Annotated in this window: 115 protein-coding genes, 2 tRNA genes and 1 pseudogene (2 of these 118 only partly in view); 73 read left to right on the forward strand and 45 right to left on the reverse strand. The window is 73.9% G+C overall.

The genetic code is table 11. The annotated features are described in order from the left end of the window. Positions 1-320 carry the beginning of a sporulation protein gene (locus CP974_RS15675; protein WP_031130082.1) on the reverse strand. The gene continues 730 nt to the left of window position 1, outside the view, so the window shows 320 of its 1,050 coding nt (coding positions 1-320); the start codon lies at positions 318-320; its stop codon lies off the left edge, out of view. 91 nt (positions 321-411) lie between these two features. Then, positions 412-633 carry a hypothetical protein gene (locus tag CP974_RS15680; protein WP_031130081.1) on the reverse strand — a complete coding sequence of 74 codons (222 nt, stop codon included), beginning with the start codon at positions 631-633 and terminating at the stop codon, positions 412-414. Positions 634-1,115: 482 nt separating this feature from the next. Here CP974_RS15680 and CP974_RS15685 point away from each other — a divergent pair, with 482 nt between their 5' ends. Together CP974_RS15685 and CP974_RS15690 are read left to right on the forward strand one after the other, a co-directional pair. Next, positions 1,116-2,429: a hemolysin family protein gene (locus tag CP974_RS15685; RefSeq protein WP_031130079.1), complete on the forward strand. Its 1,314-nt coding sequence runs from the start codon at positions 1,116-1,118 to the stop codon at positions 2,427-2,429. Continuing rightward, positions 2,426-3,505, forward strand: a complete 1,080-nt coding sequence (locus tag CP974_RS15690; protein WP_031130078.1) for a hemolysin family protein — start codon at positions 2,426-2,428, stop codon at positions 3,503-3,505. The genes CP974_RS15685 and CP974_RS15690 overlap by 4 nt, the downstream gene beginning before the upstream one ends. A 193-nt stretch (positions 3,506-3,698) precedes the next feature. Here CP974_RS15690 and CP974_RS15695 read toward each other — a convergent pair whose 3' ends face one another. From CP974_RS15695 to CP974_RS15710, 4 genes are all read right to left on the reverse strand, one after another. Continuing rightward, positions 3,699-3,938 (reverse strand): antitoxin, encoded by a 240-nt coding sequence (locus CP974_RS15695; protein WP_078915470.1) that lies wholly within the window; start codon positions 3,936-3,938, stop codon positions 3,699-3,701. 40 nt (positions 3,939-3,978) lie between these two features. Next, a complete protein-coding gene (locus CP974_RS15700) occupies positions 3,979-4,551 on the reverse strand; it encodes a TerD family protein (protein WP_140160816.1) in 573 nt (190 codons plus the stop codon). 77 nt (positions 4,552-4,628) lie between these two features. Then, the gene (locus CP974_RS29660) at positions 4,629-5,441 is read right to left on the reverse strand and encodes a hypothetical protein (RefSeq protein WP_051839216.1); all 813 of its coding nucleotides are present in this window, start codon (positions 5,439-5,441) and stop codon (positions 4,629-4,631) included. An 8-nt stretch (positions 5,442-5,449) separates the two neighbouring features. Further along, positions 5,450-6,025 (reverse strand): TerD family protein, encoded by a 576-nt coding sequence (locus tag CP974_RS15710; RefSeq protein ID WP_031130074.1) that lies wholly within the window; start codon positions 6,023-6,025, stop codon positions 5,450-5,452. Between the two features lie 252 nt (positions 6,026-6,277). Between CP974_RS15710 and CP974_RS15715 the strand changes: the two genes are divergently transcribed. After that, positions 6,278-6,742: a hypothetical protein gene (locus CP974_RS15715; protein ID WP_196786090.1), complete on the forward strand. Its 465-nt coding sequence runs from the start codon at positions 6,278-6,280 to the stop codon at positions 6,740-6,742. Positions 6,743-6,829: 87 nt separating this feature from the next. Here the strand turns inward: CP974_RS15715 and CP974_RS15720 are convergent, their stop codons facing one another. After that, the gene (locus tag CP974_RS15720) at positions 6,830-7,096 is read right to left on the reverse strand and encodes a hypothetical protein (RefSeq protein ID WP_051839215.1); all 267 of its coding nucleotides are present in this window, start codon (positions 7,094-7,096) and stop codon (positions 6,830-6,832) included. A 323-nt stretch (positions 7,097-7,419) separates the two neighbouring features. Here CP974_RS15720 and CP974_RS15725 point away from each other — a divergent pair, with 323 nt between their 5' ends. Both CP974_RS15725 and CP974_RS15735 read left to right on the forward strand, forming a co-directional pair. Continuing rightward, a complete protein-coding gene (locus CP974_RS15725) occupies positions 7,420-7,791 on the forward strand; it encodes a hypothetical protein (protein ID WP_031130070.1) in 372 nt (123 codons plus the stop codon). 238 nt (positions 7,792-8,029) lie between these two features. Then, positions 8,030-8,734 carry a restriction endonuclease gene (locus CP974_RS15735; protein ID WP_078915846.1) on the forward strand — a complete coding sequence of 235 codons (705 nt, stop codon included), beginning with the start codon at positions 8,030-8,032 and terminating at the stop codon, positions 8,732-8,734. Positions 8,735-8,841: 107 nt separating this feature from the next. Here the strand turns inward: CP974_RS15735 and CP974_RS15740 are convergent, their stop codons facing one another. Together CP974_RS15740 and CP974_RS15745 are read right to left on the reverse strand one after the other, a co-directional pair. Continuing rightward, the gene (locus CP974_RS15740; RefSeq protein ID WP_031135553.1) at positions 8,842-9,777 is read right to left on the reverse strand and encodes a PaaX family transcriptional regulator C-terminal domain-containing protein; all 936 of its coding nucleotides are present in this window, start codon (positions 9,775-9,777) and stop codon (positions 8,842-8,844) included. After that, complete coding sequence (locus CP974_RS15745) at positions 9,774-10,445, reverse strand: GNAT family N-acetyltransferase (protein ID WP_051839937.1); 672 nt, start codon at positions 10,443-10,445, stop codon at positions 9,774-9,776. Before CP974_RS15745 ends, CP974_RS15740 begins: the two co-directional genes overlap by 4 nt. 107 nt (positions 10,446-10,552) lie before the next feature. Between CP974_RS15745 and CP974_RS15750 the strand changes: the two genes are divergently transcribed. The 3 genes from CP974_RS15750 (at position 10,553) to CP974_RS15760 (ending at position 13,376) form a co-directional block, all read left to right on the forward strand. Continuing rightward, positions 10,553-11,623 carry an alpha/beta hydrolase family protein gene (locus CP974_RS15750; RefSeq protein ID WP_031135557.1) on the forward strand — a complete coding sequence of 357 codons (1,071 nt, stop codon included), beginning with the start codon at positions 10,553-10,555 and terminating at the stop codon, positions 11,621-11,623. 221 nt (positions 11,624-11,844) lie between these two features. Next, positions 11,845-12,609 carry a DUF998 domain-containing protein gene (locus CP974_RS15755; RefSeq protein WP_078915847.1) on the forward strand — a complete coding sequence of 255 codons (765 nt, stop codon included), beginning with the start codon at positions 11,845-11,847 and terminating at the stop codon, positions 12,607-12,609. A 452-nt stretch (positions 12,610-13,061) separates the two neighbouring features. Beyond that, the gene (locus CP974_RS15760; RefSeq protein WP_031135561.1) at positions 13,062-13,376 is read left to right on the forward strand and encodes a hypothetical protein; all 315 of its coding nucleotides are present in this window, start codon (positions 13,062-13,064) and stop codon (positions 13,374-13,376) included. Positions 13,377-13,716: 340 nt separating this feature from the next. Here the strand turns inward: CP974_RS15760 and CP974_RS15765 are convergent, their stop codons facing one another. After that, entirely contained in the window at positions 13,717-13,974 is a 258-nt protein-coding gene (locus tag CP974_RS15765) for a hypothetical protein (protein WP_031135562.1), read from the reverse strand. 916 nt (positions 13,975-14,890) lie between these two features. Between CP974_RS15765 and CP974_RS15770 the strand changes: the two genes are divergently transcribed. Continuing rightward, positions 14,891-15,460, forward strand: a complete 570-nt coding sequence (locus tag CP974_RS15770; RefSeq protein WP_223844391.1) for a nuclease-related domain-containing protein — start codon at positions 14,891-14,893, stop codon at positions 15,458-15,460. On the opposite strand, the gene CP974_RS15775 is transcribed toward CP974_RS15770, so the two are convergent. Continuing rightward, positions 15,461-16,219 carry a GntR family transcriptional regulator gene (locus CP974_RS15775; RefSeq protein ID WP_086731671.1) on the reverse strand — a complete coding sequence of 253 codons (759 nt, stop codon included), beginning with the start codon at positions 16,217-16,219 and terminating at the stop codon, positions 15,461-15,463. 191 nt (positions 16,220-16,410) lie between these two features. Between CP974_RS15775 and CP974_RS15780 the strand changes: the two genes are divergently transcribed. The 12 genes from CP974_RS15780 (at position 16,411) to CP974_RS15835 (ending at position 23,648) form a co-directional block, all read left to right on the forward strand. After that, positions 16,411-16,743, forward strand: coding sequence for an SCO3933 family regulatory protein (locus tag CP974_RS15780; RefSeq protein WP_031133860.1), 333 nt, complete (start codon positions 16,411-16,413; stop codon positions 16,741-16,743). A gap of 2 nt (positions 16,744-16,745) precedes the next feature. Further along, the gene (locus tag CP974_RS15785; protein WP_031133858.1) at positions 16,746-18,092 is read left to right on the forward strand and encodes an FtsK/SpoIIIE domain-containing protein; all 1,347 of its coding nucleotides are present in this window, start codon (positions 16,746-16,748) and stop codon (positions 18,090-18,092) included. Positions 18,093-18,386: 294 nt separating this feature from the next. Then, positions 18,387-19,112, forward strand: coding sequence for a DUF2637 domain-containing protein (locus CP974_RS15795; RefSeq protein WP_031133856.1), 726 nt, complete (start codon positions 18,387-18,389; stop codon positions 19,110-19,112). Positions 19,113-19,131: 19 nt separating this feature from the next. Next, complete coding sequence (locus CP974_RS15800) at positions 19,132-19,320, forward strand: mobile element transfer protein (protein WP_023587769.1); 189 nt, start codon at positions 19,132-19,134, stop codon at positions 19,318-19,320. 15 nt (positions 19,321-19,335) lie between these two features. Next, on the forward strand, positions 19,336-19,653 hold the full coding sequence (locus tag CP974_RS15805; protein WP_031133854.1) for a hypothetical protein: 318 nt from the start codon (positions 19,336-19,338) through the stop codon (positions 19,651-19,653). Between the two features lie 5 nt (positions 19,654-19,658). Next, on the forward strand, positions 19,659-20,201 hold the full coding sequence (locus CP974_RS15810; RefSeq protein WP_031133852.1) for a GGDEF domain-containing protein: 543 nt from the start codon (positions 19,659-19,661) through the stop codon (positions 20,199-20,201). Positions 20,202-20,213: 12 nt separating this feature from the next. Continuing rightward, positions 20,214-20,456, forward strand: a complete 243-nt coding sequence (locus CP974_RS15815) for a hypothetical protein (RefSeq protein ID WP_031133850.1) — start codon at positions 20,214-20,216, stop codon at positions 20,454-20,456. Positions 20,457-20,551: 95 nt separating this feature from the next. After that, positions 20,552-20,734 (forward strand): hypothetical protein, encoded by a 183-nt coding sequence (locus CP974_RS15820; RefSeq protein WP_031133848.1) that lies wholly within the window; start codon positions 20,552-20,554, stop codon positions 20,732-20,734. A gap of 5 nt (positions 20,735-20,739) precedes the next feature. Then, a complete protein-coding gene (locus tag CP974_RS29665; protein ID WP_162887734.1) occupies positions 20,740-20,910 on the forward strand; it encodes a hypothetical protein in 171 nt (56 codons plus the stop codon). Then, entirely contained in the window at positions 20,907-22,307 is a 1,401-nt protein-coding gene (repSA, locus tag CP974_RS15825; protein WP_085921549.1) for a replication initiator protein RepSA, read from the forward strand. The genes CP974_RS29665 and repSA overlap by 4 nt, the downstream gene beginning before the upstream one ends. Then, on the forward strand, positions 22,300-22,512 hold the full coding sequence (locus tag CP974_RS15830) for an excisionase family DNA-binding protein (protein ID WP_031133844.1): 213 nt from the start codon (positions 22,300-22,302) through the stop codon (positions 22,510-22,512). The genes repSA and CP974_RS15830 overlap by 8 nt, the downstream gene beginning before the upstream one ends. Beyond that, positions 22,512-23,648, forward strand: a complete 1,137-nt coding sequence (locus tag CP974_RS15835; protein ID WP_031133843.1) for a tyrosine-type recombinase/integrase — start codon at positions 22,512-22,514, stop codon at positions 23,646-23,648. Before CP974_RS15830 ends, CP974_RS15835 begins: the two co-directional genes overlap by 1 nt. A gap of 51 nt (positions 23,649-23,699) precedes the next feature. On the opposite strand, the gene CP974_RS15840 is transcribed toward CP974_RS15835, so the two are convergent. Beyond that, a tRNA-Gly gene (locus CP974_RS15840) sits at positions 23,700-23,773 on the reverse strand. Positions 23,774-23,994: 221 nt separating this feature from the next. Here CP974_RS15840 and CP974_RS30285 point away from each other — a divergent pair. The 4 genes from CP974_RS30285 (at position 23,995) to CP974_RS15860 (ending at position 25,897) form a co-directional block, all read left to right on the forward strand. After that, complete coding sequence (locus CP974_RS30285; protein ID WP_031133841.1) at positions 23,995-24,183, forward strand: hypothetical protein; 189 nt, start codon at positions 23,995-23,997, stop codon at positions 24,181-24,183. 174 nt (positions 24,184-24,357) lie between these two features. After that, entirely contained in the window at positions 24,358-24,933 is a 576-nt protein-coding gene (dcd, locus tag CP974_RS15850; protein ID WP_031133839.1) for a dCTP deaminase, read from the forward strand. A 2-nt stretch (positions 24,934-24,935) separates the two neighbouring features. Beyond that, on the forward strand, positions 24,936-25,445 hold the full coding sequence (locus tag CP974_RS15855) for a phosphoribosyltransferase (protein ID WP_031133838.1): 510 nt from the start codon (positions 24,936-24,938) through the stop codon (positions 25,443-25,445). Between the two features lie 35 nt (positions 25,446-25,480). Continuing rightward, entirely contained in the window at positions 25,481-25,897 is a 417-nt protein-coding gene (locus CP974_RS15860) for a hypothetical protein (RefSeq protein WP_031133836.1), read from the forward strand. A gap of 187 nt (positions 25,898-26,084) precedes the next feature. Here CP974_RS15860 and CP974_RS15865 read toward each other — a convergent pair whose 3' ends face one another. The 3 genes from CP974_RS15865 to CP974_RS30290 all read right to left on the reverse strand — a co-directional run bounded on the left by CP974_RS15865 (position 26,085) and on the right by CP974_RS30290 (position 30,372). Next, entirely contained in the window at positions 26,085-27,002 is a 918-nt protein-coding gene (locus CP974_RS15865) for a YIP1 family protein (protein ID WP_031133835.1), read from the reverse strand. A gap of 334 nt (positions 27,003-27,336) precedes the next feature. Further along, positions 27,337-29,616, reverse strand: a complete 2,280-nt coding sequence (locus CP974_RS15870) for a (Fe-S)-binding protein (RefSeq protein WP_031136592.1) — start codon at positions 29,614-29,616, stop codon at positions 27,337-27,339. Positions 29,617-29,697: 81 nt separating this feature from the next. Next, complete coding sequence (locus CP974_RS30290) at positions 29,698-30,372, reverse strand: sugar transferase (RefSeq protein WP_078915913.1); 675 nt, start codon at positions 30,370-30,372, stop codon at positions 29,698-29,700. Between the two features lie 348 nt (positions 30,373-30,720). Between CP974_RS30290 and dnaK the strand changes: the two genes are divergently transcribed. The 5 genes from dnaK (at position 30,721) to CP974_RS15900 (ending at position 35,712) form a co-directional block, all read left to right on the forward strand. Then, positions 30,721-32,571, forward strand: a complete 1,851-nt coding sequence (dnaK, locus tag CP974_RS15880) for a molecular chaperone DnaK (protein ID WP_085921550.1) — start codon at positions 30,721-30,723, stop codon at positions 32,569-32,571. After that, positions 32,568-33,227 carry a nucleotide exchange factor GrpE gene (gene grpE / locus CP974_RS15885; RefSeq protein WP_031133931.1) on the forward strand — a complete coding sequence of 220 codons (660 nt, stop codon included), beginning with the start codon at positions 32,568-32,570 and terminating at the stop codon, positions 33,225-33,227. The genes dnaK and grpE overlap by 4 nt, the downstream gene beginning before the upstream one ends. A 75-nt stretch (positions 33,228-33,302) precedes the next feature. Further along, a complete protein-coding gene (gene dnaJ, locus CP974_RS15890) occupies positions 33,303-34,499 on the forward strand; it encodes a molecular chaperone DnaJ (RefSeq protein WP_031133929.1) in 1,197 nt (398 codons plus the stop codon). 4 nt (positions 34,500-34,503) lie between these two features. Continuing rightward, on the forward strand, positions 34,504-34,956 hold the full coding sequence (locus CP974_RS15895) for a heat shock protein transcriptional repressor HspR (protein WP_031133927.1): 453 nt from the start codon (positions 34,504-34,506) through the stop codon (positions 34,954-34,956). Positions 34,957-35,127: 171 nt separating this feature from the next. Next, positions 35,128-35,712 carry a DUF4232 domain-containing protein gene (locus CP974_RS15900; RefSeq protein ID WP_037938531.1) on the forward strand — a complete coding sequence of 195 codons (585 nt, stop codon included), beginning with the start codon at positions 35,128-35,130 and terminating at the stop codon, positions 35,710-35,712. 28 nt (positions 35,713-35,740) lie between these two features. On the opposite strand, the gene CP974_RS15905 is transcribed toward CP974_RS15900, so the two are convergent. Next, positions 35,741-36,766: a helix-turn-helix transcriptional regulator gene (locus CP974_RS15905; protein WP_174887739.1), complete on the reverse strand. Its 1,026-nt coding sequence runs from the start codon at positions 36,764-36,766 to the stop codon at positions 35,741-35,743. Between the two features lie 128 nt (positions 36,767-36,894). Here CP974_RS15905 and CP974_RS15910 point away from each other — a divergent pair, with 128 nt between their 5' ends. Together CP974_RS15910 and CP974_RS15915 are read left to right on the forward strand one after the other, a co-directional pair. Then, positions 36,895-37,212, forward strand: a complete 318-nt coding sequence (locus tag CP974_RS15910) for a hypothetical protein (RefSeq protein ID WP_031133922.1) — start codon at positions 36,895-36,897, stop codon at positions 37,210-37,212. After that, positions 37,209-37,526, forward strand: a complete 318-nt coding sequence (locus CP974_RS15915; RefSeq protein WP_031133921.1) for a Rieske (2Fe-2S) protein — start codon at positions 37,209-37,211, stop codon at positions 37,524-37,526. The genes CP974_RS15910 and CP974_RS15915 overlap by 4 nt, the downstream gene beginning before the upstream one ends. Positions 37,527-37,711: 185 nt before the next feature. Here CP974_RS15915 and CP974_RS15920 read toward each other — a convergent pair whose 3' ends face one another. Continuing rightward, positions 37,712-38,125, reverse strand: coding sequence for a pyridoxamine 5'-phosphate oxidase family protein (locus CP974_RS15920; RefSeq protein WP_031133919.1), 414 nt, complete (start codon positions 38,123-38,125; stop codon positions 37,712-37,714). Between the two features lie 128 nt (positions 38,126-38,253). Between CP974_RS15920 and clpB the strand changes: the two genes are divergently transcribed. Further along, on the forward strand, positions 38,254-40,863 hold the full coding sequence (gene clpB, locus CP974_RS15925; protein WP_031133917.1) for an ATP-dependent chaperone ClpB: 2,610 nt from the start codon (positions 38,254-38,256) through the stop codon (positions 40,861-40,863). 283 nt (positions 40,864-41,146) lie between these two features. Then, positions 41,147-41,692, forward strand: a complete 546-nt coding sequence (locus CP974_RS15930; protein ID WP_031133915.1) for a type III secretion system chaperone family protein — start codon at positions 41,147-41,149, stop codon at positions 41,690-41,692. Positions 41,693-41,872: 180 nt separating this feature from the next. On the opposite strand, the gene CP974_RS15935 is transcribed toward CP974_RS15930, so the two are convergent. Continuing rightward, a complete protein-coding gene (locus CP974_RS15935; RefSeq protein ID WP_031133913.1) occupies positions 41,873-43,054 on the reverse strand; it encodes a pyridoxal phosphate-dependent aminotransferase in 1,182 nt (393 codons plus the stop codon). A 509-nt stretch (positions 43,055-43,563) separates the two neighbouring features. On the opposite strand from CP974_RS15935, the gene CP974_RS30700 reads away from it, so the two are divergent. From CP974_RS30700 to CP974_RS15980, 8 genes are all read left to right on the forward strand, one after another. Continuing rightward, a complete protein-coding gene (locus CP974_RS30700) occupies positions 43,564-43,848 on the forward strand; it encodes a hypothetical protein (RefSeq protein WP_150485817.1) in 285 nt (94 codons plus the stop codon). 558 nt (positions 43,849-44,406) lie between these two features. Beyond that, positions 44,407-44,946, forward strand: a complete 540-nt coding sequence (locus CP974_RS15950) for a DUF2617 family protein (protein WP_031130808.1) — start codon at positions 44,407-44,409, stop codon at positions 44,944-44,946. A gap of 31 nt (positions 44,947-44,977) precedes the next feature. Further along, on the forward strand, positions 44,978-46,663 hold the full coding sequence (locus tag CP974_RS15955; protein ID WP_037937650.1) for a polyamine aminopropyltransferase: 1,686 nt from the start codon (positions 44,978-44,980) through the stop codon (positions 46,661-46,663). 54 nt (positions 46,664-46,717) lie between these two features. After that, on the forward strand, positions 46,718-47,875 hold the full coding sequence (locus CP974_RS15960; protein ID WP_031130804.1) for an SRPBCC domain-containing protein: 1,158 nt from the start codon (positions 46,718-46,720) through the stop codon (positions 47,873-47,875). A gap of 17 nt (positions 47,876-47,892) precedes the next feature. Continuing rightward, positions 47,893-48,714, forward strand: a complete 822-nt coding sequence (locus tag CP974_RS15965; RefSeq protein ID WP_031130803.1) for an aldose epimerase family protein — start codon at positions 47,893-47,895, stop codon at positions 48,712-48,714. Positions 48,715-48,723: 9 nt separating this feature from the next. Further along, a complete protein-coding gene (gene pyrE, locus CP974_RS15970; protein WP_031130801.1) occupies positions 48,724-49,272 on the forward strand; it encodes an orotate phosphoribosyltransferase in 549 nt (182 codons plus the stop codon). 182 nt (positions 49,273-49,454) lie between these two features. Continuing rightward, the gene (gene fbaA, locus CP974_RS15975; RefSeq protein ID WP_256366395.1) at positions 49,455-50,495 is read left to right on the forward strand and encodes a class II fructose-bisphosphate aldolase; all 1,041 of its coding nucleotides are present in this window, start codon (positions 49,455-49,457) and stop codon (positions 50,493-50,495) included. Between the two features lie 236 nt (positions 50,496-50,731). Beyond that, positions 50,732-51,901, forward strand: coding sequence for a MalY/PatB family protein (locus CP974_RS15980; RefSeq protein WP_031130797.1), 1,170 nt, complete (start codon positions 50,732-50,734; stop codon positions 51,899-51,901). A gap of 73 nt (positions 51,902-51,974) precedes the next feature. Here CP974_RS15980 and CP974_RS15985 read toward each other — a convergent pair whose 3' ends face one another. Beyond that, complete coding sequence (locus CP974_RS15985; RefSeq protein ID WP_031130796.1) at positions 51,975-52,394, reverse strand: DUF3151 domain-containing protein; 420 nt, start codon at positions 52,392-52,394, stop codon at positions 51,975-51,977. 38 nt (positions 52,395-52,432) lie between these two features. Beyond that, positions 52,433-52,717: a DUF1540 domain-containing protein gene (locus tag CP974_RS15990; protein WP_031130794.1), complete on the reverse strand. Its 285-nt coding sequence runs from the start codon at positions 52,715-52,717 to the stop codon at positions 52,433-52,435. Positions 52,718-53,120: 403 nt separating this feature from the next. Here CP974_RS15990 and CP974_RS15995 point away from each other — a divergent pair, with 403 nt between their 5' ends. From CP974_RS15995 to CP974_RS16030, 8 genes are all read left to right on the forward strand, one after another. Beyond that, positions 53,121-54,032, forward strand: coding sequence for a DUF3152 domain-containing protein (locus CP974_RS15995; RefSeq protein WP_031130792.1), 912 nt, complete (start codon positions 53,121-53,123; stop codon positions 54,030-54,032). Positions 54,033-54,141: 109 nt separating this feature from the next. After that, on the forward strand, positions 54,142-54,999 hold the full coding sequence (locus CP974_RS16000; RefSeq protein ID WP_078915541.1) for a tryptophan 2,3-dioxygenase family protein: 858 nt from the start codon (positions 54,142-54,144) through the stop codon (positions 54,997-54,999). Then, a complete protein-coding gene (gene kynU / locus CP974_RS16005) occupies positions 54,992-56,416 on the forward strand; it encodes a kynureninase (RefSeq protein WP_078915540.1) in 1,425 nt (474 codons plus the stop codon). The genes CP974_RS16000 and kynU overlap by 8 nt, the downstream gene beginning before the upstream one ends. Before the next feature lie 94 nt (positions 56,417-56,510). Next, the gene (locus CP974_RS16010; RefSeq protein WP_031130787.1) at positions 56,511-57,431 is read left to right on the forward strand and encodes an alpha/beta hydrolase; all 921 of its coding nucleotides are present in this window, start codon (positions 56,511-56,513) and stop codon (positions 57,429-57,431) included. A gap of 154 nt (positions 57,432-57,585) precedes the next feature. After that, the gene (locus CP974_RS16015) at positions 57,586-58,884 is read left to right on the forward strand and encodes a sensor histidine kinase (RefSeq protein ID WP_031130785.1); all 1,299 of its coding nucleotides are present in this window, start codon (positions 57,586-57,588) and stop codon (positions 58,882-58,884) included. Continuing rightward, on the forward strand, positions 58,881-59,540 hold the full coding sequence (locus tag CP974_RS16020; RefSeq protein WP_031130783.1) for a response regulator: 660 nt from the start codon (positions 58,881-58,883) through the stop codon (positions 59,538-59,540). Before CP974_RS16015 ends, CP974_RS16020 begins: the two co-directional genes overlap by 4 nt. A 198-nt stretch (positions 59,541-59,738) precedes the next feature. After that, positions 59,739-60,323 (forward strand): hypothetical protein, encoded by a 585-nt coding sequence (locus CP974_RS16025; protein WP_140160787.1) that lies wholly within the window; start codon positions 59,739-59,741, stop codon positions 60,321-60,323. Between the two features lie 10 nt (positions 60,324-60,333). Next, entirely contained in the window at positions 60,334-61,557 is a 1,224-nt protein-coding gene (locus CP974_RS16030; RefSeq protein WP_031130779.1) for a cytochrome P450, read from the forward strand. Between the two features lie 179 nt (positions 61,558-61,736). On the opposite strand, the gene CP974_RS16035 is transcribed toward CP974_RS16030, so the two are convergent. Then, entirely contained in the window at positions 61,737-63,374 is a 1,638-nt protein-coding gene (locus tag CP974_RS16035; protein ID WP_031130777.1) for an ABC transporter permease, read from the reverse strand. Then, positions 63,371-64,267, reverse strand: a complete 897-nt coding sequence (locus tag CP974_RS16040; RefSeq protein ID WP_031130774.1) for an ABC transporter ATP-binding protein — start codon at positions 64,265-64,267, stop codon at positions 63,371-63,373. The genes CP974_RS16035 and CP974_RS16040 overlap by 4 nt, the downstream gene beginning before the upstream one ends. 270 nt (positions 64,268-64,537) lie before the next feature. On the opposite strand from CP974_RS16040, the gene CP974_RS16045 reads away from it, so the two are divergent. Further along, on the forward strand, positions 64,538-65,023 hold the full coding sequence (locus CP974_RS16045) for a GbsR/MarR family transcriptional regulator (RefSeq protein ID WP_031130773.1): 486 nt from the start codon (positions 64,538-64,540) through the stop codon (positions 65,021-65,023). Between the two features lie 350 nt (positions 65,024-65,373). Here the strand turns inward: CP974_RS16045 and CP974_RS16050 are convergent, their stop codons facing one another. Then, on the reverse strand, positions 65,374-66,375 hold the full coding sequence (locus CP974_RS16050) for a diacylglycerol kinase (RefSeq protein ID WP_085921223.1): 1,002 nt from the start codon (positions 66,373-66,375) through the stop codon (positions 65,374-65,376). A 172-nt stretch (positions 66,376-66,547) separates the two neighbouring features. Between CP974_RS16050 and CP974_RS16055 the strand changes: the two genes are divergently transcribed. Further along, entirely contained in the window at positions 66,548-67,831 is a 1,284-nt protein-coding gene (locus CP974_RS16055) for an adenylosuccinate synthase (RefSeq protein ID WP_031130771.1), read from the forward strand. Positions 67,832-68,382: 551 nt separating this feature from the next. Then, positions 68,383-70,107 (forward strand): SpoIIE family protein phosphatase, encoded by a 1,725-nt coding sequence (locus CP974_RS16060; RefSeq protein WP_031130769.1) that lies wholly within the window; start codon positions 68,383-68,385, stop codon positions 70,105-70,107. 276 nt (positions 70,108-70,383) lie between these two features. Here the strand turns inward: CP974_RS16060 and CP974_RS16065 are convergent, their stop codons facing one another. Next, positions 70,384-71,064 (reverse strand): TetR/AcrR family transcriptional regulator, encoded by a 681-nt coding sequence (locus CP974_RS16065; protein WP_031130768.1) that lies wholly within the window; start codon positions 71,062-71,064, stop codon positions 70,384-70,386. Positions 71,065-71,172: 108 nt separating this feature from the next. On the opposite strand from CP974_RS16065, the gene CP974_RS16070 reads away from it, so the two are divergent. After that, the gene (locus CP974_RS16070) at positions 71,173-72,138 is read left to right on the forward strand and encodes an NAD(P)-dependent alcohol dehydrogenase (protein WP_031130766.1); all 966 of its coding nucleotides are present in this window, start codon (positions 71,173-71,175) and stop codon (positions 72,136-72,138) included. A 21-nt stretch (positions 72,139-72,159) separates the two neighbouring features. Here the strand turns inward: CP974_RS16070 and CP974_RS16075 are convergent, their stop codons facing one another. Continuing rightward, on the reverse strand, positions 72,160-72,300 hold the full coding sequence (locus CP974_RS16075) for a transposase (RefSeq protein ID WP_223844390.1): 141 nt from the start codon (positions 72,298-72,300) through the stop codon (positions 72,160-72,162). A gap of 189 nt (positions 72,301-72,489) precedes the next feature. On the opposite strand from CP974_RS16075, the gene CP974_RS16080 reads away from it, so the two are divergent. After that, the gene (locus CP974_RS16080) at positions 72,490-73,389 is read left to right on the forward strand and encodes a glycoside hydrolase family 19 protein (RefSeq protein ID WP_031130764.1); all 900 of its coding nucleotides are present in this window, start codon (positions 72,490-72,492) and stop codon (positions 73,387-73,389) included. Between the two features lie 169 nt (positions 73,390-73,558). Here CP974_RS16080 and CP974_RS16085 read toward each other — a convergent pair whose 3' ends face one another. From CP974_RS16085 to CP974_RS16095, 3 genes are all read right to left on the reverse strand, one after another. Next, positions 73,559-74,434 carry an alpha/beta fold hydrolase gene (locus CP974_RS16085; protein WP_031130762.1) on the reverse strand — a complete coding sequence of 292 codons (876 nt, stop codon included), beginning with the start codon at positions 74,432-74,434 and terminating at the stop codon, positions 73,559-73,561. Positions 74,435-74,568: 134 nt separating this feature from the next. Further along, on the reverse strand, positions 74,569-75,030 hold the full coding sequence (locus tag CP974_RS16090; protein WP_031130760.1) for a GNAT family N-acetyltransferase: 462 nt from the start codon (positions 75,028-75,030) through the stop codon (positions 74,569-74,571). Between the two features lie 70 nt (positions 75,031-75,100). Next, a complete protein-coding gene (locus tag CP974_RS16095) occupies positions 75,101-76,159 on the reverse strand; it encodes a helix-turn-helix transcriptional regulator (RefSeq protein WP_051839309.1) in 1,059 nt (352 codons plus the stop codon). A 96-nt stretch (positions 76,160-76,255) separates the two neighbouring features. Here CP974_RS16095 and CP974_RS16100 point away from each other — a divergent pair, with 96 nt between their 5' ends. Further along, complete coding sequence (locus CP974_RS16100; protein WP_031130757.1) at positions 76,256-77,527, forward strand: FAD-dependent oxidoreductase; 1,272 nt, start codon at positions 76,256-76,258, stop codon at positions 77,525-77,527. 92 nt (positions 77,528-77,619) lie between these two features. Here CP974_RS16100 and CP974_RS16105 read toward each other — a convergent pair whose 3' ends face one another. Further along, positions 77,620-78,201 carry a TetR/AcrR family transcriptional regulator gene (locus CP974_RS16105; protein ID WP_031130755.1) on the reverse strand — a complete coding sequence of 194 codons (582 nt, stop codon included), beginning with the start codon at positions 78,199-78,201 and terminating at the stop codon, positions 77,620-77,622. 132 nt (positions 78,202-78,333) lie between these two features. Here CP974_RS16105 and CP974_RS16110 point away from each other — a divergent pair, with 132 nt between their 5' ends. Then, positions 78,334-79,248 (forward strand): NAD(P)-dependent oxidoreductase, encoded by a 915-nt coding sequence (locus tag CP974_RS16110; RefSeq protein WP_051839307.1) that lies wholly within the window; start codon positions 78,334-78,336, stop codon positions 79,246-79,248. Between the two features lie 44 nt (positions 79,249-79,292). Here CP974_RS16110 and CP974_RS16115 read toward each other — a convergent pair whose 3' ends face one another. The 4 genes from CP974_RS16115 to CP974_RS16125 are packed head-to-tail and all read right to left on the reverse strand — an operon-like array spanning position 79,293 to position 80,843. Beyond that, a complete protein-coding gene (locus tag CP974_RS16115; protein ID WP_031130751.1) occupies positions 79,293-79,541 on the reverse strand; it encodes a hypothetical protein in 249 nt (82 codons plus the stop codon). Next, a complete protein-coding gene (locus CP974_RS29670; RefSeq protein ID WP_051839305.1) occupies positions 79,538-79,768 on the reverse strand; it encodes a hypothetical protein in 231 nt (76 codons plus the stop codon). Before CP974_RS29670 ends, CP974_RS16115 begins: the two co-directional genes overlap by 4 nt. Beyond that, a complete protein-coding gene (locus CP974_RS16120) occupies positions 79,765-80,010 on the reverse strand; it encodes a DUF397 domain-containing protein (protein ID WP_031130747.1) in 246 nt (81 codons plus the stop codon). The genes CP974_RS29670 and CP974_RS16120 overlap by 4 nt, the downstream gene beginning before the upstream one ends. After that, positions 80,007-80,843 carry a helix-turn-helix domain-containing protein gene (locus CP974_RS16125; RefSeq protein WP_150485818.1) on the reverse strand — a complete coding sequence of 279 codons (837 nt, stop codon included), beginning with the start codon at positions 80,841-80,843 and terminating at the stop codon, positions 80,007-80,009. The genes CP974_RS16120 and CP974_RS16125 overlap by 4 nt, the downstream gene beginning before the upstream one ends. A 159-nt stretch (positions 80,844-81,002) precedes the next feature. On the opposite strand from CP974_RS16125, the gene CP974_RS16130 reads away from it, so the two are divergent. Continuing rightward, complete coding sequence (locus CP974_RS16130; protein WP_031130743.1) at positions 81,003-81,434, forward strand: hypothetical protein; 432 nt, start codon at positions 81,003-81,005, stop codon at positions 81,432-81,434. Between the two features lie 32 nt (positions 81,435-81,466). Here the strand turns inward: CP974_RS16130 and CP974_RS16135 are convergent, their stop codons facing one another. The 6 genes and pseudogenes from CP974_RS16135 to CP974_RS16160 form a co-directional block, all read right to left on the reverse strand. Beyond that, positions 81,467-82,078, reverse strand: coding sequence for a hypothetical protein (locus CP974_RS16135; protein ID WP_031130742.1), 612 nt, complete (start codon positions 82,076-82,078; stop codon positions 81,467-81,469). A gap of 7 nt (positions 82,079-82,085) precedes the next feature. Continuing rightward, complete coding sequence (locus CP974_RS16140; protein ID WP_031130740.1) at positions 82,086-83,432, reverse strand: DUF7224 domain-containing protein; 1,347 nt, start codon at positions 83,430-83,432, stop codon at positions 82,086-82,088. Further along, complete coding sequence (locus tag CP974_RS16145; RefSeq protein WP_223844383.1) at positions 83,429-84,292, reverse strand: ATP-binding cassette domain-containing protein; 864 nt, start codon at positions 84,290-84,292, stop codon at positions 83,429-83,431. Before CP974_RS16145 ends, CP974_RS16140 begins: the two co-directional genes overlap by 4 nt. Positions 84,293-84,303: 11 nt before the next feature. Further along, positions 84,304-84,711 carry a hypothetical protein gene (locus CP974_RS16150; protein ID WP_031130736.1) on the reverse strand — a complete coding sequence of 136 codons (408 nt, stop codon included), beginning with the start codon at positions 84,709-84,711 and terminating at the stop codon, positions 84,304-84,306. A 261-nt stretch (positions 84,712-84,972) separates the two neighbouring features. Continuing rightward, the gene (locus CP974_RS16155) at positions 84,973-85,731 is read right to left on the reverse strand and encodes a putative protein N(5)-glutamine methyltransferase (RefSeq protein WP_037940157.1); all 759 of its coding nucleotides are present in this window, start codon (positions 85,729-85,731) and stop codon (positions 84,973-84,975) included. Positions 85,732-86,319: 588 nt separating this feature from the next. Next, a pseudogene (locus tag CP974_RS16160) lies at positions 86,320-86,928 on the reverse strand (DJ-1/PfpI family protein); the annotation flags it as partial. 206 nt (positions 86,929-87,134) lie between these two features. Here CP974_RS16160 and CP974_RS16165 point away from each other — a divergent pair. The 3 genes from CP974_RS16165 to CP974_RS16175 all read left to right on the forward strand — a co-directional run bounded on the left by CP974_RS16165 (position 87,135) and on the right by CP974_RS16175 (position 90,417). Next, positions 87,135-88,607, forward strand: coding sequence for an aspartate aminotransferase family protein (locus tag CP974_RS16165; protein WP_150485819.1), 1,473 nt, complete (start codon positions 87,135-87,137; stop codon positions 88,605-88,607). A gap of 156 nt (positions 88,608-88,763) precedes the next feature. Continuing rightward, complete coding sequence (locus tag CP974_RS16170; protein WP_037938131.1) at positions 88,764-89,483, forward strand: GntR family transcriptional regulator; 720 nt, start codon at positions 88,764-88,766, stop codon at positions 89,481-89,483. Positions 89,484-89,766: 283 nt separating this feature from the next. Further along, complete coding sequence (locus tag CP974_RS16175; protein WP_031132647.1) at positions 89,767-90,417, forward strand: putative DNA-mimic protein; 651 nt, start codon at positions 89,767-89,769, stop codon at positions 90,415-90,417. 204 nt (positions 90,418-90,621) lie between these two features. Here CP974_RS16175 and CP974_RS16180 read toward each other — a convergent pair whose 3' ends face one another. Further along, positions 90,622-91,338, reverse strand: a complete 717-nt coding sequence (locus tag CP974_RS16180; protein ID WP_031132645.1) for an SLATT domain-containing protein — start codon at positions 91,336-91,338, stop codon at positions 90,622-90,624. A 292-nt stretch (positions 91,339-91,630) separates the two neighbouring features. Here CP974_RS16180 and CP974_RS16185 point away from each other — a divergent pair, with 292 nt between their 5' ends. From CP974_RS16185 to CP974_RS16215, 6 genes are all read left to right on the forward strand, one after another. Further along, positions 91,631-91,972 carry a YbaB/EbfC family nucleoid-associated protein gene (locus CP974_RS16185; RefSeq protein ID WP_069979813.1) on the forward strand — a complete coding sequence of 114 codons (342 nt, stop codon included), beginning with the start codon at positions 91,631-91,633 and terminating at the stop codon, positions 91,970-91,972. Positions 91,973-92,331: 359 nt separating this feature from the next. Then, positions 92,332-92,931: a recombination mediator RecR gene (gene recR, locus CP974_RS16190; protein ID WP_031132641.1), complete on the forward strand. Its 600-nt coding sequence runs from the start codon at positions 92,332-92,334 to the stop codon at positions 92,929-92,931. Beyond that, positions 92,924-93,583 (forward strand): DUF5063 domain-containing protein, encoded by a 660-nt coding sequence (locus CP974_RS16195; RefSeq protein WP_031132639.1) that lies wholly within the window; start codon positions 92,924-92,926, stop codon positions 93,581-93,583. The genes recR and CP974_RS16195 overlap by 8 nt, the downstream gene beginning before the upstream one ends. 196 nt (positions 93,584-93,779) lie before the next feature. Next, a complete protein-coding gene (locus tag CP974_RS16200; RefSeq protein WP_031132637.1) occupies positions 93,780-95,051 on the forward strand; it encodes an aspartate kinase in 1,272 nt (423 codons plus the stop codon). Positions 95,052-95,631: 580 nt separating this feature from the next. After that, positions 95,632-96,411 carry a SigE family RNA polymerase sigma factor gene (locus tag CP974_RS16210; RefSeq protein WP_223844382.1) on the forward strand — a complete coding sequence of 260 codons (780 nt, stop codon included), beginning with the start codon at positions 95,632-95,634 and terminating at the stop codon, positions 96,409-96,411. Beyond that, positions 96,408-97,817 carry a hypothetical protein gene (locus CP974_RS16215; RefSeq protein ID WP_037938130.1) on the forward strand — a complete coding sequence of 470 codons (1,410 nt, stop codon included), beginning with the start codon at positions 96,408-96,410 and terminating at the stop codon, positions 97,815-97,817. Before CP974_RS16210 ends, CP974_RS16215 begins: the two co-directional genes overlap by 4 nt. Positions 97,818-98,263: 446 nt before the next feature. Here CP974_RS16215 and CP974_RS16220 read toward each other — a convergent pair whose 3' ends face one another. Continuing rightward, positions 98,264-99,013, reverse strand: coding sequence for an SURF1 family protein (locus CP974_RS16220; protein ID WP_031132631.1), 750 nt, complete (start codon positions 99,011-99,013; stop codon positions 98,264-98,266). A gap of 22 nt (positions 99,014-99,035) precedes the next feature. After that, positions 99,036-100,940, reverse strand: coding sequence for a S9 family peptidase (locus CP974_RS16225; RefSeq protein WP_051839545.1), 1,905 nt, complete (start codon positions 100,938-100,940; stop codon positions 99,036-99,038). A gap of 1,037 nt (positions 100,941-101,977) precedes the next feature. Here CP974_RS16225 and CP974_RS16230 point away from each other — a divergent pair. The 4 genes from CP974_RS16230 (at position 101,978) to CP974_RS16245 (ending at position 105,469) form a co-directional block, all read left to right on the forward strand. Beyond that, positions 101,978-102,511 (forward strand): toxin-antitoxin system HicB family antitoxin, encoded by a 534-nt coding sequence (locus CP974_RS16230; RefSeq protein ID WP_031132627.1) that lies wholly within the window; start codon positions 101,978-101,980, stop codon positions 102,509-102,511. Between the two features lie 229 nt (positions 102,512-102,740). Further along, positions 102,741-103,583: a DUF4097 family beta strand repeat-containing protein gene (locus CP974_RS16235; protein ID WP_031128183.1), complete on the forward strand. Its 843-nt coding sequence runs from the start codon at positions 102,741-102,743 to the stop codon at positions 103,581-103,583. A gap of 99 nt (positions 103,584-103,682) precedes the next feature. Then, the gene (locus CP974_RS16240; protein WP_031128182.1) at positions 103,683-104,684 is read left to right on the forward strand and encodes a daunorubicin resistance protein DrrA family ABC transporter ATP-binding protein; all 1,002 of its coding nucleotides are present in this window, start codon (positions 103,683-103,685) and stop codon (positions 104,682-104,684) included. Next, positions 104,681-105,469, forward strand: coding sequence for an ABC transporter permease (locus CP974_RS16245; protein ID WP_031128181.1), 789 nt, complete (start codon positions 104,681-104,683; stop codon positions 105,467-105,469). The genes CP974_RS16240 and CP974_RS16245 overlap by 4 nt, the downstream gene beginning before the upstream one ends. Before the next feature lie 141 nt (positions 105,470-105,610). Here CP974_RS16245 and CP974_RS16250 read toward each other — a convergent pair. Together CP974_RS16250 and CP974_RS16255 are read right to left on the reverse strand one after the other, a co-directional pair. Further along, positions 105,611-105,684 (reverse strand) — tRNA-Pro (locus CP974_RS16250). A gap of 92 nt (positions 105,685-105,776) precedes the next feature. Next, positions 105,777-106,703: a metallophosphoesterase gene (locus tag CP974_RS16255; protein WP_031128180.1), complete on the reverse strand. Its 927-nt coding sequence runs from the start codon at positions 106,701-106,703 to the stop codon at positions 105,777-105,779. Between the two features lie 89 nt (positions 106,704-106,792). On the opposite strand from CP974_RS16255, the gene CP974_RS16260 reads away from it, so the two are divergent. Further along, positions 106,793-107,257, forward strand: coding sequence for a GatB/YqeY domain-containing protein (locus tag CP974_RS16260; RefSeq protein ID WP_031128179.1), 465 nt, complete (start codon positions 106,793-106,795; stop codon positions 107,255-107,257). A gap of 268 nt (positions 107,258-107,525) precedes the next feature. On the opposite strand, the gene CP974_RS16265 is transcribed toward CP974_RS16260, so the two are convergent. Further along, the gene (locus CP974_RS16265) at positions 107,526-109,793 is read right to left on the reverse strand and encodes a transglycosylase domain-containing protein (RefSeq protein WP_031128178.1); all 2,268 of its coding nucleotides are present in this window, start codon (positions 109,791-109,793) and stop codon (positions 107,526-107,528) included. 579 nt (positions 109,794-110,372) lie between these two features. Between CP974_RS16265 and CP974_RS16275 the strand changes: the two genes are divergently transcribed. Continuing rightward, positions 110,373-110,521 carry the 5' end (the start) of a WhiB family transcriptional regulator gene (locus CP974_RS16275; RefSeq protein WP_031128177.1) on the forward strand. Its footprint extends 196 nt past the window's final position, so only the first 149 of its 345 coding nucleotides appear in the window; its start codon is at positions 110,373-110,375; its stop codon lies off the right edge, out of view.

Below are 110,521 nucleotides of genomic sequence, written 5' to 3' on the forward strand. Positions count from 1 at the left end.
AGCTCCGTGACCGGGGTCTCCCAGGGCAGGTGCACGCTGAACGGGACGGCGCGCCGCTCGCCCTCGGCGAGGCGGAAGCCGCCGGCGACGGTGAAGCGCTCGAAGGCGACGAGACCCTCGGCCTCCCCGCCGTCGTGCTCGGCCTCGGCGCGGGCGACGAGCTCCAGGGTGATGTGCTCGATGTCGAAGTCGGCCTTGCCGCCCTCCAGGCGGACCTCGCCGGTGAGGACGCCGCCCGGCCGGACCGCTCCGGGTGCGAGGACCGTGTCCACCGAGGGGCCGCCGATGCCGATCGACCCGAGCAGTCGCTTGAACACCATCGTGGCGTTCACTCCTTCATGACGCGTGTGTTGCCGTACGGGAACGAGGGCCGCCGCACCCCCGGTACGGCGGTGCGGCGGCCCGTCGGGACTACTTCGCCGCCGTGTCCAGGGCGGCCAGCGCCTGGGCCCAGCGGACGTACTTCAGGTCGGCGAGGTCGGCCACCGTCTTGACGCCGAACGCCTGGTCCAGCAGCTCGCCGTCCTTCTCGGAGACGCCCTTCAGCGCGTCCACCGGGGCGGCGAGGATCTCCGGCAGGCTCTTCTCCGCCCACGCCTTGTCCAGCACCTTGTCCAGGTCTATCGAAGCCACAGAGGCCCTCCAGGTAAGTGATGAGTGGAGCGCGTGCGACGGTGCGCACGGGCGGGTGCGGCCGCAGGGCGGCGTCCCCCGGCCCGGGGCGTGCGGGGGTACGGCTCCGCGGCGTGGAGCGACCCCGCGTATCGTCTACACACGTGTAGAAGCATAGGGCGCGGAACGCGTTCCGTGGTAGCTGCCCGGAAACGGAGCGTGGCCGGTTTCGCACGGTGAGCCGACCTCGCGGTGAACGGGGCGGACGACGTGGAGGATGTACGGAGAGGGCTTTCCGCGTACGGCCTCGCCGCGTCTCCGCGACCGGCCGGCCGCCGCGCCCGCCCTGTCCCCCTGCGTAAGGAGTACGTCTTGCCCGCCAGACCGAAGGTCCCCCCGGGGACCGGCCCCCGACCCCGCCGCGCGGCCGCGCGCGGAGCCGCGTCGGATGACTCCGAGGACGGCTCCGCGCGCGGTGCCGTCGGCCGGACGGGCGGTGTCCGGTGACCGCCGCCGTGCTCGGCCTGCTGGCCGTGCTCGTCCTGACGGCGGGCACCGGCTACTTCGTCGCGCAGGAGTTCGCGTACGTCGCCGCCGACCGGCTGGCGCTCGCCCGCGAGGCGGAGGCGGGCGACAGGCGCGCGGCCCGCGCGCTGCGGGTGCTGGAGCGGCTGTCGTTCATGCTGTCCGGCGCGCAGCTCGGCATCACCGTCACGGGCCTGGTGGTCGGCTTCCTGGCCGAGCCGTCGGTGTCGGTGCTGCTGGAGCCGGTGCTGGACGGCGTCGGACTGGCCGGCGGCGCGGCCACGGCGGTCTCGGTCGTCCTGGCCTTCACGATCGCCACGGTCCTGCAGATGGTCGTCGGGGAGCTGGCGCCGAAGAACCTGGCGCTCGCGGTGCCGGAGCGGCTGGCGAAGTCCCTGGGCGCCTCCACACTCCTCTACCTGAAGATCGTCGGGCCGATCGTGCACGTCTTCGACAGCGCCGCCAACAGGCTGCTGCGCCGGATCGGCATCGAGCCGGTGGAGGAGCTGCACCACGGCGCCACGCTGGAGGAGCTGAGCCACCTGATCGGGGAGTCGCACGAGCAGGGGCAGCTGCCCGCGGACACCGCCGTACTCCTCGACCACGCCCTGGAGTTCTCCGAGCGGACGCTGGACGAGGTGATGGTGCCGCGGGTGGACGCGGTGTTCGTCCGCCGGGACGCCTCACTGGCGGAGGCCGCCGAGGTGATCGCCGCACACGGCCACTCCAGCTATCCGGTGCTCGGCGACCACCCGGACGACGTCCTGGGCGTCGTCGGCGTGTGGGAGCTGATGCGGCTCCCCGAAGCCGACCTGGCGACCGTGACGGCGGGCGAGGCGGCCCGGCGGCCCCTGCTGCTGCCGGACACCCTTCCGCTGCCGGACGCGGTGGAGCGGATGCGGGAGCGGGACGACGAGTTCGCCGTCGTCCTGGACGAGCACGGGGGCGTCGCGGGCATCGTCACGTACGAGGACATCGCCGAGGAGCTGGTCGGCGACATCGCCGACGAGACCGACACCGTGGTGCGGCTCGCCGTCGCCGACGGGGCCGGCTGGATCGTCGACGCGGGGCGCCGCCTGGACGAGGTCGAGCAGGCCACGGGCATCGCCCTGCCCGAGGAGGAGGACTACGACACCGTGGCCGGCCTGGTCATCGACCGGCTGGGGCGGTTCCCCGCCGTCGGTGACCGGCTCGACGTGGAGGGCGTCGCCATCGAGGTCCTGAGCCTGGACCGGCACGTGCCGGAACGGGTCCGTATCGAGCGCTCCGCGGCCGAGGAGGCCCAGGCATGAGCTTCCCCATGGCACTCTTCGTCACCGTCGTGCTCCTGGCCGCCAGCGGGTTCTTCGTGGCCGCCGAGTTCGCCCTCGTCGCCGCCAGGCGCCACCGCGTGGAGAAGGCCGCGGCGGAGGGGCGGCGCGGCGCGAAGGCCGCCCTCGCCGGGATGCGCGAGCTGTCCCTGATGCTCGCCGGCGCGCAGCTGGGCATCACCGTCTGCACGCTGGGCCTCGGGTCCCTCTCGAAGCCCGCCATCTCCCACCAGGTCGACCCCCTGCTGGTGAAGCTCGGCCTGCCCGCCGGGCTCAGCTATGGCATCGCCTTCGCCTTCGCCATGGCCGTCGTGGTCTTCCTGCACATGGTCGTCGGCGAGATGGCCCCCAAGTCGTGGGCGATCGCCCACCCCGAGCGCTCCGCGATGCTCCTCAGCCCGCCCTTCCGGGCCACGGTCACCGTCGTACGGCCGCTGCTCCTGGTCCTCAACCGGGTCAGCAACGCGCTGGTCAGGCTCTGCCGCGTCCAGCCGCGCGACGAGCTGACGGCGGTCCACAACCGCGAGCAGCTGGCCCACCTGGTCGCCGAGTCGGAGCGGCTCGGGCTGATCAACGCGACCGACTCGGAGCTGATCACCCGCTCCCTGACCGAGCCGCAGACCCCGGTGGCCGACCTGATGGTCCCCGCCGCCCGGATCGTGACCGTCCCCGCCGGCGCGGGCATCGACACGATCCTGTCGACCGCGACCGCCGCGGGCCGGGCACGCCTCCTCGTCACGGAGGGACGGGCCGCGGACGCCCCGGCCCCGGACGCCCCGGCCCCGGACGGGCGGGCCGGGAACGGGCCGGCCGTCCTCGGCTCGGTGCACGCCCGCGACGCCCTCGTGGCGCGCGCCCGCGGAAGGACCGCCACGGCGCGGCAGCTGGCCCGGCCCGTACCGGAGCTGAAGGGCGCCGACAGCCTCGCCCACGCCGTCGAGCAGCTGCGCAGGCACCGCGCGTCCCTCGCCGTCGTCCGCGACGCCGACGGCCGGCTGACCGGACTGGTCAGCCTGGACGACCTGCTGGCCCGCCTCCTGGGCTCACGGGCCGCGTAGGCGACGCGAGCGCGCGAAGGGCCCGCGCCCCCCGGTCGGCACCGGGGGGCGCGGGCCCTTCTGTGCGGGGCGGGCGCCCGCCGGGTACGCGGCCCCCGCCCGTCCTTCGCCCCTCGTCGGCCCTACGCCCCCCGGGCACCGGCCCCCGGCCCTCCGCCGGGTACGTACGCGGCGGGCGCCGGTCGGCGCGGCGTCAGTCCGCCGACTTCCGCTCGCCGAGGCGCTCTACCAGGCTCCGGGCCCTGTCCACCCCGGCCTCGATCCGGTCGGTGTACCTGCCGTCGGTCCTCGCGTCGACGAGGTCGCCGGCCTTCTGCAGGCCCTGGGCGATCGCCTCCCCGTGGGTCGCGGCGAGGTCCTCCGCCTTGTCCCCGAGGTCCTTGAGTCTCTGCGGGTCCGTCAGGCCCGCCAGGTTCCTGAGGCTGTCGAACACGGCTGGTCGCCCCCTTCGTGCGGTGTGCGGTCGCGGTCGGTCACAGATGGGCGGCGACGGCCGGCAGCAGGTCCTGGAACGTACGGCCCTGGGCCGGCTCCCCGATGGCGGACATGTGCCAGTTCCCACCGGCCCGGTGCACCTTCGCCATGATCTGGGCGGTGTAGGCGCCGCCGCCCGAGAGGGTGTAGCGGGCCAGTTCCTGTCCGTCGGTCTCGTCGATGAGGCGGCAGAAGGCGTTCCGCACGTCGGCGAAGGTCTGGCCGGTGAACGAGTTGACCGTGAACACGATCTGGTCCACGTGTGCGGGCAGGCGCGCGAGGTCCACCAGGATCGCCTCGTCGTCACCGCCCTGGCCGGCGCCGCCCACCAGGTTGTCGCCGGTGTGACGGACGGCCCCGTCCTCGCTGACCAGGTGCTGGAAGAAGACGACGTCCACCGGCTCCCGTCCGGCGAACAGCACGGCGGAGGCGTCGAGGTCGACCTCGGCCGGCCCGGTCAGCCGCGCCAGGAGGCCCTTCCTGGGGGCGGCCTGCCAGCCGAGCCCCATCCGGACGACGCTGAGCGCGCCGCCGCCCGTCTTCTCCAGGCTGATCTGCTGGCCCTTGGTCAGGGTGATGGCCACTGGCGCACTCCTTGGGGTCGAGGCGAAGCGGGACGGGACCGGCCACTTCGGGCGATACGTCGAATCTACAGGACTGTAGAAGTGGGTGGGTGGGCGGTCGCGGGCCCGGCGGTGACGCCGAGTTCGCGGTGCAGCCAGGGGAGCAGGCCGCGCCGCAGCAGGGCCTCCTCCCAGGCCGCGTGCGCCTGCGCGGCCGACCGCCCCGGGGCAGCGGCTCCGCCGGGACCGTGCCCGTCGGAACCGTGTCCGTCGGAACCGTGTCCGTCGGGACCGTGCCCGTCGGGACCTCTGGCGGCAAGGTCGGCTCCGTCGGGGCCGGTGGCGTCATGTCCGGTGGCGCCCTGTCCGGTGGCGCGGTGGCGGGCGGCGGTGAACGCCAGGCCGCCGCCCGCCGCGAGCCCGGCGAGGGCTGCCACGGCGGCGGCGGTCCAGCCCGTGCCGACGAGGGTGTCGGCCGGCGTCCGGGCGACGTCCGCCAGGCGCAGCCCGTACCCCAGGAGCAGGAAGATCACCGCCGCGGCGGCGGAGAGCAGCGGCGTGAGCACGACCAGGGCGGCCGCCAGGGCCCTGACGCCCTCGCCGCCGGGAGGCGGCGGGTCCGCCGCCGCGCCGGACCGCGCCTCCAGCAGGGCCGCGTACTCGGGCGCCGCCTCGGCGGCCAGGGAACCGGCCGCCGCGAGGGCGCGGCCGCGCAACTCGCCGGCGGTGCACGGGGCGCCGGGGCGGCCGAGCGCCGCGCGGACCTCGGGCGCCCGGAGCGCCTCGCGCAGCGCGCGCTCGAACGCGGCCCGGTCCTCGGGCGCCAGGGGTGCGGGCCCACCCGCGGGGGCCGGCGGTCCGGGCTCGTCCACGAGCGCCGGCCGTACGGGCTCGTCCACGCGCGGGGTCAGACGTTGACGCCGAAGTCGGCCGCGATGCCGGCCAGTCCGGAGGCGTACCCCTGGCCGACGGCCCGGAACTTCCACTCGGCGCCGTGCCGGTACAGCTCGCCGAAGACCATGGCGGTCTCGGTGGCGGCGTCCTCGCTGAGGTCGTAGCGGGCCAGTTCGGCCCCGCCCGCCTGGTTGACGACGCGGATGAAGGCGTTGCGGACCTGGCCGAAGCTCTGGCCGCGGTTGTCGGCGTCGTGGATGGAGACGGGGAAGACGATCCGGGTGACCTCGGCGGGCACGGCGGCGAGGTCCACCTTGACGGTCTCGTCGTCGCCCTCGCCCTCTCCGGTGAGGTTGTCGCCGGTGTGCTCGACGGAGCCGTCGGGGCTGGTGAGGTTGTTGTAGAAGACGAAGTGCCGGTCGGAGGGGACCTTGCCGGAGTCGTCCAGCAGCAGGGCGCTGGCGTCGAGGTCGAAGTCGGTGCCGGAGGTGGTGCGGACGTCCCAGCCGAGCCCGACCACCACGGCCGTCAGGCCGGGGGCCTCCTTGCTCAGCGAGACGTTGCCGCCCTTGGCGAGGCTCACACCCATGTCGTCGTTCCTCTCGTGTCCGCGGGCCCGACGGGGTGGCCGCCGGCCCGAGCGGTGTCCGGAGCCCTGAATCTACAGCACTGTAGAAACAAGGTGGGCCGGAAAGCCTGTGCCCACCCCTGCCGGGGACCCCCGCCCCGCGCCCTCCCTCGGGTCCCTCCACCTCCCCGCGTCCCCGAGCGTGAGCCCGGTGACGTCTCGCGGAGTCGAGCGGAAGCGGGGGTACGCGTGGCCGAACGGGGCGCGACCTGGGTGACGTTGAAGGAATGGGCCGCACAGGTGGGCTACAGCCACGGCTACGTGGTGCACGTGATGCCGCGGTACTACCCGGACTTCCCGGCCCCCGAGCGCCCGCGCAGGGGAATGGGCGACAAGGGCGGGGGCGGGGGCAGCGCGCTGTACGACCCGGCCAAGCTCGAGCCCTACCGCCCGCGGCGGCCCGCACCGGTGGAGCCGGCCGGGGAGGACCTGGACCGCGAGGTGACGCTGGGGGGCTTCGCCCGGCTGATCGGGGTGGACGGCCGCAGTGTGACGCAGATCAAGGACGATCGCCCCGACACCCTCCCGGACACGGTGGACGGGCGGCGCTGGTACCCGAGGGCGCGCTACCACGTGCGCGACCTGCTGCTGATGTGGAACAGCCGCCCGGGGCAGGGGTCGGGCTCGGACCGGAGGCGCCCACCGCTGCCCTGGACCGCGCCGCGAGCCGAGGAGTGACACGGCGACGCGAACGGGGCGGCACCGCGGCGGGCCCGGCCGCCGCGCCGCCTGCCGGCCGCCACCTGCGGGACGCGGCGCGGGACGTCAGGGGAGACCCGGCCCCGCGCGCCGCACCCGTACCGCCCACCACCTCCGGACCAGGTACCCCGCCTCGCCGACGGCGACCAGGAGGGCGGCGGAGGCGGCGCTCGGCGCGAGGCCGGCCGGTCGGCCCACCGCGTGGCCCAGCAGCCACAGCGTGAGGGCGAGCACGGCCCACCAGGCGACCAGGGAGGCGACCTGCCGCCCCCGGCGGCGGCCCGCGCGGCGCGCTGCCGTCGGCGCGGGCCCAGGACTCCACCGCCGTGTCATGGGGCCTGCCTTCCGAGGGGTGTGCGCCCGGCATCCGCCTGGTACCGGGAGGGTCCTGCGACGCCTCGCGCCCGTTCCCCGGCGCGGATACGACCTTACCGAGGGCGCGGACTCCCGGCAGGGGGCCGCCCGGCGAGGAGGGAGCCCCCACACTGCCGGGACCCGGCAGTACCCCCACCGGCCGCGCACTGGCATGCTCCCCCCAAGCCCCAAGCCCCAAGCCCCAAGCCCCAAGCCCCATCGCCCCATGCCCCCTCATCGCCCCGGCGAGCGTGGGAGCGGCGCGGCCGTAGGCGACGCGTTCCCGGGAGGGAAGCACCAGCATGGACACGCTCTGGAGCAGGACCCCGGATCTCGCCCTTCTCCTCTTCGGCCCGCTGCTGGCCTGGACCGCCGGGGGGTGGTGGCGCCACCCGGAGCGGGCTCCCGCGTGGGCGGCACGCCGTCGGCCGCGGACGGTGCGTTGTTGGGCGGCGGCCTTCGTACTCCTGGGCATCGGCATGGGAAGCAGCGGTGTGTACGGCCTGACCGGGCTGCCGGAGCCCTGGCTGGCCGGCTTCTGCCGTACGGCGGGTCCGCTGCTCTACCTCCTCGCCGTCTGGGGCCCGGCGGTCCGCGAGGCGCTGGGGCGAGACGAGGGCCGGCCGGCCGCCCCCGCCCCGGCCCGAGGAACGCCCCGCGGACCGAAGGACTAGGAGGCGCAGAGGCACCACCACCAGCGGCACCCCGCCCCCGCCCCCACCCCACACTCAGCGCCCCCACCCCCACCCCCACCCATCTCCCGCTCCCGCCCCACACCCACCGCCCCCGCCCACGATCCGCCCCCACCCGCGAAGCCCCACGGCCTACCGGGATCGGCCACTGGCCGAACCGCGCCCTTCCCGGGTGCCGCGCCCTTCCCCAGACTGCTGCACCGGACGAGGAAGGGGCGTCATGGCGGCGGCACGGAAGAGGCGGGGAGCGGCGGCCCGGAAACGGCGGGAACGACGGCTTCGGGGCGGCCTCGTCGCCGGGGGTGTGTGCGTCGTCCTCCTGGTGGCCTTCTGGGACGTGGTCTGGCCCTACCTCGTCGGCGGCCTCGTCCTGGGCGGGGCCGCCGCCGGCGGGTGGTGGCTGTGGCGCACCGACCGGCTTCTCAGGGGCGGCGACCGGCGGTGGCGCCGGGAGGAGGCCGTGAGGGCGGGACACCGGACGCTGGCCGAGGTCGACACGATGACGGGGACGGAGTTCGAGGACTTCGTCGTGGACCTGTGCCGGCGGGACGGCTGCACCGAGGCCCGCAGGGTCGGCGGCTCGCACGACAACGGTGCCGATGTGCGCGGTGTCCTCCCCGACGGCCGCAGCATGGTGATCCAGTGCAAGCGGTACACGCCGAGGAGCAGGATCCCCAGCCGTGAGGTGCGCGATCTGCTGGGCGCGAAGGCGCACTTCAAGGCCGACGTGGCGATCTTCGTGGCCACGACGTACTTCAGCGGCCCGGCCGAGCGGTTCGCCACGGAGAACGACATCCTCGCCGTCCACCGCGACCACCTCGGCCTGTGGAACAACGGGGCGTCGCTGCTGTCGCTCGCGGCGGTGAACGGCCTGGGCCAGGGCGACCGCAGGCACCGCGCGCGCTGGAAGCGGACGTACGACTAGCGCCCGCACCGCCACGTAGGACGGCGGGGCCGCGGGCCCCCGCGGCCCCGCCGGGCGGACCGGAAGGCCGCGGGCCCCCGCGGCGCCCCCGGCCGGTCGGGCGGACGTCAGGAAGGCGGGGGCGCGGGGGCGGCGGGAGCCGCCGGAGCGGGGACGGCGCCGTCGTGGAGGCGGAAGAGGCGGAAGAGGCGCGGGCGGTCGGGGCCCTGGCCGCCCGCGTCGTCGAGGGCCTCCCAGCACCGCGCGGCGAGTGCGCGGGCGCGGGCGCCGGGCCAGGGTCGGGGGAGCAGTTCGGGGGGCAGCAGGGGGTCGGGTTCCATGGCGGTGGTGAAGGACGCGGCCAGTTCGATCGCGTACGTCAGGCGCTCGGTGTCCGTGGGGCGGTCCGGGCCGGAGAGCCGGGCCAGGCGGGCGGTGGCGAGGGCGGCGAGCGCCTCGTGGCGGTCCGCGATCCGCTGGAGCGGCCAGAGCAGGGCGGCCAGCCGGGCCGGGTCGGTCTCGTCCCCGACCCGCAGGTCGCGGCTGGTGAGCCGGGTGAGGGAGGGCAGGACGCCCAGGTGGCGCGCGTGGGCTTCGACGCTCTCGCCGATGGCGTTGGCGCTGACGTACAGCCCGCCCTGGAGGGGGGCCGCGCCGAGGTGGAGGAGGGTGTCGCGCAGGTTGTCGCGCGCCTGCCGTGAGGTCTCGGGGATGGCGAAGGCGAACAGGTGCCAGGTGCCGTCCCAGGGGGCGAGCCCCCGGTCCTGCCGGTAGGCGTGGCGGACGTACTCGACGTCCGGTGCCACGGCGCCGGTCGGGTCGGCGGTGGCGCGCAGTACGGCCTTGCGCCCCCGCCCTTCCTGGGTGAACCGCCCTTCGGCGACGAGCCGTTTGAGGCAGAGCCGGACCTGCTGGTCGGTCATGCCGAGGGCCCCGGCGACGGTGTACAGCTCGCCGGCGTCGACGGTGCCGTCCTCGCGGACGAGGGCGAACACCAGGGTACGGGTGGCGATCTGGGGCGCGGCGGGCTCCGCCGCCGGGGCGCCCGCGGGGCTGCCGGTCATCGCTGCTGCTCCAGGGGGTCGCCGGGCGCGCCGCCGCCGGGACGGTCCGGGACGGTGCGAAGCATCGTGGTGACGGCGCCGAAGCCCATGAGGCCCCTGAGGTAGGGGGTCCGCTCGGTGTGGACGGCGGTGAAGCCGTGGCGCTCGTACAGGGCGCGGGCGCGCGGGTTCACGTCGATGACGTCCAGGCGGATCCGCGAGCAGCCGTGGTCGGCGGCGACGGCGGCGGTCTCGGCCAGTAGCCGGCCGCCGATGCCGCCGCCGCGGTGGGCGGGGTCGACGGCGATGCCGTCCATGACGAGCTCCCCGGGCTCCGGGGTCCGTTCGAGCAGAGCCAGCACGGCGAGCCGCGGCAGGCCGCGGAGCATCCCGTAGGCGCACAGCACGTCGCGTACGCCGCCACCGGTCAGGCCGCGCCCGCCCAGCCGGTGGCCGGCCACGCCCACGACGTGCTCCTCGCCGGGGGTGAGCGCGACGACCGCGCGGTCGTGGTGGAGGTGGCGGGCGAGGAAGGCGCGGCCGCGCTCGGCGGGGCCCAGGGCCGCGCCGAGCTTGCGGCCGAAGGCCTCCCAGTACAGCCCGGCCACCCGCTGCTCGGCGCCTCGGGGCACGCCCCGCCTGATCACGGTCGCCGCGTCCACGGCTCCTCCTCGCACTTCGTCTCCCACCCTCGCATCGTACGCACGAACAGTATACGTTCGTCATCCGTACGATCGTTTACGCATTGAGCGATTCAGCACACCCGCGACCGACCGAGACCCGACCGGGGGAAGACATGTCGACAGGACCTCGAAGCACGGCATCGACGCGCCGTCGCCGGGTGGCGCGGGCCGTACTCGCGACCGTGGCGGCGCTGACGGCCGCGGCGGCCGGACTGTTCGGCCTGGTGGTCTGGCAGCACACCTACGACCTGCGGGAAGAGGCGGTGACCATACGGCACGGCGGCCGGACCCTGCACGGTGTGCTGGCCCTGCCGGAACAGGGGGAGGGCCCCTTCCCCCTGGTGGTCCTCGTCCACGGGGACGGGCCCGTGGACGCCACGCACGACGGCTTCTACCGGCCGATGTGGGAGTCCTTCGCACGGGCCGGGTACGCCTCGCTGTCCTGGAACAAGCCGGGCGTGGACGGCGCGCCGGGCGACTGGCTCGACCAGACGATGGCGGACCGGGCGCGGGAGGCCGCCGACGCGATCGCCTGGGCCCGGCGGCGCCCGGACGTCGACGGCCGCCGGATCGGCCTGTGGGGCGCCAGCCAGGCCGGGTGGGTGCTGCCCGAGATCGCCGCCGAGGACGGCCGGATCCGCTTCGCCATCGCGGTCTCACCGGCCGTCAACTGGCTCCGGCAGGGCCGCTACAACCTCCTCGCCGAACTGCGGCGGGACGGCGCCTCCGACGCCGAGGTCGCCGCGGCCCTGCGCCGCCGCGAGACCGGGCTGCGACTGCTCGCGCGGGGCGCCGCGTACGAGGAGTACGTACGGGCCGTCGGGGACCCGCAGGGCATGACGGCCGCCCGCTGGCGGTTCGTCTCGAAGAACCACACCGCCGACGCCGGCGCCGACCTGCCGGCCCTGCGGGGCATCCCGGTCCTGCTGGTACTCGCCGGCCACGACGTGAACGTGGACACCGCCGAGACCGAGGCCGCCTACCGCAGGCTGCTCCCCGCGCCGCCGCTGCGCGTCGCCCACTACCCCGACGCCGCCCACGGCCTGGTCAAGCACGCGGTGGAAGCCTCCGCACCGCGCCTGACCCTGACCGCCCTGTGCGCGCCGCGGGCCCTCTTCGCCGACGGCTTCCTGGCCGACCAGAGGCACTTCCTGTCCTCCCTGGACGCCGCGCAGGGCCGATGACCTTCTGCTCCTTGGCGAGCCGGTCGTCGCTGGGCTGGGGGACCATCCGCCACACGGCGAGTGCGTCGGCGCGCTGATGGCGGACGAGCGTGCCGAGTGGCGCACCGGGGGAGGGGTGGCCCCGCTCTTTCTGTGACGCAGCACACGTCCCCGCGGCCGGTGAATCCGTCTGCTGCCGTCGGTCATAGCAGCGACAACACCGACGAGAGTGAGGCCCGTTGATGACCCAGACGCTCGATGTCCCCCGGCACGTCGTCCCCGCCAGGCCCGCACCCGGCCTCGTGGCCCGGTGGGCGGTGGTGGGCGGTGTGGTGGCGGGGCCGTTGTTCCTGGTGGCCGGAATCGCCCAGGGCCTCACGCGCGACGGCTTCGACTTCACCCGTCACGCGATCAGCCAGCTCGCCCTCGGCGAGGCGGGCTGGATCCAGACCGCGAGCTTCCTGCTCGCCGGCGTGCTGCTGGTGGCCGGTGCCGCCGGACTGCGACGGGCGCTGCGGGGCGGCCCCGGTGCTGCCTGGGGGCCCGCCCTGATCGGTGTCTTCGGCATCTCCTTCTGGGCCGCGGCCTTCTTCCCGGCCGACGCCGGTGCGGGCTTTCCCGCCGGTTCGCCCGACGCAACCGTGATGAGCGGGCACGGCGGTGTCCACATGGCCGCCGGCATGGTCGGCTACCTCGCCCTGTGCGCCGCGTTCCTCGTCCTGGCCCGTCCGCTCGCGGCCCGGGGCCTGCGCGGCTGGGCCGTCGCGTCCCGCGTCGCACCCGTACTCGTCCTCGCCGGCTTCGCGGCCTCGGCCGCCTCCGTCCTGGCGTTCACCGCGGGTGCCGGCCTCGGGTTGCTGTGGCTGAGCGCGGTGACGGCCCGCCTGGCCGGCACGCCGGCCGGCCGGTGGCCCGCCGAGCTCCGAGCCGCCCCGCCCCGGGCGGAGTTGTCACGCACGCCCGACAGGGCACCGTCCTGGCGCCGGAGGCACCCGGCCGGGCACTGAGAACGAACCCCGCGACCTCGCACGCGCGCCACACGCCCTCGGATCCGGCCCTTCCGCCGCGTCGGGGCGCGCCTGGGGCACGGCAGCCCCCGAGAGAGCCGGACAACGACAAAGCCCCAGGCTGCTGGCCTGGGGCTTTCGTATGGAGCGGGTGACGGGAATCGAACCCGCGCTCTGAGCTTGGGAATCACTGCATCTTTCGCCCGCAAACGTGCTGTGACCTGCGGCAACGGGTGCCAGGAAGGGCTCATGGGCTCGACCTAGCGCCCGCTGTTGACCCTGGTGTACCGCTCCTTCGGGCACGGATCGGGCACGATGCTGAGCACCGCTCTAGGAGTTCGCTCACTGGGGCCGTGCGACGCGCTCCGTGCCCGCGACTCCTCTGAATCGCTCCCGCGCCGTGAATGCCGTAGGCCACACTGATTGCTCGGCTGCAGTAACAAGGGGGGACTATGAGCAACCCGTACATCAACGCGCCCATCCGGGCCCGCATGTACACGACCACACTGCACAAGGTGATCTGGGTTGTTGTGGTCGTGGTGTCGGCCGGCCTCTTGGCGCCGCCTCTGTTCTTCATCGCGGCCAAGAAGCGTGTCGTCAGCATGGCTGTACCTGCGGTCTACGCAGCGGTCATTTACGGCTCGGCGATCCTGGGGTCAGTGCTCGGCAACCCGAAGAACTGGACCGGGGGCGTCCTCGCCATCACGATGATCACTGCCGCCGTGCATGCCGCCATCCTCGATACAGACTGGAAGCCGGGCCGGTGACAGCGCCTGCTTCACGGTCGGGAAAGCTGGTGCTGCGAAAACTGAGACGGCCCGGCATAGTACCGGGCCGTCTCCACCTGGCGCGCCCTTCTGATCCGTAGCTCTATGTGGAACGTTCGGTGGCGGTCATACCGGTCGAGATACGGCTCTGCAAGGGTGCTGCCGAATGAGATGGGTTGTTGTACTTCGTTGCTGTACCGCCACCTCAGGGCCTCATCCCTATCAAGTCAAGCACGACCTCCCAGGACCTGGGCGGCCCCCAAGCTACGGGCCATCAGCCACCCGCAACGGACCGTGCTCGTCCCATCTAGTTCGCCGATGTTGGCGTCAGCGGCTGATGTCAGGCATCGATCACGGGCTTGACACGCGGCCGCGGCAAGCGCACCTGGAGCAGCTGAACAACCTGCAGGACGATCACCACGATTACGAGCCACGTCGCCTGCCGCAGAACACCTGTCACGGTGTCTCCGTTGATGACGCAGGCAAGCAGGACCCCCATGATCAGCAGGGACTCCTTGCCACTGTCAGTGGCAGATGCGAGAGTACGAAGCAGGTGGTTGTCCGACAGCGGAACGCCACCGAGAGCCGGGAAGGGCATAGATCCTCCAAGGTTCGTAGGTGGGCGCGCCTGTTTCCTTTTGGCCGAGGGGTAGGCGCGCCCTTTCCCGTTACCGAAGACGCTACGCCACGCCTCTGACAGCTGTGACCTTTGGCGCTCCTTCAACTCCACCTGCGCTTTTGCTCGTTGGCGACAGGTCGAGTGCACAGCTGTGGACAGGCCGGTCGACGCTGTGGATAGGACGCTGTTTACGCAGCGTGAGGGCCTTACGGGCTGTGATGCCACGCGAGAGTTATCCACAGAGATTTGTGGAAACTCACTCAAGGTGACGTATATCACACTTCCTTCGTCTCGCCCCCGCCTCCCATGCAGGCGCACCTCATGTACCCACCACCCTCCCCAGCTTCCATCCCGTCCGCCGTCGACCCACACACCCTGGAGCGGGCGTGGTCCAGGGCGTCAAGGTGGAGCGCCCAACTGGACGAACGACCTTGACGCCCTGGGCCGCGTCTGCTCGGCTCTGCCTGGGTCGATGGCGGACGGGATGGGAGCTCCCCACGCACGCCCCTACGGACCCGCAGCCGGAAGCGGCGCCCCCGCCATCCCGGTGCCGGCCGATCCCCCGCCGGAGGCATCAGGCTCTGACCGTGCCGTGCGGACGGTGCTCGGCTCATGGCCGCCGGGCCCTATCCACCTGTGGGCGGGCGTCGGCGCAGCGCGCGCGGAGCGGGCCGAAGGCAGGAGCGTCGCGCGGAGCGGAGCCGGGAAGCCCGCCCGGCGGAGCGGAGCGCAGCCGGGGCTTGATGAGGTAGAGAAACCTGTAACAACTCCTGGCCGATTGGGCTCTTGGCGCTGATCATGCCTTCGTGGTGGTGTAGCAGCGAAGCCATGTGCATGAGGGGGCAGGGTGCAGCCGTTATCGGATGACTTGGCGCGGAACCGGCCGGGCGACGCGGTGCGCCGCAAGATTCGGGAGCTGCAACCGAACCCGCTGCTCAGGCTGCTGGATCGATGGTCGGCGGACCCACGGCTTCGCAGTTGGAAGGTCGGACTCGTAGGTGAGCGGCTTACCGGCAAGCGCTTGGACAGGCTCCGAGGCCACGGCTGGTTCACCCTTCACGCCGTCCAGTGGGCGACCGGCACGGACGTCGATCACCTCGCCATCGGCCCCGCCGGCGTCTTCACCGTCAACTCCAAACGGCACCCCGGAAAGACCGTCTGGTACGGGGACACCGCCATCACCATCAACGGCAGCCGGACCCGCCACATCGCCGCCAGTCAGTCCGAAGCGCGCCGAGTGTCCCGTGTCCTGTCCCATGCCTGCGGGTTCAGCGTTCCCGTCCGGCCCGTGATATCCGTGGTGCACGCGGCGAAGCTCACGGTCAAGGGTGCGAACCCGCCGGTGCTCGTCCTGGCGGTCGAGCACATCGACCGGGTGCTGTCGGGGCTGTCGCCGGTGCTTTCGCCTGATCAGGTCGCCCACATCTACGGCGTTGCCCGGCAGGCCCGCACCTGGGCTGGATGATCAGGCGTCGAAGTCGTACTCCAGCACGTATGCGGCGGAGTCAAGGACCATCTCGTTCACTTCGACAGGGCGCCCCTCGTCCGCGAACGCCGTGCGACAGATCATGATCACCGGGGTGCCCATCGAGAGTTGGAGACGATTCACTTCCTCTTGCGATGGCATCCGGCTCCGGATCTCCTCGCGGAAGTGCACGGGCTTGTAGCCCAGCTCGGCCAGACGGGCGTAGATGCCGCCGGGGCCGGTGTCCTGCTGGGTGATCGCCGAACCCGCTACCAGATCCGCGGGCAGGTACGACGTGGCCAGCAGCACGGGCTTGTCGTCCAGCACGAAGCGACGGCTGCGCACACAGGCGGACGCATCGGCCTCGATGCCTAGCACTCGGCTGATCCGTTCGGGTGCCGTTGCCTCGGACACCTGCACCTGGTCGACCACCAAGGTTCGGTCCTCGATGTCTGCGGACCAGATGGAACGCCCCTCTCCCCACTGGTCGCGGGACAGTCGCTGGATGCCTCGCCGCCTGAGCGGCTTGAAGTCGCGCACGAAGACGCCCGCGCCCTTACGGGACTCGGCAAGACCCTCGTTCTGGAGCACACCGAGCGCTTGCCGCGCGGTCATGCGAGCCACCTCGTAGGTGGCCATCAGGTCGTTCTCTCCCGGTAGCCGATCACCTGGGCCGTACTCGCCGGCCTGAATCGCTTCCCTCAGATCGTCCGCGATGCGCTGGTACTTCGGCCGGCGTCCGCTGCCCTGGGTGGCCATGTGATCCCTCCTCTCTCCTCTCTAGACACCTTAGGGGCGATCAGGCGTTCGCCCCAACCGGCGACTTCCCCGAGAGATCGAGTCGGCACCTCTCTAGAGACCTGTTGACATCTCTAGAGAGGTGTCGTTCTATGGAGCCATCTCTAGAGAGGTTGCTTACAAGGGGCGGCCTCAGGGACGAGGGGACAGCTATGCCGTCGTTCAAGATCGACCTTTCGACCGCGGTGGTGTTCGTGGCGACCGCGCCGACGCCGAAGCTGGTGAGCAAGCAGACCGGTGAGCGGGCGGTGGACCGGGAGACCGGTGCGGGCCTGTCCACGGTGGGTCTGCTGATCTCGGATGAGGGGGAGGGGAACCTGTACCAGGTGACCGTCCCGGAGACCGGTCTCCCGGAGGGGCTGGCGCCGGGTATGCCGGTGTCGGTGATCGGGCTGAAGGCGCGGGACTGGGAGAACACGTTCAACGGGCAGACGCGTCACGGGATCTCGTTCCGCGCGGTCGCCGTCACGCCGGCGGGTGCCTGATCGTGTCGGACCTGTCGACGTTATGGGAGGTCGGCCTCCCTCTGGCCGGTGCCGGTGGTGGTCTGGGATACGCGAGGGCTCGCGCGCCGCGTGTGTTCTGGTCGCTGGTGGGTCTGCCGGTGGCGCGGGTGCGGTTCGCGGTGACGTACCGCTCGACGATGGATGTGTGTGGGCTGACGGTGCAGCCGTCGCGTCTGCGGGCGTTCATGGTCCGCACGGTCGCCCGCCGCGTGGACGTGCAGCCGGTCCCGCCGAGCATCCGCCGCGTGCGGGGCTCGTCCACGGGGATGCGGGTCACGCTGCGTCTCCCGGCCGGTCTGGAGCCCGCGGACGTGGTGGCGGCCTCTGAGCGGCTGCGGCACGCCTGGGGCGTCCACTCGGTGAACGTGGTGGAGACCCGGCCGGGGTTCGTTGAGCTGCGGATGACGGGCTACGACGTGCTGCGGCGGGTGAAGATGCCGCGCCGCATCCCTTCCGGGCCGATGATGGTTCCGGTGGCGCTGCGGGAGGATGGCACGGCGTTCGTGCGGGACTACTTGAAGGTTCCGCACGCGCTGACGCTGGGTGCGAACCAGTCGGGCAAGTCGATGTATCAGCGCAACCTGATCGCCGGACTGGCCCGGTTGCCGGTGGCGCTGGTGGGGATCGACTGCAAGCGCGGGGTTGAGCAGCGCGGGTACGCGCCGCGTCTGTCGGCCCTGGCGGTCACCCCGGAGGAAGCGGCCGGTCTGCTGGATGCGCTGGTGGGCGAGATGGAAGCGCGTTTCGACCTGCTGAGCGAGTACGGCGCGGCCGATGTGTGGGCGCTTCCCGACAAGGTGCGTCCGGTGCCGGTCGTGCTCCTGGTGGACGAGATCGCGGAACTCTTCCTCGTGACGGGGAAGAAGGATGAGGAGCGCCGGGACCGGATGGTCACGCAGATGATCCGCATGGGGCAGATGGCCCGCGCGGCCGGCATCTTCCTGGAGGTGTGCGGTCAGCGGTTCGGCTCCGATCTGGGCAGGGGCGCCACGACGCTGCGGGCTCAGCTCACCGGGCGGGTCGTGCATCGGGTTAACGACAAGCAGACCGCCGACATGGGCCTGGGCGACATCGCCCCCGATGCGGTCGTGGCCGTGCTGACGATTCCGCCGGACCGGCCGGGCCTCGCGGTGGCCGGTGACTCCTCCGGCGGCTGGTCCCGCATCCGCACCCCCGAACTCAGCGCGACCGAAACCGCCGCGCTGTGCGCCCAGTACGCGCACCTGACCCCGCGCGTCCCGGCCTTGGAGCCGTTCCGGCCCGTCGTCACCGTCGCACCGACGGTCGACACGGCGCCGCTGGTCAAGCCGGTGCCCGTCACCGAGTAACCCCCTGCTGGACGGTCGGCGCGGCCGCATCTCGCGCCAGGTCCCTACCCGATCCATGCCCGAAACCGAAGGGAACCGTCATGGCTACCACGAAGAAGCCCCCGGCCCCGCGCCGTCGCCCGCCCAAGAAGCCCGCCCCGGCCCCGCCGCCTTGCGACACGTGCGCGGGGACCGGGGAGACCACGACCGCTGTGCGGGTCGGTCGTAAGCGGCGGGACATCGGTGCCATCCAGTCCGCGTTGTGCCCGGACTGCTTCGGCACCGGCACCGCCTGACCCAGGAAGGAGGTACCCCGTGCTCCGCTCCCTTCGCGTTGACGCCGTGCTGGTGCAGGCCGTGATCGCTGGTGCGCTGTCTTTCGCCCACCTGCACGACCTTGCGGAAGCAGCGGGCCAGGACGGGTGGAAGGCGTGGGCGTACCCGGTCAGTGTCGATCTGCTGTTGGTGGCGGCCTGGCGCCGGATGCGCAAGCAGGGTGACAACCGCGCCGCCTGGGTGTGGTTCGTGATCGCCCTCGCGGCGTCGCTCGGCGCGAACGTCGCCACCGCTGGACTGCTCGACCTGAACGATGTACCGGCCTGGCTGCGCATCCTCGTCGCCGGGTGGCCCGCGCTGGCCTTCCTCGGCGGAACCCTCCTCGTCCACGCTCCCACGCACACAGAGGACGAACCGACCACACCCCCGGCACCGGCCACCAAACCGGACCGCGTTGCCCCGGCGTCGGCCCCGGAGCCGATCGCCCTCGAACGGTCCCCGGACCCGGAGCCCGAACCGGACCCGGAGCCGGTCGCGGTCGAACCCGCCCCGGACCCCGTGCCGGAACTGCCCGCACCCGCACCTGCTCCTGCTCCTGCTCCTGCTCCTGCCGTGCCGGTCCCGCCCGCACTCCTCGACCACGCCCGCAAGGTCGCCGACGCCCACCGCGCCCAGACCGGAACGCCGATCGACCCCGCCACCCTGCGCGCCCGCCTCGGCGTCCCCGCCCCGCTCGCCGACTCCATCACCGCCCAACTCGTCTGATCAGAAAGGAGGTACCCCCATGGCGCGCCCGAACCGCTTCTACGACGTGATCCGCATCGGCCCCGTCCAGGTCGGCAGCCACTACGACGGCCGTGGCCGGACCAAGCACACCGCCGTGTGCACGGCCCCCGGCTGCGACTTCTCCGCCGACTACCACCACCGCCCCGCCGCCGAACTCGCCGCCCGCACCCACCGCTGCAACGCCTGAGAGGAGACACCCCTCGTGTTCACCCCGAAGTACCCGCCCCCCGACACCGCCACCGCCCCGCCTACGGTGCCGCAGACCCTCAGCGACACGGCTCCGGTCGACCTGGCTCAGGTCTCCACGCCGCTGCCGCAGACCCGCGCCGCGTCCAGGACCACCGTCCAGCTCACGCCCGGCACGGTCGTCGGCGTCGCCGCCGGGGGAACCGCGGTCGTCCTCGTGGTCGGCGCGGTCCTGGTCTCCATGCTCCTGGCCGTCGCCATCACCGCCGCCTCCGTCGCCCTGTGCGCCGTGGTCCTGCGCACGCTGTTCGCCCAGTCCGGCAAGGAGCGCTGAGCGGCATGGACCTGCCCCTGATCGCCACGGCGTTACCCGCCCTCGGGTGGGCCATCCACAGCGGTGTACTGGCCCGCCGCCTGGACCGCGCCCGCCGCGACCCGCTCACCGGCCTGCACACCCGCGCCGGATGGACCACCCGCGCCGAACGCATCCTGTCCACCTCCCCCGCCGCGCTGGTGCTGCTGGTGGACCTGGACGATTTCAAGGCCGTCAACGACACCCACGGCCACGCGGCCGGTGACGCGGTCCTCGTCGCGACCGCCGACCGCCTGTCCGCCTGGTGCGGCCGGACCGGCATCCCCGCCCGCCTCGGCGGCGACGAGTTCACCGCCATCACGCGCCACACCCTCGACACCGACGCCCTGCGGGTCGCGCTCAGCCAGCCCGTTGACCACGCCGGAACGCTCATCCCGGTCGGCGCCTCCGTCGGTGTCTGCCACCGCACCGACCTGCCGTTGCCGTCTCTCACCGACGCCCTGTCCGCCGCCGACACCGCCATGTACCGGGCCAAGGGCCACGGCCGACGCAACAACCACCACCGCTGAAAGGAACCCGTCATGGGCCTGTTCAACCGCAAGAAGGACACCGACACCCCGGCGAACCCGGCCATGGCCGAGCTGGGCCGCGAGTTCGCCATCGCCCGCCGCCACGGCGACCGCAAGACCATGCGCCGCATCGGCCGCGAGTACACCAACACCGCCCAGACCGACGCGGACGCCGCCTCGTTCCAGCAGGGCCAGGAGGCGTACGACGCCATCCCGCCCATCAACCCGCCGCGCCGCAACCAGCGCCGCCGCTGACCGGCCCCCGGGGCGGCCTCGGTCGCCAAACTTCCGCCGCCCCGGGCGCCTCAACCCCCATCCAGATCCAACGGACCCGAAAGGGAGACCCCATCATGCCCCAGCACACCCCCACCGCGCCCGTGTGCCGCGACTGCGACGGCTTCGCCACCGCCACCATCACCACCGGCACCCGCCACGCCGACGGCTCCCGCGCCACCCTCCGCGTCACCTGCCCCGCCTGCAAGGGCACCGGCCACACCACCCCCGCCGCCGCCCGCGTCCGCGTCGGGAAGTGACCGCCATGGCCCTGCTGAACTGGCGCTCCGCCGACCACTACGACCACTCCGGCGACAAGCCGTGCGTGATCTGCACCCGGCCCACCCCGCTGCGCTCCGACCGGGGCAAGCCCGTCCACAAGGTCTGCGCCGAACAGTGGCTCGACACCCACGCCTCGCAGGAGGACGACGCGTGACCGACACCGCCACCATGGCGGGCCTGGACCCGGCCACCCTCGCCGACGTGGTGAGGCTGGCCGGGTCCACCGGCTTCGACCGCCTCCAGGACCAGATCCGCCGTACCGGCGGCTGCACCGACCCCATCCGGCTGACCGGCGCCACCAAGCTGCTCGACCCGTCCACCAAGACCGTGCTCCACGCCTACACCACCGACACCGAGCCCGGCGGAGTCCTGCGCGTCGCCTGCGGCAACCGCCGCGCCTCCCGCTGCCCCGCCTGCGCCTGGACCTACGCCGGAGACACCTACCACCTGATCCGCGCCGGACTCGTCGGCGACCCCGCCAAGGGCACCCCCGACACCGTGCGCGACCACCCCCGCGTCTTCGCCACCCTCACCGCCCCCTCCTTCGGCCCCGTCCACAACCGGCCCGGAAACCGCCCCTGCACCTGCGGCACCCACCACCCCGAAGACGCCCCCGAGCTGGGCACGGCCCTGAACCCGGCGACCTACGACTACGCGGGCTCGGTGCTGTGGAACAACCACGCCTCCGACCTGTGGCGCTACTTCACGATCTACCTCCGCCGCGAGATCGCCCGCCGCGCCGGCCTCACCCAGAAAGCCGCCCGCGAGACCTCCCGCGTCTCCTTCGGCAAGGTCGCCGAGTACCAGAAACGCGGCGCCGTCCACTTCCACGCGGTCATCCGCTTCGACGGCCCCGACGGACCCGACACACCCCCGCCCGCCTGGGCCACCCTCGACCTGCTCACCGACGCCATCCGGGCCGCCGCCGCCCGCGTCCGCGTCGACATCCCCACCGCCGGGCACCAACCCGCCCGCACGCTGCGCTGGGGCACCCAACTCGACATCCAACCCATCGGCGCCTTCGGCAACGGCGAAGAGATCACCGAACAGGCCGTCGCCTCCTACGTCGCCAAGTACGCCACCAAAGCCGCCGAGACCACCGGCACCGTCGACCGCCGCATCGGCAACAAAGAAGCCCTCGACCTGCTCGACGTGCCCGACCACCCCCGGCGACTGATCGAAGCCTGCCTCGACCTCCACCCGCTCTACCCCGACCGCAAGCTACGCGACTGGGCCCACATGCTCGGCTTCCGCGGCCACTTCTCCACCAAGTCCCGCCGCTACTCCACCACCCTGTCCGCCCTGCGCCAGGCACGCGCCGACTACCGCGCCGCCGAACAACGCGCCGCCCTCGGCCTGCCCGACCCCGACGACCACCCCGAAGCCACCACCCTCGTCGTCGCCCACTGGACCTACGCCGGCCACGGCCACACCCCCGGCGAATCCTGGCTCGCCGCCAACATACGCCGCGACATCCAACACAACCGAGAAACCGCCCGTGAGGTGCGCGCCGCACTCCACGACCTGGAAGGGGAGCAGACATATGAATGAGCGGTACCTCAGCGTCGACCAGGTGGCTGAAGTGCTCGGCACGACCGTCCGCTTTCCTCGGCGTCTCGTCGCTGAGCGCCGTATCCGGTACGTCAAGGTCGGTCGCCACGTGCGCATCCCGGAGAGCGCGGTGCGGGCCTACATCGACGCCAACACCGTGGAGCCGGTGAGCCGTCGCCGTAACCGGTACGGGAGGGCTGCTTGATGGCGGGTAAGAAGCGCCGCTTCGGGCGCGTCCGCAAGCTCCCCTCCGGCCGGTACCAGGCTCGGTACCTTGGTCCGGACGGTGTCGACCGACCCGCTCCGCACACCTTCGCGACTGCTCGGGACGCTGACGACTGGCTCGCGGAGCAGCAGACCGCACTTCGACGCGGGGACTGGACCGACCCGGACGCGGGTGCGATCAACTTCGAGAAGTACGCCACGCAGTGGGTTGACGAACGTGAGTTGGCCGCGACCACTGACGAGCTGTACCGGCGGCTGCTGCGGCTGCACATCCTGCCCACCTTCGGCGGCCTGGACCTGGACGAGATCAGCCCGCCCGTCGTCCGCGCTTGGCGGGCCGAACGGCGCAAGCTGACCGGCGCAACCACCGTCGCCAAGTCGTACCGGCTGCTGAAAGCCATCCTCCAGACGGCCGTCGATGACGAAGCCATCCGCCGCAACCCCTGCCGTATTAAGGGCGCGGGCAAGGAGTCGGCCCCCGAACGTCCGGTGGCAACCGTGGCCCAGGTCGATGCGCTCGCCGACGCCATGGGCCCGCGGTGGCGGCTAATGGTCTACCTCGCCGCGTATGGTCCGGCCCGCCCCGAGGAACAGGCAGCCATGCGGCGACCTGACGTCGACCTGGACACCCCCGGCGTGTGGGTTCGCAGGGCCGAACCGGAGTTGACCACCGGCCGCCGTGTCGAGGGCGACACCAAGTCGGAGGCGGGACGGCGCTTTATGGTCCTGCCGGCCTTCATGGCGACGGACCTGCGTCGGCACCTGGACTGGTACGCGGAGAAGGAGCCGAACGGGCGGCTGTTCGTGGGAGAGAAGGGCAAGCCGTTCCGGCGCTCCACCTTCGGGAGGAAGTGGCGGAAGGCCCGTGCTGCTGTCGGCCTGCCGGACGACTTCCGCTTTTACGATCTTCGTCACACCGGGCACACTCTGGCGACCCGTTCCGGCGCCACGCTCAAGGACACGATGGTTCGTGCCGGCCAGTCCACGGAGAAGGCAGCGCTGATCTACCAGCACTCCGACCATGAGCGGCAACGGGAGGTCGCCGCCGGGCTCGACAGGCTCGTGCAGCGCGAGCGCGAGAAGGCATCGGGCACGCAACGGGCACGGGACCACTGAGCTGGTCCAGACAACAAGAAAGGCCCTGGTCTCTGACCAGGGCCTTCGTCGTGGAGCGGGTGACGGGAATCGAACCCGCGCTCTGAGCTTGGGAAGCTCATGTTCTACCATTAAACTACACCCGCGTAGCGGCCCGGAGGTGCGGGCCGCATCGTCGCTCACTGTACCGCATACGAAGCCCCCGGTGCGTCGCGCCGTGGGGTTTCCGTGTGTCGGGCGGGGTGATCCCGCGTGTGGGGGCGGGGAGTTGGGGCATAGGGTGAGGGCCGGAGTGCCGCGTGGAGCGGTGTCCTGTTGATCCCCTAATGTGGCTGTCTCGTCCACCGCTTGTTGGGGAAAGGGCTTGATGGACTCCATGGAGCGAACCGTCGTCCGGTGTGCCGAAGGGCATGTGTTCAGTACCGCGACGTTCCCGATGCAGAACCTCGGTGCCGGGCGGATCGGGCCCGGCCGGCTGCTCCGGTGCCCCCGGTGCGCGCGGCTGCGGCACGCCGTGCCCGTGGTCGTGACCGCCGGTGCGGGCGGGCGGGTGTAACCGCCGCCCCGGACAACACCTCGGCGCGGGGCCCGCACGGTGCGGGCCCCGCGCCGCTCGCGTGTCCGGGGCCCGTACCCGGCGGGCAGGCCGCAGCGGCGTCGTCGCTGGTGGGACCGCGCGCGCAGGCCGTCCGATTGGGGCGGGCCCGCGCGCTCTGCGTATCCTCGGGACGTGCTTCTCTCAGACAAGGACATCCGGGCCGAGATCGAATCCGGACGGGTGCGGATCGACCCGTACGACGAATCCATGGTGCAGCCCTCGAGCATCGACGTGCGGCTGGACCGCTACTTCCGGGTGTTCGAGAACCACCGCTACCCCCACATCGACCCGGCCGTCGAGCAGGCCGATCTCACCCGGCTGGTGGAGCCGGAGGGGGACGAGGCGTTCATCCTCCACCCGGGCGAGTTCGTGCTCGCCTCGACGTACGAGGTCATCTCGCTGCCCGACGACATCGCCTCCCGGCTGGAGGGCAAGAGCTCGCTCGGGCGGCTCGGTCTCGTCACGCATTCGACCGCCGGCTTCATCGACCCCGGCTTCTCCGGTCATGTGACCCTGGAGCTGTCGAACCTGGCGACCCTGCCCATCAAGCTGTGGCCGGGGATGAAGATCGGCCAGCTGTGCCTGTTCCGCCTCAGCTCGCCGGCCGAGTTCCCGTACGGCAGCGAGCGCTACGGGTCCCGGTACCAGGGACAGCGCGGGCCCACGGCCTCGCGGTCCTTCCAGAACTTCCATCGGACGCAGGTGTGAGCATGAGTGCTGTACGGGAGAACCTCACGTACGAGGGGTTCGGGCGCGCGGTCCGCGAGCTGGCCCAGACGATCGCGGACGACGGGTACGAGCCGGACGTCGTCCTGTCCATCGCGCGCGGCGGGGTCTTCGTGGCCGGCGGTCTCGCGTACGCGCTCGACTGCAAGAACATCCACCTGGTGAACGTGGAGTTCTACACGGGCGTCGGCACCACCCTCGAGATGCCGGTCATGCTCGCGCCCGTCCCGAACGCGATCGACTTCAGCAACAAGAAGGTCCTCATCGCCGACGACGTCGCCGACACCGGCAAGACGCTGAAGCTCGTCCACGACTTCTGCCTCGACCACGTCGCCGAGGTGCGCTCCGCCGTCATCTACGAGAAGTCGCATTCGCTCGTGAAGTGCGAGTACGTCTGGAAGCGCACCGACGACTGGATCAACTTCCCCTGGAGTGTGTTGCCTCCGGTGCACAAGTCGGGTGAGGCTCCCAGGGAGAACAAGGAAGCCCTCTGATCCGGGCCTGAAGGGCAGGGGAAGGGGCCGGACTGATGAGCTGGGTCGCCAACGTGATGGTCTCTGCCGACGCCTCGGACTGGCAGAACGTGGAGGCTCTCAGCGACTGGCTCCGAGACCAGGCGCCACTGCGTCAGCAGACGGATGCCCTCGGGGTCGGTTCCCTGCGCCTCATCACGGGGTCGGACAACGCATGGGGCGGCGGGAAGAACCCCGAGTGTGAAGTGTGGGCCGGCGCTCTCAACCACGCCGACCTCGACGCGCTCCGGAGAAGGTTCGCTGCAACGCCCTGGCAGCGACCGAATGCGGTGCAACTCCTGATCATGGACCAGGAAGGGGCGTTCTTCCGGCTGTGGATGATCCGGCACGGCGAGCTGCGGCAGTATGCGCCGCTTCAGCCGTCCGAGGCGGACGACGCCTTCTATGAGGATGACGGCCTCCGTGGCGCGTGACCGGGCTTGGACGCCTGTGCAGGTGACCTCGCCGTGCGGTGTCGAGGAGCCCGTCGTGCGGCGCGCCGGGCAGGTGCTCGACGCCTGAGGTGTCGGGCCCGGTGCCGCGCGGTGCCTGGGAGCGGGTACGGGCAGGGCCCGCGGCCGGGAAGCCGCGGGCCCTGCCCGTACCCGTGCGCGGGGCGGCCTACAGGGTGCCCAGCTTGATCAGGGACAGCAGTGCCGCGAGCTGGATCGCCGACGCTCCCAGGGCCTTGGGCCACGGCAGGTCGTGGGACTTGCTCACCATCGACGTGAACAGCGCGCCCGCCGCCACCCACGACAGCCAGCCGATCACCTGGACCAGGCCGTTCTCGCCGCCCAGGAACATGGCGAAGAGCAGCCGCGGGGCGTCCGTCATCGACATGATCAGCATGGAGAGGCCCACCGTCGGCTGCCACGCGCCGTCGCCGCCGAGCTGGCGGGCGAGGGTGTGGGTGACCGCGCCCAGGATGAGGCCGCCCACGACGAACATCACGGCCGTGACGAGCACGGCCGGGACCGCCGTCGCGAGGGTCGAGTTGATCGTCTCCTCGCGGGCCTTGTCGAAGCCGAACAGCGCCAGCAGGCCGTAGACGAACGTCACGGTCAGCGCGGGGACCCAGACCGCGTGGTCGCGCATCCGCAGGAACGTGGGGCCGGGGCGCGCCACGATGCCGGTCAGGAGCTGCTGCCACGGCAGGCGCGGGCCCGAGGGGGCGGCGGCGCCGGCCTGGTAGGTGTCCGGCGGGCCGTACGGGTCGTCGTGCACGCTGAACATCTGGGTGTGGCCCGGGTTGTTGGCGGTGTGCGCCTGGGCCGGGGGGTGCTCGTGGGAGCCGTACGGCTGCTGGGGGTGGTGCGGGTGCGGGGCGCCGTGCTGCTGCTGGTGGTACGGGTCGCCGAAGTACTCCGGCTCGCCGTGCGTGCGGCCGTCGCGCGGCCACTGGTGCTGCGGCGTCGCGTACGGCGGCGGCGCGGGCGCGCCGGCGCTGCCGTGCGGGCCCTGCCGCGTGTGCGGGGCCTGCTGCCCTCGTTGGTGCGGGGTGCGGTTGTCCCGGCCGCGTCCGATCCTGAATCCAGCCACGTCAACGAACGTACCCGGTCCGGGGCGTGCGGGCGTACCCGGCCGCTTGACGGGCCCTCATTGCTGCTGAGCTGTGACATCCCCTATGTGGCGTCCCCTAGGGGCCGGGGGGTATGCGGAAGGGCTCCGTCCGTACGGCAGGGGTGCGCGGGGCGGAGGGGGCGGAGGGGAGGACGGGGGAGGGGCGGAGGGGCGGAGGGGCGCGTCGGGGTGGGCGGGGCATGCGGAAGGGCCGGGTCCGTCCTGTTCGGGACGGGCCCGGCCCTCGCGTGCCGGATGCGGCGCCGCGTACCGCCGCGGGCGGAGCACCTCCGGGTGGCGCGGCGCCTCGGGTCTACTGCGCCGGCTCGGGCTCCGCGGCCTCGTCGGACTCCGGGGTGCCGGACGCCGGGGTCTTCACCGACTCCAGCAGGAGCTGCGCCACGTCCACGACCTGGAGCGACTCCTTGGCCTGGCCGTCGTTCTTCTTGCCGTTCACCGAGTCGGTGAGCATGACCAGGCAGAACGGGCAGGCCGTGGAGACGATGTCCGGGTTGAGGGAGAGGGCCTCGTCGACGCGCTCGGTGTTGACGCGCTTGCCGATGCGCTCCTCCATCCACATCCGCGCGCCGCCGGCGCCGCAGCAGAAGCCGCGCTCCTTGTGGCGGTGCATCTCCTGCTGGCGCAGGCCGGGGACGGCGCTCATGATCTCGCGCGGCGGCGTGTAGACCTTGTTGTGCCGGCCCAGGTAGCACGGGTCGTGGTAGGTGATCAGGCCGTCGACCGGGGTGACCGGGACGAGCTTGCCCTCGTCGACGAGGTGCTGCAGCAGCTGCGTGTGGTGGATGACCTCGAACTCGCCGCCCAGCTGCGGGTACTCGTTCGCGATCGTGTTGAAGCAGTGCGGGCAGGTGGCGACGATCTTCTTCGCCGACTTCGGCTTCTTCGTCGCCGGGTCGTCCTCGTCCTCGCCGAACGCCATGTTCAGCATCGCGACGTTCTCCTGGCCGAGCTGCTGGAAGAGCGGCTCGTTGCCCAGGCGGCGCGGGGAGTCGCCGGTGCACTTCTCCTCGCCGCCCATGATCGCGAACTTGACGCCCGCCATGTGCAGCAGCTCCGCGAAGGCCTTGGTGGTCTTCTTGGCGCGGTCCTCCAGGGCGCCGGCGCAGCCGACCCAGTACAGGTAGTCGACCTCGGTGAGGTCCTCGACGTCCTTGCCGACGATCGGGACCTCGAAGTCGACCTCCTTGGTCCACTCGACGCGCTGCTTCTTCGCCAGGCCCCAGGGGTTGCCCTTCTTCTCCAGGTTCTTGAGCATCGTGCCCGCCTCGGACGGGAACGCGGACTCGATCATCACCTGGTAGCGGCGCATGTCGACGATGTGGTCGATGTGCTCGATGTCGACCGGGCACTGCTCGACGCAGGCGCCGCAGGTGGTGCAGGACCACAGGACGTCCGGGTCGATGACGCCGTTCTCCTCGGCGGTGCCGATCAGCGGGCGCTCGGCCTCGGCGAGGGCGGAGGCGGGGACGTCCTTCAGCGCCTCGGCGGACGCCTTCTCCTCGCCCTCCGCCGTCTTGCCGCCGCCGGCGAGCAGGTACGGCGCCTTGGCGTGCGCGTGGTCGCGCAGCGACATGATCAGCAGCTTCGGGGAGAGCGGCTTGCCGGTGTTCCAGGCGGGGCACTGCGACTGGCAGCGGCCGCACTCGGTGCAGGTCGCGAAGTCGAGGATGCCCTTCCAGGAGAAGTGCTCGACCTGGGAGACGCCGAAGACGGTCTCCTCCGCGCCCTCCTCGTCGTCGAAGACGGTCTCGAAGTCGATCTCCTTGCCGCCGGAGGACATCGGCTGGAGCGCGCCGAGGGCCGTCTCGCCGGTCGCGTTGCGCTTGAAGAAGATGTTCGGGAAGCCGAGGAAGCGGTGCCAGGCCACGCCCATGTTGGTGTTGAGCGAGACCGTGATCATCCAGATCAGGGAGACGCTGATCTTCACCATGGCGGCGAGGTAGATGAGGGTCTGCAGGGTGCCGAGCGACAGCCCCCCGAAGGCCAGGACCAGCGGGTACGAGACGAAGTACGCCGCCTCGTAGGAGTCCACGTGGTGGATGGCGCCCTCAAGGCCGCGCAGCACCAGGATGGCGAGGCCGATGGTGAGGATGACGTACTCGACGAAGTACGCCTGCCAGGCCTTGGAGCCGGCGAAGCGGGACTTGCGGCCCGGACGGGACGGCAGGCTCAGCAGGCGGATGACCATGAGGACGGCGATGCCGACCACGGTCATCAGGCCGATGAACTCGATGTACATCTCGAACGGCAGGAAGCCGCCGAGGACCGGCAGCGTCCAGTCGGCCTGGAACAGCTGGCCGTACGCCTGCGCGAGGGTGGGCGGCAGCGTCAGGAAGCCGACCGCGACGAACCAGTGCGCGAAGCCGACGATCCCCCAGCGGTTCATCCGGGTGTGACCGAGGAACTCCCGGACCACGGTGACCGTGCGGGCCTTCCAGTCGTCGGTGCGGCTGCCGGCGGGCACGGGCTGGCCGAGCCGCACGAACCGGTAGATCTGCGCGATCGCTCGGGCAAAGAGCGCAACGCCGACCACGGTCAGGGTCAGCGACACAATGATCGCGGCGAGTTGCATGGGGGCTCCTCGGGCCTGCGAGGTGGGGAATCGTGACTACTAAGCGGTAACTTAATGGGTTCGAATGCTGAGCGTACCCAGTTATTCCGCCGCACTGTAGCGGCGCAGGCGGTGATCTGCGTCGCTCAGGTCCGCCTGACCGCGCCGCCTGTCGCCGCCTGTCGCCGTCCGGGGATGCCCGGCGGCGCCCGGTGGCTCCGTCGCCGTTCGGTGATGTCCGGCGGCGCCCGGTGGCTCCGTCGCCGTTCGGCGCCGTCGCCGCTTCCGCCGCCTTCGCGCGCTCCGTCGCCGCCCCGCGCCGCCGAGGAGTGCCGCGGGGGTGCGCAGGAGCAGGGCCGCGTCCAGCCCCATCCCATGGTGCTCCACGTAGTGCTGGTCCAGCAGCTGCGGCTCGTCCCAGGGGAGCGTGGAGCCGCGCCGCAGCTGTGCGGGTCCGGTGAGGCCGGGGCGGACCAGGCGCCGCCAGTGCGCGTCGGCCCCGGGGGCGCCGGTGGGGAGGGGTGCGGGGCCCACGAGCGACATCTCGCCCCGTACGACGTGGGGCAGCCGGGACAGGGCGTCGAGGCGCAGCCGCCGCACCGGCAGGGTGCGCAGCGTGAAGGTCCGGCCGTGCAGGCCGGTGACCGTCTCCCGGGCGAGGACGCCGCCGGGCGGGCGGCGCAGGGCGCGGAGGGCGGCGGCGGTGGCCAGTGCGGGGGCGGCGAGGGCGAGGAGGGCGGAGCCGAGGGCGAGGTCCAGGAGGCGTTTGGGCTGCATGGGGCACGGCACCTGACCGTTCTGGGGTGGCGCGGCCGTTCCGGGGTGGCGCGGCGGGGTCGGGGCGGTGGTGGGGGTGGCGTGGGCTGTGGTCGGCCGGGTCGGGTCCGGTCGGTGTGGTGTGGACTGGTGCGGTGTGGCATCGGGTGGGACGTAGGCCCGAAGTGTCCGGAAAGTCCGGTGTGCAGAAGAATAGGGTGAGTGACGGATCGTTCCGGGGTCGCCGCACCGTGCGCTTGCGCATAAGGGCCGGATAAAAGTTGAGCGGGCCCGGCTCAGGTCTGTTGACCGAAGCGGATGGGTCGTGCATCCTTGAGTCTGTTCCACTCAAGTCATGGAGGAATCGAAATGGCACGTGCGGTCGGCATCGACCTGGGCACGACTAACTCCGTCGTCAGCGTTCTGGAAGGCGGCGAGCCCACCGTCATCACCAACGCCGAGGGCGCCAGGACCACGCCGTCCGTCGTCGCCTTCGCCAAGAACGGCGAGGTCCTCGTCGGTGAGGTCGCCAAGCGGCAGGCCGTCACCAACGTCGACCGGACCATCCGCTCGGTCAAGCGCCACATGGGCACGGACTGGAAGATCGAGCTGGACGGGAAGAACTTCAACCCGCAGCAGATGTCCGCGTTCATCCTGCAGAAGCTGAAGCGGGACGCCGAGGCGTACCTGGGCGAGAAGGTCACGGACGCGGTCATCACCGTCCCGGCGTACTTCAACGACTCCGAGCGCCAGGCCACCAAGGAGGCCGGCGAGATCGCGGGTCTCAACGTCCTGCGCATCGTCAACGAGCCGACCGCCGCCGCCCTGGCGTACGGCCTCGACAAGGACGACCAGACGATCCTCGTCTTCGACCTCGGCGGCGGCACCTTCGACGTGTCGCTGCTGGAGATCGGCGACGGCGTCGTCGAGGTCAAGGCCACCAACGGCGACAACCACCTCGGTGGCGACGACTGGGACCAGCGCGTCGTCGACTACCTGGTGAAGCAGTTCCAGAGCGGCCACGGCGTGGACCTGTCCAAGGACAAGATGGCGCTCCAGCGCCTGCGCGAGGCCGCCGAGAAGGCGAAGATCGAGCTGTCCTCGTCCACCGAGACCTCGATCAACCTCCCGTACATCACGGCGTCCGCCGAGGGCCCGCTGCACCTGGACGAGAAGCTCACCCGCGCCCAGTTCCAGCAGCTGACGTCCGACCTGCTGGAGCGGTGCAAGATCCCGTTCCACAACGTCATCAAGGACGCGGGCATCCAGCTCTCCGAGATCGACCACGTCGTCCTCGTCGGCGGCTCCACCCGCATGCCGGCCGTCGCCGAGCTCGTCAAGGAGCTGACCGGCGGCAAGGAGGCCAACAAGGGTGTGAACCCGGACGAGGTCGTCGCGATCGGCGCCTCGCTCCAGGCCGGTGTGCTCAAGGGCGAGGTCAAGGACGTCCTGCTGCTCGACGTCACCCCGCTGTCCCTCGGCATCGAGACCAAGGGCGGCATCATGACCAAGCTGATCGAGCGCAACACCACGATCCCGACGAAGCGCTCCGAGATCTTCACGACGGCGGAGGACAACCAGCCGTCGGTGCAGATCCAGGTCTACCAGGGCGAGCGCGAGATCGCCGCGTACAACAAGAAGCTCGGCATGTTCGAGCTGACCGGTCTGCCCCCGGCGCCGCGCGGCGTCCCGCAGATCGAGGTGTCCTTCGACATCGACGCCAACGGCATCATGCACGTCACGGCGAAGGACCTCGGCACCGGCAAGGAGCAGAAGATGACCGTCACCGGCGGCTCCTCGCTCCCGAAGGACGAGGTCGACCGGATGCGCGAGGAGGCCGAGCGGTACGCGGAGGAGGACCACAAGCGCCGCGAGGCCGCCGAGGCCCGCAACCAGGGCGAGCAGCTCGTCTACCAGACCGAGAAGTTCCTCGCCGACAACGCCGACAAGGTCCCCGGCGAGATCAAGACCGAGGTCGAGACGGCGGTGACCGAGCTCAAGGAGAAGCTGAAGGGCGACGACACCGCGGAGATCCGCACCGCGACGGAGAAGGTCGCGGCCGTCTCCCAGAAGCTCGGCCAGGCCATGTACGCCGACGCCCAGGCCGCCCAGGCCGCGGGCGGCGCCCAGGCCGGCCCCGAGGGCGGAGCCAAGGCCGACGACGACGTGATCGACGCCGAGATCGTCGACGACGAGAAGCCGAAGGGCGGCGCGGCATGACGGAGGAGACCCCGGGCTTCGAGGAGAAGCCCGACGTCCCCTCCGGCGCCGCCTCCGACGACGCCGCCGAGGCCGCCGAGACCCCTCCCGCCGAGGAGGGCACGGCGGCCCCGGCCGGGGACGCGAACCAGACGGACCAGTCGGCCGGCGCGACCGCGCAGTTGGACCAGGCCCGCAGCGCGCTCGCCGAGCGCACGGCGGACCTGCAGCGGCTGCAGGCGGAGTACCAGAACTACCGCCGCCGGGTCGAGCGGGACCGGGCCGGCGTCAAGGAGGTCGCCGTCGCGAACCTCCTGGGCGAGCTGCTCCCCGTGCTCGACGACATCGGCCGGGCGCGGGAGCACGGCGAGCTGGTCGGCGGCTTCAAGTCGGTGGCCGAGTCGCTGGAGACCGTCGTCGCCAAGCTGGGCCTCCAGCAGTTCGGCAAGGAGGGCGAGCCCTTCGACCCGACCGTGCACGAGGCGCTCATGCACTCGTACGCGCCGGACGTCACCGAGACGACCTGCGTGGCCATCCTTCAGCCGGGGTACCGCATCGGCGAGCGGACCATCCGTCCCGCGCGGGTCGCCGTCGCCGAGCCCCAGCCGGGCGCGGCGCCGGCGCAGAAGGAAGAGCAGTCGGCCGACGAGGAGAGCGGTGGCCCCGAAGAGGGCTGACGGCCCGGGGGCCGGCGGTCGCGCGACCGCCGGCCCCGGAGCCGACGCAGTGACCGTCCGGGAGGAGGGACGTCGATGAGCACGAAGGACTTCGTCGAGAAGGACTACTACAAGGTCCTCGGCGTCCCCAAGGACGCCACGGAAGCCGAGATCAAGAAGGCGTACCGGAAGCTCGCCCGCGAGTACCACCCGGACGCCAACAAGGGCGACGCGAGCGCGGAGGCCCGCTTCAAGGAGATCTCCGAGGCGAACGACGTCCTCGGCGACCCCAAGAAGCGCAAGGAGTACGACGAGGCGCGCGCCCTCTTCGGCAACGGCGGCGGCTTCCGCCCCGGACCCGGTGGTGCGGGCGGCACGTTCAACTTCGACCTGGGCGACCTCTTCGGCGGCCAGGGCGGGCCCGGCGGAGCGGGCGGGGGCGGTGCCGGAGGCTTCGGCGGCGGCCTCGGGGACGTCTTCGGCGGGTTGTTCAACCGGGGCGGCGCCACCAGCGGGGCCCGGACGCAGCCGCGCCGCGGCCAGGACGTCGAGTCCGAGGTGAAGCTCAGCTTCACCGAGGCCGTGGACGGGGCGACGGTCCCGCTGCGGATGTCCAGCCAGCAGCCCTGCCGGGCCTGCTCCGGCACGGGCGACAAGAACGGCACGCCGCGCGTGTGCCCCACCTGCGTGGGCACCGGGCAGGTGTCGCGGGGCGGCAGCGGCTCGTTCTCGCTGACGGACCCGTGCGTGGACTGCAAGGGCCGCGGGCTGATCGCCCAGGACCCGTGCGACGTCTGCCACGGCAGCGGCCGCGCCAAGTCGTCGCGCACCATGCAGGTCCGCATCCCGGCGGGCGTCTCCGACGGGCAGCGGATCAGGCTGCGCGGCAAGGGCGCGCCCGGTGAGCGCGGCGGACCCGCCGGCGACCTGTACGTCGTGGTCCACGTCGACGCGCACCCCGTCTTCGGCCGCAAGGGCGACAACCTGACCGTCACCGTCCCCGTCTCGTACCCGGAGGCGGCGCTCGGCGGTGAGATCCGGGTGCCCACGCTCGGCGGGCCGCCCGTCACCCTGAAGATCCCGGCCGGCACGCCCAACGGGCGCACCATGCGGGCGCGGGGCAAGGGAGCCGTCCGCAAGGACGGCACGCGCGGCGACCTGCTCGTCACGGTCGAGGTCGCCGTCCCCAAGGAGCTGAACGACAAGGCGCGGGAGGCTCTGGAGACGTATCGTCAGGCCACCGCGGGTGAGGATCCGCGGGCGGAGTTGTTCCAGGCCGCGAAGGGGGCTTGAGGCGATGGACGCACGCCGACGCAACCCGTACGAACTGACCGACGAGACCCCGGTGTACGTCATCTCGGTGGCGGCCCAGCTCAGCGGGCTGCACCCGCAGACGCTGCGCCAGTACGACCGGCTGGGGCTCGTCTCGCCGGACCGTACGGCCGGGCGGGGCCGGCGCTACTCGGCCCGTGACATCGAGCTGCTCCGGCAGGTGCAGCAGCTGTCGCAGGACGAGGGCATCAACCTGGCCGGAATCAAGCGCATCATCGAGCTGGAGAACCAGGTCACCGCGCTGGAGGCCAGGGTGGCCGAGCTGACGGCCGCCCTGGAGGGCGCGGCCGTGGCGATGCGCCAGCGCGAGGCGCAGGTGCACGCGTCGTACCGGCGGGACCTGGTGCCCTATCAGGAAGTGCAGCAGACGAGTGCGTTGGTCGTGTGGCGGCCGGGCGGCAAGCGCGGCGGCGAGTAGTACCCCCTGAGCCCGGCCTGTGGTCCAGTCTGTGGTCCACTCGCGGCTCGGACGGAAGGCCCCTTCCTCGGAGGGGGCCTTCTCGCGTGCCTCCCGCGTGGCCTTCCGCGTGGCCTTCCGCGTGGCCTCCCACGTGCCTTCCGCGTGCCTTCCGCGTGCGATGATCCGCGCATGCGTACGAGGGGAAGCGCGGCGCTCGCCGCGGCGGTCTCAGGGGTGCTGGCGGTCTCGGGGTGCGTGGCGGAGGGGGGCGCCGGGGCCGGGTCCTCAGGGCCCTCGGCGGTCGCGCGGGAGCGGTCCGCGTCGCCGGGTGCCCCGTCGGGGGCGTGCCCGGAATCGGGGGTGCGGGTGTCGCTCGGCGACACGGAGGCGGCCATGGGGCAGCGGGCGCTGTCGGTGTTCCTCGACAACTGCGGAAGCCGTCCGTTCGAGGTGGGCGGCTACCCGGACGTGGCCGTGCTCGACGAGCGGGGCGAGGACCTGGAGGTGTCCGTACGGCTGGGCTCGCGGGCGGTGGACGGCGGGGCGGCCCGTTCGGAGTTCGTCCTGCGGCCGGGGCAGCGGGCGCGGTCGGGCGTGCTGTGGCGGAACACCGTGACCCGCTCGGACGTCGTGGCGACGAACGGGGCGTCCCTGCGGGTCGCGCCCGGCCCCGGTGCGGCGCCGCAGACGGTCGCTCCGCACGACGGGCCGCTGGACCTGGGCAACACCGGGACGGTGGACGTCCTGCCGTGGGCGCCGGCACGGGCGCGGTAGGGCCTGCCCCCGGGCGCTTCGGCGGGGTTCAGGCCCGGGGGGTGGCGTCCTCGGGGGCGCCGGCCGGGTCCTGCTCCCCGTCGAGGATGCCGGAGCGGGCGATGAGGTAGCCGAGCTGGGCGCGGCTGCCGCTGCCCAGGGTGGACGCCAGCTTGGCGATGTGGGCCCGGCAGGTGCGGACGTTCATGCCGAGGCGGCGGGCGATGGCCTCGTCGACGTGGCCCTCCACGAGGAGCTTGGCGATGGAGCGCTGGATGCCGCTTATCCCGTTGAGGGCGGGCGTGTACGTGACGACCTCCTCCTCCCACGGGATGCCGTGCAGCCAGAACTGCTCGAAGACCCCGACGAGGTACTGCACGAGCCCCTCGTGGCGCAGCTCCAGGGCGACCTGCCGGTCGCTGCGTGCCGGGATGAAGGCGATCTTGCGGTCGACGATGATCAGCCGGTCGATGATCTCCTCCAGGGTGCGCACCTCCAGCCCGTACGGGGTGATCCGCTCGACGTACCCCATGGTCGCGGAGTGGTGCCGGGCGGTGTGCTGGTAGAGGGTCCGCATTCGGACACCCCGGTCGAGGAGGGGCTCCACCCGGCGCAGGGCGGCCTTGACAGTCTCCGGTTTGCGCCCGCTGCCGGGCTGGATGGTGAGGAGTTCGACCGAGCACTCGTCCATGACGCGGTCGAGTTCGGCGTTGATGACGGCGAGCCCCTCCAGGACGTTGATCGCGTCGCTGCCGCAGGACGTCTGCGCGGGGATCGTCATGAACGGCTCGAATGCATCGGCCAACGACAGGGCTCGCTGCCGCCGCTGCTGGATCTCCCGCTCGATGGGGTGTATCAGCTGGTTGAGGGCGATCGACGGGGGGACGGGGCGCAGCCACTGCGAGTCGTCCGGATCCGGATGCACCAGCGCGAGGTCGATGAGGCAGGGTGCCGCGTCGATTTCCGAGCGGGCGAGCCGGCCGGCGCGCAGGGCGGCGGCGTACAGGCGCTTTCCGGCTTCGCACAGCTCGTCATGACTGTGCCCGGTTTCCGGATTGTCCACCTTCGACCGCATTTGCACCCCCCTCAGGGTCCTGTATTTCAGGAACATGATGCCTGTACCGGCTGGTGGAAGCGTCGGGAGTGAGCCATCGTCATAAGCGCGGGGGAGGAGGTAAGGACAAGAAAAGGTGGAGATCGTCCATGACCAGGATGGTTCGTGCACTTAGCGCCATAGCTGTCGCCGCGGCGGCCGCGTGCGGTGTCGCCGCCCTCAACGGCGAGCCGTCGTGGGACACGGTGTCCGCGGGCAGCGTCGCCGCAGGTGAGCCTTCGTGGGAGGCGGGACCGGCCAGTCCTCGTGAGCCCTCCTGGGAAGTCGCGCCCGCGACGTTCGGTGAGCCCTCCTGGGACTCCGGGCCGGCGACCTTCGGCGAGCCCTCGTGGGAGTTCGGGCCCTCGGTCCCGGGCGAGCCCTCCTGGGACCGCTCCGTCACCGCGCCGGCGGGTGTCGCCGCATGAACGTCCCCGACGACTCCCGCTTCCGCCGCGAGATGGCGTCCGCCTACCGTTCCGGGTGGCACTTCATCGACCTCGTCACCGCAGTGCCGCAGGGTGGCGATTCGTTGATGGTCACCCTCTTCGGGGAGCCGATCGTCATCACCCGCGGCGAGGACGAGGAGATTCGCGCCTACCGGTGCCTCCGCCGTCCGCGCGGCGCGCCGCAGCCCGTGCGCTGCGCGATCCGCTACGGAATGATCTTCGTCAACCTCGACCAGCGCGACCACCAGCTGGTCGGGGCCGAGACCACCACCGCCACCCCCCGCAGCGCCTGAGGCGATTCCCCCGTCGTTACAGATCGCCCAGGTGCTTCCCCCACACAGCGGCGCCATCGTGTACCTGACACGGTGGCGCCGCTGTGCTGTCCGGGCGCGGGACCGCGATGCCCCGGATGGGGCCGGGGGGCCGGACGGGGTCCGGGGGCCCGGACGGGGCGGCCGGAGAGGGTGGCCGCCGGCCTTCAGGCGCGGCCCATCGCCCGGGTGAGCGCGATCTCGATCACGACCCGGTCCGGGTTGGGCGTGGGTGTCCGCCCGTACCGCCGCGCGTACCGCGCGACCGCGTCCGCGACGACGTCCGGTTCCGAGCGGACCACCGCGCGGCCCTCCAGCGTGGCCCAGCGGCCCACGTCGACCTGGCACACGGCGGCCCGCGCGCCCTCGGGGCCGGCGGCCAGGACGTTGGCCACCTTGCGGCTGCGCCTGTTGGTGATGACCCGGGCGATCCCCCGCTCCCCGCCCTCCGGGTCGTACGTCACGCCGACCGGCACCACGTGCGGGGTGCCGTCCGGGCGGAGGGTCGTCAGGGTGCACATGTGGCGCTCCCGCCAGAAGCTGACGTAGGAGGCGCCCGGGTCGCGCAGGTCGATGGCCATGGCCCGGAACCTACCGGCGGCTGCTGGCCCTCACCACCTTGAGTGGAATAGACTCAAGTTTGTGGACGTTGGCTGAGTCATAGAGCCGGTACGTACGTCACACCAGCAGCCGAGGAGGACCAAGCACCGTGGACGCCGAGCTGACCAACAAGAGCCGGGACGCGCTCAACGCCGCCACCAGCCGCGCCGTGTCCGACGGACACCCCGACCTGACCCCGGCGCACCTGCTGCTGGCCCTGCTGTCCGGCCAGGAGAACGAGAACCTCACCGACCTGCTCGCCGCCGTCGACGCGGACCAGGCCGCCGTCCGCTCGGGGGCCGAGCGCATCCTCGCCGGCCTGCCCAGCGTCACCGGGTCCACCGTCGCCCCGCCGCAGCCCAACCGGGACCTGCTCGCCGTCGTGGCGGACGCCCAGGCCCGCGCCCGCGAGCTGGGCGACGAGTACCTGTCGACCGAGCACCTGCTGATCGGCATCGCCGCCAAGGGCGGGCCGGCCGGCGAGCTGCTCACCCGCGAGGGCGCCGACGCGAGGAAGCTCCTGGACGCCTTCACCCGCTCGCGCGGCACGCGCCGGGTGACCACCCCCGACCCGGAGGGGCAGTACAAGGCGCTGGAGAAGTTCGGCACGGACTTCACCGCCGCCGCCCGCGAGGGCAAGCTCGACCCGGTCATCGGCCGCGACCAGGAGATCCGCCGGGTCGTCCAGGTCCTCTCGCGCCGCACCAAGAACAACCCGGTCCTCATCGGCGAGCCCGGCGTCGGCAAGACCGCCGTCGTGGAGGGCCTCGCCCAGCGCATCGTGAAGGGCGACGTCCCCGAGTCGCTGCGCGACAAGCGGCTCGTCGCCCTCGACCTGGGCGCCATGGTCGCCGGGGCGAAGTACCGCGGCGAGTTCGAGGAGCGCCTGAAGACCGTCCTGTCCGAGATCAAGGAGAGCGACGGCCAGATCATCACCTTCATCGACGAGCTGCACACCGTCGTCGGCGCGGGCGCGGGCGGCGACTCCGCCATGGACGCGGGGAACATGCTCAAGCCCATGCTGGCCCGCGGCGAGCTGCGCATGGTCGGCGCGACCACCCTCGACGAGTACCGCGAGCGCATCGAGAAGGACCCCGCGCTGGAGCGCCGCTTCCAGCAGGTCCTGGTCGCCGAGCCGACCGTCGAGGACACCATCGCGATCCTGCGCGGCCTGAAGGGCCGGTACGAGGCCCACCACAAGGTCCAGATCGCGGACTCGGCGCTGGTCGCCGCCGCCACCCTCTCCGACCGGTACATCACCTCCCGCTTCCTGCCCGACAAGGCGATCGACCTGGTGGACGAGGCGGCGTCGCGGCTCCGCATGGAGATCGACTCCTCGCCCGTGGAGATCGACGAGCTCCAGCGCGCCGTCGACCGGCTCCGCATGGAGGAGCTGGCCCTGAAGAACGAGACGGACCCCGGCTCCCTCCAGCGCCTGGAGAAGCTGCGCCGCGACCTCGCCGACAAGGAGGAGGAGCTGCGCGGCCTCACCGCCCGCTGGGAGAAGGAGAAGCAGGGCCTCAACCGCGTCGGTGAGCTGAAGGAGCGCCTGGACGACCTGCGCGGCCAGGCCGAGCGCGCCCAGCGCGACGGCGACTTCGACACGGCGTCCAAGCTGCTGTACGGGGAGATCCCGGCCGTCGAGCGTGAGCTGGCCGCCGCCACGGAGGCCGAGCAGGAGGCGGCCAAGACCGCCGGGGGCGCCGCGGGCGCGGACAAGATGGTGAAGGAGGAGGTCGGCCCGGACGACATCGCGGACGTCGTCGGCTCCTGGACCGGCATCCCCGCCGGGCGGCTCCTGGAGGGCGAGACGCAGAAGCTGCTGCGCATGGAGGAGGAGCTGGGCCGGCGCCTCATCGGACAGACCGAGGCCGTACGGGCCGTGTCGGACGCCGTGCGCCGCACGCGCGCCGGCATCGCCGACCCGGACCGCCCGACCGGCTCCTTCCTCTTCCTCGGGCCGACCGGCGTCGGCAAGACCGAGCTGGCGAAGGCGCTCGCCGACTTCCTCTTCGACGACGAGCGGGCGATGGTCCGCATCGACATGTCGGAGTACGGCGAGAAGCACTCCGTCGCCCGGCTCGTCGGCGCGCCCCCCGGCTACGTCGGCTACGAGGAGGGCGGCCAGCTCACGGAGGCGGTGCGCCGCCGCCCGTACAGCGTGATCCTGCTGGACGAGGTGGAGAAGGCCCACCCGGAGGTCTTCGACATCCTGCTCCAGGTCCTGGACGACGGGCGGCTCACCGACGGGCAGGGCCGCACGGTCGACTTCCGCAACACGATCCTGGTGCTCACGTCGAACCTGGGCAGCCAGTTCCTGATGGAGCCGACGACCACGGAGGCCGAGAAGCGGGAGCAGGTGCTGGAGGTCGTGCGCGCCTCCTTCAAGCCGGAGTTCCTGAACCGGCTCGACGACATCGTGGTCTTCTCGGCCCTCAGCCGGGACGAGCTGGCCCGGATCGCCACGCTCCAGGTCGGCAGCCTGGCACGGCGCCTCGCGGAGCGCCGCCTCACGCTGGACGTCACCCCGGCGGCCCTGGAGTGGCTCGCCGACGAGGGCAACGACCCGGCGTACGGCGCGCGGCCGCTGCGCCGCCTGGTCCAGACGGCCATCGGCGACCGGCTGGCCCGGGAGATCCTGTCCGGCGAGGTGCGGGACGGCGACACGGTCCGTGTGGACCGCGCCGACGGAGGGCTGTCGGTGACCGCCGTCCGCTGACGCGGAGGCCCCCGGTCGGGCCGCCCGCCCCCGGGCCACCGGCCCCGGGCCGCCCCGCCGTGGGGGCCCACCGCAACGGCCCCCTCCCCGCCGGGCCTCCGGCCTCCGGCCCGGTCGGGTTCCGGCCCCCGGCCCGCCGGGTTCCCGGCCCCCGGCCCCGCGCGTGGCGGCACGCGCGGGGCCGGGGTCTGTCAGCCCGCAGCGGATCGCCGCCCGCCGGGCTTGCCACCGACGGGCCGGGATGGGGGAGGATGGCGGCTATCCGTACGAAGGGAATTACCCGGTGAGCATCGACCCGTCCTCGATTCCGAATTTCGGGGGCCAGCAGCCCCAGCCTCAGGCCGCAGGACCGGCGGGCCCCGTCGTCCCCGACCAGGACCTGGTGAAGCAGCTCCTCGAGCAGATGGAGCTCAAGTACGTCGTCGACGACGAGGGCGACCTCGCGGCGCCGTGGGAGGACTTCCGCACCTACTTCATGTTCCGCGGCGAGGCGGAGCAGCAGATCTTCTCGGTCCGTACGTTCTACGACCGCCCGCTCCCGGTCGAGGACCGCGCGAAGATCCTGGAGACCATCGACGAGTGGAACCGCCGCACCCTGTGGCCCAAGGTGTACAGCCACCTCCACGAGGACGAGCAGGGCGGCGCCACCATCCGGCTGATCGGCGAGTCGCAGATGCTGATCGGCATGGGCGTCAGCGTGGAGCACTTCGTCTCCTCCACCGTGAGCTGGGTCCGCGCGTCGATCGAGTTCGACAAGTGGATGATGGAGCAGCTCGGCCTGGTGGAGCCGGGCGAGGGCGGCGAGCCCGCCGAGGGCGACGAGGCCTGAGCGGCCCCGCGACGCCACGCGACCGTTCCGCGGCCGGGGCGGTGACCGTACGAGGTCACCGACCCGGCCGCGGCCGTTCCCCCGCGGGACCCGGGCGCGGCCGCCCTCCCGCCGGGCGGGACCCGGGCGCGGCCGCCCTCCCGCCGGGCGGGACCCGGGCGCGGCCGCCCTCCCGCGCGGTCAGAGGCGGGCGAGGCGGTCGGCGGCTTCCCGCAGGACCGCCTCCTTCTTGCAGAAGGCGAACCGGATCAGGGAGCGGCCCGCGCCCGGGTGGTCGTAGAAGACCGCGTTCGGGATGGCGACGACCCCGCACCGCTCGGGCAGCGCCCGGCAGAACGCCACGCCGTCCTTCTCGCCCAGTCCGGAGATGTCCGCCGTGACGAAGTAGGTGCCGGCCGGCCGGTACACCCGGAAACCGGCCGCCGCCAGCCCGTCCGCCAGCAGGTCCCGCTTGCCCTCCAGGTCGGCGCGGAGCGTGTCGAAGTACGACTGCGGCAGCCGCAGCGCCTCCGCGACGGCGTACTGGAACGGTCCCGACGCCACGTAGGTCAGGTACTGCTTGGCCGTGCGCACCGCCGCCGTCAGCTCGGGCGGCGCGGTCAGCCAGCCGACCTTCCAGCCGGTGAACGCGAACGTCTTGCCGGCGGACGAGATCGTCACCGTGCGCTCCCGCATCCCCGGGAACGCGGCGATCGGCAGGTGCTCCGCCCCGTCGAACACCAGGTGCTCGTACACCTCGTCGGTGACGACCAGCAGGTCCCGCTCGACGGCGAGCGCCGCGACGGCGGCCAGCTCCTCGCGCGTCAGGACGGTGCCGGTGGGGTTGTGGGGGGTGTTGAGCAGGATGAGACGGGTGCGGTCGGTGACGGCGGCGCGCAGCTCGTCCAGGTCGAGGACGAACCGTCCGCTCGCCGCGTCGGGCCGCAGGGTGACGGGCACGCGGGTGCCACCCGCCATGGCGACGCACGCCGCGTACGAGTCGTAGTACGGCTCCAGGGCGACGACCTCGTCGCCCGGCTCGACCAGCGCCAGCATCGCCGCCGCGACGGCCTCCGTGGCGCCCGCCGTGACGAGCACCTCCGTGTCGGGGTCGTACGCGAGGTCGTACCGGTGCCGCTGGTGGTCCGTGACGGCGGTGCGCAGCTCGGGCACGCCGGGGCCGGGCGGGTACTGGTTGCCGCGCCCCTCGCGCAGGGCCCGGACGGCCGCCTCGCGGATCTCCTCGGGGCCGTCGGTGTCGGGGAAGCCCTGCCCGAGGTTGATGGCGCCGGTGGCGGTGGCGAGGGCGGACATCTCGGCGAAGATCGTCGTACCGAACTCTGCGAGGCGGCGGTTGAGCGGTGCTCTGGTCATGGCCGCCATCCTGCGGGGAAGCGGGGGCTGCCTCAAGGGCACGCGCGGGCGGTGCGGACGCCGGTCGGTGGGCCGTGCGGATGGCGGACGGCGGACGCGGTCGGCGGGAAGGCCGGGCGCGGCGGGGGGCGGCCGGCGAACCTCTGGAGTTGCTCAAGTGCGGATTGGGCGTGTCGACCGGGTGGGCATCTCCCAGGCACACATCACATGGGGGAGGAGCAGGAGAGATGGAGATCGCCATCGGGGTGCTGGGGCTCATGGCCTTCGCGGGGGTGGCCGTCGCCCTCGGCAACGCGAGCGCGGGGAGGCGGCGGAGGGTGGCCTCGGCGCCCCGCCGACGCCGCGGCGGGAGCGGCAGCGGGAGCGCCTGGGCCGACGGGGGCGGGGGCGGCTGCGGTGGTTCCTCGTCGTGTGGGGGGTCGTCCTCGTGCGGGGGCGGCGGGGGCGGCTGCGGTGGGTCCTGACGGACCCGGGTCGTCGGTTCCGGGAGTCTTTCCAGGGGGAGAGGGGGCGGTCGCATGACCGCGGCGTTCGTGGTGGGGGGCGCGCTGCTGCTGCTCGTGGCGGGGCTCGTCGCGCTGCTGGCCGGAGGTTCGTCGCGCAGTGGCGGCGGGAGCGGGAGCGGGGGCGGGGGCGGGGGTGGTACGGCGGCCGGCGGGGCGGTCCTGTGGGCCGACTCCGGCGGCTCCGACAGCGGAGGCTGGTCGCCGTCCTGCGGCGGGGGGAGCGGGGGCGGCGCGGACGGGGGGAGCGCCGGCTCCTGCGGCGGGGGCGGCGGGGGCGGGTGCGGCGGAGGCGGCTGACACGGGGCAGCCGCCTCCGCCGGGCGGACGGTGTGACGGTCCGACCACGTGACGGTCTGATGGTCCGCCGGTCCGCCGGTCCGCCGGTCCGCCGGTCTGAGGGTCTGAGGGTCCGCCGGTCCGCGTGCCCGCCGGATCGGGGGGGGGGCGTCGGGGGCGCGCCGCCGGGCGCGTCGGACCCGGCGTCCGCGCCGGACGGGCCGGACGGGTGGGACGGGCCGGGCAGGCCGTCCGCGCCGGTGGCGCGAGGGCAGGGGGCCGCCCGGGGGGTGGTGAGCATCCGCCGGGCGCCCCCGCGTGAGGGCGCGCGCGCCGTGCGGGGCGTCGTGCGGTGAACAGTTGAACCCCCAGGCCCCCTGGGGGATGTATCTGTCACCAAGTTGGGTAAAGACGCTGTGAGCCTCGGGCGGTTCATGATTCGCTCGCTGCGCAGTGCATCGAGCCCTCGGATCTTCTACGAATCCCGAGCAGGTACCTCGAGTTCCCTGGGAACGTCTTACGGGACGACGCCACCCCCCGGTCCACCCGTTCACGTCACCGTGCTTGCGGAGCTGACTCATGCTCACCACCCTTCAGACTGCGTACACCGACACGCGTGCGGCCGACCTGGCCTGGGCGCTGGGCCGGGAGGCGTTGCCCGCGCTCGCCGCGCTCGACCTCGAACTCGGCGGCGCCCGCATGCAGTTGCGGCTGCTCGGCGCCTCCCACCAGGTGCTGCTGGAGGAGGGGGGCGGCACCTGCTCGGAGACGGTCGCCTGCATCCCCGGCAGCAGTACGCCGCTGCCGCTGGGGGTGGCGAAGCGGATCGGGAGCTGGGAGTACGAGTTCGCGGCGCGCGTCGAGACGCTGTCGCGGGGGTCCTTCGCGGGGCGGGCGCAGGAGCTGCTGGCGCTCGTCGCCGACCACCCGCACGGCCTGGCCGGCACGTTCCCCGGGTCGCCGTACGCGTTCACCGCCATGCTGGCGCAGCGGCACGAGGGCAAAATCCGGTGGCGCACCTGGCACGCGTACCCGCAGGAGGGGCAGTTGGTGGTGACCCGGACGAGTGTCGGATTCGGGCCGCACGGGCGCCGTCGCGACACCCGTGTGGGTGACTAGGGGCGACCGGGGCCTCACGTAGCGTGGGCGCATGCTCGAAGCGCCACCCCCCGTGTCAGTCGCGCCGTCCGTTCCGGAGGCGGTGGTGCCGGAGCGGACGGGGCCGAGGGCGGGCCGGTTCCTGGTGCTGGCGGCCGTGTTCGTCTGCGCGGCCTGCGGGCTGGTCTACGAGCTGGAGCTGGTCGCCCTCGCCTCCTCCCTGACCGGTGACCCGGTCACCCAGGCGTCCGTCGTGCTCTCCGTGATGGTCTTCGCGATGGGCGTCGGCTCGCTGCTCGCCAAGCGGCTGCGCTGCCGGGCCGCCGTCGGCTTCGGCCTGCTGGAGGCGGTGCTCGCGCTGGCCGGCGGCTGCTCGGCGCTGCTGCTGTACGGCGCCTTCGCCTGGCTGGGCGGGACGCGGCATGCCCTCGTCGGGGTGTCGCTGCTGCTCGGGGTGCTGATCGGCGCCGAGATGCCGCTGCTCATGACGCTGATGCAGCGGGTCTCCCGGTGCGCCCGGCAGGACGCGGGCGGCGCGGTCGCGGACCTGTTCGCCGCGGACTACGTGGGCGCGCTCGTCGGCGGGCTGGCGTTCCCGTTCCTGCTGCTGCCGTGGCTGGGGCAGCTCACCACCGCGCTCGCCACCGGCGCGGTGAACGCCCTCGCGGGCGGGGCGCTGGTGCTGTGGCTGTTCCACCGGGACCTCACGGGCGGCGAGCGGCTGCTGCTGTGGTCCGTGAACGCCGCCGTCCTGGCGGTCCTCGCCGGGGCGGCCGTGCTGGCCGACGACTTCGAGCGGGCCGCGCGGCACGCCGTCTACGGGGCGCACGCGCGGGTCGCCGTGCGCACGCACGGCCAGGAGGTGGTCCTGACGGGGCCCCCGGACGGGCCGCCCGACCTGTACGTCGACGGGCGGCTGCGGGTCCGCGGCGGCGACCCGCGGCGCCACCATCCGGCGCTCGTCCACCCCGCGATGCGGGGCCGGCACGCGCGCGTCCTCGTCCTGGGCGGCGGCGACGGGCTCGCCGTGCGGGAGGTGCTGCGGTACGCGGACGTGGAGTCGGTGACCGTCGTCGGACCGGATCCGATGGTCGTCCGGCTGGCCCGCACCGACCCGGCGCTGGCCCGGCTCAACGGCCACGCGTTCGGCGACCGGCGGGTGCGCGTCGTGCCCGCCGAACCGTTCCACTGGCTGCGGACCGCGCGCGGCGGCACACCGTACGACGTGGTCGTCTCCGATCTGCCGCCACCCGCCGGAGGGGCGGGCGCCACGCCGTACTCGCTGGAGTTCTACGGGCTGGCCGCCCGGCACCTCGCGGCCGGCGGGCGCCTCGCCGTGCACGCCGGGCCGCTGCCGGAACGGCCGCGCGCCTACTGGACGGTGGAGGCGAGCCTGCGCGCGGCCGGGTTCACCACCCGGCCGTACACGGTGGCGGCACCGGCCGGCGGCGGGGCGGCGTCGGGGCACGCGGAGGGTGCGGCGCCCACGACGGTGAGGGCGGGCGCAGGCCCGGCGGCGGGAGCGGACGCGGGCGGGGGGTACGACCGGGGCTTCGTGCTGGCCGTGCCCGGTGACCCGCGCCGGACGCGCCCGCCCGCCCTGGGCGTCGCCGCCGGGGTGGACGGCGGCGGTGTGCCGTCGGCCGCCGCGCTGGAGGCGGGGGCGCGGCGGATGGAGCGCTCCCGGCCCCGCGCCCAGCCCCCGTCGACACTGACCCGCCCCCGCTACGGGCCCTGAACCGGGGGCGGCCGGGGGGTAGGGGAGCGCCTCGCGTGGGTAGGCTCGACTGTCATGGAGCATGAGGTGTTCGTTCCGGTCCCCGTGCCGTCCCTGCGAGCGGTCTTCGCCGACCCCGCACGCGTCGCCCGCTGCGTTCCGGGGCTCCAGCAGGACGCTGACGCGTCGGCCGACCCGCTGTCCGGCCGCCTCAAGGTGCGCGCCGGCGGGCACACCGTCACCTACCGCGGCGCGCTGCGGCTCGCCGCGCGGGACGACGGCGGGTACGACCTGTCCGGCGAGGGCGCGGAGGCGCGCGGCGGGGGCGGCGTGAGGGTGGCGCTCACCGCACGGCTCACTCCCGCCGACGGCGGTACCGACCTGGCCTTCACCGGCACCGCCGGCGCGGAGGGGCGCCTGGCGGAGATCCCCGCCGACACGCTCACCACGACGGCGCGCCGCCTCCTCGACCGCTTCGGTGAAGCCCTCGCCGAGGAGGCCGGGGACGCCGGGCGGCCAGAACGGGCCGAAGGGGCCGGAGGGGCCGGAGGGGCCGCGAAGGCCGGGCAGGCCGCGCGGGCTGACGGCCCCGGCACGACGCCCCCGGACGCCGACGCGACCACCGGCGCGGCGACCGCCGACGCGACCGGCATCACCGATGCGACCGATGCCGCCGGGGACGGGGGCGGGGACGGTGTGCCGGACGACGACCACACGGCCGTCAAGGACGGAGCCACCGCCTCCGAGGCCGTGCGCGCCGACGCGGACGCCGACGTGGCCGACCTGGACAACGTGGACCTGGACGTGGACGACGACGGCGTGGACGACGGGGCCGTCGGCGCCGCCGGTCCGGAGGGCGCCGCGCCCGCCGGCGGGGTGTTCGGCACGCCCGTCCCGCCCTCCTCGCTGGACCCGGACGCAGCGGACGACTACGGCGACGACCTGCCCGGCGACGACCTCCGCGCGGACGGCTTCCCCGAGGAGGGCCCGTCCTCGGCCGGCGCCGAGCCGCCCGCCGAGGCCGCGCACGCCCGGCGGACGATGATCGGCCGCAGCGCCGAGGAGGTCGACCACGCCCCGCCGCGCGGCCGGTACGCGCCGGTGCCCGGTCCGGACGCGCACGGCCGCGCCCATGCGCTGCGCCTGCTCGTACCCGCCGCCGCCCTGGTCCTGGCCTCGGCCGTCGTCCTCGTACGCCTGCTGCGGCACCGCACGCGGCGGCCGCGCGCGTAGGGTCGGGCGGTGTGAGCATGAGCGAAGAAGAGGTCCGGCTCGCCGCCGGAGACGTCGAGTTGACCATCACGCCGGGCAACGGCTGCCGCGTCGCGAGCCTGCGCGTGGGCGATGACGAACTGCTGCGCCAGGGCGAGCGGTACGGCAGCTTCCCGATGGTCCCCTGGTGCGGGCGGACCGCCGGGGGCACGTTCCTGAACGGTGCGACGCGGCACCGGCTGCCGGTCGACGCCCCGCCGCACGCCATCCACGGCACCGGCCGGGGCACCGCGTGGCGCACGGTCCGCGCCGAGAAGGCGGAGGCGGCCTTCACCTACGACCTGGCCGACCCGTGGCCGTACCCCGGCCGGGTCACCCAGGAGTTCGAGCTGACCGACGACTCGCTCACCATGCGGATGGGCGTCGAGACGTACGGCGACTCGTTCCCGGCGCAGGCCGGGTGGCACCCGTGGTTCCAGCGCGTGATCGGCGGCAGCGCGGTCGAGATCGCGTTCACGCCCGAGTGGCAGGAGGAGCGCGGCGACGACCACCTCCCCACGGGCCGCCGCATCGAGCCCCGGCCCGGCCCCTGGGACGACTGCTTCGGCATGCCGGACGGGGTGGACGTCACCCTCACCTGGCCGGAGCGGCTGGAGCTCAAGGTCACCAGCCGCACCCCGTGGGTCGTCGTGTACGACGAGCAGGAGGCGGCCGTGTGCGTGGAGCCGCAGTCGGGCCCGCCCAACGGGCTGAACACCGCGCCGCGCCTGGTCACGCCCATCGACCCGCTCGAGATCGCCTCCACCTGGACGTGGCGCCGCCCGGCGACCGGGGGAGAGGGCCGCACCGGGGCCGCTTAAGCTCGGAGCATGACTGACGCACGAGCGGATCTGCTCCAGCAGATCAAGGACAAGGCCGTGGTGCACGGCAGGGTGACCCTCTCCTCGGGTCTGGAGGCCGACTACTACGTCGACCTCCGCCGGATCACGCTGGACGGCGCCGCCGCGCCGCTCGTCGGTCAGGTCATGCTCGATCTGACCGCCGACCTCGACTTCGACGCGGTCGGCGGCCTCACCCTGGGCGCCGACCCGGTCGCGACGTCGATGCTGCACGCCGCCGCCGCGAAGGGCCGCACGCTGGACGCGTTCGTCGTCCGCAAGGCCGCCAAGGCGCACGGCATGCAGCGCCGCGTCGAGGGCCCGGACATCAAGGGCCGCCGCGTGCTGGTGGTGGAGGACACCTCCACCACCGGCGGCTCCCCGCTGACCGCCGTCGAGGCGGTCCGGGAGGCCGGCGCGGAGGTCGTCGCGGTCGCCACGATCGTGGACCGGGCCACCGGCGCCGGGGAGAAGATCAGTGGGACGGCCGGGGTGCCGTACCGGTTCGCGTACGCGCTGGACGAGCTCGGTCTCGGCTGAGCCCCCGCTGACCTGCGGCTCCATGGAGGCGGGCGCTGTTTCACGTGAAACAGCGCCCGCCTTTCGTCTGCCGTGGGCGGCTGGAGGTGTCCAGGGGGTGGAGCCTCGGAGCCCTTCTGGGAAGATGGGTGCGACGATGACGTCGCCCCCAGGTCAGGGATCAGCAACGCACGCAACCGCAGATCACAAGGAGCGGACAGATGCCCATCGCAACCCCCGAGGTCTACAACGAGATGCTCGACCGGGCGAAGGCAGGCAAGTTCGCCTACCCGGCCATCAACGTGACGTCGTCGCAGACCCTGCACGCCGCCCTGCGCGGTTTCGCCGAGGCCGAGAGCGACGGCATCATCCAGATCTCGACCGGAGGCGCTGAGTTCCTGGGCGGCCAGCACAACAAGGACATGGTGACCGGCGCGGTCGCCCTGGCCGAGTTCGCCCACATCGTGGCCGCGAAGTACGACATCACGGTCGCGCTCCACACCGACCACTGCCCGAAGGACAAGCTGGACGGCTACGTCCGGCCGCTGATCGCCGTCTCCGCCGAGCGCGTCGCCAAGGGCCAGGACCCGCTGTTCCAGTCCCACATGTGGGACGGCTCCGCCGAGACCCTCGCCGACAACCTGGCCATCGGCCAGGAGCTGCTGGCCCAGGCCGCCGCCGCCAAGATCATCCTTGAGGTCGAGATCACCCCGACCGGCGGCGAGGAGGACGGTGTCACCCACGAGATCAACGACGAGCTGTACACGACCGTGGACGACGCGATCCGCACGGCCGAGGCGCTCGGCCTGGGCGAGAAGGGCCGCTACCTGCTCGCCGCGTCCTTCGGCAACGTCCACGGCGTCTACAAGCCGGGCAACGTCGTCCTCCGCCCCGAGCTGCTGAAGGACCTCCAGCAGGGTGTGTCGGAGCGCTTCGGCAAGGCCGACCCCTTCGACTTCGTCTTCCACGGCGGCTCCGGCTCCACGCAGGAGGAGATCGCCACCGCGCTGGAGAACGGCGTCGTGAAGATGAACCTCGACACCGACACGCAGTACGCCTTCACGCGTCCGGTGGCGGACCACATGTTCAAGAACTACGACGGCGTCCTGAAGGTCGACGGCGAGGTCGGCTCGAAGAAGACGTACGACCCGCGCACCTGGGGCAAGCTGGCCGAGGCCGGTATGGCCCAGCGTGTCGCCGAGGCCTGCCAGGCGCTCCGCTCGGCGGGCACGAAGCTGAAGTAGGCGCGGGCGGGTGGGGCGTCGTACGGCGCCCCGCCACCGCACCCGGCGGGCCCGGCATCGCACAGCGGCGGTGCCGGGCCCGCTCCGTTCCACGATCGGCCGAAGCGGCCGGAGCGGCCCATGCCGCCGAGCCGGCCGGGCGGCCCGAGCCCGCCGAGCCCGCGGGGCCACGGCCCGGCCTGCCCGGCGGCCCGGTGGCCGCGCGTTCTCGCGACCTCGACCCGCAGGAGGGCACCATGGAGCACGAACCGGCGTACGACTTCGACACGGTGGTGGGGATACGCGGCACCGGCTCGTTCCAGTGGGACGTGCTGCCCGAGCTGTACGGCGAGCCGGACCTGGTGCCGTTCACCATCTCCGACATGGACTTCCCCCTCGCGCCCGAGGTGCTGGACGCCGTGCGCCGGCGCGTCGAGCGCGGGGTGTTCGGCTACACCGACTGGCGGCACACCGGCTTCCCGGAGGCCGTACGGGACTGGTACGCGCGCCGCCACGGCGTGGACGTCGACCCGGCCGCGCTGGTCTTCGCGCCGTCGGTGGTGAGCCAGCTCGCGCAGCTCCTGCGGATGTGGACGGAGCCCGGTGACGGCGTGGTGGTGCACACCCCGACGTACGACGGGTTCCTGAAGGCGCTCGACGCGCACGGGCGGCGGCTGAGGGGCGTACCCGTCGGCGACACCGAGGCCCTGGAACGGGAGCTGGCCCGGCCCGACAGCCGGATGCTGCTGCTGTGCTCGCCGCACAACCCGACCGGCCGGGTGTGGACGGGGGCGGAGCTGGCGGCGTTCGCGGCGCTGGCGGAGCGGTACGACGTGGCCGTCGTCAGCGACGAGATCCACGCGGACCTGACACACGAGGGGCACCGGCATGTGCCGTGGCCGTCGGTCGCCCCGCGCGGCTCGCGCTGGGCGCTGGTCTCGTCCGGCTCCAAGGCGTTCAACTTCCCGGCCCTGAACGCCGCCTACGGGATCGTCGGCGACCCGGACGACCGCACCGAGTTCGAGCGGCGCGTGGAGCGCGCGGAGGGGCTGAACTCGCCGTCGGCGCTCGGGCTCGCCGCGCACACCGCCGCGTACCGGCACGGCGCGCCCTGGCTGGACCGGCTCCTGCCGTACGTGCGGGGCAATCTGCGGCTGCTCGCCGACCGGCTGGAGGAGGCGTTCCCCGGCCGCGCCCTGTACGCGCCCCCGCAGGCCGGGTACCTGGCGTGGCTGGACCTGCGGCCGCTGGGCGTGGACGACGAGGCGTTCGGCCAGGAGCTGGTCGCGCGCGAGAAGGTCGCCGTGCGGCCGGGCGCCGTGTACGGCGCCGACGGGTTCGTGCGGATCAACCTGGGGTGCCCCCGCTCCAAGGCCGCGCACGGGGTGGACGCGGTGGTCCGCACCCTGGCCCGCATGGCGGTGTGACCGCCCGGCCGGGCGGTCACACCGCGGCCGGGCGGGCGGGGCGCAGCCGCCGCGCGTCGGCGCGACGGTCGCGTCAGCGCGTCAGTTCGTCGTACGCCTCGGCGCTGCTGTCCCGGAGGAACTGCCGGCAGCGCTCCGCCTCGTCCTTCTCGCCGATCTCGCCGGCCGCACGGGCGAGGGCGGCGAGGCAGCGCAGGAACCCGCGGTTGGGCCGGTGCTCCCACGGGATGGGCCCGTGGCCCTTCCAGCCGGCCCGGCGCAGCGCGTCCAGGCCCCGGTGGTAGCCGGTGCGGGCGTACGCGTACGACTCGATCACCCGCCCCGCCTCGAAGGCGTCGTCGGCGAGCATGGCCCAGGCGAGCGAGAAGGTGGGGTGCTGCGCCGCGACCTCGGCCGGGGACTGGGACTCCTCTCCCAGCAGGCGGTACGCCTCCTCGTTCTCCGGGAGGTGCGTCGGGTCCGGGCCGCCGAGCAGGTTCTTGTGCGTCGTCATGGCGCCAGTCTGCCACCTGCCCGCGGGGCCGCGGGGGGTCAGGCGGGGGCGTAGGTGAGGCAGTCGACCTCGCTCTGCTGGTAGCCCACGGTGATGCCCGGGGCGCGGCACTCGTAGTCGGTGTTGTGACGGCAGGAGGAGACCTTGCACGCGCCCACCCGGCCGGTGTTGGACGGGTCGCCGCCCTTGTGCCGTGAGGTGAAGAAGGTGTCGCACTGCGGGTTCCGGGCGTCGCCCACGGTGATGGCGAGGGCGTGGCAGGCGTGGTCCCGGTTGTAGGCGCAGTCCTCGACCGCGCATGCGTTGATGACGGGCATATCCATGACGTCGGTCTCCTCGGGTCGGTGCCTCCTCCCGCGCCTTGGGGGCCGCGCGGGGGCGGGCGGAGCGCGGTGGCCGCCTCCGTCGGGCGCCGCGGCCACCAGGTCGAGCATCGGTGCGGGAGCCGTCGCGGGCCACCGGGCGGGGGCCGAACGGGGGCGCTGACGGACCGCGCGGCGCGGTCGTGGCCGGTGCCTGCGCGGGTGTGCGCGGGTCGGCGCGGCGCGGCCGGAACCGCCGTGTGTGCGGGTGCGTACGGGCCTCCGTCGGTGGCGGAGGCCCAACGGGCCTGTGGCCGGGGCCACTCGGGGAGCGTGTCCGAACCGGCCGGTACGATCGCACAGAACATCGAATTCCTGTGCCGGACCACCCCCCACCCGGCCACGACACGGGGAGAGGTCTGCAGTGGGCAAGCGAGGAGCGCCCGCCTCGCGGCGTCGGCGCGGCAAACGGGTGCCCCCCGGCCGGGGAGCCCGGGGCCGGGGCGGCGCCCGCCGGCCGTTGGGCCGCATCGTGCTCGCGGGCGCCGCGTTCGGCGTCCTGTCCCTGGGCGGCGGCGCCGCCCTGGCGCACTGGCACGCCGGAGGCGAGCCGGCCGCCGCCTCCCGCCCGGCCGCCGCTCCCCCGCCGTCGCCCGGCGCCTCCGCCGTCCGCTCCCCGCAGCCGCCGCCACCGTCCCCGAAGGCCGGCGCCTCCCCCTCGCCGTTGCCGTCGAAGAGCGCCGAGGAGGAGCCGGACCCGCCCGCCACCGTGCCGCTCACGGGGGCCGGCACGTTCACCACGGCCCAGGCGTCCGGCGAGAAGACCGGCACGGGCCCCCTGCGGCGCTACCGGGTCCAGGTCGAGGACGGCAGCGGGGTGTCGGCCGCCGACGCCGCCCGTGAGATCGAGGGGATCCTCGCCCACCCGCGCGGCTGGGCCGCCCACGGGCGGGGCACGTTCCAGCTGGTCAGCGCGAACGCCGACTTCGTCATCAGGATCGCGACCCCGAAGACCGCCGACAAGCTGTGCCTCGCCCAGGGCCTCGACACCCGAGGCGAGTACAACTGCGAGACGACCGAGGGCGTCGTGGTGAACCTCAAGCGGTGGCTGCGGGGCTCCCCGACCTTCACCGGCACCCCCGCCGAGTACCGGCACCTGATCATCAATCACGAGGTGGGGCACGAGATCGGCATCCGCACCCACATGACCTGCCCCGGCCCCGGCAAGCCCGCGCCGGTCATGATGCAGCAGATCAAGGGGCTGCGCGGCTGCGTCTCCAACGCCTGGCCGTACGACGAGAACGGCCGTTACATCACGGGCCCGGTCGTGCCATGATGCGCGTGGGACCGCAGGCGCCGATCGCGCCCGGTCCCGAGGGGACCGGGGCTCCACCCTGCGGAAGGAGCAGACCGCTACCCGGTAGCACGCATTGACGGAGACAGCGATGTCTACTTCGCCTACTACCCCCCCTGCCCACGAGACCGGTTCGGAGGACATGCCGAACCTGGACTTCGCGGGCACGACCCCCTACGAGGACTACGTCAAGGCCGACGTCCTCACCCACCTCCAGCACCCGCGCTCCGAAGACCCCGGAGAGATGGTCTTCCTGGTGACCACGCAGGTCATGGAGCTGTGGTTCACCGTCATCGTCCACGAGTGGGAGACCGCGAGCCGCGCGCTGCGCGAGGACCGGATCCCGGACGCGATGGCGGCCCTGCGCCGCTCGGCGCACGAGCTGGAGGCGCTCAACCACTCCTGGAACCCGATCGCCCGCCTCACCCCGGCGCAGTTCAACGCGTACCGCGCCGCGCTCGGCGAGGGCTCCGGCTTCCAGTCCGCGATGTACCGCCGCATGGAGTTCCTGCTGGGCGACAAGTCCGCGTCCATGCTGGTGCCGCACCGCGGCTCCCCCCGCGTCCACGCCGAGCTGGAGAAGGCGCTCGCCGAGCCCAGCCTGTACGACGAGGTGCTGCGGCTGCTGGCCCGCCGCGGGTTCGACGTGCCGCAGGAGGTCCTGGACCGCGACCTCACCCAACGGTACGAGCCGTCGCAGCGGATCGAGGAGGCCTGGGCGCAGCTGTACGCCGACCCGGACGCCCACCGCGACCTGGTCGACCTGGGCGAGGCGCTGACGGACGTGGCCGAGCTGGTGTGGCGCTGGCGCAACGACCACCTGGTCGCCACCCGCCGCGCGATGGGCTCCAAGGTCGGCACGGGCGGCTCCGCGGGCGTGGCCTGGCTGGAGAAGCGGGCCGGCAAGAACGTGTTCCCCGAGCTGTGGACGGCGCGCAGCCATGTCTGAGCTCCTGCACGACGAGACCGAGGGCGCCGGGACCGGGCGCGGCGGGACTGCCGCGGGCGCGGGCGCGGACGCCGAGACCCGGGTGCCCGGCGCGGCGGCCACCGAAGGCGTACCGGCCACCGAAGGCGCACCGGTCGCCGGGGACGGCGGGCTCGCGGCGCGGGCCGCCGCCCTGGACGCCGCCGACCCGCTGGCGAAGCGGCGCGAGCTGTTCGCCCTCGACGACGGCGCCGTCTACCTCGACGGCAACTCGCTCGGCGCCCTGCCCCGCCACGTACCCGCCCGGATGGCGCACGTCATCGCCCACGAGTGGGGCGAGCTGCGCATCCGCTCGTGGGGCGAGAGCGGCTGGTGGACGGCGCCGGAGCGGATCGGCGACCGGATCGCCCCGCTGGTCGGCGCGGCGCCCGGCCAGGTCGTGGTCGGCGACTCGACCAGCGTCAACGTCCTCAAGGCGCTGGTCGGAGCGGTCCGCCTGGCGGACGCGTACGCCGGCGAGGGCCGGGACGGGGGCGGGCCCGTCCGGGACGAGATCCTGGTGGACGCGACGACGTTCCCCACGGACGGCTACATCGCCGAGTCCGCCGCCCGGATGACCGGCCGCCGCCTGGTGCCGGTCGCGCCCGGAGACGTACCGGACGCCGTCGGCCCGCGCACGGCCGCCGTACTCGTCAACCACGTCGACTACCGCACCGGCCGCCTCCACGACCTGCCCGGCGTCACCGCCGCCGTGCGGGACGCGGGCGCCCTCGCGGTGTGGGACCTGTGCCACAGCGCGGGCGCACTCCCCGTCGACCTGGACGCGAACGGCGTCGACCTGGCCGTCGGCTGCACGTACAAGTACCTGAACGGCGGGCCCGGCGCCCCCGCGTTCCTGTACGTCGCCGAACGCCACCAGGCGCGCTTCGACTCGCCGCTGCCCGGCTGGAACTCGCACGCGGACCCGTTCGCGATGACGCCCGGCTACGCGGCGGTGGACGGGGCGCGGCGCGGTCGCGTCGGTACGCCCGACATCCTGTCGATGCTGGCCCTGGAGTCGGCTCTCGACGTGTGGGACGGCGTCGCGGTGGGCGAGGTGCGGGCCAAGAGCCTCGCGCTGACGGACTTCTTCCTGGAGTGCGTCCGCGCGTACGTCCCCGAGGGGCGGCTCACCTGCCTCACCCCGGCCGCGCACGCGGAGCGCGGCAGCCAGGTCGCGCTCTCCTGCCCGGACGCGCCCGCCGTCATGGAACGGCTCATCGAGCGGGGCGTGGTCGGCGACCTGCGCCGCCCCGACGTGCTGCGGTTCGGCTTCACGCCGCTGTACGTCGGGTACGCCGACGCCGAGCGCGCCGCGCGCGTGCTGGCCGAGGTGTGCGCTGAGGTCGCGGCGGAGGGCTCCACGGAGCGCTCCACGGAGGTCTCCGCAGCGCGGTAGCGCCGCCGTGGGGCCGGTCTGCGGGGGCCGTCGATGCTGATACGGTCCCCGCAGGTCAGGCCAATTCGGCCCCGTCACCGAAAGGTTGAGCAGCATGCCCGACCGCGCCGCTCGCGACGCCGCCGAGGAGGCGTCGGCCCTGTCGCACCCGCCCGTCGCGCCGGACTCCACCGCCTCATACGGCGAACACCCCGACCAGGTGGTGGACTTCTACGCGCCCCGCGACCGGGACGACCGGGTGCCGCTCGTCGTCGTCCTGCACGGCGGTGCCTGGCGGGCCCGCTACGACCGGGCGCACGTCTCGCCGTTCGCGGGCTTCCTCACCCGGCACGGCTTCGCCGTCGCCAGCGTCGAGTACCGGCGCGGCCCCGGTGACCCCCCGGGCGCCTCCGCGGCTTCCGGTGCTTCCGGCGCCTCGGGCGGCGGTACCGGTACCGAGGGGGCCGATCCGGTGGCGGGGCGGTGGCCCGAGACGTTCGACGACGTGGCGGCGGCGCTGGACGCGCTGCCCGCGCTGGCCGCCGCGCACCTGCCGCGGGCCGACCCCCGCCGCACGGTCGTCACCGGCCACTCCGCCGGCGGGCACCTGGCGCTGTGGGCCGCCGCCCGGCACGTCCTGCCGGCCGGGTCGCCGTGGCGGCGGGCGGAGCCGCCCGAGCTGCGCGGCGTCGTCGCGCTCGCCCCGATCGCCCACTTCGGCAGCGCGGTCGAACTGGACGTGTGCGGCGGAGCCGTGACCCAGCTGCTGGGCGGGGAGGCGCTGTCCAAGGAGCGGGCCGCGTCGGCGGATCCCGCGCTGCTGCTGCCCACGGGGATCGCCACGACCGTCGTGCAGGGCCGCGCCGACACGGTCGTCCCGGCGGCGGTCGCCGAGGCGTACGTGGAGGCGGCGGCGCGGGCCGGCGAGATGGTGGGCCTGACCGTCCTCGACGACGTGGGGCACTTCCCCCTCATCGACCCGGCGGCCGACGCGTGCGCGGTGGTGGCGGAGGAGATCACCCAGCTCGCCTGGTGACCGGCCGGCCTTCCGGGCCCGCCAGCGGCCGGGGCGGCGCCCCACCCCGTACCACGGTGGGCGCTCTCCCCCCTGCCGTAGTACTCAGGGGGGACCCCTCAATACCCTCTGCGGTCCGACGCCGGGCAGGGGACCGCCTGCGTACGGTGGCGGTGTGACGGACACGACGACGCAGCGCATCGACACGGGCGGCCGCACCCCCGAGCTCCACCACGCCGTGGGGATCCTCCAGGGGCTGCGGGCCGACCTCTTCCACGACGCCTTCGCCTACCGGCCCCTGGCCCCGATGGTCGCGGAGGGCCCCCTCACGCGGCGGCTGCCGTCGCGGATACGGCGGTACGCGGTCTGGGCCCCGCATGCCCTGGTCGCCGCGGCGGCGCTGCTCGTCTTCGTCGCCGGGTACGAGCGGTCGGCCTTCGCGCCGGTGGCGCTGGTCCCGGCGGTGGTCGTGCTGCTGACCCTGCTGAGGCCGGTGGCGGCCTTCTGGGCGTCGCTGGCGACCGCGGGGGTGTACGCGGTCTTCCTCGGGGGAGGGCTGATCTGGTCGCCGGCGGTGTTCCTGGCGCACCTGGTCGTGCTGGTGGTCGTCGCGGCACGGACCCGGCCGCGGGCGGCGGCGTGGATGTGGGTGCTGACCGCGGGGTACGGCATGGTGAGCGGGACGGTGCTGGCCGCGTACGACAGGGACACGACGGCGCAGCTCCTCTTCTTCGCGGCGCTCGCCCTGCTGGCCATCACCGTGTGGCACGTGCGGCGGGACGCGCGCGAGGAGGTCACCGCCGAGCGGACCGTCACGGCGCAGGAGCGGTCGATGCGCACGCTGCTGGAGGAGCGCACCACCATCGCCCGCGAGCTGCACGACGTGGTCGCCCACCACATGTCGGTCGTCGCCATCCAGGCGGAGGCCGCGCCGTACCGGGTGGAGAACGCGCCGCCCGAGCTGGAGCAGGCCTTCGCGACGATACGGGAGAACGCGGTCGCGGCCCTGACCGAGCTGCGGCGGGTGCTGGGCGTGGTGCGGGCGGAGGACTACGAGGCGCCCGACGCCCCGCAGCCGACCCTCGCGGACCTGGACGGGCTCCTCGCCAATGTGCGCGACGCCGGGCTGGACGTGGAGAAGGCGGTGACCGGCGGGGTGCGGGAGCTGCCGCAGGGGGTGGAGCTGTCGGCGTACCGGATCGTGCAGGAGGCCCTGTCGAACGTGCTGCGGCACGCGCCGGGCGCGTCGGCCCGCGTCGAGATCGGCTACGTGCTGGGCGGGCTGGGGCTGCGCGTGGTGAACGGGCCGCCGCGCGGCCTGGTCAAGCCGTCGCCGGGCGCCGGGCACGGCATCACGGGGATGCGGGAGCGGGTGGCGATGCTGGGCGGCGAGCTGACGGCGGCGGCGACCGGCGAAGGCGGTTACGAGGTGGCGGCGTTCATACCGGTGGCCAGGGACGAGGCGGCGGCGTGACGATCCGCGTGCTGGTCGTCGACGACCAGGTGATGGTGCGGGAGGGCTTCTCCGTCCTGCTGAACGCGATGCCGGACATCGAGGTCGTCGGGGAGGCGGTGAACGGGCGGGAGGCGGTCCGCCAGGTCGCCGCGCTGCGCCCGGACGTGGTGCTGATGGACATCCGCATGCCGGAGATGAACGGCATCGACGCGACGCGGGAGGTCGTCGCCGCGGACGGTGACGCGAAGGTGCTGGTGCTGACGACGTTCGACCTGGACGAGTACGTGTACCAGGCGCTGCGCGCCGGGGCGTCCGGGTTCCTGCTGAAGGACGCGTCGGCACGGCAGCTCGCGGACGGGGTGCGGATCGTCGCGTCGGGGGAGGCGCTGCTGGCGCCGACGGTGACGCGGCGGCTGATCACCGAGTTCGCCAAGCGGGCGGAGTCCCCGCGCATGGCGCCGCTGTCCCGGGTCGGGGAGCTGACGGAGCGGGAGACGGAGGTCCTGGTGCTGATCGCGCAGGGTCTGTCGAACGCGGAGATCGCGGCGCACCTGGTGGTGGCGGAGTCGACGATCAAGACGCATGTGAGCCGGGTCCTGGTGAAGCTGGGCCTGCGCGACCGCACGCAGGCGGCCGTCTTCGCCTATGAGGCACGCCTCGTCACGCCCCGCTAGCGCCCTGCCCGTTCGGGTGCTTGACTCGCCGGGACGGGCGGGGGCGTCTCCGCCCGCGACCTGATGTCTCGACCGGATGTCTCGACCGGATGTCTCGACCTGATGTCTCGACCAGGCGTCCGGTCGGACATCGCGACCGGCCACCGACGGGGGCACCGGGGTGGGGAATCGCGGTGGGGAATCGTGGGGGGGAAGAGGATGAGCCGATTACGGGGTACGGCGCTCGTGGCCCTGGTGGGCGCGCTCGTGTGGACCACGGGGTGCGTGAGCACGGACGACGGTACGAGGAGGGGCGCGGCGGGGCCACCGTCCACCGGAGCCCCGGCCACCGGCCCGGCCACAGGCGCCGGAGCCCCGGCCGGGGGCGCGGCCACGGGTCCGGCCACCGGTGCCGGGGCGGCTGGAGCCCCGGTCACGGGCGCCGCGCCGTCCGCCGCCCCGTCGCGGGGGCCCGTACCGCTGCCGGAACTCCAGCCCGGACACCGGCGGATCGCCTCGGCCGGGCCGGCACGGGGCGACGCGAGCCTGGGCCGGGTGAAGGTCGGCGCGGGCACCACGTGGGTCAACGTCAACTGCGCCGCCGACGGCGGTCCCAGTCCGCTCACCCTGGAGGTGGACGGCGTCGCGCGGTTCACCGTCACGTGCGGCGGCACCGAGTCCGGCACGTACGCGAACCGGCTCGATCTGGGCACCGGCGGCGAGGGCCGCTTCCACGTCGACACGTCCGAGGCCGTCCGCTGGGCCGCCGACATCCAGGTCCCAGCGGAGGGACGGGCGGGGTAGCGTCCGGTCCATGGAGACGTTGTCCGACCCGTCGTCGCCCTTCGACCCGTCGTCGGCGCGGTTCGTCGCCGATCCGTACCCCGCGTACGCGGCGCTCCGGGAGGCCGGGCGGGTGCACTGGTTCGCGCCGACCGGGCAGTACCTGGTGCCGCACCACGCGGACGTGTCGGCGCTGCTGCGGGACCGGCGGCTGGGGCGCACGTATCTGCACCGGTTCACGCACGAGGAGTTCGGGCGCACCCCGCCGCCCGCCGCGCTGGAGCCGTTCACCACGCTCGACGGCCACGGGCTGCTCGACCTGGAGGGGGTGGACCACACGCGGGTCAGGCGGCTGGTGGCGAAGGCGTTCACGCCCCGCACGGTCGAGCGGCTGGGGCCGTTCGTGCACCGGCTGGCGGACGAGCTGGTCGACGGCCTCGTCGCGGACGGCGGCGGCGATCTGCTCACCCGGGTCGCGGAGCCGCTGCCGGTCGCGGTGATCGCGCGGATGCTGGGTGTCCCGCCGGGCGACCGGCACCTGCTGCGGCCGTGGTCGGCGGCGATCTGCGGGATGTACGAGCCGGCCCCGGACGAGGAGACCGCCCGCCGCGCGGTGGCCGCCTCCGTGGAGTTCTCCGCGTACCTGCGGGAGCTGATCGCCCGGCGGCGGGCGGAGCCGGGCGGCGACCTGGTGTCCGCGCTGATCGCCGCGCACGACGAGGGCGACCGGCTCACCGAGCAGGAGATGGTCTCCACCTGCGTCCTGCTGCTCAACGCCGGGCACGAGGCCACCGTGAACACGGCCGTCAACGGCTGGTGGACGCTGTTCCGGCATCCGGAGCAGCTCGCCGCGCTGCGCGCCGGCCGTGTACCGCTGCCGACGGCCGTGGAGGAGCTGCTGCGCTACGACACCCCGCTCCAGATGTTCACCCGGTGGGTGCTGGACGACATCGAGATCGGCGGGACGACCGTGGAGCGCGGGTCGCGGGTGGCGCTGCTGTTCGGGTCCGCGAACCGGGACCCGGCGCGGTTCGCGGACCCGGACCGCCTGGACCTGGGCCGTACGGACAACCCGCACGTCGGCTTCGGGGCCGGCATCCACTACTGCCTGGGCGCGCCGCTGGCCCGGCTGGAGCTGACCGCCGTGTTCGGCGCGCTCCTGCGCCGGGCCCCGGGGCTGCGCCCGGCGGCCGAGCCGGAGTGGCGGCCCGGCTATGTGATCCGGGGCCTGAAGGAGCTGCCGGTCACGGTGTGAGGAGGTCGCGGCGGCGCCCGGGGCGGCACGCGGCGCCGGCGGCGTTCACGCCGTCACGTACCCGGGTCACGTAACCGGGTCACGTACCCGCCGCGTACCGCCGCGTACCCACCACGCACCGGCGGCGCTCACGCGGTGAGGTGCGGGCAGGCGTCCGCGCGGTGGCGCACCGGCGGCGCTCACGCGGTGACGAGGTCGCGGCGGCGCAGTCCCGCCAGCCCCGCCGCGACCAGCAGCGCCGCGCCGGCCGTCAGCACCAGCACCGGCGGCCACTCCATGGCGGCGCCGGGCAGCTTCGGCAGGTGCCCGAACGGCGACAGGTTCAGCACGGCCTGCGGCAGGTCCAGCGCCGGGCCGATCCAGCCGACGGCGACGGCCAGCCCGGCCACGGCCCACGCGGCGACGGCCGCCTTCGGGACGGCGCCGTGCAGCAGCACCGCCACCGCGCCCAGCAGCCACACGGCGGGCAGCTGCACGGCCGCAGCGGCCAGGACGCCGCCGGGGTCCCGCCCGTACGACAGGTACATCCCCGTCCCGGCGGCGAGGAGCAGCAGGACCGACCCGGCGAACGCGATCACCAGGTGCCCGGCGGCCCAGCGCAGCCGCCCGACGGGCGCCGCGAGGAGCGGTTCGGCGCGCTGCGAGGTCTCCTCGCCGTGCAGCCGCAGCACCGACCCGACCGCGTACAGCGAGGCGACCATCCCGAACAGCCCGAGCAGCGCGCTCAGGAACGCGTCGCTGAGGGCCTGGGCGCCGCCCATCCGCTGGAAGATCTCCCGGGCCTGTGCGTTCTGCCCGACCAGGTCGGCGGCGCCCTCCACCATCCCGCCGAAGACGGCCCCCGCGACGAGGAACCCGGCCGTCCACCCGGCGAGCCCGCCGCGCTGGAGCCGCCAGGCCAGGGCGCCCGCCGTCGCGAGCCGCCCCTCGGCGGGGCCGGGCCGGGCGGGCAGGAAGCTCATCCCGACATCGCGGCGGGAGGCCAGCTCGTACGCGGCGAGGCCCTGGAGCAGGACGGCGGCGACCGGCAGCAGCAGCACCCACCAGCGGTCACCGGCGAAGGCGCGGAGGTTCTCCGCCCAGCCGACCGGCGACAGCCAGGTCAGGAGCGACCCCCCGGCGGCGTCGCCCGCGTCGCCCGCCGCGCGCAGCGTGAACGCGGCGCCCAGCACCGCCGCCGTGAGGCCCTTCGCGAGCCGGGCGCTCTCCGTGAGCTGCGCGGCGACGGCCGCCGCGGTGGCGAAGACCATGCCGGTGAGGCCGACCGCGAGGCCCAGGGCGAGGGCGCCGCCCGCGCCCCGCCCGGCCAGCCCGGCGGTGATGATCAGCGCCAGGGCGGTGTTGGCGACCAGTGCGGTGAGGAGTGCGGCGGTGAGCGGGGCCCGTCGCCCGACCACGGCGGCCGACAGCATCTCCTGGCGGCCGGTCTCCTCCTCCTCGCGGGTGTGCCGCACGACGACGATCAGGCTCATCACGGCCGCGAGGACGGCGGCGAACACCCCGAACCGCCAGGCGACCAGGGCGCCGACCGAGTCCCCGAACACCGGCCCGTACAGGGCCCGCAGCGAGCTGTTGGCGGTCATGGACGCGGCGAGGACGGCCCGGTCGGCGGCCGTCGGGTAGAGGGCGGCGATCGATCCGTTGCCGCTGACGACGAGGGTGCCGAGGACCAGGACCCACACGGGCAGCATCACCCGGTCGCGGCGCAGCGCGAGCCGCAGCAGCGCGCCCGTGCCGGCCAGGTGGCGCGGCCCGCCGGAGGCCCCGCCGCCTCCGGAGCGGCGCGCGGCGGCGTGTGCGGTGCCGGTGGCGCTCATCGGGCCGCCGCCTCGTCCTCGTAGTGGCGCAGGAACAGCTCCTCCAGGGTCGGCGGCGCGCTGGTCAGCGACCGTACGCCCGCCTCGGTGAGGGTGCGCAGCACGGCGTCGAGCCGGTCGGTGTCGACCTGGAGCCGTACGCGGGTGCCGTCGACCCGCACGTCGTGGACGCCGGGCAGCCCCGCGAGGCCGTCCGGCGGGGCGGCCAGCTCGGCCTCGACGCCGGTGCGGGTGAGGTGGCGCAGCTCGGCGAGGGAGCCGGACTCGACGGTGCGGCCCCTGCGGATGATGCTCACCCGGTCGCAGAGGCTCTCCACCTCGCTCAGGATGTGGGAGGACAGCAGGACCGTGCGGCCCCGGTCGCGCTCCTCGCGGACGCAACGCTGGAAGACGCCCTCCATCAGCGGGTCGAGCCCGCTGGTCGGCTCGTCGAGGATCAGCACGTCCACGTCGGAGGCGAAGGCGGCGACGAGGGCGACCTTCTGCCGGTTGCCCTTGGAGTACGTGCGGCCCTTCTTCGTCGGGTCCAGCTCGAAGCGCTCGACCAGCTCGGCGCGGCGCGCCTTGTCGAGGCCGCCGCGCAGCCTGCCGTACAGGTCGATGACCTCGCCGCCGGACAGGTTGCGCCAGAGCGTCACGTCGCCGGGGACGTAGGCGACGCGGCGGTGCAGCTCGACGGCGTCCCGCCACGGGTCGCGGCCCAGCAGCCGGGCGGTGCCGGAGTCGGCGCGCAGCAGTCCGAGCAGGACGCGGATGGCGGTGGACTTGCCGGAGCCGTTGGGCCCGAGGAAGCCGTGCACCTCGCCGGTGGCGACGGCCAGGTCGAGGCCGTCGAGCGCGTGGGTGCGCCCGAAGGACTTGTGCAGTCCGGTGACGCTGATGGCGTTGGTCATGGTCCAACGCTACGCCGACGTTCACAAAGTTGTGAAGTTAAGGAATCGTATAAAATCGCTGGCGTTCGAGAACGACGGGAGACGATGGGGCGCATGAGCACCGATGACCGGCTCGCGGAGGCCGACGACCAGCGGCTCGCGGCGGAGACCGGCGACCGGACGCCCCGGACCGGCGACCGGCTCGCGGGGATCGACGGCCCGCTCGCGGAGCGCGGCGGGGAAGCGGCGGGCGGCGGCCTCGCCGGGCGCAAGGAGGCGTCGGCGCTCGGTATGGCAGGCCGCGACGAGGAGGCGGTGAGCCGCTTCGTCGAGCGCTTCGCCGGGGAGCTGGCACAGGCCGGGATGCAGCGGATGGCGGCCAGGGTCTTCGCCGCGCTGCTCGTCTCCGACGGGGCCGCCCTGACCGCCGCCGAACTGGGCGAACGCCTCCGGATCAGCCCGGCCGCCGTGTCGGGCGCCGTGCGCTACCTGACGCAGGTCAACATGATCGGCCGCGAGCGCGACCCCGGGTCCCGGCGCGAGCGGTACGTGCTCCACGAGGGCATGTGGTACGAGATCTTCACCCGCCGCGACGAGATCCTCAACCGCTGGCAGAAGACCCTTCTGGAGGGCGCCGCCACCCTGGGCCCCGGGACGGCGGCGGGGGTGCGGCTGTCGGAGACGGCGGAGTTCTTCCAGTTCCTCAACGAAGGACTGCTCCAGCTCATGGAGCGCTGGCGCGAACGCAAGTCGCTCGGGTCCCCGCCGCCGTCGTGAGCGGACGGGCCGGGGCGCAGGGCGCGGCGCGAGCCGTGCGGGCCGCGTACGAGCCCCCGCGCCATCCGGGTCCCCGCCCATCCGGGCCCCCGCGCCATCCGGGTCCCCGCCCCATCCGGGCCCCCGCGCCATCCGGGTCCCCGCCCCATCCGGGCCCCCGCGCCATCCGGGTCCCCGCCCCATCCGGGCCCCCGCGCCATCCGGGTCCCCGCCCATCCGGGCCCCCGCGCCATCCGGGTCCCCGCCCATCCGGGCCCCCGCGCCATCCGGGTCCCCGCCCATCCGGGCCCCCGCGCCATCCGGGTCCCCGCCCATCCGGGCCCCCGCGCGCCCCACAGCCCCGCGCGCCGCTACTGTCCGTCCGCCGGCAGCGCCCGTGCCGGGACCAGCAGGGTCCAGGCGCCCGGCCGGACCGTCCAGGTGCGCGTGGGCACCGGGCCGGTCGGCTCGGCGTCCGCCCGGTAGCGGTAGCACTCCCCGCCGGCCCCCGCCACGGTGACCGTACGGGCCGTCCACCGCCTCGGGGGCGCCGCCCGGGGGCGCACGACGACCTCCGCCGCGCCGTCCCGGGCCACCACCGTCACGCCGTCCACGGGGTCGTCCACGTCGGCGAGCAGCCGCCCGTCGGCCTCGACCCGCAGGCGCTGCCCCCGCGCCGACGCCACCCGCCCGGCGCCGGGCCCGACCAGCGTGCGCACCAGCGAGCGGCACGTGCCCCACACCGAGGGCCCCCACACCGAGGGCCCCCACGCGGCCGGCCCCCAACCGGACGTCGTCCCCGACCCCGAGGGCCCCGCTCCCGGCGTGCCCGGCCCCGAGGGCCCCGCCCCCGAAGCCCCCGCGCCCGAAGCCCCCGGCCCTCCGCCCCCCGAAGGGCGGAACCGCGCCTCCGGAGCCACGACCGGCTCCGGCGACGGCGTCCCCTCCGGGATGCGCACCCCGCCGACGACCACCCCGCCCCGGTCGTCCACCAGCAGGTCGAGCCGGCGCGCCACCCCGCCGAGCACCGCCCGCGCGGCCGTGACCGCACCGGGCGGCGCGCCCAGGGACACCCCGAGCCGCACCGTCTCGCGGGGCCCCACCGGTACCAGCGACAGGGCGTTCCCGCCCAGGTCACCGCCGTGGTGCAGGGCTCTCACGGCCCGTACGAGCGCCCGGTCGTCGCCGATCACCACCAGGCGTCGCGAACCGCGCCGGGCCAGGGCCCGCACGAACTCCTCCGGGGTGCCGGGGACGCAGACCTTCGCCGCGGCGCCGCCGCACAGCACATCCCTCGCGATCCGTACCGATTCGCCGTCGCAGCGGCGCGCGACCGGGTCGATGACCACCAGCAGCTGGTCGGGAGCCGACACCTCGGTCCTTCCTCGGGTAGCATCTTTGTGCAAGAGCCCCTTGCGCTATTGCGCCAGGGGCTTCGTCTATACCGGGGCACCGGTCCACGGCTCGGGCTGCCGTCGTACACCGCCGTACGACATCTTCCGTCCCTGGCCTTGGACATGCCCCGCCCGGAAGGGGTGTACGCCTGTGCCCGCACTTGTGCTGCTCGGTGCTCAGTGGGGTGACGAGGGCAAGGGAAAGGCCACCGACCTCCTCGGTGGATCCGTCGACTACGTGGTGCGCTACCAGGGCGGCAACAACGCCGGTCACACGGTCGTCGTGGGCGACCAGAAGTACGCGCTGCATCTCCTTCCCTCCGGCATCCTCTCCCCGGGGTGCACCCCCGTGATCGGAAACGGCGTCGTCGTCGACCCGGCCGTCCTGCTCTCCGAGCTGAGCGGGCTGAACGAGCGCGGTGTCGACACCTCCAAGCTCCTGATCAGCGGTAACGCCCACCTGATCACCCCGTACAACGTCACGCTCGACAAGGTGACGGAACGGTTCCTCGGCAAGCGGAAGATCGGTACGACCGGTCGCGGCATCGGCCCGACGTACGCCGACAAGATCAACCGCGTGGGCATCCGCGTCCAGGACCTCTACGACGAGTCGATCCTCGCCCAGAAGGTCGAGGCGGCGCTGGAGGGCAAGAACCAGATCCTGGCGAAGCTCTACAACCGGCGCGCGATCGAGGCCGGGCAGATCGTGGAGGAGATGCTCCAGTACGCGGAGCAGATCAGGCCGTACGTCGCCGACACCACGCTGATCCTGAACAACGCGCTCGACGAGGACAAGGTGGTCCTCTTCGAGGGCGGCCAGGGCACCCTCCTCGACGTGGACCACGGCACGTACCCCTTCGTGACCTCGTCGAACCCGACCGCGGGCGGAGCCTGCACGGGCACCGGCGTCGGCCCGACGAAGATCAGCCGCGTGATCGGCATCCTCAAGGCGTACACGACCCGCGTCGGCGCCGGCCCGTTCCCGACGGAGCTGTTCGACGAGGACGGCGAGGCGCTGCGCCGCATCGGCGGCGAGCGGGGCGTGACCACGGGCCGCGACCGGCGCTGCGGCTGGTTCGACGCGGTGATCGCCCGGTACGCGACCCGCGTCAACGGCCTGACGGACTTCTTCCTCACCAAGCTGGACGTGCTCACCGGCTGGGAGCAGATCCCGGTGTGCGTGGCGTACGAGATCGACGGCCGCCGCGTCGAGGAGCTGCCGTACTCGCAGACCGACTTCCACCACGCGAAGCCCGTCTACGAGTACCTGCCGGGCTGGTCGGAGGACATCTCCAAGGCCAAGACCTTCGCCGACCTGCCGAAGAACGCGCAGGCGTACGTGAAGGCGCTGGAGGAGATGTCGGGCGCCCCGATCTCCGCGATCGGCGTCGGCCCCGGCCGCACCGAGACGATCGAGATCAACTCGTTCCTGTAGCCCGACCCGTACGGCGGCCCGCCCCGTCCGCGCGGCGGCCCGCCCCGTCCGTACGGCGGCCCGTCCCGCCCCGTCCGTACGGCGGCCCGTCCCGCCCCGTCCGTACGGCGGCCCGTCCCGCCCCGTCCGCGCGGCGGTTCCGTCCCGCCCCGTCCGCGCGGCGGTTCCGTCCCGTCCGCGCGGCGGCCCCGCGGGGCCTGTTCGGCTCGTCCCGCCGGTAGGGCGCGGGCCGGTCAGGCCGGCGGCCGGGCCGCGCCCCGGGTGGGCTTCCCGGACGCTCAGGGCACGCCCCCCGCACCGCCCCCGGTGCGGGGGGCTTCGCCGTGCACGTGGCGGGCGGCACAGGCCGAGGGGGCCCGCGGAGGGGCTCGGGGGGTGTGGTCCGGTCGCGGAGGGCGTAGGTTCGGGGGAGTCGAGCTCCGCCGCGCCGGGGCCGCGCGCCTCCTGTCCGCCATCGGACGCCGGGGCGTCGGCCACGGGGAGGCGGGGAAGTGAGGGGGGCGGACACTGGCACCGGGCGTGGGCCCGGTCGGGGCGGGAGGCGGACGAAGATGACGGCTTTGGGCACGGGTGGCCCATCCGGCGGGGTACCGCCGGCCGGCTCCCGGCATGTGCTCGCCGAAGCGCTGGGCGCGATCAGGGCGGGCGCCTTCCTGCTGGACGAGAGCGGCCGGATCCTCGCGGCGAACGCCCCGGCGGAGGGCATCCTCGGCTGGTCCGCCCTGGAGCTGGTCGGCCGGGACGCCCACGATCTGCTGCACCGGGACCGGCACGGCGACCCGACGCCCCGGGCGCGCTGCGCGCTGCGCCACGCCATGCTCGCCGGGCGGACGGCCCAGGGGGCCGGGGAGTGGGCGCAGCGCGGCGACGGGACGCTGCTCGCCCTGTCGTGGATGGCCACGCCCTGCGTGCCGACCGCGGCGTCGGCCGCCGCGCTGGTCGTCTTCCATCCCGTCGGCGAGAGCCTGCCCCTCCCGTCCGGGGAGCCGGCCGCCGCCGGGCCGCTGTCGGAGCTGGAGCGGCTCGCGCTGCTCGCCGAGACGACGACGGCGCTGACCTCCACGCTGGACGTGGACGAGGCGCTGCGACGGCTCGTGGGCCTGGTGGTGCCGCGCCTCGCGGACTGGGCGGTCATCGACCTGATCACGGAACAGGACGAGGTGTGGCGCACGGCCGTCGTGCACGCCAAGGGCGACGCCCTGGTCCACGAGGAGCAGCTGGAGGGGCCGATGCCGCCCATCCCCGCGGAGTCGGGGATGCCCCTGTCGCGGGCGCTGCGCGGCGAGTCGTCGGCGCTGGCCGGGCCGGAGACGTACCAGGGGCCGCCGGACTCGGGGGTCGCGGTGGAGCAGCGCCGCCTGTTCGAGGTGACGGGCATGCACTCGGCGGCCATCGCCCCGATCCGCGGCCTGCGGGAGATCCTCGGGGTGCTGACGCTCGGGCGCTCGGAGCGGCCCGAGAGCTTCACCGGGGCCGATGTGGCGCTGCTGGAGGACATCACGCGCCGGGCGGGCCTCGCGCTGGCCAACGCCCGCCTCTACCAGCGGCAGCGGAAGGTCGCGGAGACGATGCAGCGCCATCTGCTGCCGCAGCTCCCCGACGTCCCCGGACTGGGGATCACCGCCCGGTACCTCCCCGCGCCGGACGCCTCGCACGTCGGCGGCGACTGGTACGACGCGTTCAAGCTGAGCGACGGCGTGCTGGCGCTGGTGATCGGCGACGTGGTGGGCCACGACCTGGAGGCCGCGGCGGGGATGGCGCAGCTGCGGAACATGCTGCGGGCGTACGCCTGGTCGCAGACGGAGCCGCCGAGCCGGATCGTCGACTGGCTGGACCAGGCGTCGCAGCACATCGCCGAGGTGTCCATGGCGACGCTGGCGTTCGGCCGGCTGACCGTGCAGGACGACGGGCGGTCCGAGCTGACCTGGACCAACGCCGGGCACCCGCCGCCGCTGCTGGTCACCCGTGAGGGCGTGGCGCGCTACCTGACGGACGCCCACGGGGTGCTGCTGGGGCTCGGCGCCCACCGGATCGCGGTACGGCGCACCGACGCGACGGCGGAGCTGCCGCCGGGGTCCACGCTGCTGCTCTACACGGACGGCCTGATCGAGGCGCCCGGACGCTCGCTCGACGACGGCCTGGAGCGGCTGCGGCGGCACGCGGCCTCACTGGCGCACCGCCCGCTGGAGTCGTTCGCGGACGAGCTGCTGCAGCGGGCCCGTCCGCCGCAGAACGACGACGACGTGGCGCTGCTGGCGCTGCGCATCCCGGACTGAGGGGCGGCGTTCTCCCGGACCGAGGGGCCCGCGCACCCCGCGGCGAGGGCACGTCGGCGGCCACGCGCGGTGCGACCGCCGACGCATGGCCGTACCTCCTCCTGCCGCTGCTGCCCCCGCCGCATGCCCCCGCCGCATGTCGGCACCGCGTGCCCGTACCGCGTGCCCGTACCGCATGCCGGTGACGCGCCGCGGGGCAACGCCCCTCGACTGGGGCCTGTTGCGAAAGTGGCGCGGTCGCCCGAAGGGCGGCCACGCGGCAGGCGCCGCTTCGTATCAGGTTCCGGAGGACCGCTGTCCCTGGGAGCCGTGGGCCGCGAGCGGAAGACTGCGCAGCGACAGTGCGCTCGGCGCCGGCAGCGGTCCGTGGGCCGCCTCGGCGCGGAACGACTGGAGCAAGTACGCCACCAGACGCCGGGACGCCGCACGGTCACCCGGCAACGCGGTGACCAGACCGCAGTGGGACAACAAGGCCACGGCAATGTCGGAGGGGTGGAAGTCGGCCCGCAGCACGCCCGCCGCCTGAGCCCTGCGGACCAGGGTCATGAAGTCCTGCTCGGCCTGTTCCCGTACCCGCGCGTGTTCTCGCGTGCTGTCCGGGAAGGCCGCGACGAATGCGGCCGGGAAGCCCCGTTCCTCCCGTTGTAGTTCGCAGACCGTCTCGACCAGTCGCTGGAAGCCCTGCCACGGATCGGGGTCGGCCAGCGCCTCGGTGAGCGTCCGAGCACAGATGTCCATCTGGTGCGCGAACGCGGCCCGCACCAGGGCCTCCCGCGTCGGGAAACGCCGGTACAGCGTCGCCACGCCGACCCCCGCCCGCCGGGCCACGGTCGCCATGGGCGCGTCGATGCCGTGCTCGGCGAAGACCACGCGGGCAGCCGAAAGGATGCGCCGCCGGTTGCGCCGGGCGTCCGCCCGCAGACTGTCCTGCCCCGCGATCCGAGAGGATTCCCCCACCGCTGTCTCTCACCTCCGGTCAAATGGACGATCTCGTCCGTTTGCCAGCCTACGCTCGGCGCCACGATCCCCCGCACGGCCACTGGTGGCGAAGGTGAGAACGCGACGATGGACGACCGCACGATGAAAGCCGTACTGTTCGACCGCTTCGGCGGCCCCGAGGTGCTGTATGTGGGCCGGGTGCCACGTCCCGGACCGGCACCCGGCGAGGTCCTCGTGCGCGTGCGCGCGTTCAGTGTGAACGGCGGCGAACTGGCGGCCCGTTCCGGTCGGGCCCGCCTCGTCACCGGCCGGAAGTTCCCGCAGCGCATCGGGCTGGACTTCACTGGCGAGATCGCCGCACTCGGCACCGGCGCGACCGGCGTAGCGGTCGGCGACCAGGTGTGGGGCGTCCTGGGCCGCAGCTCCGGATTCGGCAGCGCCGCCGAGTACGTGACGGTACGGCCCGAGCGGCTCGGCCGGGTCCCGGACGGACTGGACCTCGTGGCCGCTGCCGCGCTGCCGGTGGCCACCACGGCCATCACGGCCCTCCGCGACAAGGCCGCACTGCGCCCCGGCGAACGGCTGCTTGTACGGGGCGCGGCGGGCGGCGTCGGCAACGCCGCCGTCCAGCTGGGACAGGCGTACGGTGCCGAGGTCACGGCCCTGGCCCGCGCTGCCAACCTCGACTTCGTCCGTACGCTCGGTGCCCACCACGCCGTCGACCACCGGACCGTGTCCGCTGCGGAACTGGGACTGTTCGACGTGGTCCTCGACACGGCGGGCACCGACCTGCGTACCGTACGGCGGATGCTGAAGCCGGGCGGACGCATGGTCACCGTCGCCTTCGACCTGACGCGGCCCGCCGCCTCGCTGGGCTACATCGCGGCCAGCGCCGTCCACGGACGCGGCCGGGTGCGCTTCTTCAGCGGCAACCCCGAACGTGCGCTCTTCGACGACCTCGCCCGCCAGGTGACAGAGGGGAAGCTGCGGCCGGCGGTGGACACGGTCTTCCCGCTGAATGAGACCGCGGCCGCACACCGGGCGCTGGAGGCGGGCGGTGTGCGGGGCAAGTACGTGGTCAGGGTCGACTAGGGTTTGTTGGGAAGGTGCTGGTCACAGCCACTCGTCGAGGACTGCACGGGTCCGCCACCGAATGCCGTCCATCAGCTGCCGTCGCGTCCACACCGGCGGACGGCCCGGCTTGATGCCCTGCGGCAACAACGGCTCAAGCCGGACCCACTGCCCATCCGTCAGATCACCACGCCCCGCAGGGCGTGATCAACCACGACCAAGATCCACTTTCGCAGCAGCAGACCTTAGCCGCGACCTGACACGCGATCGACCCGTGTCCCCGTCCATCACTTGTCTGGTCCGGACCTATTGACAGGTCCAGACCAATGCGGTGAAGTGGGCCGCCACCCCCCGCTTCGAAGGAGTGTTGACGTGTCACGACGCCTCGGCGCCCTGCTGGCCGCGTTCGCCACGGCCGCGGGCCTGACGGTCCTGCTCCCCGCCTCGACGGCCTCCGCGGCCGACTGCGCGGCGCCCTGGAGCGCGTCCTCGGTCTACTGGGGCGGCAACACCGCCTCGTACGACGGCCGCAACTGGCAGGCCAAGTGGTGGACGCAGAACGAGCGGCCCGGCGCGGCGGCCGTCTGGGCCGACCAGGGCTCCTGCGGCTCCGGTACGCCCGACCCCGACCCGACCGACCCGCCCGCGCCGTCCGGCTTCGTCGTGTCGGAGGCGCAGTTCAACCAGATGTTCCCGAACCGGAACCCGTTCTACACGTACAGCGGCCTGAAGGCGGCGCTCAGCGCGTACCCGGCGTTCGCGACGACGGGCGGCGCCACGGTCAGCCGCCAGGAGGCGGCGGCGTTCCTGGCGAACGTCAGCCACGAGACGGGCGGCCTCGTCCACATCGTGGAGCAGAACACGGCCAACTACCCGCACTACTGCGACGCGACCCAGCCGTACGGCTGCCCCGCCGGACAGGCCGCCTACTACGGGCGCGGCCCGATCCAGCTCAGCTGGAACTTCAACTACAAGGCGGCCGGCGACGCCCTCGGCATCGACCTGCTGAACAACCCGCACCGCGTCGAGCGCGAGGCGGCCGTCGCGTGGAAGACGGCCCTCTGGTACTGGAACACCCAGAACGGCCCCGGCACGATGACCGCGCACCACGCGATGGTGACCGGCGCGGGCTTCGGCCAGACGATCCGCTCCATCAACGGCGCGCTGGAGTGCGACGGGCGCAACCCGGCCCAGGTGCAGAGCCGGGTGACCAAGTACCAGCAGTTCACGCAGATCCTGGGCGTGGCACCGGGCGCCAACCTGTACTGCTGACCCGCCTCCCCGCGAGCGCCCCGGCCCCGCTCCCTCCCGCGATCCCGGAGGGGGCGGGGCCGCGACGTGCGTCCGGGCACTCGGACCCTCGCACCCGGTGGCGCCCGGAAGGCACCCGGAAGGGCGCCCGGAAGGCACCCGGAAGGGCGCCCGGAAGGGCGCCCGCCGCTCAGGCGCCCGTGTGGCGCAGGATCGCCTCGGCCAGCGGGCCCAGCACGGGGGCCGGGAGGGCGTGGCCCATGCCGGGGACCTCCACGACCCGCGCTCCCCGGATCACCTGCGCCAGGTGCCGGGCGTGCGGCGGCGGGAACACCGGCTCGGCGGTGGCGGACACGACGAGGACGGGCACCCTTGTCGCCGCGAGCGCCTCGGTGCGGACCATCCCGTCCGGGGACGCCTGCGCGTGGGCGGTGCTGACGCGGGCGTGCCCGGTGTGCGCGAGGATGCGCCGCTCCTGCTCCCGTACGGCCTCCGCGTCGAACGGCAGCGCGTCGCCGTGGAGCAGCCGCCAGTGCTCGACCCGCCATTCCAGCTCGCCCGCCTCGTCCAGGTCCTCCGGCCGGTTCGCCCACATCTCCAGGATGCGCGGGTCGATGCCCGGCAGGTCCTCGACGGGGGTCGCGGTGCCGTCGGGCGCGGTGTACGGGGTCGTGCTGAGCGCGCAGGTGCCGATGAGCGTGGCGCTGAGGACCCGCTCCGGGTGGTCGGCGAGCAGGAGCTGGGCGAGCATGCCGCCCAGGGACATGCCGACGAGGTGGGCGCGCTCCACGCCGAGGGCGTCCAGCACGGCGAGGGCGTCGCGCGCGAGGTCGGTGATCGCGTACGGCTCCGTCTCGTACGACCAGGTGGAGCGGCCCGTGTCGCGGTGGTCGTAGCGGATGACCCGGTGGTGGGCGGCCAGGGCGTCGACCAGTTCCCCGGGCCAGGCGAGGCCGGACGCCTGGGCGCCCATGACGAGCAGCAGCGCGGGGGCGTCGGCGGCGCCGCGCTCCTCGACCCACAGGCGGACGCCGGGCGCGGTCTCGACGAGGTGTTCACGGTGCATGGACAGACCCCCACGGTAAGAGCTAGACGAGACGTCTCGTCTCGTTTGATGGGTGGAGCGTAGCGCACCCGCCGCGCGCACGCACCCCCCTTGCCCGTGCCCGTCCTCGCGGGGCGCCCGACCACCCCCGCGGCTCAGGCCAGCCGCAGGTCCACCCACGGGATCGTGTCGCCCTCCAGCAGGTACCGCTCGATCTCCACGAAGCCGCGCCGCAGTGCGAAGCGCAGCCCCGACGCGTTGGAGGAGAGCACCACGGTCTCGACGACGCCCGCCCCCAGCTCCCGCGCCCGCCGCAGCCCCCGCTCGTACAGCTCCGTGCCGTGGCCGCGGCCCCGGTACGGGGGGAGCACCCGCGCGATCACCGTCGCGGTGTCCGGGGCCTCGCCGGTCGGCGGCCGCACGGTGGCGCACCCGATGGCGGTGCCGCCGAGGTAGGCGACCTCCAGGATGTTCCGCCCGGCCCGCTCGCGGACGTCGTCCGGGGACAGCGGGTGCGTGGGGATGATCTCGTTGTGGATGCGCCGCCAGTCCTCCGCGAGGCCCCCGGCTCCCGCCCCGGTCCCGCCGTCCACCCGCTCGATGCGCAGTTCGCTCATCCCCGCAGCCAACCGGCCGCCCCCGCCCCTGTCCACCGACTTCCGCCCTCCGGGGGCCCGTACGGGCGGTTCAGCCGTCGTCGCGGTGCGGGGGCGGCGACGGGTCCCGGGGAGCCGCCTCGCGGGCCGGGCCGGGCTCCCCGGTGCCGGCGGCGGCCATGCGGTGGCCCAGGCGCCGGCACGCCTGGGCGAGTTCGGGCGGGTGGAGGTCGCTGAGCCCGGTGTCGAAGGTCGCGAGGATGCCGGCGACGCCGGCCCAGGACCAGGCGCCGAGGGTGAGCCGGCAGTGCTCGCCGTCGAGGTGCTCGATGACCGAACCGCCCGGCGCCCAGCGGGCGACGACACGGGCCGGCAGGTCGAGTCGGGCGGAGCCGGTGCACGGCCACGCGGCGGGGGAGTCGCCGCGGTCGTGACTGCTCGTCACGAAGTGGGCGAGGTCGCCGTGGGGCAGCTCGCGTGCGCCGAAGGACCGTGTCGTGGGGCGGGCGCGCAGCCGGTCGACACGGTGCACCCGCCACCGCTCGTCCTGGAGGTCGTAGGCGACCAGGTACCACCGCCCGGCCCAGACGACCAGGTGGTGGGGTTCGACGCGGCGCGCGGGACGGAAGTCGCCGTCGCCGGGACCGGGGCGCGAGCCGTCGGCTCGGAGCGTCTCGGTCACCAGGACGCGGCGATGGCGCACCGCGGCTCCCACGGCGGTGAGCGCGGCCGGGTCGATGGGAGGCGCCGGGAACTCCCAGTAGTTCCGCAGGCTGGTCAGGCGCAGCGACTTCGTGGTCGCCCGCAGGGCGGTGGGCATGGCCTGCTCCAGGGTGACCAGCGCGCGTGCCGCGCCCTCTCCGAGGCCGAAGACCGAGCTGGGCGCGGTCTGCAGGGCCACCGCGACCGCGACCGCCTGGTCGTGGTCGAAGACCAGGGGTGGCAGCGGGTGGCCCGAGCCGAGCCGGTATCCGCCGTCGGGTCCGTGGACGGTCGTGACCGGGTACCCGAGCCGGCGCAGCGTCTCGATGTCACGGCGCGCGGTGCGCTCGCTGACGCCGAGCGCGGTGGCGAGCTCGCGAAGCGGCCGCAGCGCGCCCGTCCCGAGCAGTGACAGGAGGCGCAGTGCCCGGTGTGAGGTGCTCGCCATCCTCCCATCATGGCCGGTGGTGGCCACTCGGTGTCCACCACCGCTGCCACGGTGGTCCCCGTCCGGCGAGTCGGCGGTGGGAAGGAACGGTTCGGCATGCGTGTGGTCGTGGTCGGTGGCGGGATCGGTGGACTGGCGCTCGGGGCGGGACTGCGCCGCCGGGGGTACGAGGTGGCGGTGTTCGACCGCGACACCGATGTGGCGCATACGGGTGGGTACCACATCACCCTGGACGAGCGGGCCCAGTCGGCGCTGCGGGAACTGGTGGAGCCGCACCTCGTGCGGCGGCTGCTGGCGTCGGCCTCGGCGCTCCGGCACCGCGACCGCGACGCCTTCTGGGACCGCCGCGGACGGCTGCTCGGCTTCGGGCCGGAGCTCGGCGGCGGTGCCGGTGTCGACGTCGACCGCATCACCCTGCGCACGCTCCTGGCGGAGGCGGTCGGCGACGACCTGCACCTGGGGCGGACCGTGTCCGGTGTCGAGCGGGGCGGTGCCGACCGGGGTGGTGTCGACCAGGGCGGTCTCGACCGGGGCGGCGCGGGGCGGGGCGGCGACGGCGCGCCACGGGTGCTGTTCGCGGACGCGGCACCGGTCACGGCGGACCTGGTGGTGGGCGCGGACGGCACCCACTCCCTGGTCGCCCGGCACCTGGCGGGGGGCCCGGTGAACAGTCCGGCGGGCATCGTCGGAGTCTCCGGCCGCACGGCCCGCGGCGACCTGAGCGCGGGTGAGCGGCGGCGGCTCGGGCTCCGGTCGGGACTGGCGACCGGCCCGCGGGGCTCGGCCCTGTACGTCGGCTTCCTCGACCCGGTCGGCAACGCCGCGCTCGACGCCCCGGAGCTGAGGATGTCCCGCACCACCGGCCCCACCTACATCTGGGGCGCCATGGTCGCCGAGGCCGCCGCGGCCTGTCTGCGCGGGCTGCGCGGCGCCGAGTTGCGGGACGCGCTTCCGGGGCTCTTCCGCGAGCGGGGGTGGGCCGGGCACACACTGGAGGTCATCGCGCGCGCCGACCCGGACAGCGTGGCCGCGTACCGGTTCCACGCCGCCTCGACGCGGGCCGGGGACCTGGCGCCGTGGCCCGCGGGCCGGATCACCGCGCTGGGCGACGCCGTGCACGCCACGCCGCCCACGGCCGGCATGGGCGCCGGGGCGGCGATCCGCGACGCCGCCGCCCTGCTGCGCCACCTGGGCGACGCCGACGCCGGTGAGGGGGGTACGGCGCTGGTCGAGGCGGTCGGCCGGTTCGAGGCCGGCATGCGCCGGCGCGGCAGCGAGGTCCTCACCCTCGGCATGCGGACGGTGCGCCTCATCCTGGCCGCCGACTCCCCGGTCGACGCGGCCGCCGAGGTGGGCGGCCTCCGGTAGCCGTCGGGGTCGGCACCTCCCCGCCCGTGGGGCCGGCCCGACCGGAGGAGCCGCCCCGGCGTGGTCGCCGTCCGTCCGGGGCCGGTGCCCCGCTACCTCGTCGGCGCGTACGAGCGGAGCAGGCGGGCCAGGTGCCGGCCCGCGGCCCGCAGGGGCTCGTCGGAGCGGCGGACCTGGGAGGTGACCTCGGCGCCCTCCAGGGTGGCGATGACGGTCGTGGCCAGGTCCCGGGCGTCCTCGGCGGCGAAGCCGGCGCCCGCCAGCTTCTCGTACACCAGGCGCTCCCAGTCGCGCAGCGCCTCCGCGCAGGCCCGCTGGACCCCCGTGTCGGTGCCCAGGGTCTCCAGGGCGGCCGCCGTGACGGGGCACCCGTCGGTCCACCCCGAGGCCCGCAGCGCGCGGGCGAGGTGGTCGGCGCAGTGCGCGACGGCCTCGGCCGGGTCCTCCGTGCTCTCCAGCGACTCCCGCAGGAGCGCCGCGAACTCCGCGCCGCCGTGCCCGATCGCGGCGACCGCCACGGCCTCCTTGCCGCCGGGGAAGAAGTGGTAGACGGAGCCGAGCGTGGCCTCCGCCTCCGTGGCGATCTGCTTGATGCCCGTCCCGACGTACCCCTGGCGCTGGATGAGGCGCGCGGCGGTGACGACGATCCGTTCGCGGGTCCCGGCTGTCTGCATGGGGCGATCGTACCGAGCGGTTGAGTAGAGCGTTCGTTCTAGAGGCGTGCTACGTTGCTCTCGTGTCTGGATAGAGCGTTCGTTCTAGAACGTGCCGTCCGGTGTCGTCCGCATGTCTGAGAGGTGGAATCCATGAGCAGCAGCCCCACGCCCGCACCCGCGACCACGACCGCCCCCACACCCGGCCCCGTCACCGTCATCGGTCTCGGCCCCATGGGCCGTGCGATGGCCGGGGCCTTCCTCGACCGCGGCCACGCGGTCACCGTCTGGAACCGCACCGCCTCCCGTGCCGACGCCCTCGTCGGTCGCGGCGCCCGTCTCGCGGGCTCGGTCGAGGAGGCGCTGACCGCCGCCGAGGTGATCGTCCTGAGCCTCACCGACTACGACGCGATGTACGCCGTGCTGGGCGGCGCCGACCCCGCCGCCCTGCGGGGCCGCGTCCTGGTGAACCTCACCTCCGACACGCCCGACCGGGCCCGGGAGGCCGCCGCCTGGGCGGCGGAGCGGGGCGCCGCCCAGCTCACCGGCGGGGTCCTCGTCCCGCCGTCGGGCATCGGGAACGCGGCCTCCACGACCCTCTACAGCGGTCCGCGCGACGTCTTCGACGCCCACCGCGCCACGCTGGAGGCGCTGACGGGCGCCGACCACCGGGGCGAGGACCCGGCGCTGGCGGCACTGCTGTACCAGCTGAACATGGTGATGTTCTGGACCGCCCTGTCCGGCTACTGGCAGGCCCTGGCGGTGGCGGGAGCCCACGGCCTCACCGCCGCCGACCTGCGGCCGCTCGCCGTGGACGCCCTGGACCTGCGGCAGTTCGTGGAGTTCTACACGCCCCGTGTCGACGCGGGCGACCACCGGGGAGACGTCGACCGGATCGCCATGGCCCTGGCCAGCACCGAGCACGTCGTCCACACCGTCGCCGGCGCGGGCGCCGACACGGCCCTGCCCGAGGCCGTCGCCGCGCTGTTCCGGCGCGCGGTGGAGGCCGGGCACGGGGCGGACAGCGCGACCCGCCTGGTGGAGGTCCTGCGCGAGCCGGCGGCCTGAGCCGGGAGGGAAGGGGGAGGGGGCGGTCGTGCGACCGGGCCGGGTCAGACGTACACGACCCGCACGACCGTGACCGTCGAGACGCCGCGGCTCACGTAGTAGCGGATGACCACGCCCGAGACGGTCGCCTCCCGCCGGTCGTCGTCCGTGCCGATGGGCACCGAGCCGTACCCGTACGGGTCGGGGACGAGCCAGGTGCGCATCCCCGTGTCGAACCGCGAGCGCAGCGCCGCGCCCATGGAGTCCAGCGCGAGGTCGGCGGGCGGTGCGTACTGGAGCCGGTAGCGGGTCACTCCCGCACGTCCTCGCCGCGCGCCAGGCGCTCGAACAGCTCGGCGTCCTCCCGGTCGGCGTCCGTGGTGGACAGCGCCCACCGCGCCAGCGCGACCGGCAGCTCCGCCACCGGCACGTGCGGGATCTCCGCGTCGAAAGCCGCCGCCCGGTCCGCGTCCAGCGCCGCCCGGATCGCCGCGATGGTGCCGGGCAGCTCCACGAGCCGCCCGGCGATCACGGTTCTCACGGCGTGGTCGTGGCGCCCGCGACGAACGCCGCCCACGCCGAGGGCGCCACGGCGAACGTCCCGCCGTCGGGGTCCTTGGAGTCACGGACATGGACGGTGTGCGCGCAGGCGGCGACCTCGACGCAGTCGCCGCCGCTGCTGCTGCTGTACGACGACTTGTGCCAGTCGAAGGCCACTTCGACGCAGTCGCCGCCGTTCGGGTTGCTGTAGCTCGACTTGAACCACCGCAGGCTGCTGCTCACTGCTGATCTCCTGCCAACCGCTCGATGAGGCCCAGCGATTCACGGGGAGCAAGGGCCTGTCCCCGGATCCTCGCATACCGCTGCATGTAGGTGCTGACCTTTGCCGGGTCGCTGATCAGGAGGCTCTCGTCCTGGGGTTCCAGGTAGACGAGGTGTTCGTGCTCCTGCGTCTCAAGGACATTCAGCTGCCCCTGGTTCCCTGCGTACTCGCCGTGCAGCGCGCAGTCCAGGGGCAGTACCTGGATCGTTACGTTGCGCCTGCGGGCGCACTCCGCGAGGAAGCGCAACTGCCCCCGCATCACCGCCTGGTCGCCGATGGGCCGGAGCAGCGCCGCCTCGTCCAGGACCAGCTCGATGAGCGTGGGGGGCTCCCGGTCGAAGACCTCCCGCCGCGCCACCCTCGCGTCGACCAGCTCCTCCACCCGCTCCTCCGTGAGGATGGGGAACCCTCCGGCGATGAGCGCCCGTGCGTACTCCTCCGTCTGGAACAGCCCGTGGACGACCGGAGTCGCGAACAGGTGCAGGTTCAACGCGGCCCGCTCCAGCAGCGCGTACTCCTTGAACTGCACCGGGCACTTCTCGATCCGCAGGTACAGCCGGGACTCCTGGAAGAAGCCCATCCCGTCGCCGATGGCCTCCTCCAGTTTGACCAGCATCTGGTCGCTGGCCGGTTGGGCGCATGTCTCGACGCCGCTGATCGCCGCGCCCGAGAAGCCGCACATCTCGCCGAGCTGCTCCTGGGGCAGTCCCTTCTGCTTCCGCAGGGTGCGGGTCATGTGGGCGACGAGTTGCGCCGTCGGGGTCGCCTTCTCCTTGTTTTCCTGCCCAGCCATTTTCGCTCCACGCATGGACTCGACCGGTCTCGACCGATCTCAACTGATCGCCCTCGAATTCGACTGCACGGCACGGCGTATGCCCAGGTCAGGACCGTTGTCGCGGTCCTTCGGCAGCCATGGAGAACGCTAACCCCGAGCGCGCACAATGACCCAGTGATGTCGAGGAATCACCGAGAACAGCTTGACTGGGTCCCGCTTTCGGGATATCTGCTCCGCAAAGCCGGGGTGCAATTCGACGCCGTGCGGCTCGACGGCCGGGGCGCGCGGCTCGTGGCCGACTGCCTGGAGGGCATGACGGACGGCGAACCGGGGCCGGTCGTGCACCGGGTCAACGGGCGGCGGAGCATGTACTTCCTCTTACCGCCGGGCAGCACGTATCGCAGGCCCTGGCCGGCCGTGGCCGTGCGGTTCAACGGGGAGGCGGGGCGGATCAGTTACGTGCCGGTGCCCGCGCTGGAGGGGGACACGTGGCCGCTGACGTGGCGGTTCCCGCCCACGGAGCCGGGGCGGTTCGTGCACCCGCTGCTGCTGCGGAGCGCCGTCGTGGCGCTGCTGCTGAACCGCCCCGGCACGCTCGGCGGCGGGTGAACGGGGGCGGGGCGCTGTGCCTCCGCCCGGTGCTACGCCTCCGCCCGGTCCTCCGCGCGGGGCGGGCCGGGCGGCAGGACCAGGGCGGTCAGCCACAGCACGGCGGCGATGAGCAGGGCGGAGGGCCGGGACGCCGTCTCGATGGACCAGGCCCACCACTCGGGGACGTTGTCCTCGCCGACGCCCAGCAGCAGCGTCGGGCCGAAGGTGCCGAGCGGCAGCAGCCACGCCAGACCGCTGCCGAACAGGCGGGCGCTGATCACCGCGAGGCCCAGGTACCCGGCGGCGTTGCGGGCGGACGCCGCGAACACCTCGAAGGGCAGCCCGGCCGCCATGGGCAGCGCCGACAGGACGACGGCGAGCAGGGTCAGCGCCACCAGGTGCACCCGGCGGTACGCGCCCATCGGCTGGGCCGCCGTGTGCTCCAGGTCCGCCATGGGGGAGTGCACGGTGGTGCCGAGGACCACCGCGTACGCCACGGGCGCGACCGCCGCGACCGGGACGCTGAAGTCCACCAGGTACCGGAAGTCCGGGACGTCCACCCGGACGCTGGTGAAGGCGGTCGCGGCGAGCGCCACGAGCAGCGAACCGGCCGCCGCGCGCGGGACGTTGCGGCTGCGGGCGAGGGCGGCGACGGGGTTCACCGGGCGGTCACCGGGGCAGCGGGGGGACGGGGCGGCAGGCGCCGATCGCGCGGGCGGCGGCTTCGAGCCAGGCGTTCTGCGCGGCGGCGGGCGCCTTCCGGACCCGCTCGACGGCCTCCGCGAACCGGTCGCCGTAGTACGGGGCCGGGGACCCGGCGCGCGCGTGCACCAGGGCCTGGACGAGGAACGTGTCGGGGTATCCGCCCGTCTCCCGCATCACGTGCGGTTCGCACTCGTACGGCGGCTGGGGGAGCGACGCGTCGAGCATCGCCTCCGCCATGGACCGCCGGTCCAGCACCGGCTGGTTCACGGGCAGTTCCACGGCTCCGGGGGCGCCCCCGGAGCCGGTGGCGCCGCCGGCGCCCGTACCGTCCGCGCCCTCCGGGACGGTGAGGCCCGTGGCGTAGAAGCCGCGGTGGAAGGCGGTGAGCGGGCCCAGTGCCCGGTCCACCGTGCGGACCGCCGCCCCGGCCTCCGGCAGCAGGTGCCGGTCGGCGGGCCACAGGCACGCCGTCGTGCGCCCCTCCGTGACGCAGGCCGGCCGCTCCGGCTGCCCGGCGGGCACCGCCCAGAACGAGTGCGACTCCGGAGCGCGGAACGACAGCAGGGCGCCCCCGGCGACCAGCGCCACCACGGCCGGGACCACGGCGAGCGGTCCGGGCGACAGCACCTCGCGGCGCACCAGCGCGGGCACGGCCAGCAGGGCCAGCGCGGCGGCGGCGCACCAGGCCGCCGCCACCAGGAGGCGGGCCGTGTGCGGCGCGTACGCCGTGTCCAGGTGCTCGTCGATCGCGGGGAAGAGGCGGGCCGGGGGCAGGTCCGGCACGAAGGCGAAGACCACGAACATCGCGTACCAGAGGAGGCCCATCACCGGCGCGGTGATCCGCGTGGGCAGCAGCGTCCCGGCGGTGACCCCGGCGGCGATCTGGAGGCCGGTCATCGCCACGCCCAGCAGGAGCGGGGACCACACGGGCTCGGTGACGTCGCTGACCGACGCGGTGCGCTGGAAGGCGACGGCCGTCATCACGGCGTACGCGACCAGCGACCACAGCCAGGCCGCCGCCCACAGCAGCAGGGCCTGCTGCCAGCCGCCGCGCGGCGTCGTGTCCGCCCACAGGGCGGTGCGGGTGCGCCGGGCGCGGCTCGCGCTCCACGCGGCGGCGGCGCTCATCAGGGAGCCCATGACGATCACGCCGAAGATCTGGACCTTGATGGACGCCTGGTTCCACCAGCCGATCCAGTCGCTGGACGCGGGGTCGGCGGACGCCAGGTACCAGACCCCGGCGAGGGCCGACAGCACGGCGACCTTGCCCGCCTCGCCGCGCCGCATCTCGTGGAGGAGGACCCGCGTCATGAGGCGGCCCCGCTTCCCCGGCCTGCGTGGCCTCCCTGACCCGTGCGGCCTCCCTGGTCTCCGTGGCGCTCCACCACGGCCAGGTAGCCGGACTCGACGGCCGGGCCGGTGACCTCGACGGGCTTCCCGGACCGCGCCGGGCCCCGCGCGCACAGGTCGGTGAGGGAACCGGTGAAGCGCACCCGCCCGTCCAGCAGGACGTGGACGCGGTCGCAGACGTGGGCGACGTCCTCGGCGAGGTGGGTGCTCATCACCACGGCGGAACGCTCCCCGAGATCCTTGATGAGAGCGCGGAAACCGACCCGCTGGGCCGGGTCCAGCCCGACCGTCGGCTCGTCCAGCAGGAGGAGGGCCGGCTCGTTCACCACGGCCTGCGCGATGCCGGCGCGGCGCAGCATGCCTCCGGACAGCTCGCCCATGCGGCGGTCCGCGTGCTTCTCCAGCTCGACCAGGCGCAGCGCCTCGCGGGTCCGGTCCGCCCGCCGGGCGCGCGGCACCTTCCGCAGCCAGGCCGCGTACTCCACGAACTCCCGCACGGTGAAGCGAGGGTAGTAGCCGAAGGACTGCGGCAGGACGCCGACGCGGGCGCGCACGGCGCGCACCCGCGCCCGGCCGCCGACCGGCTCGCCGAGCAGCGACACCGTGCCCTCGTGCGGGCGGCGGGCGGTGCTCAGCAGGGACAGCAGCGTCGTCTTGCCCGCGCCGTTGGGACCGAGCAGCGCGGTGGTGCCGGGGCGGAACTCCGCGCTCACGCCGTCGAGGGCGACCACGGTCTTGTAGCGGACCGTGGCGCCCTCGACGGCCGCGACCGCCGCGGCCGGCTCGGTGCCGGCCGCGGCGGTGTCACTTTCTACGGACACGACTTCCCTGGTCAGTTATGGGCGGAGACGAAGCCGACGGCACGGCTGCCGGGCACACCCGCCCAGGTCGCCTTGGTGTAGTAGTTACCATTCCGGGTCGTCGTGCCGGCGGAGCCGCAGCCGAAGGCGTCCCTGTAGTTCCGGGACGTCGAGGCGATCTTCGGGTCAGGCATCAGCGACTTGTCCTGGTAGACGTACGCGCTGAAGGTCTTCAGATCGTTCGTCGGGACGTCACCGCACGCCTTGGCGCGGTTGGTGCTGGTGCCCTTCCAGCGGTCGCCGTCCTCCTTCGACCCCGCGGTGGCGATCGAGAAGGGCAGACGGCTGTTGGTGATCTCGCCGGCCACGGCGGCGCCGACCGGGAAGGCCAGCGCCGCGGTCAGGCCGACGGCGGCTATGCGAGCGCGGGTACGCGTCATGGTGTTCCCCCTGTTTTCGATGTTCGGTTGTGTGGTGGTCAGCCGCCGTCGACGCTAGTCCGAGATCGGCCACGTTCCTGTGAGAGGGGTCACGATGCGGTCGGGTTGGCTGGAAAGTGTGCTGGTGGAGGCGGAGTTGCCCCGTGGGGCCGGGGGGACCGGCGGGGGCGGGCGGGGGGGATTGGCGGGATCCCGCCGTCAGGGCGGCGGCCGGGCGGTCAGCGGCGGCGGCGGGGTCGGTCCGCGGCGTAGGCCGGGCGGTCAGCGGCTGGGGCGGGTGGCGATGACGACCGTCGCGTAGCGGTCGTCGCATGTCGCCACCCGCGCGGTCAACTCGCCGTCCGCCTCCGCGACCAGGGCCGCGGCGGGTGCCTGGGCCTCGCTCGTCTCGAACAGCAGGCTGCCGCCCGGTGCCAGCCAGCCACCCGCCCCGGCCGCGACCCGGCGCAGCACGTCCAGGCCGTCCGGGCCCCCGTCGAGCGCGACCGGCGCCTCGTGGACGCGGGCCTCGGCGGGCAGGAACGGCACCTCGGCCGTGGGTACGTACGGGACGTTCGCCAGCAGTACGTCCACCCGGCCGCGCAGGCCGGGCGGGAGGGCGGCGAACAGGTCGCCCTCGTGGACCCGGCCGCCCAGCGGCGCGAGGTTGCGCCGGGCGCACCGTACGGCCGCCGGGTCGATGTCGGCCGCGTGCAGGTCGGCCGCCCCGCCCAGCGCGGTCACCAGGGCGGCGCCCAGCGCGCCCGTACCGCAGCACAGGTCCACGACCAGGGGGCGCCGGTACCGCCGGGCGAGGACGGCGGCCCGCTCCACCAGGAACTCGGTGCGGCGGCGCGGTACGAAGACCCCCTCGTCCACGGCGACCCGCAGCCCCGCGAAGTCGGCCCAGCCGACGACGTGTTCCAGCGGATGCCCGGCGGTCCTGCGCGCCACCATCGCGGCCAGCTCGCCGGGGGTGCGGGCGGCGGCCAGCAGCAAGGCGGCCTCGTCCTCGGCGAACACGCACCCGGCCGCCCGCAGCGCCGCGACGACCCCGGCGGGGGCGGTGACGGGCGGGGTGGATGCGGAGGGGGTGGCGCCGGGCGTGGCGGCGCCGGGCGCGGCGGGGCCGTGCGGGGCGGGTGCCTCAGGGGCGTGTGCGTCGTACGGGTCGTGTGCGTCGTACGGGTCGCACGGGTCGTGTGCGTCGTACGGGTCGCACGGGTCGTGTGCGTCGTACGGGGCGTGCGCGTCGTGCGGGGAGGGTGGGTGCGTGGGCACGGGAAGCCTTTCGGAGCCGCTGGTGCGATGCGGCGCTCCCCGAGGTCCCGCTACGGTCGCGGCGTCGCCGCCGTACCGCCCGTGGAGGGAAGCGCCCAGCCTTGCCTGGCGTTGATGGGTGCCACCTCCTTGTTCCCTCGTGCGTCCTGTGACGCCCCGTGATGTCCCGCGCACCCTACCCGACGGCCCTCCCGGCCGGCCGTACCGCCCCCGGCCACCGCCGGCCGCTCACCTGCCCCCGGGCTTCCCGGAGGCATCCTGCGCCCCAGGCCCCCCGGCTGCCTCCGGCGGCCTGGAGTCCCCGGACGCCTCCGACGCCGCGGGGCGCGCGGGCGCCTCCGGCTCCTCCGCGTTCAGCAGGGCGTACGCGGCCGGGTCCGAGTCGTGGAACAGCCGGTACCAGGCGTCCAGCCGCTCCCCCTCGAACACGCCGAGGCGGCCCAGCACCTCGCGGGCGAGCGCCACCGGCTCCGTCGACCCGGCGGTGATCAGGTCCCCGGCCGTCACGGCGTCCGCCTCCACGTAGTGCCCGCCGCCCCGGTAGCCGGTGGCCTCCAGGTAGGCGGCGGCGGAGCTGGTGTGCGGCCGGTCGTCGAGCAGCCCCGCGCGGGCCAGCCCGGCGGTCGCCCCGCAGATGGCCGCGACCGGTACGCCCGCGTCGAGGAACGCGCGGGCCTTCGCGGCGAACGGCGCCAGCTCGTCCGTCGTGTCCCACAGGTCCGCGCCGGTCAGCACGAGCAGGGCGCTGTCGTCCGCGAACAGGTCGGCGAGCGCCATGTCGGGTGTGATCCGCAGGCCGCCGATGGTGGTGACCGGATCGGTGGTCGGGCCCACCGTGCGGACCTCGTACCCGCCGCGCGCCAGCCAGGCGGTCGTGTGGCCGGTCTCCCAGTCGGCGAACGAGTCGTAGACGGCGAGGTGGACGGTTCTGCGGGGATGGGGGGTGGTGCTGGTCATGGCGGCCTCCTGGACGCTGCTCCGTGCCCGTACCTTCACATGCTGCGCGACCGATGACGGTTGCCGTCGAGCGTCCGCACCGCGCGTCGGCAGGACGGCGAGCCGTCACGGCGGCCGGGGTCGACCGGACACCCTGCCGACCCCGGCGCCCACGGCCATACAACCTGGCCATGTCGCCGGGCGGCGAGCGCTTTTACGCTCACCGCATGACCGCTGACGCAACCTCCCGCCCCGCCCCCGCCCCGGCTTCCGGCGCCCCCGCCCCCGCGCCGGCCCCCGCCCCGTCCCCGGCCTCCGGTGCCGCCGGCCCCGCCCCCGGGCTTCCGGCACCCGGCCCCGCGACGGGCGCCGCCGTGAAGGCCGCCGACCGGGCGCACGTCTTCCACTCGTGGTCCGCGCAGGCGCTCATCGACCCCCCGGCCGTCGCCGGCGCCGAGGGCGCGTACTTCTGGGACCACGACGGCAACCGCTACCTCGACTTCACCAGCGGCCTCGTCTTCACCAACATCGGCTACCAGCACCCCAAGGTCGTCGCCGCGATCCAGGAGCAGGCGGCCCGGCTCGTCACCTTCGCGCCCGGCTTCGCCGTGGACGTGCGCTCCGAGGCGGCCCGGCTCATCGCCGAGCGCACCCCCGGCGACCTGGACAAGGTCTTCTTCACCAACGGCGGCGCCGAGGCCGTCGAGAACGCCGTCCGCATGGCCCGGCTGCACACCGGCCGCCACAAGGTGCTCAGCGCCTACCGCTCCTACCACGGCGCCACCTCCGCGGCCATCCACCTGACCGGCGACCCGAGGCGCTGGCCGTCCGACACGGGCGCCGCCGGGGTCGTCCACTTCTGGGGGCCGTTCCTCTACCGCTCGCCCTTCCACTCCGGCAGCGAGGCGCAGGAGTGCGAGCGGGCGCTGGCACACCTGGAGGACACCCTCGTCTTCGAGGGGCCGGGCACGGTCGCGGCGATCGTGCTGGAGACCGTCCCCGGCACGGCCGGGATCATGCCTCCGCCGCCCGGCTACCTGCGGGGCGTGCGCGAACTGTGCGACCGCCACGGCATCGTCCTCGTGCTGGACGAGGTCATGGCGGGGTTCGGGCGGACGGGCCGCTGGTTCGCGGCCGAGCACCACGACGTGGTCCCCGACCTGCTCACCTTCGCCAAGGGCGTGAACTCCGGGTACGTGCCGCTGGGCGGTGTCGCCATCTCGGCGGAGATCGCCGCGACCTTCGACCGCCGCCCCTACCCGGGCGGGCTCACCTACTCCGGCCACCCGCTGGCCTGCGCGGCGGCCGTCGCGACGATCCGGGCCATGGAGGAGGAGGGCGTCGTGGAGGCCGCCGACCGGCTGGGTGCCGAGGTCCTCGGGCCGGGCCTGCGCGCGCTGGCGGCCCGCCACCCGTCGGTGGGCGAGGTGCGGGGCCTGGGCGCGTTCTGGGCGCTGGAGCTCGTACGGGACCGGGAGACGCGCGAGCCGCTCGTCCCGTACGGGGCGACCGGCGAGGCCAACGCCCCCATGGCGGCCTTCACCGCCGCGTGCCGGGCGCGCGGGCTGTGGCCGTTCGTCAACATGAACCGCACCCATGTCGTGCCCGCCTGCAACCTGACGGACGCCGAGGCGAAGGAGGGCCTGGCCGCCCTGGACGCGGCGCTGTCGGTGGCGGACGAGCACACGGCGGGGGCCTGACGGGCCGACCGCGCCGACCGCCCCGAACGGCCGGGACGCCGGGACCGGGCGGGCGACCGGCCGCTGCCGTCCGATTCCGTACTGTGACGCGGCTCCTGCCGGTGACCCCTCCGACTGGGCTTAAGGTGTCCGAAACCGGACGGAGGGGACCTGCCCATGCCCGCGAGCGCACCCGTGACCCGCAGCACCCTGCGCCAGCAGATCGCGGACGCGCTGCGTGACGAGGTGCTCGCGGGGCGTCTCCAGCCGGGGCGGGAGTTCACCGTCAAGCAGATCGCGGAGCAGTACGGCGTCTCCGCCACGCCCGTGCGGGAGGCGCTGGTCGACCTGTCGGCGCAGGGCCTCCTCGACTCGGACCAGCACAAGGGGTTCCGCGTCCACCAGTTCACGGTGCGGGACTACCGGGACATGGTGGAGGGCCGCGCCCTGGTGGTGGACGGCATCCTGCGCCGCCACAAGGCGCGCGAGGCCGGCCCCGCCCGGCCGTGCGTTCCGGAGGCGGCGCTCGGCTCCGTGCGGCGCCGGGCCGAGGCGGCGGCGCGGGCCGCGCGCGCCGGGGACCTCGACGTGCTGATCGGCTACGACCTGCGGTTCTGGCGGGAGCTGGCCGGACTGGTGGCCAACCACTACATCGCGGACTTCCTGCACCGGCTGCGCGTCCACGCGTGGGTCTTCGCCGTGCCGTACCTGCGGGGCGACCGGCGGGTGCGGGACTGGCTGTGGAGCGGCCACGAGGAGCTGGCGGACGCCTTCGCGGCGGGTGACGCGGGGCGGTTGGTGGCCGTCCTGGACGCGTACCACGTCCACTCGCTGAGCTGGGCCGACCACCTGGAACGGCTCCCCGCGCCCCGCACGGGGCCCGAACACCCGGCGTGACGCGGGGGCGCCGCGCCGCCCGCCGCGAAGACCCGGCCCGTCTCCCGTCCGGCCCTCGGCCCGGTTCCCGCTCGGGCCCGTGCCCCGGCCCGTGCCCTGGCTCCTGCCCGTGCCCTCGGCCTGGTTCCCGCTCGGGCCCGCGCCCCGCTGCCGCCCCTGGGCGCACGGTGGCGGGCTTCGGCGGCGGGGCCGCCGGGTATCACTGTGACCCGGCTACTCTGTGCCGACCGTCGGTGCCTACCGGCTCCCGCAGCAGACGCCCCGATCCGAGAGCGAGCCCACCTTGGCCTGTGACCTGTGGCTGGTCCCCCTCGTCGACGTGCTGTGCCACAGCCCTGACAACCCGTTCGCCGAGGAGATCGCCGCGTACGACCGGGCGCTGACCGAGTCGGGACTGCCGACCGTGCCGGTCTTCGCGTACATGCCCGGCCTGTCCGGGGACGTCGCGCCCGTCGCCGGATTCGACTACGACGCCCTGCACTTCCTGCGTCGCGCCTACCTGCTCCAGGTGTGCGGCCTCGCGGTCACCCCCGTCGACGAACTGGGCGGCGACTACGAGCAGTTGCTGGAGATGTTCGAGCCGACCGCGCAGCGCTCCCACCTGGTGTGGCACTACGACCACGCGGGCGCCTACGTGCCGGTCGACTTCCCCGCGCCGCTCTCCACCGAGGAACTCCTCGCGGGCGGCGGCCCGCTGGGCTCCGCCCAGGGGCTCCTGCGCGAACTCGAGTACGTCGCCCCCTCGATCGGCATCGACCCGGCGAACCCGCCGGCCGCGCCCGAGCCGCCGAGGCACCCGACGTCCCTGGAGGAGCCGGCGGCCCCGATCCCGTACGAGGACAGCCCGTTCGCCCGCGAGCGGCACGTGTGGCTGGGCCTGCACGCGGCGGCCACCCGGAGCCTCGGCCAGGGGTCGATGATCATCTTCAGCTGACCGGGCCCCGGCTGCCGGGTCCTCCCGGGAGGCCGTCCCTCGGCTCCCGCCCCTCGGCCGGGTCCCGCCCCTCCGGGTGCCGAGCCCTTGCGGCCCCGAACCCCCGGCCCGCCCCCCGGCACCGCCCCGGTACCGGCACCGCCCCGGTGCCGACACCGTCCCCGCCCCGGCGGCGCGCTCCGGGACCGCCGCCGTGCGGCCCGCTCAGCGGGGTTCCGGGGGCCGCTGGCGGGGCATGTTGGGGCGGGCCGACGGGGGCAGCAGCCGCCCCGCGCCCGCCCCGCCGCCGGAAGTCTCCGCCCGCGCGGGCGCGGCCCCCAGGGACTGGGTGGCGAGCGGCGCCGGGCCCGCCCGGAACTCCACCATCCAGTCCGCCGTCTCCGCCCGGACCAGCTCCGTCACGTCCTCGGAGAACCGCCGCAGCACCACCAGGCACCGCTCGGCCGCCTCCGCGGACGTGCCCTCCGCCGGGCCCAGCACCTCCCGCACGTTCTCCGAGGCCCAGTCGAACTGCAGCGCCTGCAGCCGCCGGTGGACCGCCTGCGAGGTCGCCACGTCCCGCATCCAGCCCGAGGTCAGCCCGAAGTACCGGTCGCAGGCCAGGCACGCCCCCGCGAGCAGCAGCGACAGGTAGCCCCACCCCGCCGCCCCGTCCAGCGCGTCCGTCAGGTCCAGCAGCGGCAGCGCCGCGCCCAGGACCCCGCCGAGCGCGGTGCCGAACCGCAGGGTGCGGGCCCCGCGGCGCTTCCACACCCGGTCGGCCAGGTACCAGCCGGCGGTGCGCAGGGCGTTTCCCTCCACCCACCGGTACAGCTCGTGGAGCCGCTCGGCCGGCTCACCCCAGTCGCCGAGCGGGAACGGCCGTCCCGTCAGGTCCTCCCCCCGGGCGGGCCCCCCGGGCTGCATCTCCGGCTGGCTCACCGGGGCACTCCTCTGCGCTCAGCGTGACACCGTGTGACGAATGTGACGTACGGTGATGGGAACGAGGTCGTGGCGGCGTGTGGCGTCCGCCGCGGAGCCCCCTTCCTACCGCCGAATGGCGGCCACCGGAGGCGTAATCCGGGGATTTCCGCACGGAAGGGGGCCTTGATCAGGTGGGCGGCGCGCCCGGGGTTCACTCGAAAGAGCGGCTCGGTGTGCGTGGGGCGCGCCGCGCGGGGACCACGTAGGCTCGGCGTAACCGAAGAATCGTCGTCGACGCGCAGGAGTGACCGTGATCCCCGGTGGTGGCCAGCCCAACATGCAGCAGCTGCTCCAGCAGGCCCAGAAGATGCAGCAGGACCTCGCCCGTGCGCAGGAGGAGCTGGCCGGCATGGAGGTCGAGGGCCAGGCGGGCGGCGGCCTGGTGAAGGCCACGGTCACCGGAGCCGGCGAGCTGCGGGGCCTGGTCATCGACCCGAAGGCGGTGGACCCCGAGGACACGGAGACCCTCGCGGACCTGGTCGTCGCGGCCGTGCAGGCGGCGAACGACAACGCGCACCGGCTCCAGCAGGAGAAGCTCGGCCCGCTCGCCCAGGGGCTGGGCGGCGGCGGAATGCCGGGCCTCCCGTTCTGACCGCCCGGACACCGCGACCGGCCCGGACGGCCGGCCCGGACCGGACCGCCGGTTCGGACCGGTTGGGCAGGCAGGGCCCCGCGACCGGCCGGAGCGCACAAGTGAACCGGGCGCACCGGGCCGGCCAGGCGCCCGCACGGGCAGGCCGGCCGGCCGTACGGATCGGTCAGGTGCCCGTACGGGCGGATCGGCCGCCGTGCGAACCGGTCGGGCCACCGCCGGGCCGGCCCGGCGGCGGAGGCCCCGGCTCCGGCCGTCGGCCATCCGTTCGACGCGGCGGGTTCGCGCCGGGTCTTCTGCGGTGCACCCCGCAGCTACTACCGTAACCATCAAGACTGCACTCCCGGAGAGGCGTTCCGTTGTACGAAGGCGTGGTCCAGGACCTCATCGACGAGCTGGGCAGGCTGCCCGGCGTCGGTCCCAAGAGCGCGCAGCGGATCGCCTTCCACATCCTCCAGGCCGAGCCGACGGACGTCCGGCGGCTGGCGCACGCGCTGCTGGAGGTCAAGGAGAAGGTCCGGTTCTGCGCGGTCTGCGGGAACGTCGCCCAGGAGGAGCGGTGCGGCATCTGCCGTGACCCGCGCCGGGACGACGCGGTCGTCTGCGTCGTCGAGGAGCCGAAGGACGTCGTCGCCATCGAGCGGACCCGCGAGTTCCGGGGCCGGTACCACGTGCTCGGCGGGGCGATCAGCCCGATCGAGGGCGTGGGCCCCGACGACCTGCGGATCAGGGAGCTGCTGGCCCGGCTCGCGGACGGGACGGTCACCGAGCTGATCCTGGCGACCGACCCCAACCTGGAAGGGGAGGCCACCGCGACGTACCTGGCGCGCATGGTCAAGCCCATGGGCCTGAAGGTCACGCGCCTCGCCAGCGGGCTCCCCGTCGGCGGGGACCTGGAATACGCCGACGAGGTCACGCTCGGTCGTGCGTTCGAAGGGAGACGACTCCTCGATGTCTGACGCCACGCTCCACGCCCACTCGCCGGACCCCGACAGCTTCGCGGTCCAGATCGCCGACTCCATCGAGTCCTTCATCGTCGCCACCACGGAGGTGGCCAAGGGCGACGAGCCCGACAGCGCGATCCCCTTCCTGCTGCTGGAGGTCTCGCAGCTCCTGCTCGCCGGGGGGCGGCTGGGGGCGCACGAGGACATCCTCCCGGAGGAGCGGTACGAGCCGGACACGGGGCCCGACCTGGACGTCGACGACCTGCGCGAGCGGTTCGCGGCGCTGCTGGACCCGGTGGACGTCTTCTCCGAGGTCTTCGACCCGTACGAGCCCCGCAAGGCGCCGGTGCCGTTCCGGATCTCCGACAACCTGGCCGACATCATCACGGACCTGCGGCACGGGCTGGCCCACTACCGGGCGGGCCGGACGACCGAGGCGCTGTGGTGGTGGCAGTTCTCGTACTTCTCCAACTGGGGCCCCACCGCCTCGGCGACCCTCCGGGCGCTCCAGTCCCTCGTCTCCCACGTCCGGCTGGACCAGCCGCTGGCGGAGCTGGACGGCCTCGACACCGACGAGGACGTCGCGGACGACGCCCTGGCCGAGGAGGCGGGCCGCGTGATGCTCCGGGAGATCGCCGCGCCGCTGGGCATCCGTACCCGCAAGTAGGCGCGGCCGCCCCGGCGTGAGCCCGGACACATTCCGCGTGAGCCCGGTGACGGTGGGCAGGGACTCGCACGGCCGGGTGACGCCCCCGAGGTGATCACAAACCGAGCGGGACATCTCAGGATGTGACATCCCAGGGGCGTTTCCCGGCCGCTCGATAAACTGAGTCGACCGAAAACGGACTGAGCGAGGAGCGCACGTGGGCCTTGTCGTGCAGAAGTACGGAGGCTCCTCCGTCGCCGATGCCGAAGGCATCAAGCGGGTCGCCAAGCGGATCGTGGAAGCGAAGCAGAACGGCCACCAGGTGGTCGTCGTCGTTTCCGCGATGGGCGACACTACGGACGAGCTGATCGATCTCGCCGAGCAGGTATCCCCGATGCCGGCCGGACGCGAGTTCGACATGCTGCTGACCGCCGGAGAGCGGATCTCCATGGCCCTGCTGGCCATGGCCATCAAAAACCTGGGCCACGAGGCCCAGTCGTTCACCGGCAGCCAGGCGGGCGTCATCACCGACTCGGTCCACAACAAGGCGCGCATCATCGATGTCACGCCGGGCCGCATCCGCACCGCCCTGGACGAGGGCAACATCGCCATCGTGGCCGGCTTCCAGGGCGTGTCCCAGGACAAGAAGGACATCACCACCCTCGGCCGGGGCGGCTCCGACACCACCGCCGTGGCGCTCGCCGCGGCGCTGGACGCGGAGGTGTGCGAGATCTACACGGACGTGGACGGCGTCTTCACCGCCGACCCGCGGGTCGTGAAGAAGGCCCGGAAGATCGACTGGATCTCCTTCGAGGACATGCTGGAGCTCGCCAGCTCCGGCTCCAAGGTGCTGCTGCACCGCTGCGTCGAGTACGCGCGCCGATACAACATCCCGATCCACGTCCGCTCCTCCTTCTCGGGGCTCCAGGGCACGTGGGTCAGCAACGAACCGCGAGGGGACCGCAAGGTGGAGCAGGCCATCATCTCCGGTGTCGCCCACGACACCTCCGAGGCGAAGATCACCGTCGTCGGCGTGCCGGACAAGCCGGGCGAGGCCGCCGCGATCTTCCGCGCCATCGCGGACGCCGAGATCAACATCGACATGGTCGTGCAGAACGTCTCCGCCGCGTCCACGGGCCTGACGGACATCTCCTTCACGCTGCCCAAGACCGAGGGCCGCAAGGCCATCGACGCCCTGGAGAAGCAGAAGGCGTCCATCGGCTTCGACTCCCTCCGCTACGACGACCAGATCGGCAAGATCTCCCTCGTCGGCGCCGGAATGAAGACCAACCCGGGCGTCACCGCCTCGTTCTTCGAGGCGCTGTCCAACGCGGGCGTGAACATCGAGCTGATCTCCACCTCGGAGATCCGCATCTCGGTCGTCACCCGCGCCGACGACGTCAACGAGGCCGTCCGCGCCGTCCACACCGCCTTCGGTCTGGACAGCGACTCCGACGAGGCGGTCGTCTACGGCGGCACGGGCCGCTGACCGGGCCGCCTCCCAGGTAGCCGACCGGGCCGGGCAGCTGTGCAGACAGCCGCCCGGCCCGGTCGTGTCTCACCACCGCCACCGCCACCGCCACCGCCACCGCCACCGCCACCGCCGCCCGCCCGCCCCGTCTCGGCGGCCGTACCGCCCACGCCGAGCGCCCCACCGCGTGTGCGGCCGCACAGGTTCCCGTACGCGCCCCGCACGGACCGGACCGCCGAGCCGGCACCGCCGACCGGCGGCGGACCACCGGACCCGGGCCGCGGGCTTCCGGGACGCCCCGCCGGGCGGATCCCCGGTGGACGCGGCGCCGCGCCTTTGTAGGATCTGTGAAAGCCCTGGGGGAAGGCCGTCGGCCGGCCCCGCTTGATCCGGGGCGATGGCATGTTCGACGACGTCCCCGCCCCCCTGCCCCGACCGGTGGCCGGCGGCCGGTGGGAGACGTCCTCGCGGTCGCTCCACGTGCTGCCGCGCGAACGGGGCAATGGGGAGAGCGGATACGTATGAGGGCGAACGACGCACCGTCAGATCCGGCGGTCCGCGCGTACAACCCTGACGGGGGGCGACGTGTCCAACAGACGTGCCAGAGGTACTCGACATCACAGCAGCGGCCCCGCTTGTCGGCGGCGCGGCAGTCCTCCCGCTCCCGCGTCCGCCCCAGCGGGCCCCGCGCGACCCGGCTCCGGGTGACCGGGCGCCGGCCGAGCGGCCCCGGGGCGGCCGGGTTCCGGCCGACCGGGTTCCCGGTGGCCGGGCCGCGCCCGCGCGGCGCCGCGGCGGCGGCATGCCGGTGATCGCGCCCATGCCCACCACGCGCCGCGCCCGCGTCCCGTTCCGGCGGGACGACGCCGTCGAGACGACGGTGTCCGGCACCACCGTCGACCACCTCACCGAGACCTACCGCGCCCACTACCGGTCGCTGCTCGGCCTCGCGGCCCTCCTCCTCGACGACACGGCCTCCTGCGAGGACGTCGTGCAGGAGGCGTTCATCCGCGTCCACTCGGCGCGCAAGCGGGTCCGCGACCCCGAGAAGACCCTCGCGTATCTGCGCCAGACCGTCGTGAACCTCTCCCGGTCCGCCCTGCGGCGCCGAATACTCGGGCTGAAGCTGCTCTCCAAGCCGATGCCGGACATGGCGAGCGCGGAGGAGGGCGCGTACGACCAGCTGGAGCGCGACGCGCTCATCAAGGCCATGCGGGGACTGCAGCGCCGCCAGCGGGAGGTGCTGGTGCTGCGGTACTTCGCGGACATGACGGAGGCGCAGGTCGCCGAGACCCTGGGTATATCGCTCGGATCGGTGAAGGCGTACGGCTCGCGGGGCATCGCCGCCCTGCGGGTCGCCATGGGAGCGAAGGCATGACGCAGCACAACGGGCCGGACGGGCCGAGGAACGACCGGACTGGAAACGACGCAGTGAACCCCGCCCAGCAGCCCGCCGCACCGCGGCCCGACAAGGAGCCGCAGACCCCGCAGGCCCGGACCCCGCAGGCCCGGACCCCGCAGACCCGGACCCCGCAGACCCGGACCCCGGAGGCGCATACCCCGGAGACCGCCGGTACCGCCGCACCCGAGGCCCACCAGGCCGACGGGGCCCCCGGCACCTCCCGGGCACCCGGCACGCACGGCACGCACGACGCGGCGGCCAACCCCGCCCCCGGCCTCCCCACCGCCCCCGGCATTCCCACCACCCCCGACGCGACCGACACCACCGAGGTGTTCGAACTCGGCGGTGACGAGCTCGCGCTGCGGCGCCTGCTCCAGGGTGCCGTCGGTGGCCTGGAACCCTCCGAGGGCGCCCTCGACCACCTCCGCCGGGCCGTCCCGGCACGGCGGGCCCGGAAGCGGCAGGCACTGGTCGGCGCCGCCGCGGCGGTCATCCTGCTCGGCACGGGCGTCCCGGCCGTCGTGCACGTCGCCGGGTCCGGCACGGACTCCGACGCCAACGCGATCAACGCGGGCCACGGCGCCCAGGTCCAGGGCGGCACCGGTGACGACGCCGGACCGGCCGGGGAGCAGGCGGCGGGCAGCCCGTCCGGGGAGCTGAGCGGCGCCGGGAAGGGCCGTACCAGCCCGTCGGCGGCCCCGCCGAGCGCGGACTCGGGCGTCTCCGACGGCGTCGGCGGCGCCCCCGACGCGTCCGCCTCCTCCCCGGCGCGGGCACCGGTCTGCCAGGCGGGTCAGCTCGCCGTGAGCGCCGCCGAGGCGGGTGGCCCCGCCGAGGACGGCGCGGTGTACGGGACGTTCCGCATCACCAACGTCTCCGGCGGCGACTGCACGGTCGACGCCGGCGGCACGGTCGCCTTCGGCACGGGCGGCGCGGCCGACCCGGGGCGCATCAGCGTGGTCCGGCACGGGGCGGGGTCCGCCGCGTCCGGGCTGCCGGCCCCGTCGTCGGCCGTCGCGAGCCTGGTGCTGAAGCCGTCCGGCGCGTACGAGGTGCGGTTCGCCTGGGTGCCGAGCGAGACGTGCCCGGTGAGCGGCGGCAGCGGGAGCGGCGGTGGCGGGCAGTCGCCCGAGCCGACCCCGTCGCAGACGACCGAGGAGCCACCGCCGACGACGGGCGGGACGACCACCGGCACGCCGGAGGGCGGCGGCGCGGACGCGGGGCCCGCGGTGGAGCCGCAGACGCTCCGGGCCGACGGCCACGCGGAGGGCAGCGTCACGGTGACGCACACCCCGAGTGCGGGCGGGCCCACGGCGACGGTCACCGTGCCGAACGCCTGCGCGGGCACCATCTACCGCACCGGGCTCCTCCCCGCGGGATGACGTCCCGCGCCACCGGCTCGGCCCCGTGCGGTGCGGCCCACCACGGCCCCACCGCACGGGACGCCCCGGCCATCCCGGCTCGGTTCGGAGCCGGTGCCGGTGACGGTGCCGCACCAGCGTGCAGCGCCGGAACGGCCGACGGCGCAGCCGCGCGCCGGGCCGTACGCGCCGGGCCCCGCGGACGGTCTCGCCGAAGTCCGTGGTCGCCGGCCCGACGGGCGCCGTCATGGAGACCGGCGGACCCGACGGCATGCGGCCCCTGTTCCCGAACCGGCCCACGACGACGTCCGACGGGACGGAGACGGCCCCGCGCAGGTGGTCGACCGCGCACGCCGGGCAGGCCCGCGAAGGCCGGGCAGGCCCGCGAAGGCCGGGCAGGCCCGCGAAGGCCGGGCAGGCCCGCCCACGCCGGGCAGGCCCGCCCACGCCGGGCAGGCCCGCGAAGGCTACGGCTCCAGCCCGAGGGCCCGGTCCCGTTCGGTCTCCGCCTCGCGCCGCACCAGGCGCACCCACATGAACAGCACGAAGCCCGCGAAGACGAACCACTCGCCCGTGTACCCGAGGTTCTGGAACGCCTTCAGGTCCAGCCCCGTGCCGACCGCCGCGGCCGCCGGTACGGGCGTCAGCCCCTCGGGCGACTCCCTCAGCGTCACCCACGCGTCGTACACGTCGTCCGGCACCAGGTTGACCAGCGAGGCCGCGCTGATGATGCCGACCTGTCCCGAGGGCAGACCGCCCGCCGCGCGGACCCCGGCCCCCCCGGCGTGCTCCGACGCCTGGAGGGCGCCCGTCACCGTCTGCTCGCCGGCCGGCGGCGCGGGCGCGGGCGCGCCCTCGGGGAGCCAGCCCCGCACCACCGGCAGGGCCTTGCCCTCGGAGGTGTGCAGCAGCGTCAGCACGTACGACCCGGTCTCGCCGTCCAGCTCGCGGCCCGGCACCAGGAACTGCTTCCCGTAGCGGCCGCTCACCTCCGCCAGGCGGCCCGACGTCTCCTTGTCGACGGGCAGCAGCTCGGCCAGCGGCACGGCGTCCTGTGCCGCGGCCGCCGCGGGCCGCCGCTCCGCCTCCCGGTGGGAGTCGACGCGGTCCTCGAACCTGCCCAGCTGCCAGATGCCCATGAACAGGCAGAACGGGATCGCCAGCAGCACGAAGACGTTGATCCCCCACCAGCGGGGTGTCGTCAGGAACCGGTACACCCCTCCACGGTACGGAACGCCGTCACCCCCCTTCCGGCCGGGTCCCGGTCGCGGAGGGCAGGTGTCGCGCCGCGAACTCCAGTTCCTGGCGCACCTGCTTGATCCGTTCCTCCACCACCAGTGAGCCGTGTCCGGCGTCGTACCGGTACACCTCGTGGACCGCGCCGCGGGCGGCCAGGCGCTCCACGTAGTTCTCCACCTGCCGGATCGGGCAGCGCGGGTCGTTCAGGCCCGCCGCGATGTAGACCGGTGCCCGCACCTCGTCCACGTACGTGATCGGCGACGAGGCCCGGAACCGCTCCGGAACCTCCTCCGGTGACCCGCCGAACAGTGTCCGGTCCAGGGGCCGCAGCGCCTCCATCTGGTCCCGGTAGGCGGTCACGTAGTCCGCCACCGGCACGTCGGCGATGCCCACCGCCCACACGTCGGGCTGGGTCCCCAGCCCGAGCAGGGTCAGATAGCCGCCCCAGGAGCCACCGGTCAGGACCAGCCGCTCCGGGTCGGCGAGGCCGGACGACACGGCCCACTCGCGGACGGCGGTGACGTCCTCCAGCTCGATCAGCCCCACCCGGTGGCGCAGCGCGTCCGTCCACTCCCGGCCGTACCCGGTGGAGCCGCGGTAGTTCACCCGCACCACCGCGTAACCGTGGTCCAGCCACGCCGCCGGGCCCGCCGCGAACGTGTCGCTGTAGTGCCACGCCGGACCGCCGTGCAGGTCGAAGACGGTGGGCAGCGGACCCGCCGCCCCCTCCGGCCGCTGCACCAGCGCGTGGACACGGCCGCCCGGCCCGTCCACCCACACGTCCTCCACCGCCACCGACGGCGGCGCCTTCGGGCCGGGCGGGTCGAGGACCACGGCGCCGGTGGACGACCGCACCACCGGCGGCTCGGCCGCCGAGGACCACAGGTACTCCACCGAGCCGTCCGGCCGGGCCGTCGCCCCCGACACCGAACCGGCCGGCGTGTCCAGCCGCGTCAGCCGCCCCGAGGCGATGTCGTACCGCCACAGCTCCGTACGCGCCTCGAAGTCGTGGGCGATCAGCAGCCCCGACCCGTCGGGGAACCACTCCGCGCCGACGTCACCCGGCAGGTCCAGGCCCAGCTCCGTCTCCCGCCCCGACGCCACGTCCCAGATCATCGGCTCCCACCGGCCGCGCCGCTGGTGCCCGATCAGCAGCCGCCCGTCCCCCTCCACGGGGGCGAAGCCCATCACCGTCAGCCCCAGGTCCTTGGTGCCGCCCTTGGTGTCGTCCAGCTCCGCCACCAGCGAGCCGTCCAGCCGCACCACGCGCAGCGCCGCGTGCATCGCGTCGCCGTGCTCGGTGTGCTCCAGCGCCACGAGCGTCCCGTCCCGCGACAGGTCCCCCACCCCGGCCGACTCGCGGTGCCGGTAGATCTCCACCGGCAGGCCCCCGGGCCGGACCACGTGGACGGTGGTGCCCTCCTCCTCCGTGGACCGGCCGACCACCGCCGTGCCGTCCCTGCCGAGGGCCAGGCCAGCGGGGTAGGAGGCCGCCAGACCCGCCACCGCCGGCTCGTCCGGGCCGCCGGCGAACGGCTGCCGCATCCACACCCCGAACTCGTCGCCGTCGGTGTCCGCGAACCACCAGATCCACTCGCCGTCCGGCGACAGCACGCCGTCCGTCGTCCCGTTCGGCCGGTCGGTGACCTGCCGCTGCCCGCCCGTGTCCCGGTCCCAGGCGTACAGCTCGTACGTCCCCGTCGCGTTCGACACGAACAGGGCTCGCGCGGGGGCGTCCTCCGCCCAGTCCGGCAGCGAGACCCGCGGCGCCCGGAACCGCTTCTCCCAGTCAGGCAGCCCCGCCCAGGAAGCGGCGGAGCCAGAGGCAGAAGCAGAGGCAGAGGCAGAGGAGGCGGTGGACAGGGAGGACTCGGGAAGTCCGGTCGGCTCAGTCATGCCGTCCATCATGCTCCGCCGCACCGACATCCCGCCGGGCCTGTGGATAACTTCCCGCGGCCATCCCCGGGCCGCCCTCCGGGCCACCCCCCACCGGGGCCCCTCCCGCTGCTCCGACAAGGCCCACGCCTCCACCGTCCCGATCCGCGCCACCCCCCACCGCGCCGCACCGCCCCCCGTCGATCCACACCGCGCCGCACCCGCCCCACACCCCTCCCGCCGGCACTCCTCGACGCCCGCCCGGCCACCACCCTCCACCGCCCTCACGGCCAGGCGCCACAGGAGGCGCGCGGCCTGAAGACCGGCGGCCAGGGCGGCGCCGAGCACGGCGAGGGACAGCACGGCCCGCAGCGCTCCCGGACCCGTCAGGCGGTCCAGCGCCGCCCTCCCGGCCAGCGCCGTGACCCACCCGGCCACGGTCATCGCGGAGAGCGCCACCGAGACGGGCAGCCCGCCCAGCCCGAGCGCGTCGAGCGGGACGTCCCCGTCGAAGGTGCCCGTACCGGCGGCACCGCAGAGGACCAGCAGCCAGAAGGCGATGACGACGACGAGAGCGACGGTGAAGAAGAACACCGGAAAGGAGACCGCGACCCCGGCCCACTCGCCCATCCCCGCCCCTCCGGCCCTCACAGCGTGGTGCGGGACATGCCGAAGCCGGGACGCGCTTCCGCATCCCGGCACCGATCGGCACCCCCGTTTCCGACTCCCGCATCGTGACAGGGGGTCCGGCGACGGCGCATTGCCGGACCCCGGCAGTCTTGATGCCCTCCTGATGCCGGACGGCCCAAACCGGGACGGGCGGGTGCGCGGTGTTACAGCCGGACCCTCCGCGGCAGCCGCGTACAAGCTGGCGCCATCGTGGTGCCACGTGGTGCCATGATGCCCCTGCGGTGCCCTTCTTGGCGGGTGTCAGGGCCGGGATGTCTCGCCGACGTGCAGCGTTGCCTGCGTAGAACGCCAGCTCACAGCCGGTCTTCGCGGGTTCGGGCCGCGAGTGACGCCAAGGGTGGTTGCGCGTGGCGCCATAGTGGTGTCATGATGGCGTCATGGACCTCACCCCGTACGTGGACTCCCTCCGCCGTGAGCTCGCGGTGGCCGCCGAAGCGGGCGGCGACGAAGCCCGCGAGCTGGCCGAGAGGCTCACCGCTCCCCTGGAGTCGGCGACCCGTCTGACCATGCTCCATGTGCTCTCCGCGGCCATGGACGAGATCACCCGCGAGCTCGCCCCCGGATCGGTCGACGTGCGGCTGCGCGGCCTGGACCCGGACTTCGTCGTGACACCGCCGCCCGGCGGCGGCGCTCCGGCGGAGCCGGCCGAGGCGGCCGAGGCGGCCGAGCCGCTCGCGGCCGCGACGCCGCCCGCGGTGGAGGGCGAGGAGGGCGGCGCCACCGCCCGCGTCAACCTGCGCCTGCCGGCCCACCTCAAGGCCCGCGCCGAGGAGGCCGCGAGCCGCGAGGGCCTGTCGGTCAACGCGTGGCTGGTACGCGCGGTGTCCGCCGCCGTCGACGGTGGCGCGCGCCCCCGGCCCCCGGAGAGGACCCGCAACGTCGGGCAGAGCTTCACGGGCTGGGTGCGCTAGCCGCACCCGGCCCAGGCCGCCCACCAGCACCGCACGCCCCCACCCCACCAGGCCCCACCCCACCAGGCCCCACCGCACCAGGCCCCACCGCACCACGCCCCCACCGCACCACGCCCCACCACACCAGGCCCCACCGCACCACGCCCCACCAGGGCCCACCGCACCACGCCCACGTCCCGCCGGCGGGGGCGCCCCACACACACCACGGACCCAAGAGGACGGAACAGCCATGCCTGCTTTCGACACCCCGAAGCCGATCTCGGTCACCGCGCGCGTGGAGGCCGGCTCCATCCAGTTCACCGCGGCCGACCGCCCGGACACGGTCGTCGAGGTGCGCCCCCGCGATCCGGGGAAGGACCTGGACGTGCGCACGGCCGGCCAGACCGAGGTCGCCTACGCGAGCGGCGCACTCACCGTCACGGCCCCGAAGCCCAACCTGTTCGGCCGCGTCGGTGTCGTCGACGTGACGGTCGAGCTGCCCGCGGGCTCACGCGTCGACATGACCGGAGCCTGGACCCAGGTGCTCGGCGAGGGCCGGCTCGGCGAGGTCCGCGTGAAGACCTCGGCCGGCGACGTACGCCTCGACACGACCGGTCCGCTGCGGCTGACCGCGGCGCACGGCTCCATCTCCGTGGACCGGGTCGAGGGACCGGCCGAGATCGCGACCAGTTCCGGCAGCCTGCGCGTCGGCTTCGTCGACGGCGCCGCCGTACTGAAGAACTCGCACGGCACCACGACCGTCGGGGTCGCCACCGGCGAACTGCGGGTCAGCGGCGCCAACGGCGACATCAGCGTCGACCGCGCCGAGGACTCCGTCACCGCCACCACCGCCCACGGAACGCTGCGCGTGGGCGAAGTGGCGCGGGGCGCCGTGCGGTTGGAGACGAGCCACGGCGCGATCGAGGTCGGCGTCCGCGACGGCACGGCCGCCTGGCTCGACGTCAGCTCCGGCGCCGGCCAGGTCCGCAACGCGCTCACCGCCTCCGGGGCGCCGCAGGAGACGGACGAAACGGTCAAGGTCCAGGCCCGCACCAAGTACGGCAACATCGACATCCGCCGCGCCAGGCCCTGAGTGCTCACGCAACCGGCTGAGCCCCACCGCGCCGCCCCGTAAGCGGCACCCCCACACCCACCACGCCCTCCGAAAGGGAGCACCATGCGCAACCGTGTCATGCCCATGCAAAGACGCCATCCGGGCGATCAGCCGCCGTCGGCAGCGGCCTCCGCGGCGATCTCCGCCGCCGGACTGCGCAAGTCGTACGGCGACAAGACCGTCCTCGACGGCATCGACCTGCACATCCCGGCCGGGTCCGTGTTCGCGTTACTCGGACCGAACGGCGCCGGCAAGACCACCGCGGTGAAGATCCTCTCCACGCTCGTCCCCGCGGACGCCGGACAGGCCCGGGTGGCGGGCCACGACCTCGCCGCCGAACCGCAGGCCGTGCGCGCGGCGATCGGCGTCACCGGCCAGTTCTCCGCGGTCGACGGCCTGATCACCGGCGAGGAGAACATGCGCCTGATGGCCGACCTGCACCACCTCTCCAAGCGCGAGGGCCGCCGGGTCACCGCCGAGCTGCTGGACCGGTTCGACCTGACCGAGGCAGCGAAGAAGCCCGCCTCCACCTACTCGGGGGGCATGAAGCGCCGCCTCGACATCGCCATGACCCTCGTGGGCGGCCCGCGCGTCATCTTCCTCGACGAACCGACCACCGGCCTCGACCCCCGCTCACGGCACGACATGTGGGGCGTCGTCCGCGAACTGGTCGCCGACGGTGTCACCGTCTTCCTCACCACCCAGTACCTGGAGGAGGCGGACGAACTCGCCGACCGCATCGCGGTCCTGAGCGACGGCAGGATCGCCGCCGAGGGCAGCGCCGCGGAACTCAAGCGGCTCGTCCCCGGCGGGCACGTCCGGCTCCGCTTCTCCGACCCGGCCGCGTACGGGAACGCCGCGACCGCCCTCCCGGAGGCGCAGCGCGACGACGAGGCGCTCACCCTCCAGGTGCCCGGCGACGGAGGCCAGCGCGCACTGCGCGCCCTCCTCGACCGGCTCGACGCGGCCGGCGTCGAGGCGGACGAGCTGACCGTGCACACCCCCGACCTCGACGACGTCTTCTTCGCCCTCACCGGCGGAGCGGGCGTTGCCGGCCCGTCCGAGGAGGACGTCCGATGAGCTCCCTCACCCTCGCCGCGCGCGACTCCGCCACGATGCTGCGCCGCAACCTCCTGCACGTCAGGCGCTACCCGTCCATGACGCTGAACCTGCTGCTCACACCGGTCGTCCTGCTGCTGCTCTTCGTGTACGTCTTCGGCGACGTGATGAGCGCCGGCATCGCCGGCGGAGCGGACCGGTCCGCTTACCTCGCGTACCTCGTGCCCGGCATCATGCTGCTGACCATCGGCGGCACCACGATCGGCAGCGCGGTATCCGTGGCGATGGACATGACCGAGGGCATCATCGCCCGGTTCCGGACGATGGCGATCCACCGCGGTTCGGTGCTGATCGGGCACGTGGCCGGCAGCGTCCTGCAGTGCATGATGAGCGTGGTCGTCGTCGGAGCCGTCGCGGTGGCCATCGGGTTCCGGGCGACGGACGCCACCGCGCTGGAGTGGCTCGCCGCCGCGGGGCTGCTCGCCCTGGTCTCCCTGGCGCTCACCTGGGTCGCCGTGGGGATGGGCCTGACCAGCCCGAACGCCGAGGCGGCCGGCAACAACGCCCTTCCGCTGATGGTCCTGCCGCTCCTGTCCAGCGCCTTCGTACCGGTCGACGCCATGCCCGGCTGCTTCCAGCCCGTCGCCCGGTACCAGCCCTTCACCCCGGCCATCGAGACGCTCCGCGGCCTGCTCCTCGGCACGGAGATCGGCCACAACGGCTGGCTCGCCGTCGCCTGGTGCCTGGCCCTGGCCGCCCTCGGCTACACCTGGTCCAAGTCCCTCTTCAACCGCCCCCCGAAGTAGCGCCCCGGTCCCGAGGCGCCTCCCCACCCCGAGGCGCCCCCCACACCCAGGCGACACCCCGCACCCGAACCAGACCCCCCGAAAACCACTCAGGGGCCTGACCCGCTAAGCGGATCAGGCCCCTGACCTGGTACTTCACTGTCGGGGTGGCGGGATTTGAACCCACGACCTCTTCGTCCCGAACGAAGCGCGCTGCCAAGCTGCGCTACACCCCGATGTCGCCCGTGTTGTCCTGGCGACGTCGTTTACTTTAGCCCACCGGCGGCCGGAGACGAAATCCGGTTTCCCGGCCCTCGGCGGTCGGCGTTCAGTCGCGGGGGGCCAGGGTGAGGAGGGTGGCCTCCGGGGGGCAGGCGAAGCGGACCGGGGTGTAGCGGTTGGTGCCGCAGCCGGCGGAGACGTGGAGGTACGCCGTGTGGCCGCCCGCGCGGTGGGTGGAGAGGCCCCTGGCGCGGTCCGTGTCCAGGTCGCAGTTGGTGACGAGCGCCCCGTAGAAGGGGACGCGCAGCTGGCCCCCGTGGGTGTGGCCGGCCAGGACCAGGGGGTAGCCGTCGGCGGTGAAGGCGTCCAGGGAGCGCAGGTACGGGGCGTGGACGACGCCCACCGCGAGGTCGGCGTCCGTCTCGGGGCCGCCCGCGACCTTCTCGTACCGGTCCCGCTTGATGTGGGGGTCGTCGAGGCCGGTGAAGGCCAGCTCCAGGCCCTCCACCTTGAGGCGGCCGCGGGTGTTGGTGAGGTCCAGCCACCCGGCCGCGTCGAAGGCGTCCCGGATGCCCTCCCACGGGTTGTGGACGGCGCCGACGGCCGGCGGGTTGCCGTTCAGGCCGTGGCGGCCCTGGAGCTTCTCGAACAGGTAGCGGGCCGGATTGCGCAGCTTGGGGCCGTAGTAGTCGTTGGAGCCGAAGACGTACACGCCCGGGTACTCCATCAGCGGGCCCAGCGCGTCCAGCAGCTCCGGCACGCCCCCCGGGTCGGAGAGGTTGTCGCCCGTGTTCACCACGAGGTCGGGGCGCAGGCCGGCCAGGGTCTGGAGCCACCGCTGCTTCTTGCGCTGCCCGCTCACCATGTGGATGTCCGAGACCTGGAGCACACGCAGCGGGCGCGTGCCGCGCGGCAGGACCGGGACGGTCACCCGGCGGAGCCGGAAGGAGCGGGCTTCGAAGCCGGCGGCGTAGGCCAGACCGGCCGTGCCCAGTGCAGTGATGGCGAGGGGGACTCCGTATCGCGCGCGCATGACGTCCATGGTCGCAGACCGGGGGAGGGGGTGCGACGCCCGCCAAATGCGCGGGCGTGCGCGGCGGTACACCTGTCATGCTGGTCCGCATGACCACGCTCAAGTCCAAGTTGCAGGAAGACCTCACGGAGGCGATCAGGGCGCGTGACGAGCTCCGCTCCTCGACCCTCCGGCTGACCCTCGCCGCGATCACGAAGGAGGAGGTCTCGGGCAAGCAGGCCCGTGAGCTCTCCGACGACGAGGTGCAGAAGGTGATCGCCAAGGAGGCGAAGAAGCGCCGCGAGGCGGCCGACGCGTTCGCGCAGGGCGGCCGTGCCGAGCAGGCCGAGCGGGAGCGGGCCGAGGGCGAGATCCTCGACGCGTACCTGCCGAAGCAGCTGTCGGACGGGGAGCTTCGCGACGTCGTCGCGCAGGCCGTCGAGGAGGCGAAGGCGGGCGGCGCCGAGGGGCCGCGGGCCATGGGCGCCGTCATGAAGATCGTGAACCCGAAGGTGGCCGGCCGGGCGGACGGCGGTCGTGTCGCCGCCGTGGTCAAGGAGCTGCTGGCGGGTTAGGGCCCCGTCTCCGGCGGGGCTCGTCCCCGGCGGGCCGGGTGTCACCCGGGGCGGCGGGGGCGGTGCCCCCCCTGGTGGGCCGGGCGTCCCGGGGGCTCTCCGGTGGGCGCCTGAGGCCGCGCCCGCCGCCCGGCGCCGATCGGGCGGCTGCCCGTGCGGGCTGCTGTGCATGGGCTGCCGTGTACGGGCTGCCGTGCACGGGCTTTGGTGTACGGCGAAGGGCGTCCCCCGGATCGGGGGACGCCCTTCGGCTGTTCGGCGGGCAGGCCTAGCGGTCGCGGCCGCCGTTGCCGCCGTTCCCTCCGTTGCCGTTGCCGTTGCCGCCGATCAGGTCGGTCGGGAAGGAGAAGCCGGGGAAGGGCTCGCGGCCGCCGTTTCCTCCACCGCCGTTCGCTCCGTTTCCTCCGTTGCCGCCGGCCCCGCCGTTGCCCGGCTTGTCGTCGCGGCCCGGGGCCGGGGGCTGCGGCTTCGGGGCGTCCGGGATCACGACGCTGGTGAAGCCCGGTGCCGGGTGGCCGTCCAGGGCGCCGGTCATGGCGTCCTTCCAGATCGGGCCCGGGACCTGGCCGCCGAAGACCTTGTCGTGGTACCGCCCGCCGATGGTGATGCCGACCATCTCCACCTGCTGGGTCGGGCTGCCGACCCAGACGGCGCCGGACATGTTCGGCGTGTAGCCGACGAACCAGGCGTTGCGGCGGCTGTCGGTCGTACCCGTCTTGCCGGCGCTGTCACGGGACTGCAGGCCGGCGGCCTGGCCCGTACCGGAGTCGATCACTCCGCGCAGCAGGGTGTTGATGGTGTCCGCCGTGCGCTCCGCCATCGCGCGCCCGCAGGCCGAGCGCGGGACCTTCAGGCTGCGGCCCTCGCTCGTCTTGATCGACTCGATCGCGGTCGGCGTGCAGTACGTGCCCCGGTTGGCGAAGGCCGCGTAGGCGGTCGCCATGGTCAGCGGGGACATGCCCTGCGAGCCGAGCGTCAGCGCGGACGGCTTCTCGGGCAGCTTCTTGTCGTCGCCCATGACGACGCCCAGCTTGTCGGTCATCTCGACGACCGGGCACATGCCGATCTCGCCGAGCATCTGCACGAAGTAGGTGTTGACCGACTTGGCCATGGCCTCCTTCAGCGCGTACGGGCCGACCTCCGACTCGTTCTCGTTCTCGACGTTGTCGTTGCCCACGTTCCGCCAGGGCTTCCCGCTGCACGACTGGACCGAGTCCGGGTAGGGCATCTTGAACGGCGACGAGTAGCTCTGCGTCGGCGGCTTGCCCTGCTCTATGGCGGCCGCGGCGACGAACGGCTTGAAGGTCGAGCCGGTCGGGAAGCCGAAGTTCGAACCGCCCATGCCCCGGTTGACCGAGTAGTTGATCTGCGTCTCGTTCTTGCCGAAGCCGTACGGCTTGGACTGGCCCATGGCGAGGATCTTGCCCGTCCCCGGCTGGACCATGGTGATCGCCGCGGCGACCTTGTCGTCCTGGTAGACGTGGTCCTTCAGCGAGTCCTGCGCGGCCTTCTGGGCCTGCGGGTCCAGCGTGGTGCGGATGGTCAGGCCGCCCCGGTTCCAGACCTTGGCGCGCTCCTCGCGGGACTTGCCGAAGACCGGGTCGGAGAGGAAGACCTCGCGGACGTAGTCGCAGAAGAAGCCGGCGCCGTCGCGCGCGGTGATGCAGCCGTTCTTCGGCCGGGTGATCTTCAGCTCGATCGGCTTGGCCTTGGCCTGGTCGGCCTCGGCATGGCTGATGTCGCCGACGGCGACCATCCGCTGGAGGACGACGTCGCGGCGGTTGGTGGCCTCCTGCACGTCGTTCACGGGGTCGTACCGGCTCGGCGACTGCACGAGCCCGGCGAGCATCGCGGCCTCGCCCAGCTCCAGGTCCTTGGCGTGCTTGGAGAAGTACCGCTGGGAGGCGGCCTCGATGCCGTACGCCTGCTGCCCGAAGAAGGTGATGTTCAGGTAGTTCTCGAGGATCTTCTTCTTGCCGAGCTCCTTCTCCACCTGGATGGCGTACTTCAGCTCCTGGATCTTGCGGCCCAGGGTCTGCTGGGTGGCCTGCGCGAACTTGTCGCGGTCGTCGCCCGCCTGCTCGACGAAGACGTTCTTGACGTACTGCTGGGTCAGGGTCGACGCGCCCTGGGCGACGCCGCCCTCCTGTGCGTTGCGGTTCACCGCGCGCAGGACGCCCTTGAGGTCGACGGCGCCGTGCTCGTAGAAGCGCGAGTCCTCGACGGCGACGATCGCCTTCTGCATGTACGGCGAGATGTCCTCCAGCGGGACGACCGTGCGGTCACGTGAGTAGACCGTCGCGATCAGGCCGCCGTCGGCGTCGAGGATCTGGGTGCGCTGGCTCAGCGGCGGCCTCTTCATGTTGGCCGGGATCTCGTCGAACCCCTGGACCGTCCCCTTCGCAGCGAGGCCCAGGGCTCCCGCCGCGGGCATCGCGATGCCGGCGAGGACGACTCCGGAGAGCACGCTGACACCGAGGAACTTGGCGGCCTGCTGGGTCGCGGTCAGACCCCCGCCCGAGCGGTTCTTTGGCATGGGGGAAGCCTACGTTCTCATTCGCCGGACACGCGTATATGCCTTGGCCTAAGGTGGTCACAACTGTCACAGCGGTCGCCGACGCGGGCCGCCGTGACCGGGATGACCACCCCCCCCCACCCCGACTCCCCTTCCCCTACGGGTCCACCGCGCCGCCCTCCGGGTGGCCCCTGCAAGTCCCGCGCGTCCTCTCCCCTGTCGATCCGACCCCCCGCGGCCCCCCCGCGCGCTCCTGCGTGTTCTCTCGTGCTCCTGCGTGTTCCCGCGACCTTCCGTGGTCGAGGGCGGACCCGGTGGTGCGGCCGACTCCCCGATGCGGCGCGCCTTTCGCGGAGCTTGCTCCGGTTTGCTCCGCACGACGTAAGGCAAATGACCCGTTTCAGGCGTATGGCCCGGCATGTCTCCGGGTCACTCCCCTGGGTGATCTGCCGCGTACGCATAGTCCGTTCGGGCCATTCAAGATTGGGCCCGACGGGGGTGTTGCGGTGTGACGACCTTCCGTAACGTCCTCAACTGGCAGCGGTGAATATGCCGCTGCCGCCGTGGGGGAGCCTCGATTCGGGAGAGGACGGCGCCGGCATGAGCTGGGTAGCTGACTGGAGTGCGCAGGCGGCCTGCCGCACTACGGATCCGGATGAACTGTTCGTACAAGGAGCGGCGCAGAACAGGGCCAAGGCGGTGTGCACCGGGTGCCCGGTGCGGACCGAGTGCCTGGCCGACGCGCTGGA

Origin of the sequence: Streptomyces fradiae ATCC 10745 = DSM 40063, assembly GCF_008704425.1 — a bacterium.
In the GTDB taxonomy this organism is placed as follows: Bacteria; Actinomycetota; Actinomycetes; order Streptomycetales; family Streptomycetaceae; genus Streptomyces; species Streptomyces fradiae.

What these genes read in the sequence shown, in the direction of transcription:
- CP974_RS16085 (WP_031130762.1), bottom strand. Translation starts at nt 74,434, where the DNA reads ATGCACCGTGAACACCTCGTCGAGACCGCGCCCGGCGTCCGCCTGTGG.
- CP974_RS15725 (WP_031130070.1), top strand. Translation starts at nt 7,420, where the DNA reads ATGGACACGCTCTGGAGCAGGACCCCGGATCTCGCCCTTCTCCTCTTC.
- CP974_RS30290 (WP_078915913.1), bottom strand. Translation starts at nt 30,372, where the DNA reads ATGCAGCCCAAACGCCTCCTGGACCTCGCCCTCGGCTCCGCCCTCCTC.
- CP974_RS15905 (WP_174887739.1), bottom strand. Translation starts at nt 36,766, where the DNA reads ATGCGGTCGAAGGTGGACAATCCGGAAACCGGGCACAGTCATGACGAG.
- CP974_RS16265 (WP_031128178.1), bottom strand. Translation starts at nt 109,793, where the DNA reads ATGCCAAAGAACCGCTCGGGCGGGGGTCTGACCGCGACCCAGCAGGCC.
- CP974_RS16170 (WP_037938131.1), top strand. Translation starts at nt 88,764, where the DNA reads ATGCCCGCGAGCGCACCCGTGACCCGCAGCACCCTGCGCCAGCAGATC.
- CP974_RS15985 (WP_031130796.1), bottom strand. Translation starts at nt 52,394, where the DNA reads ATGACGACGCACAAGAACCTGCTCGGCGGCCCGGACCCGACGCACCTC.
- CP974_RS30700 (WP_150485817.1), top strand. Translation starts at nt 43,564, where the DNA reads ATGACCGCGGCGTTCGTGGTGGGGGGCGCGCTGCTGCTGCTCGTGGCG.
- CP974_RS15950 (WP_031130808.1), top strand. Translation starts at nt 44,407, where the DNA reads ATGCTCACCACCCTTCAGACTGCGTACACCGACACGCGTGCGGCCGAC.
- CP974_RS16090 (WP_031130760.1), bottom strand. Translation starts at nt 75,030, where the DNA reads ATGAGCGAACTGCGCATCGAGCGGGTGGACGGCGGGACCGGGGCGGGA.
- CP974_RS15720 (WP_051839215.1), bottom strand. Translation starts at nt 7,096, where the DNA reads ATGACACGGCGGTGGAGTCCTGGGCCCGCGCCGACGGCAGCGCGCCGC.
- CP974_RS15760 (WP_031135561.1), top strand. Translation starts at nt 13,062, where the DNA reads ATGAGCAACCCGTACATCAACGCGCCCATCCGGGCCCGCATGTACACG.
- CP974_RS15690 (WP_031130078.1), top strand. Translation starts at nt 2,426, where the DNA reads ATGAGCTTCCCCATGGCACTCTTCGTCACCGTCGTGCTCCTGGCCGCC.
- CP974_RS16215 (WP_037938130.1), top strand. Translation starts at nt 96,408, where the DNA reads ATGACGCAGCACAACGGGCCGGACGGGCCGAGGAACGACCGGACTGGA.
- CP974_RS16125 (WP_150485818.1), bottom strand. Translation starts at nt 80,843, where the DNA reads ATGGCTGGGCAGGAAAACAAGGAGAAGGCGACCCCGACGGCGCAACTC.
- CP974_RS16000 (WP_078915541.1), top strand. Translation starts at nt 54,142, where the DNA reads ATGTCTACTTCGCCTACTACCCCCCCTGCCCACGAGACCGGTTCGGAG.
- CP974_RS30285 (WP_031133841.1), top strand. Translation starts at nt 23,995, where the DNA reads ATGGACTCCATGGAGCGAACCGTCGTCCGGTGTGCCGAAGGGCATGTG.
- CP974_RS16100 (WP_031130757.1), top strand. Translation starts at nt 76,256, where the DNA reads ATGCGTGTGGTCGTGGTCGGTGGCGGGATCGGTGGACTGGCGCTCGGG.
- CP974_RS15920 (WP_031133919.1), bottom strand. Translation starts at nt 38,125, where the DNA reads ATGGCCATCGACCTGCGCGACCCGGGCGCCTCCTACGTCAGCTTCTGG.
- pyrE (WP_031130801.1), top strand. Translation starts at nt 48,724, where the DNA reads ATGACTGACGCACGAGCGGATCTGCTCCAGCAGATCAAGGACAAGGCC.
- CP974_RS16040 (WP_031130774.1), bottom strand. Translation starts at nt 64,267, where the DNA reads ATGACCAACGCCATCAGCGTCACCGGACTGCACAAGTCCTTCGGGCGC.
- CP974_RS16010 (WP_031130787.1), top strand. Translation starts at nt 56,511, where the DNA reads ATGCCCGACCGCGCCGCTCGCGACGCCGCCGAGGAGGCGTCGGCCCTG.
- dnaK (WP_085921550.1), top strand. Translation starts at nt 30,721, where the DNA reads ATGGCACGTGCGGTCGGCATCGACCTGGGCACGACTAACTCCGTCGTC.
- CP974_RS15810 (WP_031133852.1), top strand. Translation starts at nt 19,659, where the DNA reads ATGGACCTGCCCCTGATCGCCACGGCGTTACCCGCCCTCGGGTGGGCC.
- CP974_RS16245 (WP_031128181.1), top strand. Translation starts at nt 104,681, where the DNA reads ATGAGCTCCCTCACCCTCGCCGCGCGCGACTCCGCCACGATGCTGCGC.
- CP974_RS16260 (WP_031128179.1), top strand. Translation starts at nt 106,793, where the DNA reads ATGACCACGCTCAAGTCCAAGTTGCAGGAAGACCTCACGGAGGCGATC.
- CP974_RS16095 (WP_051839309.1), bottom strand. Translation starts at nt 76,159, where the DNA reads ATGGCGAGCACCTCACACCGGGCACTGCGCCTCCTGTCACTGCTCGGG.
- CP974_RS15960 (WP_031130804.1), top strand. Translation starts at nt 46,718, where the DNA reads ATGGAGCATGAGGTGTTCGTTCCGGTCCCCGTGCCGTCCCTGCGAGCG.
- CP974_RS16070 (WP_031130766.1), top strand. Translation starts at nt 71,173, where the DNA reads ATGGACGACCGCACGATGAAAGCCGTACTGTTCGACCGCTTCGGCGGC.
- CP974_RS16130 (WP_031130743.1), top strand. Translation starts at nt 81,003, where the DNA reads ATGTCGAGGAATCACCGAGAACAGCTTGACTGGGTCCCGCTTTCGGGA.
- CP974_RS15775 (WP_086731671.1), bottom strand. Translation starts at nt 16,219, where the DNA reads ATGGCCACCCAGGGCAGCGGACGCCGGCCGAAGTACCAGCGCATCGCG.
- CP974_RS16105 (WP_031130755.1), bottom strand. Translation starts at nt 78,201, where the DNA reads ATGCAGACAGCCGGGACCCGCGAACGGATCGTCGTCACCGCCGCGCGC.
- CP974_RS15815 (WP_031133850.1), top strand. Translation starts at nt 20,214, where the DNA reads ATGGGCCTGTTCAACCGCAAGAAGGACACCGACACCCCGGCGAACCCG.
- CP974_RS15835 (WP_031133843.1), top strand. Translation starts at nt 22,512, where the DNA reads ATGGCGGGTAAGAAGCGCCGCTTCGGGCGCGTCCGCAAGCTCCCCTCC.
- CP974_RS15855 (WP_031133838.1), top strand. Translation starts at nt 24,936, where the DNA reads ATGAGTGCTGTACGGGAGAACCTCACGTACGAGGGGTTCGGGCGCGCG.
- CP974_RS16060 (WP_031130769.1), top strand. Translation starts at nt 68,383, where the DNA reads ATGACGGCTTTGGGCACGGGTGGCCCATCCGGCGGGGTACCGCCGGCC.
- CP974_RS15735 (WP_078915846.1), top strand. Translation starts at nt 8,030, where the DNA reads ATGGCGGCGGCACGGAAGAGGCGGGGAGCGGCGGCCCGGAAACGGCGG.
- CP974_RS15710 (WP_031130074.1), bottom strand. Translation starts at nt 6,025, where the DNA reads ATGGGTGTGAGCCTCGCCAAGGGCGGCAACGTCTCGCTGAGCAAGGAG.
- CP974_RS15935 (WP_031133913.1), bottom strand. Translation starts at nt 43,054, where the DNA reads ATGGCGGCCATGACCAGAGCACCGCTCAACCGCCGCCTCGCAGAGTTC.
- CP974_RS15980 (WP_031130797.1), top strand. Translation starts at nt 50,732, where the DNA reads ATGGAGCACGAACCGGCGTACGACTTCGACACGGTGGTGGGGATACGC.
- CP974_RS16035 (WP_031130777.1), bottom strand. Translation starts at nt 63,374, where the DNA reads ATGAGCGCCACCGGCACCGCACACGCCGCCGCGCGCCGCTCCGGAGGC.
- CP974_RS15870 (WP_031136592.1), bottom strand. Translation starts at nt 29,616, where the DNA reads ATGCAACTCGCCGCGATCATTGTGTCGCTGACCCTGACCGTGGTCGGC.
- CP974_RS16140 (WP_031130740.1), bottom strand. Translation starts at nt 83,432, where the DNA reads ATGACGCGGGTCCTCCTCCACGAGATGCGGCGCGGCGAGGCGGGCAAG.
- CP974_RS16235 (WP_031128183.1), top strand. Translation starts at nt 102,741, where the DNA reads ATGCCTGCTTTCGACACCCCGAAGCCGATCTCGGTCACCGCGCGCGTG.
- CP974_RS16150 (WP_031130736.1), bottom strand. Translation starts at nt 84,711, where the DNA reads ATGACGCGTACCCGCGCTCGCATAGCCGCCGTCGGCCTGACCGCGGCG.
- CP974_RS15895 (WP_031133927.1), top strand. Translation starts at nt 34,504, where the DNA reads ATGGACGCACGCCGACGCAACCCGTACGAACTGACCGACGAGACCCCG.
- CP974_RS16110 (WP_051839307.1), top strand. Translation starts at nt 78,334, where the DNA reads ATGAGCAGCAGCCCCACGCCCGCACCCGCGACCACGACCGCCCCCACA.
- CP974_RS15740 (WP_031135553.1), bottom strand. Translation starts at nt 9,777, where the DNA reads ATGACCGGCAGCCCCGCGGGCGCCCCGGCGGCGGAGCCCGCCGCGCCC.
- CP974_RS16240 (WP_031128182.1), top strand. Translation starts at nt 103,683, where the DNA reads ATGCCCATGCAAAGACGCCATCCGGGCGATCAGCCGCCGTCGGCAGCG.
- CP974_RS15830 (WP_031133844.1), top strand. Translation starts at nt 22,300, where the DNA reads ATGAATGAGCGGTACCTCAGCGTCGACCAGGTGGCTGAAGTGCTCGGC.
- CP974_RS15955 (WP_037937650.1), top strand. Translation starts at nt 44,978, where the DNA reads ATGCTCGAAGCGCCACCCCCCGTGTCAGTCGCGCCGTCCGTTCCGGAG.
- CP974_RS16045 (WP_031130773.1), top strand. Translation starts at nt 64,538, where the DNA reads ATGGCAGGCCGCGACGAGGAGGCGGTGAGCCGCTTCGTCGAGCGCTTC.
- CP974_RS16195 (WP_031132639.1), top strand. Translation starts at nt 92,924, where the DNA reads ATGTCTGACGCCACGCTCCACGCCCACTCGCCGGACCCCGACAGCTTC.
- CP974_RS16165 (WP_150485819.1), top strand. Translation starts at nt 87,135, where the DNA reads ATGACCGCTGACGCAACCTCCCGCCCCGCCCCCGCCCCGGCTTCCGGC.
- CP974_RS15915 (WP_031133921.1), top strand. Translation starts at nt 37,209, where the DNA reads ATGAACGTCCCCGACGACTCCCGCTTCCGCCGCGAGATGGCGTCCGCC.
- CP974_RS15755 (WP_078915847.1), top strand. Translation starts at nt 11,845, where the DNA reads ATGACCCAGACGCTCGATGTCCCCCGGCACGTCGTCCCCGCCAGGCCC.
- grpE (WP_031133931.1), top strand. Translation starts at nt 32,568, where the DNA reads ATGACGGAGGAGACCCCGGGCTTCGAGGAGAAGCCCGACGTCCCCTCC.
- CP974_RS15800 (WP_023587769.1), top strand. Translation starts at nt 19,132, where the DNA reads ATGGCGCGCCCGAACCGCTTCTACGACGTGATCCGCATCGGCCCCGTC.
- CP974_RS15780 (WP_031133860.1), top strand. Translation starts at nt 16,411, where the DNA reads ATGCCGTCGTTCAAGATCGACCTTTCGACCGCGGTGGTGTTCGTGGCG.
- CP974_RS16225 (WP_051839545.1), bottom strand. Translation starts at nt 100,940, where the DNA reads ATGGACGGCATGACTGAGCCGACCGGACTTCCCGAGTCCTCCCTGTCC.
- CP974_RS16025 (WP_140160787.1), top strand. Translation starts at nt 59,739, where the DNA reads ATGAGCCGATTACGGGGTACGGCGCTCGTGGCCCTGGTGGGCGCGCTC.
- CP974_RS15750 (WP_031135557.1), top strand. Translation starts at nt 10,553, where the DNA reads ATGTCGACAGGACCTCGAAGCACGGCATCGACGCGCCGTCGCCGGGTG.
- CP974_RS15900 (WP_037938531.1), top strand. Translation starts at nt 35,128, where the DNA reads ATGCGTACGAGGGGAAGCGCGGCGCTCGCCGCGGCGGTCTCAGGGGTG.
- CP974_RS15765 (WP_031135562.1), bottom strand. Translation starts at nt 13,974, where the DNA reads ATGCCCTTCCCGGCTCTCGGTGGCGTTCCGCTGTCGGACAACCACCTG.
- CP974_RS29665 (WP_162887734.1), top strand. Translation starts at nt 20,740, where the DNA reads ATGGCCCTGCTGAACTGGCGCTCCGCCGACCACTACGACCACTCCGGC.
- dnaJ (WP_031133929.1), top strand. Translation starts at nt 33,303, where the DNA reads ATGAGCACGAAGGACTTCGTCGAGAAGGACTACTACAAGGTCCTCGGC.
- CP974_RS16030 (WP_031130779.1), top strand. Translation starts at nt 60,334, where the DNA reads ATGGAGACGTTGTCCGACCCGTCGTCGCCCTTCGACCCGTCGTCGGCG.
- CP974_RS15860 (WP_031133836.1), top strand. Translation starts at nt 25,481, where the DNA reads ATGAGCTGGGTCGCCAACGTGATGGTCTCTGCCGACGCCTCGGACTGG.
- CP974_RS15965 (WP_031130803.1), top strand. Translation starts at nt 47,893, where the DNA reads ATGAGCGAAGAAGAGGTCCGGCTCGCCGCCGGAGACGTCGAGTTGACC.
- kynU (WP_078915540.1), top strand. Translation starts at nt 54,992, where the DNA reads ATGTCTGAGCTCCTGCACGACGAGACCGAGGGCGCCGGGACCGGGCGC.
- CP974_RS15990 (WP_031130794.1), bottom strand. Translation starts at nt 52,717, where the DNA reads ATGGATATGCCCGTCATCAACGCATGCGCGGTCGAGGACTGCGCCTAC.
- CP974_RS15820 (WP_031133848.1), top strand. Translation starts at nt 20,552, where the DNA reads ATGCCCCAGCACACCCCCACCGCGCCCGTGTGCCGCGACTGCGACGGC.
- CP974_RS16255 (WP_031128180.1), bottom strand. Translation starts at nt 106,703, where the DNA reads ATGCGCGCGCGATACGGAGTCCCCCTCGCCATCACTGCACTGGGCACG.
- CP974_RS15910 (WP_031133922.1), top strand. Translation starts at nt 36,895, where the DNA reads ATGACCAGGATGGTTCGTGCACTTAGCGCCATAGCTGTCGCCGCGGCG.
- CP974_RS16230 (WP_031132627.1), top strand. Translation starts at nt 101,978, where the DNA reads ATGGACCTCACCCCGTACGTGGACTCCCTCCGCCGTGAGCTCGCGGTG.